This is a genomic window from Flexivirga sp. B27 (assembly GCF_052905685.1).
This window is the reverse complement of the sequence record NZ_JBPYUM010000002.1, coordinates 226,051-340,964: the sequence shown is the minus strand read 5'-3', so window position 1 is coordinate 340,964 and position 114,914 is coordinate 226,051. Positions and strand designations below refer to the sequence as shown.

Sequence of the window (114,914 nt, the reverse complement as noted above, 5' to 3'; positions counted from 1 at the left end):
GCTAACCGATACAGCGGTCGGCTACGGCCGCCGATGCGACCCAGGTCACAGAGCAGGTGACCACTATTCACTTGCACGGCCGCCGACCGAGGTCTACCTTTTGAATAGAACGAAACAGTTTCGTTCCATCGAGATCAGCGAGAATGGCCTCGATGCCCTACTCCGCCAAGGAAGGAACCACCGTCATGAACGTCTCCGCGACCACCGAGACCGCCAGCAAGCCGCGCGTCGAAGGTGACCGCGAGGCGGAGATCCTGGACGGTGTCATCGACACCCTCATCGAGGTCGGCTACGACCGGATGACCTTCGATGCCGTGGCCGGCAGGGTGCGCGCCAGCAAGGCGACGCTCTACCGCAAGTGGCCGACCAAGGCAGATCTGGTCGTCAGTGCCCTGGAGCACATGAAACAGGGCACGCCGGGGGTCGAGCACGGCCTTCCGGACACCGGCAGCCTGGCCGGCGACCTGACGTTCCACTTCTGCGATGACCCCGACTACAACGACAAGTCGACCCTGCTCTTCGGCTCCGTGGTCTCGGCGATCCACCGCGATCCCGAGCTCACCAACGTCTTCATGGAACGTTTCATGAAGCCGCGGATGGCCGAGCTGCGCACGGTTGTCGAACGCGCACAGCGACGGGGGGAGATCGGCCCGAAAGCGGACCTCGACCTCCTCGCGAGCATTCTGCCCGGCGAGATCGTCTACCGAGTCATCACGACCGGCGAGTGCCCCGACGAACCATTCATCACCCAGGTGATCGAGCAGGTGATGCTGCCCGCGTGTCGGGCGAGTGTCGAAGGCAATGCCTGTGCCGACTCCACGGGACGGAAAAAGGGACAGAAGTAGTCCGCAGAGCCTGGTCCACTTCTCAATGTCGAAATAGAGCGACTCCGCTCGTCATACCAGTGACGAACAGCTTCGACGACCGCCCACCGGCGGCCGGCTGATCGGTCACGCCCAGTTCACACACACTCACCGATGTCCGCAAAACCGCGGGTCACCGGCCGAATACCCCTGTGCCCGCACACCTTTCGGGCACTTAGATCCTGGAAGGAACATCTCGATGACCGCAATTGTCGACGCGGTGTCCGGGGAGAAGTCCACACCGAGGAAGACAAACCTCACCGTGGCGCTCATCGTGATCGCCATGGCGCAGCTGATGATCGTGCTGGACGGCACCATCGTCAACATCGCCACACCGCACATCCTCACCGACCTGGACTTCACGCAATCGAGCGTGCAGTGGGTCGTCACGTCATACGCCCTGGCCTTCGGCAGCCTGCTGCTGCTCGGCGGGCGTCTGGGCGACCTCTTCGGTCGCAGACGCATGTTCATCCTCGGCGTCGTGATCTTCGCGATCGCGTCACTGATCGGCGGGATCGCGCCCAGCGGCGCGCTGTTGCTGACCGCACGCGGCCTGCAGGGCGCCGGCGCCGCACTCGCCTCCCCCGCCGCACTGGCCCTGATCAACACCACGTTCCCGGCCGGCAAGGAGCGCAACCGCGCCATGGCGGTGTATGCCGCGATGTCCGGCGCAGGCGCCGCTGTCGGCCTGATCCTCGGCGGACTACTGACCGAGGCCGACTGGCGCTGGACGTTCTTCATCAATGTCCCGCTCGGCCTGGTCGTGGCGGCCCTCGCCCCGCGCGTGCTGATCGAGTCCGAGAGCAGCGACGGCACACTCGACATCTGGGGTGCGGTGACCGGCACCGTCGGTCTCTTCGGCATCGTCTACGGGCTGTCCCACGCAGGTCAGCAGGGTGCCTCGTGGGGTGACTTCGAGACACTCTTCCCGCTCCTCGGCGGTCTGGCCGTCGTCGGGTTGTTCGTTCTCGTCGAGTCCAGGGTGCGACACCCGCTGTTGCCGTTGCGGATCCTGACGAACCGCACGCGTGCCGTCTCACTCACCGCGATGCTCGTCGTGGGCGCGGCGATGTTCGCAATGTTCTTCTTCCTCGGGCTGTTCGTGCAGCAGGTCCTCGGCTACTCGCCGGTCAACACCGGCTTCGCGTTCCTGCCGTTCAGCGCCGGGATCGTCGCCGCTGCGGGCATCGCGTCCAACCTGGCCGGTCGGGTCGACCCCCGGTGGCTGGCCGGGTTCGGCGGTGCCCTGATGACCGTCGGTATGTGGGGCTTCTCCCAGCTGACGACCGACAGCGGTTACGCGTCGCACCTGCTGCCGTGGGTGGTCGTGATGGGCTTCGGGATGGGCTTCGTCTTCATCCCGCTCACCCTGACCGCGACCGCGGGGGTCAACAAGGACGACTCGGGTGCCGCAGCGTCGGCGCTCAACACCGCACAGCAAATCGGAGGAGCTGTCGGTATCGCCGCGTTGACCACCATCTTCACGCACTACGCGACGCAACGGGGTAGCGAGCTGGCCGCCAGCGGCCAGGCTGCGATGGCCAGGGCCACCGCCGCCGGACATGCCCCGACCAAGGACCAGATCGCCGCGGCGACGCACGACGCAGCGCTGCAGGCACAGACCTTCGGGTCGACCCAGGCGTTCTGGTTCGCCGCCGCCATGATTCTCGCCGCCACGCTGCTGGTGGTCGGTCTGCTGACCATCCGCCACACGGAGCTGGCCACCGAGGAGGCTGCGGTCACCGTGGCCTGATCGCGAAGCGAGCAGGCCAGACACAGGCCATGTCTCGAACCCGTAGGGTTCGGGGCATGGCCCGTTCGTTGCACGCAGTCCCCCGGGCACTCGCCGTGGCGCGGGTCCGCGGTGCCGTGGATGCGACCGTGCCCGGAGGCGTCACGGCACCGTTCGGCGGTGTCGTGACGTTCTGCGTCGCCGAGGGCGACCGCGTGCGGGCCGGGGACGTGCTGGCGACCATCGAGGCGATGAAGCTGGAAGCCGCCCTCACCGCTCCGTCGGACGGCCGCATCCGGCGGCTGGCGGCCGCGGATCTGGCATCGGTGGAAGGCGGTGACCTCCTGCTGGAGGTCGAGCCGGAGGTCGATCCGGAGACCGACGTGGAGATCGATGTGCGGTGTGCCGCGGGCAAGTCTCCCGCGGCGGGCCATGGAACCTCCGAGCCGCCACTCGGGTCATAATGAGCGGCACCGAACGCGAACAACCGGACCTGCACAACCAGACTTGATCAACGGACTTCATCGGTAAGGGAGCGCATTTCATGGTGAAGGCACGCGCGGCGTCGGTCGCGGCCGTTGTCGTGACCGCCGGCCTGCTGGCCGGTTGCAGCAGTGGCAGCGCGGGCACCAAGTCGCCCGGCCCCTGGACCGAAGGGTCCCAGCAGCAGGGCCTGGTCAAGGGATCGGTGCCGGGCGAGTCGTCGGACCGCAAGGTCGTCGACGGCGGCGCCGACTGGAACTTCGCCCTCGCCAAGTCCGACGACCCGAACGTGCCGTCGTCGCAGTGGCCCAGCGCCGACAGCGTGCTGACATCCGACCAGATCAAGGGCGCGATCCCCGAGGCGTCGTCACTCTCGCTGGGCGACTGCGCCAAGGGTGTCAACGGCCCGCGGTCGACGGACAAGAACGCCAGCTGCACCTGGTCGGTCACTCTCAAGGACAGCGGCGACTACAGCAACTCCCTGACCGTGAGCATCGTCGCGGTCGGCGCCGACGAGAAGGTCACCGAGTCCTGGACGTCCGAGCGCAACAAGAACTTCTCCAGTCGTCGGTCCGGCGAACGCTTCTTCACCAGTGGTTCGTTCGGTGCCAAGGGCAGCTACTACCTGGACAACAACCAGGCGTCCGTCCTGGTCTCCGACGGCAACCTCGCCGCCTGGATCAACCTGACGTTCAAGGGGTTCAACTCGCTCAACGACTCCCGCAACACCATGCTCACCGGCATCTTCCCGGTGCTCGCCAAGGACCTGGCCGACCGGATGCCGAGAAAATATGTCTGAGGCATCGGACACCAGGAAGGGGCGCATGAACGCTTCACGTAGGTCGGCCGCCATCGCCGCCGGGGTCTGCGCGGCGCTCGCCGTGACCGTCCCGGCATACACCGCGTATGCCGCAGGCGGCTCCCCCGCCGCCGCGCCCAGCGCGAGCAGCTCGAGCACGACCGGCAAGGCCTCGACGAAGCCCGGCAGCAAGAAGTCGACGTCGGCCAAGCCGACGGTGACGCCATACAGCCCGCCGGCCGCGCCGAGTGGCGACTCGGCACCGAAGGCGAAGAAGACGATCACGCCCTCCGGGCACTTCGCGGTCAAGGTCGACAAGACCGGCAAGAAGCCGATGGACTCCAGCTGGCCCTCCGCAAACCAGATCTTCACCGAGGCCGAGCTGCGCCAGGTCGTGCCCGGCCTGAAGTCGGTCCACGCCGATCAGTGCCACACCGGCAGCCTCCCCGACGGCGGGTCGACGGCGAAGTCCACCACCTGCACGCTCAAGCTCACCGTCTCCGGCGAGTCCGCCGACGACCGCAGCCAGCTGGTGATCAACATCCGTGGGTTCGGTCTGCCGCAGCAGATCGGCAAGCAGTGGACCAAGGACCTGCAGCAGGCGAAGGCACGCTCGGCCAAACGCCCCGGGCTCTACACCTTCTATCCCAACAAGTCGCTGGGGACCTCGGCCGCGTTCACCGACGGCACCACGACCAAGGTGCTGCTCCAGCACGGCGACGTCGCCGGCGAAGTGTGGTTCAGCGGCATCGGGTTCACCGAGCTCACCGACGACTACCTTGCCTCCCGACGTCTCTACCGCACGACCATCGTGCCGTCCCTGGTGCAACTGCTCGGGGAGAAGCTCACCACCACCGAAAAGGCAGCAGCATGAAACGCCTCGCTCTCGTGACCGCCGGCGCCCTCGCCGTCTCCGTGCTCACCGGCTGCGGAGGCAGCAGCGGCGGTGCTTCGCAGGCCACCAGCACCACCAACGGCCCGCGGCCGCACGAGCCCTACAAGACCCAGAAGCCCGGCCAGTGGGACTCCCCCGGTGTCGTGGTCGCCAACGACGTCGGCCGCAAGGTCGTCCTCGACAAGAGCCTGCCGGTCTTCGACCCGCCGATCACCGACGGTGGCGTGGCACAGACCGACTGGCCGGAGGCCGGCCGGCTGCTGTCCATGAAGGAACTGATCGGTGTCTTCCCCGACGCCACCAAGATCGGCTTCACCCCGGACGGCCCGACCAAGCTGGTCATCACGCCGTCGCTGAAGAATGACTCGAACTCGGAGAAGGTCGACAGGAACAAGATCACCCTCACCGTCGACTCGGTCGGCACGGAGAACTCCGTGCTCGCGGCCTTCGACTCCAAGCGCTCCAGTGACCGCACGATCCACACCGACGCCGGCGGCAAGCCGAGCGGCCCACGCATCTACTACAAGGACGGGTCGTTCAAGACGCACCGGCTGCGCCTTGATTTCGACAACCAAGACGTCTATCGCGTCGTGATCGGCAACGGTCGCACCGCCATGCAGTTGAGCCTGACCTGGGACGGCTTCTACTCACTCGACGGGGACGGTTTCGACTCCGACAAGGTGATGGAGCAGCAGGTCTTCCCGCTGATCTTCCAGTTGCTCGCAGCCCGGATGTGAGCTACTCGTCGTCCAGGTCGTAGCTGGGCACCCGCAACGTCGCCGCGAAGGTCACCGCACCGATCAGGATGACCAGCACGCCGATCGCAGGGCCGCCGTTGGTGGCGACGGTGAAGCCGACGATCACCGCCAGGACGTTCCACAGCAGGGCCGGGGTGCGCGCCAGGCTGCGCTCCCGCCAGAAGCCCCACACCAGCAACCCGCTGCACACCGCGAGCGCCAGCACGGTGCCGCCCTCGGTGGCCGCACGCCCGGCATCGTCGCTGCCCCCACGCAGCGCCAGCACGAACAACGCGACGGCGAAAATCACCAGCACCAGGGTCTGTAGTGCCAGCAGCAGAGCCGGGAGTCGCCAGATCTGTCCGGGTCGCCGCTGCGGTCCTGCCTCGGGCTTGATCACGGCATGCACCGTATGCCGTGCCGCCCATAGCAGCACATGCGCCCCCGCCGGCGGACATCGCGGTGTGACCGATAACTCACCGTTCGAAAGGAAAATCTTCGTCAAACCGCTTGTGGATTGTTGTTGGTATCTGTGAAAGTTGGGAACAACGTATGGCGCGCAGGCGTTGCCCAAGAGCAACGGACGAGTCCCTAACCGCCATCTGAGCGTTCAGACGCGGAGACTCCGCCCACGAACATTCAACCCCATTGATCTAGTCGTTGACGCATGCACCTTCGGCACGTGCGTCCCGAGCAAGGAGCGGAACCACATGGATTGGCGCGATCGCGCTGCATGCCTGGACGAGGACCCGGAGTTGTTCTTCCCCATCGGCAACACCGGACCCGCCTTGCAGCAGATCGAGGACGCCAAACAGGTGTGCCGCCGCTGCGAGGTCATCGACACCTGCCTGAAGTGGGCACTCGAGTCCGGCCAGGATGCCGGCGTCTGGGGTGGCCTCTCCGAGGACGAGCGCCGCGCCCTGAAGCGTCGCAACGCCCGCGCCCGCCGCGCCGGCTGAAGAAACCCCACGAAGTTCTCACGACTCCTCCCGCAGTCGTGCCACGAACCGCACGGCCGTGCCGTGCGGTTCGACGCGTGACCAGCTGATCTCGCCGCGCAGGTCCTGCACGAAGGACCGCACGATCTGAATGCCCAGGCCGGACCGCGCCGGATCGAACTCCTCCGGCAGGCCGGCACCGTCGTCGGTGACGGTCACCCGCAACAACTCCTCGCCGTCCTCGCTCATGGCTCGCTTCGCATCGAGCGTCACGTGCCCGCCATACCGGGCGAAACCGTGCTCGATGGCGTTCTGGACCAGCTCCGCGACGATCATCGCCACGGCGGTCGCGTCCTCGGCGTGCAACGAGCCGAAGCTGCCGGTGAGTGCAGCGGTGACCCGCTCCTGGGAGCGGTTGCTGATCTCGACCGCGGAGCGCAGTGAGCCGTCGGCGATCTCGTCGAAGGGCGTCGTGTCGTCCCAGTCGCCGCTCAGGGTCTCGTGCACGGCCGCGATCGTGCCGACCCGCCGCACCGCACCGGCGAGCGCAGCCCGCGCCTGCGGGTCGTCCAGCCGTCGCGCCTGCAACCGCAGCACCGCGGCCACCGTCTGCAGGTTGTTCTTGACCCGGTGGTGGATCTCCCGGATCGTCGCGTCCTTGCTCAGCAGCTCCCGCTCCCGGCGGCGCACCTCGCTCACGTCGCGCACCAGCAGCACCGCCCCGGTCCGGCGCCCGCCCTCGGACAGCGGGATCGACCGGGCGCTGACATAGGCGCTGCGGGACTCGATCTCGGTGCTCCATGGCACCCGGCCGGTCAGCACCATCATCAGCTCCTCGTCGACCGGCCCGCGTTCGGGCAGCACCTCGCCCAGCACGGACGCCAACCGCGCGCCGACCAGTTGCTCGTCGTGCCCGAGCCGGTGCAGCGCGGACACGGCGTTGGGGCTGGCGTAGGTGACGTTGCCTGCCGCGTCCAGCCGGAGCACGCCGTCACCCACCCGCGGCGCACCGCGCCGGCTGTCGGAGGCCGCGGCGGCGTTCGGGAACGCCCCGGAGGCGATCATCCGGGCCAGCGCGTCGGCGGTCGCCAGGTAGGTCACCTCCAGCCGGCTGGGCGTGCGCATCGACGCGAGGTTGGTATGCCGCGTCAGCACCGCGACCGCGGACCGGCGGTGCACGACCGGGATCGCCTCCTCGCGCACCGGCAGGTCGTCGCGCCACATGGTCGAGTGCGAGCGGACGATCTCCGGCCCGGCATACGCCTGCGCGACCGTGCGCTGCCGGGTGTGGTCGATGCGGCTGCCGACGACGTCGTTGACGAAGACACCGACGCCGGTGGTCGGCCGGACGTGCGCCGCCGCGACCCAACTCTTGTCGCGGGTGGGAACCCACAGGACCAGATCCGCGAAGGACAGGTCGGACAGCAGTTGCCAGTCGCTCACCAGCAGGTGCAGCCAGTCCCACGCCGCCTGGTCCAGGTCGGTGTGCTCGCTCAGCACGTCGTTCATCGAGGGCACGGGCTGAGCCTAAGTCACCCCACTCTCGTTGAAAGGCTTGGCCTCAGCGCGCAATGAAGCGGCGCCCGACGAGTGTCGGACGCCGCTCCATGTCGTGGGTCTAGCGGGCCGAGCCGGAGCGCACCACCGACCGCAGCGTCCGCAACGCCACCGACAGCGGGGCCAGACCGGCCTCGTCCAGCTCCGCGACACCGACCAGCGCCTGCTGTGCGCGGTTGATCGAGTCGGCGTTCTCGGTGGTCCAGCGGTCCAGTCGCTGCTCTGCCGACTCGGTCGCCGGGGTGTCGGCGATGACCGCGGCCGTGAACGAGTCGAGCACGGCATACAGGTCGTCACGCACCGCACCACGGGCCAGGGCGTCCCACCGGTCGTCACGCGGCAACCGCGAGACGGCCTGCAGGATCCGGTCGATGCCGAGGCGTTCGGACAGCATGAAGTAGACGGCCGCCACGTCGGCCACCGGTGTCTCGGTGCTGATCGCCTGCTCGGTGATGTCCAGCAGCGAGTAGGAGTCCAGCAGCGCAGCCGCCCAGCCGGTCAGCTCCGGTGGGACACCGCCGGCGCTCATCTCCTCACGCCGCGCCTGCCAGCGCTCGTGCTCGGTGCCCTGCAGCATCTCCGGCAGCTTCGGGGTCAGCTCCCGCACGACCGGACCGAACCGCTCGATCTCACCGGCGACGTCCAGGCGTGCCGGACGGCTGTGCACCAGCCAGCGGGTCGCGCGGTCCAGCAACCGGCGGAACTCCAGGTAGAGCGTCGTCTGCGAGTCGGTCGGCACCTTGTTGTCCAGGGCCTCGACCTGCGAGACGAACTCGGTGAGCCCGAATACCTCGCGAGCGATGACGAAGGCGCGCGCGATCTGCTCCGGCCCGGCGCCGGTCTCCTCGGCGACGCGGAAGGCGAAGGTGATGCCGCCACGGTTGATCATCGAGTTGACGACCTGGTTGATCACGATCTCCCGGCGCAGCGGGTGCTCCGCCAGCTCGGCGGAGTACTGGTCGCGGATCGGCTTCGGGAAGTATGCCGCCAACCGCTCCCGGAACCACGCGTCGTCGGTCAGCTCGGAGTGCGCCAGGTCGGCCTTCATCGCCAGCTTCGAGTAGGCGACCAGCACCGAGAACTCCGGTGAGGTCAGCCCCTCGCCCGCGGCGCCGCGCTGGTCGATCTGCGCGTCGGTGGGCAGGAACTCCAGCTCCCGGTCCAGCTCGCCGCGCTGCTCCAGCCAGTGGATCAACCGCTGGTGGACCGGCAACATCGGGTGGGTCTGCGCGCGGGCATTGCCGAGCAGGACGTTCTGCTCGTAGTTGTCACGCAGCACCTGGACGGCGATCTCGTCGGTCATCGAGTGCAGCAGGGTGTTGCGCTGCTCCAGGTCGAAGCGGCCCTTGCGCATCAGGTCGGTGACCAGGATCTTGATGTTGACCTCGTGGTCGGAGGTGTCCACGCCGGCCGAGTTGTCGATGGCGTCGGTGTTGATCCGCACGCCGCGCTGGGCGGCTTCGATGCGACCCAACTGGCTGGCTCCGAGGTTGCCGCCCTCGCCGACGACCTTGACCCGAAGGTCGCCACCGTTGACCCGGATCTGGTCGTTGGCCCGGTCGCCGATGTCCGCAGCGGTCTCCGAGGACGCCTTGATGTAGGTGCCGATGCCGCCGTTCCAGAACAGGTCGACCGGTGCCAGCAGCACCGCTCGCATGAGTTCGTTCGGGGTCAGCTTGGTGACGTCGTCGGCCAGTCCGAGCGCGGCACGTACCTGCGCGGTGATCGGGATCGACTTGGCGGACCGTGGGTAGACCCCGCCGCCCTCGGAGATCAGCGATGTGTCGTAGTCGGCCCAGGACGAGCGGGGCAGGTCGAACAGCCGACGGCGTTCGGCATACGACGTGGCGGCCACCGGGTCGGGGTCCAGGAAGACGTGCCGGTGGTCGAATGCCGCGACCAGCCGGATGTGCTCCGACAACAGCATGCCGTTGCCGAAGACGTCACCGCTCATGTCGCCGACGCCGACGACGGTGAAGTCGTGCTCCTGGGTGTTGACGCCCATCTCGCGGAAGTGCCGCTTGACCGACTCCCACGCGCCGCGGGCGGTGATGCCCATGCCCTTGTGGTCGTAGCCGGCCGAGCCGCCGGAGGCGAAGGCGTCGTCCAGCCAGTAGCCGTAGTCCTGCGCGACGCCGTTGGCGATGTCGCTGAACTTCGCTGTGCCCTTGTCGGCCGCGACCACCAGGTAGGTGTCGTCCGGGTCGTGTCGCACGACGTCGCGTGGCGGCACGACCTCGCCGTCGACCAGGTTGTCGGTGACGTCGAGCATGCCGGAGATGAACAGCTTGTATGACGCAACGCCCTCGGCCAGCCAGGCCTCCCGGTCGCTGGGGTCGGGCAGTCGCTTGGCGACGAATCCACCCTTGGACCCGGTCGGCACGATGACGGCGTTCTTGACCATCTGCGCCTTGACCAGACCGAGCACCTCGGTGCGGAAGTCCTCGGGTCGGTCGCTCCACCGCAGTCCGCCGCGGGCGACCATGCCGAAGCGCAGGTGCACGCCCTCGATGCGCGGGCCGTAGACCCAGATCTCGAACTTCGGCTTCGGGCTGGGCAGCCCGGGCACGGACGCACAGTCGATCTTGAAGCTGACGACAGCGCTCGGCTTGCCCTGCTCGTCACGCTGGTAGGCGTTGGTGCGCAGGGTCGCTCGGATGACGCCCATCATGGCGCGGATGATGCGGTCGTGGTCGAGGCTGGCGACGTCCTCCAGGGCCGTCTCGATCCGGTCCACGACCTGTGCCTGCGCACCGTCGCGGTCGGCCGCCTGGTGCGCGGGGTCGAACCGGGCTTCGAACAGCTCGACCAGGTCGCGGGCCAGCTCGGTGTTGGCTCGCAGTGCCTGCTCGATGTAGCTCTGGCTGAAGGTGAAACCGATCTGCCGGAGGTATTTGCTGATCGCGCGCAGCAGGGTGACCTGTCGCGAGCTCAGCCCGGCGTGCAACACCAGTGCACCCAGTCCGTCGCTCTCCGCGTCGCCCTCCCACGCATCGCTGAACGCCGTCTGGAACCTGTCACGGACCTCGGCGGTGGACTCGTCGTCGGTGCCCCAGTCGGATTCGCCCTCGGCGCGCAGCCCGAAGTCGTAGACGTGCACGACGACACCGTCGGCGCGCTGCATCGAGTAGGGGCGCTCGTCGGTCACCTTGACACCGAGGTTGGTGAAGACGGGCAGCACGTCGGTGAGCACCACCGGGTCACGGCGGAACAGCTTGAAGCGCCGCTCACGCGAGTCGGCCGCCGGGTCGCGGTAGAGCGTCAGCAGCGTGTCGTCGTCGGACTTCAGGGCTTCGATGCGCCGCAGGTCCGCGACACCCTGCCGCGGGGTGAAGTCCTCCTTGTAGGCCTCCGGGAACGCCCGGGAGTAGAGACTCATCACGCGGGCGGAGGCGTCCTCGCCGTCCTCCTCGTGCGCCACGGCGCCGAGCCGCTCACCCCAGGTGCGGCTGCTCTCCAGCAGCTGCCGCTGCATCTCGTCCGCGTCGACGTCGGGCACCTCGGCACCGGCGCGCAGGCGTACGACGAAGTGGATCCGCGCGAGCGGGGAATCGGCGATGCGCGTGGTGTAGTCGACGGCCTCGGCGTCATACGCCTCGCGCAGCACCCGCTCGATGCGCAACCGGACGCCGGTGTTGTAGCGGTCGCGGGGCAAGTAGACCAGCACCGAGACGAACCGGCCGAACTCGTCCACCCGGCGGAACATCTGCGACTGGCGCCGCTCCTGCAACCGCAGCACGGTGGTCGAGATCTCGTAGAGGTCCTTGCTGGAGGTCTGGAAGAGCTCGTCGCGGGGGTAGGTCTCGAGCACTTCGAGCAGGTCCTTGCCGGAGTGACTGTCCGGTGAGAAGCCAGTGCGCGCAAGGACTTTCGCGACTCGCTCGCGCACGACCGGCACGCGGCGCACGGACTCGGTGTAGGCGCTGGACGTGAACAGGCCGAGGAAGCGCTTCTCCCCCACGACGTTGCCCTGCTCGTCGAACGTGCGGATGCCGATGTAGTCCAGGAACGACGGGCGGTGCACCGTCGCACGCGAATTGGCCTTGGTGATCGTCAGCAACTGCGGGGTGCGCGCGATCGCACGCCCCCGCGGGCTGAGCCGGCCGAACGAACGGGACGACGGCTTGTCGTAGCGCAGGATGCCCAGGCCCGAACCGGGCTCGGTGCGCAGCACGTCCTCGCCGTCAACGGTGTCGAGGGTGTATTCGCGGTAGCCGAGGAAGGTGAAGTGGTTGTCGGCCAGCCAACGCAGGAATCCCTGCGCCTGCTCAACCGCCTTGGCCGGCACCGGCTCCGGGCGGGTGCCGTCGAGGTCGGCGATGACCTTCTCGCACTCGTCGTGCATCTTCGACCAGTCGTCGACCGCGACCCGCACGTCGCCCAGCACTCGCTCGACGTCGGCGACCAGCTCACGGTCGGCGGCCTCGTCGACGCCCAGGTCGATCTCGAAGTGCATCCACGACTCGCTGGTCGGTGCGAGCGCGTCGGCGCCGGTCTCGGGGAGCCGGTCTGCGTCATACACCTTCTCCAGGCGCCCGGACGCGTCGCGCTGGACGAAGAGCTGCGGGTGGATCAGCGCGTGCACGCTGCGGTCGTGCCGGGCGAGCTCGGCGATGACCGAGTCGACCAGGAAGGGCATGTCGTCGGTGACGATCTGCAGGACGGCGAAGGGGCAGGACCAGCCGTCCTGCTCGAGTGTCGGATGAGAGATCCGCAGGTTGGTGGTGCCCGGCGCGCGGTCGGCCGCGAGACGCTTGTGGGACGCCAGTGTCCCGATCAGCCGGTCCGGGCCGTAACCGACGATGTCCTCGTCGGCGACGTGTCGGTAGTAGCGCTCCAGGAGCCAGGGCGGTGCGTCCGCCTCGTGCTCCGATGCGCATTCACGCAAGATTTCTGCACGGGAATTACTGTCCACGGACATAGATGTTCTTCGGCCCTCGTCGTGACGTTTCGGCAGCGACGTCGTTGTCGTGCCATGGATCACAGTAGACCCGGACGTGGCGAAGAACACATTGGGGACACGCCCCGCAGCCAGCCTGTGGGCGAGGCTTTCGCACGACGGGCCATCCGGCGTTAGTCTGCCCAGGATGCAGACCAGTGACCGGACCCGAGGCGTTGCTCTCCTCGTGCCCAGGCTGCTGAGCATCCAGATCGATCCGGCCGAGATCGAGACGGCCGACGTCGTCGCCGACGCCATCGAGCGGTCCGCAGAAGCGCTGCTGAGGTGGCACGACGACATCGCCGAGATCCAGCACAAACGCATCCCGCCGCCCGGCGCTCCCGACCCGGTCTTGACCGAGCCACCGGCCGACAGTCCGGCGCACGCCAGCACCCGCTTGGCCCAGCACGTGCGCGCCGGCACCATCCCCGCAGATCCAGCCGGTCTGGAGGTGGCGGCCAGTGAGTTGCACGGCATCGCGCACACCATCGCTCGGGTCGCGAGCAACTGCTCGACCGAGCCCAGTGCCGAGCAGGGCACCCAGATCGCGGATGCGCTGGAGCGGCTGTCGGCAGCGTTGCGCGCCCTGGCCGACACACTGCGCACGGAGTCCCGGCGGCTGGTCGACTGCTCCGCCGACGGTGTCGACCAGGTGCTCGGCAGGGTGGTGCGTGCCGAGCATGCCGCCCGGGTGGCTGCTGCCATGACGTTGCGTGACTGAGGTTGCGTGCCTGGGGTTGCATGGCTGACCGGGTGTGACGGACGTTGTGTGACTGGCCTTGTGTGACTGAGGTTGCGTGGCTGGCGGACACGACCAAAGCGTCCCGATACGCTGCACGCTATGCAGATCGAGGAGACGTGGAGCTACGACGCCCCGGCCGACCGGGTGTTCGAGATGCTCTTTGACCCGGCGTTCCAAGAGTCCAAGTGCGCGGCCACTGGCGCGCTCAGTCACTCGGTGCAGATCGACGAGCAGGCCGTGCCACCGACCATCGAGACCCGCCGCGAGATGGCCACTGACGGCCTGCCGGACAACGTCGCCCGGATCGTCGGGAAGACCTTGCACATCGTCGAGATCCAGCGATGGAGCGAGCCTGCCGGCGACGGCTCCCGCACTGCGGACATCGACGTCTCGATCGACGGACTGCCGATCAGGTATGCCGGAAAGATCCAAATGACGACCGACGGTGACACCACGTCGATGCACGTCTCCGGCGACCTGAAGGCGAAGATCCCCCTCGTCGGTGGGAAGGTCGAATCCGCAGCAGCCCCAGCCATCTCCGAAGGTGTGCAGATCGAAGCGCAGACCGGCAAGAAGTACCTCGCCGGCTGACCGGCATTCGAGCTCGGGCACGCTGGTCTTGGCCCCGGCGACAAAACCGCGACAGTCGCGAGTTATTCGCCACACCGAGGCATCACGCACGAACAGGTCGCGACTGTCGCGAGTTATTCGCCCGAAACCACTCCGGAACCGAGCAGATCGCTACTGTCGCGAGTTACTCGCCATACCGAGGCACTTCGCACGAGCAGATCGCGACAGTCGCGAGTTATTCGCCGTACGCCAGTGGCGTCAGGCTGCGAAATGGCGCTGCCACTCGAGGCCGGTCGACGGCACGCGGCATCCGGCCTGGCGCAACGCCATCGCGATGCGGTGGATGACGCCGGCCGGATCGCGGAACAAGTCGGCGGCCGTGACGATGACGAACCGCCAGCCGGCACCCTCCAATTCTTCGCGACGAGCAAGGTCAGCACGCCACTGGTCCTGTCGGTCCATGTGATGGCGCCCGTCGTATTCGATCGCGATCTTGTATTTCGCGTAGCCGAGGTCGATCCGACGCACGACACGGCCGCTGCCATCAACGATCGGGAAGTTGACGACGGGCTCGGGCAGATTCGCGGAGATGACCAACAGTCTCAGCCGGCTTTCGTTCGGTGACTCGACCCCTGCCCGGACTAATGCAGCGGCCTCTCGCGCACGGCCCACTCCGTCAGCCGACCGCTCGTTGCAGAATCGCCGCAGCTCCTCGGGCGTCACCCGCCCGCTGTGGACCAGCGAATCGCCGAGCACCAGCAGATCGATCAACTCGAGCGGGCGCGCAAGATTGAGGAAGGTCTGGGCGGCCGTGGTGATCGGAATCCCTTGGAACCACATGACTTCCGGCGGCCTGGCAAAGTAATGCAGCCGCAGCCCGCCGGACGTGACGCGCCGTCGCCGAAGTGTGCCCAGATGCACGTCGGAGCTCTCCGGGACGATGCCTCCCAGGCACAGGGCTGCCGACTGGTGCGATGCGAAACCGGCCGGCGCAACCATCCGCAGCGCCAACTCGAGGCGGTCGCGATGACTCACGGTCGTCTGTGCCCGGGCGTAGCCACCGCGGAACAGCCGCTGGAATCTCGGCCCGCTGAGTTCGTACGGTTGCACGCCCGCAGCACGCGCCTCGGCAGAAGTGAAGGTGCGTCCTAGCTTCGTCATACGAACGAAGATGGTCCCAGCACTGTGCGGCCGATATCCCGCGCATGGCCCGCTGTGTATGACGGTGCTGACCCTGCGGGGATGTGGACGACGCCCCGCCACGGCCCACGGAACTTGCTACTGTCGCGACTTATTCGCCTGCAAACCCCTCCGGGGACGAATAACTCGCGACTGTCGTGAGTTATTCGCCTGTAGCCCGCTCAAGGTGAACGACGGGTGTCAGCTCCTCGTGCTCCCCGGCGTCCCTGAGCCTCCTGCGCTCCCTGTGTTCTCCAGACCCCGCGCCAACGCCTCGACGATCTTCGGACGCAACTGACTGGCCGCGATGACCTCGTCGACCGAGCCGACCTCGACCGCACGATGTATGTCGTGCACGGCGTCGAATTCCGCGGCGACCTCGGCGATCTTGGCCGACCGCAGGCTCGCCTGCAGCTCGTCGAGTTCGACTCGTAGCGCTGCGCGTTCGGTGACGTCCGAGCCGTCGATGCGCTGCTGCAGCTCCGCGAGCGCAGGGTCGGCAGCGGCGCGCTTGCGGACCTCGGAGGCGAAGACCACGGCCGCTGCCGGCGCCCCGCCGAGCACCGACGCGAACGACCCGTCGACGGCCAGGACCGTCATGTTCGGGTTGAGCTTCTTGGAGAAGACCACGAACGCGCCACCGTGATAGCGGGAGATGACACAGAAGACGATCGGGCCGTCGAAGTTGACGATCGCGCGGCCGATCTCGGCGCCGTACTCCAGCTGCAGATTGCGCATCGACTCCGGTGAGCCGTCGAAGCCCGACAGGTTGGCCAGCACCACGACCGGGCGATTGCCGGACGCGGCGTTGATCGCCCGCGCGACCTTCTTGGACGACCGCGGGAAGAGCGTGCCGGCAGTGTAGGTGTCCGGGCCGTCGGTGGGCGGGAAGCCTTGCCGGGCAACAGGTTTGGACTCGATGCCGATGAGCGAAACGGGGTAGCCGCCGACGCGCGTGTCGACGGTGACGGCGGTCTCGGCGTCCGCCATACTCCCCCACCGCTCCAGCATCAGGTGGTCCTGATCGGCGACGGCGCGCATCACGCTGCGTATGTCGAAGGCGCGCTTGCGGTCCGGGTTGAACTCCCGGGAGAAGATGTCGCCGACCTTCGCGAACTCGTCGCCGTCGTGCGGGCTGTCGGAGATGTCCCGGTCGACCGGGTCCGAGCTGGGCGCACGCCGCGGGCCGGACTCACCGGGCACGACATACGTGTGGTCGTAGTGCTGCATCAGCACCATGAGGGCACGCGCGAGATCGGGCACCCAGTATTGGGCCTGGCCGTTCGGACCCATCACCCGGTCGTAGCCGCCGATGCCGTAGTTGTCCTCGGCCGACACGCTGCCGGCGAAGTCGAGCGTCTGCTTGCCGGTCAGCACCATCGCACTGTCCGGCGTCATCACCAGGATGCCCTTGGTGTGCATCAGCATGGTGGCCTCGGCGTTCCAGTAGGGCTGCCCGCCGACGTTGATCCCGGCCACGACGATGTTGATCTCGCCGCCCGCCTGGGTGAACTCCACGATGCGCTTGAGCCCGACCGCGACCCAGTCGAGGTTCTCGCTGCCACTGGTCATCGAAACCCGGGCACCCGCTGAGACGGCGAACCACTCGACCGGCACCTGCATCCGCTCGGCCAGGTCGAGGGCGGCGACCACGCGGCTGCACTCGGGCTCGGCGAGCGCGCCGAGCGACTTCAGCGGATCGCCTGCGAGTACGACGCGGGTGACGCCCTCGGGGTAGAGCTGGGTCGGAGTGGTGACGACGCCGACGATGATGCCGGCGGTGTTCTGGCCGCGGGGGCGGTCGACCGGCACCAGTGCGCCGCTGTCGTCGAAGTCGTACTCGACGAACGACCCGGCGCCGGCCAGCGTCGGCTCCAGCTCGTAGGGGTAGACCAGCCCGCGCCGACGGGCGCGCAGCACCTTGGCGGCGTAGTCGTCCAGTGGCGCCAGCGGCTCGGTCGGCGGCGCGGTGACATCGGCCGACACACCTGCACCCGGCGTCGCGTGGAAGCGTATGGCGATCTGGCTCGGCGTGCCGTCGGGGCCTTCCACGCGGCCCTGGGCCAGCACCTCCTCGATGCCGGCGCCCTCGGTGAGCGGCGTGATCTTCGACTGCAGCGCCGCGAGATGCGCGATGTCGGCTTCGACCGGCGGCCAGACCGTCACCCAGACGTGGTTGACGTCCAGCGGGGTCTTCCCGCCGCGGTGTGACGCACGAACCCGGCGGATCGCCTCCAGGCAGTTCTCGACCGCACGCTCGGCGTGCGGCAGGGCCACCACGTCGCCGTGGTCGTCGCGCACGACGGCCAGCTGCCGCACCTGCGCCAACGCCACCAGCCGGTGGTCGTCCGGGTTGCTGCGTGCGACGCAGTCCAGCAGCAGCACGTCCTCGGGCGCCTCGAGCCGGGTGACGTCGAACTCACGCAACCGCCACAGGTTGAGTCGCCGGCCCACCATCGGGTGCATGCCGCGGACCAGATCGTCCTCGGTCCAGCTGCCCTCGACGGAGCTGTCCCCCACCGAGCCGCCGCTCGGGCGGAAGGTGAAGTATTCGACGGCGCGCGGTGCACGCGGACACACTGCGAACGACACCCGTCGCACCTTCTGCGAAAACTGTTGGCGCGACACAAGATCGAGCAGAACGTCGCGTGCCTCGTCCGGCTGCTCGGGCAGGTCCGCCCAGCGCAGGTAGATCTCCACCACGTTGTCGTGGTCGCTGGCCAACAGGTCCTCGACCGCGCCCCACAACGAGCCGTCCCGGAGCTGCTCGATGTCGGCCACGGTCGTCACGTCACGGGTCTGCCCGTGCGTCTCGGAGAGGTATTCGGCGCACGCCGTCGGGCGGCCGCGCACCTGCGCCGACTGCAGGTCGTGCAGCGCGTATTCGAGGTAGTGCCGCCGGATCAGCACCTCCAGCAGCGGCTCGTAGGCACTGTCGATGGTGCTCGGCTCGGCATACATCCGATCCCGCAGGAAGCCGACGAGCGGCTCCGGTATGGCGGTCAGTGCCGCGATGCGGGCGTCACGGTCGTGTGCGTCCTGGTCGGTCAGTGCGGCGACCTCATCGGCAACGCCACCCAGGATGCTGGACCGCTCGTCGTCGACGATGGGCTGGTCGAACCAGCGGAACCGCACGGACCGGGCCAGGTCGCCGACCACGGAGAACCGCCGCTGCGTGGCACGCACCACGCGTTCGAGCAACTCCCGGGCACCGCTCACGTCCACCGGCGCCGGCACGGACAGCCAGCTGCGCAGCAGCTGCACGGCAATCTCGACATCACCGACGTCCTTCTGCGCCAACGAGATCCGGAAGAGCGCCTCCTCCAGCTTCGGGGTGCGATCTAGCTCGGTGATGCAGTAGTGCCGCAGGACGCACAGCAGCTTGTCGCGGAACGACTGCGGCAGGTCGCCGCGGTCGAGGTCGACGGTGCGCAGGTAGGTCTGGAAGTGCTCGCGGGAGCTGTGCACCCGCAGCTCGGAGTGCGCTTCCTCGCGCGCCGGACGGTTGCGACTCAGCTCGGCGAAGTCGGCGAACATGTCCAGCAGGGCCAACTCGTCGACGCTGGGTGCCGCACTGGTGTCCCGCTCGGCCAGGTAGGTCTGCAGCGTCTCCTGCCGCTCGGAGTCACTGACGTCATACCCCATGAGCGCGGAGCGCAATGTGCTCATCGCGGCAGCGTCGCGCTCCTCGCGGGTGCGCACGCGGTCGTCGGAAGGCAACCCGAGGTCGGCCTCCGGCGCCGCCTGCCCCTCACTCGCGTCGTCGTCACCGGTCGGCTCCAGCCGCACCAGCGGCGCGCCGGTCTCGACCTGGGTGCCGGAACGCACCAGCAGGTCACGGACGCGGCCCGTGAAGGGTGCGGGGACGATCGTCTCCATCTTCATCGACTCCAGCACCAGCACCGGGTCCCCGGCGGCGACCTCGTCGCCCACCGCGACCGGGGTCGCGACCACCAGCGCCGGCGCGGGCGCACGCATGATGCCACCCTCGTCGCGGCTGACCCGGTGGGTCACTCCGTCGACCTCGATCAGCTGGGTCGGACCGTGCGAGGCGCTGACGACTCGGAACGACTCGCCGTCGACGACGAGCCGGCTGTGCACGTCGTCCAGCCGCTCCAGGGCGGCGGAAACCGTCCGGGTCTTCGCGCCGCCGGTGACACTGACGGAGTAGTCGACCGGGCTGACCCGACGCACCGCCACCGCGAACGTCTCACCGCGCAGCTTCAGCTCCGTGGTGCTGTCCGGGTCGTGGTGCAGCTGCGGGCGGCCGCCGTATGCCGTCTCGAGGAACCCGGCGATCTCGGCGCTCTCCTGCTCGGCATAGCCCTCGATGGCCGCGGCCACGAGGGCGACACCGGCGTGCGGGTGGTCGGCCAGTCGGCCCGCGGCGCGCATCCGGTCTATCCAGGCGGTGTCGGCCCAGTCCGGCTCACCGCGCGTGATCTCGGGCTGCCCGAGCAGCTCCAGCACGAAGCTCTTGTTCGTGACACCACCCTCGATGATGACGGTGGTCTCCTCCAACGCCCGGCGCAACCGGGCGAGCGCCTGGCCACGGCTGGATCCGTGGGCGATGATCTTGGCGATCATCGAGTCGAAGTCGGCAGGGATCGTGTCGCCCTCGTTGACCCCGGTGTCGACACGTATGCCGGGCCCGGCGGGCAACTCCAACCGGGTGATCCGGCCGGGTGCGGGCGCGAAGTCGCGGTCCGGGTCCTCGGCGTTGAGCCGGGCCTCGACGGCGTGTCCTCGCTCCGCCGGCCGCTCGCCGCTCAGCGGCTCGCCCGCGGCGACCTGCAGCTGCAACGCCACCAGGTCCAGCCCGGTGACGGCCTCGGTGATCGGGTGCTCGACCTGCAGGCGGGTGTTGACCTCCAGGAAGGCGAAGGTGCGCTCCTGCGGGTGGTAGAGGAACTCCACCGTGCCCGCGCCGCGGTAGTCGACCGCAAGCGCCAATCGCTCTGCGGATGCTTTGAGTTCGCTGGTCTGCTGCTCGTCCAGCAGCGGCGACGCCGATTCCTCGATGATCTTCTGGTTGCGCCGCTGCACCGAGCAGTCACGGACGCCGACCGCCCAGGCGGTGCCCTGCCCGTCGGCGATGACCTGCACCTCGACGTGGCGTGCCCCGGTGACGAGCTTCTCCAGGAAGACCACGCCACTGCCGAAGGCGCGCTCGGCCTCGTCGCGAGTGCGCTGATAGGCGTCCTCCAGCTCCGCTGCACCGTTGACCTTGCGGATGCCGCGGCCGCCACCGCCGGCGGTCGCCTTCAACATCAGCGGGTAGCCGATGCGGTCGGCCGCCGCGAGCGCGTCGGCCAGGGTGTCGACGCCGCCACGGCTCCACGGGGCGACCGGGACACCGACCTCCTCGGCGATCAGCTTGGAGCCGATCTTGTCCCCCAGCCGGCGCATCGCCTCGGCGGACGGGCCGATGAACGTGACGCCGAGGCGCTCGCACAGGTCGGCGAACGCCGGGTCCTCCGCGACGAACCCCCAGCCCACCCAGGCCGCGTCCGCCCGGGTCTCGGTCAATGCGTGCTCCAGCGCCTGCAGGTCGAGATAGGGACGGTCGGCCGCAACGCCGAGCAGGTGAGCCTCGTCGGCCTCACGGACGAATGCCGCGCCCGCGTCGACGTCGGTGTAGAGCGCGATCGTGCGCAGCGGCGCCGCGCCGCCGTCGAGGTCGCGGTGGGCATTCACGTCGCGCACCGCGTGGATCAGTCGCATCGCGGCCTCTCCACGGTTCACGATGGCGACACGGGTCAGGTTCGGAGGCACGGATTGCACAGGATGACTCTGCCACTTCAAGAGGGTTACTCCACAGTCTCCACACCGACGACCTTGCTCCTCGGGTGATTTCGGGCTCGGCGATGCCCCGGACCGGCCGTCAGGAGAGGTTGTCAGGCGAGGTGGTCGCGGGAGGCCTCAGCCGATCGTCCGGCGCACCAGCGAGAGCTCCGTCGCGTCATACCAGGACAGCTCCAGGTCGATGTCGACGTCGCGTTCGCCCGCTGGGTCAAGCACGTGGAAGCTGGCGACGCGCCGTCTGGGCGGAGGTCCCTCGATGCGCACCGCGGACGCGACCTGCGCGTCCGGCAGGTGGGTCACCCGGTCACCGTCGACATCGACCGCGGCGACGACGCGCAGGTCTCGCGCCGCGGCCTGGGTCGCGGCGTCCTGGGTCGCGAGGTATTCCAGGCCCTCGTCGTCCTCGGCCGGTGCGGCGGCACGCAGCCGCTCGGTGACGGCGAACGCGTCGCGGGACCGGTCCGGCAGCGCACCGGTCTCATCGAGCGCGCGCAAATCGTCGGCGTCCAGCGGCAGGTAGGTCCGGATCAGGTGGCTCATACGGGGTCCGTTTCGTCGAGGAGTTCGGCGAGCGCGTCGACCAGGCACTGGCCGAACAGGTCGACGTCGGACATCGCGTCCCGATCGGCGTTGAGACCGTAGTCGACTCGCCCGTTGTATGACGTCAGCCCGATCGCCAGCGTCTGGCCCTTCGGCAACGGGATCACCGGGTAGCTCTCGACCATCGGCGCGTCCCCGGCATATAGCACCCTTTGCGGTCCGGGCACGTTGGTGACGACCAGGTTGAACATCCGGCGTGACATCGCATTGCCCAGCCGGGCACCCAGCGAGTGCAGCGTGGGCGGGGCGAAGCCGGCCAGCCCGGCGATGGAGGCGGCATCAATGGCCGAGCCGCCGCCCTCGAGCTGTTGCGTGGTCGCGTAGGCGATCTGTTGCAGGCGCATGATCGGGCGTGCCTCGCCGACCGGCAGGTCGATGAACACTGGCGACACCTCCTCACCGAGCTGGGACCGGTTGTCCTCCCCCTCGACGCTCAGCGGCACCAGCGCACGGACCGTCTCGGTGCCGGCGACCGCCTCCCCGCGTGCGAGCAGCCAGCCACGCAACGCACCGGTGATCGTGGCGAGCACGACGTCGTGCACGGTCACGCTCTCCGCGCTCTGGGCGCGAATCCGGCGATAGTCGTCCAGCTCGGTGGTGATCATCGTGAAGCGACGGTGCACGCTCGAGGAGCGGTTGAGCGGGCTGTCCGGCGCCGGCCGGGTCACTGCCCGGGCGAGCACGCCTGCCGCGGACGCCGCCCCTGCCGTGCCGCGCCGGGCCAGCCGTTGTGCACCCGCGGCGGCGCCGCGCACCCCGCTGTCGGCCAGCTGCGCGATGCTGAGCGGGTTGCGGGCGACGTCGGCGACTGCGCCGAGCACCAGGTCGAGCCCGCTCGGGGTGCGGGCCGCCCGCCAGGTGTGCGGAATCGGCTGCTCGCGGGCTGCCTCCGGGTCGACGATGATCTGGCCGATGTCGATGGCGTGTATGCCGTCGACCAGCGCGATGTGTGTCTTGGTGACGATCGCGAACCGGCCGCCCTCCAGGCCCTCGATCAGGTAGAGCTCCCACAGCGGCCGGTGCGGGTCGAGCGGCCGTGCCTGGACCCGGCCGATGAACTCCTCCAGCTGCGCCGTCGTGCCCGGGCGCGGCAACGCCGACCGTCGCACGTGATAGCTGACGTCGAAGTGCTCGTCGTCGACCCAGACCGGCGGCAGCAGCCGACCCGGCACCTGGCGCACCTTCTGTCGATAGCGCGGCACGAAAGCGATGCGGTTGCTGACCAGACTGACCAGCTCGTCATAGGCGAACCCGTCCTTCGTGGGCAGGAAGATCATCACCGACCCCACGTGCATGGGGGTCGATCGGTCCTGCAGATAGAGGAAGGACGCGTCGAGGGCGCTCAGTCGATCAGCCACGGGCTCATATTTTCATGACATTTTCGTTACTGGTGCGCAGCATGGCGATGCCTGCCCCACCGGCCACGCCGAGTCTGTGCGGAGACACCCGTCAGGTCGCCCGCGAGCGCCGCGATCGCCTTGCGGGCGGCGGATCCTGCGGCGTGCTCGGCCAACACCTGCCCGGCGAGCAGCGCACCGTCCAGCGCTGCTCGATCGTCTGGGATGATGGCCGGCGACGTCACGCCGGCGAATCGGTGCAGCGCCTCGGTCACGCGCTGCTCGGGCGCCGATCCGACCGCGGAGCTGCGCACCATGTTGGCCACAACCCGCGGCGGCGCGTCGACCACCGAACGCAGCTCGTCCAGCCCGCGCACCAGTCGCTGCAGCCCCACCGGATCGGCAGAACCAACCGCGATGACGGTGTCCGCGGCGGTCAGCGCAGCGACCGTCGCGGCGTTGCGCCGGGGCGCAGTGGTGTCGTAGCTCAGCTCCTCGTCCTGCTCCAGTGGGGCCGCGACGTCGACCACCACGAGCCTGGCCAGCTGCCGGCACCGCTCGAGCACCGCCTCCAGCGCGTCGTCGCGGATCTCGGGCCATCGGTCCGCACGGGGCAGCCCGCTCAGCACCCGCAGACCGGGCGAAACCTCCGGCGCCACGCCGGCCAGCGAGCGGACGTCCAGGTGTCCGGAGTCGGCCAGCCGTGTCGCAGCGGCGATGCCGGGTGCCTCGTCCAGCAGCGCAAGATGCTGCGCCACCGAGGCCGCGTAGGTGTCGGCGTCGACCAGCACCGTGGGCACGCCCAGCCGGGCCGCCTCGGCCGCCAGGTTGACGGCGAGCACCGTGCGGCCAGGTGCCCCGCTCGGGCCCCAGACCGTGACGATCTGCGCCCGCTGCTCGGGTATGGCGGGACGCTCCGACGCACCGGGACGCGACGGCAGCGGCGCCGCCCGGTCACCCGCGGGCCTGCCGGGCACGAAGCGCCCGCCGCTGTCGGTGAGCGCTGCGAGTTCGGCTTCCAGCGCGACCGTCGGGTCCTCGCCGGTGTCCATGGAAGTGGACCTGGAAGTGTCGGTGGAAGAGTCGGTTGCGGCGCCCGATGAGGAGCCGCCCGCCGGCGGCAGCGAGTCGGCGACCGCGATCACCGCCGTCGCGAAATCAGGCGGCCCGGCGTCGATCGGCAGCTGCGAGCGGACACCCCACTGCTGGAGCACGCGTTGCTCGTCCTCCACACCGGGTTGGTGCACGCCGACCACACCGACGCCTGCGTCGCGCAGCATCCCGATCACGCTGCGGTCCAGCCCCGGGAAGTCCGCGGAGACCAGCGCGACGTCCGACCGGCCGGCCGTGCAGACGGCGAGCAGGTCGGCGACATCTGCGCACCGGCGCACCAGCCGCACACCGGCGGCCTGCCCCAGCGTGGCGGCCACCGTCGCCTCGTGCGCAGCACTGATCGCCGTGACGGCTGCGGTCGACATCAGTCGCCCTTCAGCGGCGAGCCGGCCGCCGGGACGAGGTTGACCTTTGCCCCTTGGTTGACTGCGGCGAGCACGCTCGCCACCTTGTCGTCCGGCACGAGCACGTGGACCGCGCCGCTGTCCGTGGAGACCGAGAAGCCGCTGCCGCCACTGGGCACCCGCGCCACCGTGGCCCGGTCGATGAGCCGCGTCGGGGCGGCATACGACTCCTGACCGGTCTTGTTCTGGTCCTTGGTGGAGACCCAGACGTCCACGACCGAGCCCTTGACGAGATTGGCCGACTGGTCCGCCTCGACCGGCAGCGCGACCGCCTTGACCTGCACCTTGTTGCTCTTGCCCACGGCCGATCGCGGCACCAGCTCGCCGCCGCGCACCTCGCGCAGCACCTGACCCTTGGGCAGCGGACCGTCGGCGCGCAGGTAGGTGCTGCCCGACTTGTCGATGCGCACCTTCACCGCGTGGACGTCGGAGGCCGTGATGTGCTCGCCGGGCACCAGCGGATGGGACGCCTGCAGGACCTCGACCGAGTTGTCGTAGTGCCGCATCGCCGCGGCACCGCCGATCGTCGCGACCAGCACCAGCAGCACCCCGACCACCAACCGGCTGTCCCGCCAGGACGGTCGTTGCAACCGGCTCGCGGCTGGTCTGGGCAGCTCCTCCGCTGCGTTCTGACGACGTGTCTCCACGTGGTCCTCCCCTTGCCCTTCGTCTGCTCGTCCGTCGGCCCGCGCAGTGCCCGGTCCGTGGTGGCCCACGTCCACGATCGAGGTCGTCGGCCGTGGAACATCAAAGACTGTAGAGACTTCTTCGCCCGCAGCGGGGGTTGTCCACAGGTGGTCTGCGGCGATCTGCGGCAGATGGGCCACAATGAACTCACTGCCACTCGACCGCAAGGAGGGCCCAGCCGTGCCAGCGCGATTCGTCTCCATCGCCGACGTCGCCGAGACGCTCGCCATCTCCTCACGCCAGGCCTACGGCCTGGTCACCAGTGGCGAGCTCCCCGCGATCAAGGTCGGCAAGTCGTGGCGCATCGAGCTCACCGAGCTGGAGGCCTACATCCAGCGGCAGTATGCCGACGCGCAGACCCGGGTCGCCGCCGGAGACTTCGGCGACGACGAAGACTGAGACGACGAGGACTGAGACGACGAGGACTGACGGGCGCGGCTCCGCACTTCCTCGCGTGTCACGCGCGGCGAACGATCCCGATCGCCGCGAACGGCACCACCCGATGCCCGGTCAGTGCCCGGGCCCGACGGACCGCGTCGGCCGGATGCTCGGCCAGGTCCAGGTGATCGGCGCCCACCTTGTCGATCGTGCCGGTCGCCAAGCCGCCGGCAACGTCGTGGATCGCCACCGGCGCGCGGTCGCGCGCGATACCGCGTAGCGCGACACCGATCCCGAACCGCCGGCCCAGCCCCCGGTCGTCGTCGCTGCGCGTTGCGAGCCCGACGATCGCGGTGACTGCCGCGAGCGGCACGAGGGCGGCATGTCGGCCCTCCTCCTGCAGCAGCAACCAGTCCTTGCCGAGGTCCTCCAGCGTGCCGCGGATCGATCCGGCGCCGGTCACCACGGTCAGGCCGCTGCCAACCGATCGCGCCGCCCGGTCCAGCACCGTCACCTCGGCCCGCTCTCGACGGGTCCGGTCGGCGACCTCGGCCTGCAACTCCCGCCGTTGCTCGGCGAGCAGTTGGGCCTCCAGATCCGCGAACAAGTCCTGCCAACGCACGCCGCAACGGTAGCGGGCCGGCGCCGACTGTGGACAACTGCAGTTTCATGTGTTTAAGTGCATTTGTTGTCAGTTGATGTCGTTTGATGCATTTTTAGTTCAGTTGATGCGCTCAGACGACGGACGGGAAGGGGCGGAGATGCACAACACGGATCCGGTCGGGCGACCGGCCGAGCAGCCGGGAGCCGGGCCGAGGAGGCCCGGCCAGTGGCATCGGCTGCGCGCCGCGGCGCTCGGCGTGATCGCCGCGGTGGTCGCATTGCTCGCGGCATACGGCGCCTGGGGCGGCATGCTCGGCGAGCTGCACCGGCTCGAGCGGCGCGGCACGATGCAGACCTCCGACGCGCTCCCGGTGCTGCTGTGGGCAGCGCTCGTGCTGGCTCTGCTGTGGGCAGCCGTCCTCATCGCGCTCGCCACCTCCACCTTGCTGTCGGCACTGGTGCGCGGACCCGCGGGTGGCACGGCCACCGGCTCCGGCGCCGCGCCGACCCCGCCGCCCACCGGGTTGGTCGGACGCGTCGCTGCGGTGCTGCTGGCATTCACCGCACTGTCCAGCCTGAGCACCGCCGCACCAGCCTTCGCCTCGACACCGCCTGCGGTCGCGACGGTGGCGACAGTGTCCGTGGCCGCGTCCGCCGGGTCGGCACACGCCGGCATGCTGACGAACGCCGACGGCACCGCGAAAGACGTTGCAACCACGTCGGATTCGTGTGACAGCGACTCCGCGCCCACGCCCGGTTGGGTGCCCGACAAGCCGAGCCGCACCGACCAGGTCGCCCGCGACTGCGCACCCCTGGTGACCGGCAAGCCGGTCGCGGACGACTCCGGCGAAGTCGTCGTCCACCGCGGCGACACCCTGTGGTCGATAGCCGCCCGGCATCTCGGACCGCACGCCGACGCGCACGCCATCGCCGCCGAGTGGCCGCGCTGGTATGCCGCCAACCGGGACGTCATCGGCGACAACCCCGACCAACTCAGCATCGGCGCGAGCCTGCGCGCCCCGCAGCACACCCTGGAAGGAAGCACCCGATGAGCGTCGCAACCGCAGCTCCCCTGCACCTGACCCCCGCCTCCGGATGGCAGCCGCCCGCGCTCGACGAGTGCGCCATCGACACGCTCTTCGACGACGTCGTGGCCGTCTCCCGCAACCGGCGCCGCGGCTACTCGCAGCCGGCGTTACGCGTCGTGCTGGGCAACGAGGAGGTCGACCCGCACTTCGGGCCGCAAGCGACCCGGGCGGGTCTGCTGCCCGAGCCGCGCGCTTGGCTGCAGCGGATCGCCGGCGCACTGCTGGAATGCATGACGGGAGTCCGCTCGACGTCGCAGATCGCGCGCTGGGTCAGCCCGTTGGTCTACGAGCGGGTCAACGCACGGTCGGTCATCGCCAAGCGACGCGGCGCACGACCGCTGCATCGTTCGCTGGTGCGCCGAGTCACCGTCTGCGAGCCCGACGACGGCGTCGTCGAAGCCAGCGTGGTCATCCAGCACGACGGACGCGTGCGCGCCATGGCGTTGCGCATGGTCGGTGTCGACGGCCGCTGGATGGTGACCGCGATGGAGCTCGGCTAAACCCCACGAAGTTTCTCCTCAGCTCCTGGACTTCGCCTTGGCCTTGCCCGACTTCTTCTGCGCCTTCTTCTTGGCCCGCCGCTGGGCGCGCGGCAACGCGGAGTCGTCCTCTCCGACCACGCGACCGTCGTCGTCCACCTCGAGCGCCCGGGCATCGCCGTCCTCGCCGGGGGCGGAGAAGGTCATCTTCTCCTTCGGCGCCGGCAACGACTGGGCGATCTCCTCCGGGTCCACCTCGACGTGGAAGAGGTGCTGGACCGACTCCTCCTTGATGGCGTCGTTCATCGCGCCGAAGAGCTGGAATCCCTCGCGCTGGTACTCCACCAGCGGGTCACGCTGGGCGTACTGCCGCAGGTGGATGCCCTCCTTGAGGTAGTCCATCTCGTAGAGGTGCTCGCGCCACTTGCGGTCCAGAACGGTCAGCACGACGCGGCGCTCGACCTCCCGGCTGACCCGCTCACCGAGCTGCTTCTCACGCGCGTCATACGCGTGCTGGGCGTCGGAGCGGAGCTCCTCGGCCAGCAGGTCGGCCTGTATACCGGCCCGGCCGCCGACCTCCTCCTCGATCTCTTCCAGGGTGATCGAGGCCGGGTAGAGCTCGCGCAGCGCCTCCCACAACTTGTCGAGGTCCCAGTCGTCGGAGAAGCCCTCGGCGGTGGCGCCGTCGACATACGCATCGACGGTGTCGTTGATGAAGTGCCGCACCTGGGTCTCCAGGTCGGCGCCCTCGAGCACCTTGCGACGCTCGCCGTAGATGACCTCGCGCTGCCGGTTGAGCACGTCGTCGTACTTCAGGACGTTCTTGCGGATCTCGAAGTTCTGCGCCTCGACCTGGCTCTGCGCGCTCTGGATCGAGCGGCTGACCATCTTGGACTCGATCGGGACCTCGTCCTCGATCTTGGCGGTCTGCATGAAGCGGTCGACCATCGCCGCATTGAACAACCGCATCAGGTCGTCCTGCAGCGACAGGTAGAACCGGCTCTCGCCCGGGTCACCCTGACGGCCGGAACGTCCGCGCAACTGGTTGTCGATGCGGCGCGACTCGTGCCGCTCGGTGCCCAGGACGTAGAGACCGCCGAGCTCGACGACCTCCTCGTGCTGCTTGGCGACGGCCTTCTCGGCCTTCTCCAGCGCGTCGTCCCAGGCGTCCTCGTATTCCTCCGGCGTCTCCTCCGGCGACAGACCCTTGCGCTTCAGCGCGGCCATCGCGATGAACTCCGGGTTGCCGCCGAGCATGATGTCGGTGCCTCGGCCGGCCATATTGGTCGACACCGTGACGGCGCCCTTGCGCCCGGCCTGGGCGACGATCGCCGCCTCGCTCTCGTTGTGCTTGGCGTTGAGCACCTCGTGCGGCACACCCTTGCGGCGCAACTGCTCGGAGAGGTATTCGCTCTTCTCGACGCTGGTGGTGCCGACCAGGACCGGCTGGCCCTCCTTGTGCCGCTCGACGATGTCGTCGACGACGGCCTTGAACTTCGCCTCCTCGGTGCGGTAGATCAGGTCCGCCTGGTCCTTGCGGATCATCGGCTTGTTGGTCGGGATCGTCACGACGCCCAGCTTGTAGATCTGGTAGAGCTCCGCGGCCTCGGTCTGGGCGGTGCCCGTCATACCCGCGAGCTTGTCGTACATGCGGAAGTAGTTCTGCAGCGTGACCGTCGCGAGCGTTTGGTTCTCGTTCTGGATCTCGACGCCCTCTTTGGCCTCGATGGCCTGGTGCATGCCCTCGTTGTAGCGACGGCCCGCGAGCATGCGGCCGGTGTGCTCGTCGACGATCATGATCTCGCCGTTGACGACGACGTAGTCCTTGTCGTTCTTGAACAGCTCCTTGGCCTTGATCGCGTTGTTGAGGTAGCCGATCAGCGGGGTGTTCTCCGCCTGGTAGAGGTTGTCGATGCCCAGCAGGTCCTCGACGATCTCGATGCCGGACTCCAGCAGGCCGACGGTCTTCTTCTTCTCGTCGACCTCGTAGTCGCCGTCACCGGGCAGCGAGTTTTCCTTCTTCGGCGAGCGCTTCAGGTGGGTGACGATCTTGGCGAACTCGGTGTACCAGCGGGTCGCCTCGTCGGCGGGGCCGCTGATGATCAGCGGGGTGCGGGCCTCGTCGATCAGGATCGAGTCGACCTCGTCGACGATCGCGTAGTTGTGGCCGCGCTGCACCAGCTCCGCATCGGACCACGCCATGTTGTCGCGCAGGTAGTCGAAGCCGAACTCGTTGTTGGTGCCGTAGGTGATGTCCTTGGCGTATTCGATCCGGCGCTCGTCCGGCGTCATCGACGACAGGATGCAGCCGGTCTCAATGCCCAGCGCACGGTGCACGCGGCCCATCTGCTCGGCCTGCGTCTCGGCGAGGTAGTCGTTGGTGGTGATGACGTGAACGCCCTTGCCCTCCAGGGCATTGAGGTATGCCGGCAGCGTCGCGACCAGCGTCTTGCCCTCACCGGTGCGCATCTCCGCCACGTTGCCGAGGTGCAGCGCTGCGCCACCGGCGAGCTGCACGTCGAAGTGCCGCTTGCCGAGCGTGCGCTTGCTGGCCTCGCGGACCGCGGCGAAGGCCTCGGGCAGCAGGTCGTCCAGCGTCTCGCCCTTGGCGAGCCGCTTCCTGAACTTGTCGGTCTCCTCGCGCAACTCCGCGTCGGTCAACCCGGCGAAGTCCTCCTCCAGCAGATTGACCTGCGCGGCATACGCCTGCAGCTTCTTGAGGGTGCGGCCCTCGCCGGCACGCAGGACCTTCTCGACAACCTTCGGCACGAACACTCCAGATCAGCTTGACGGCTCGGCGACCGTCGCGACATGTAGACAGACTCACCCATGCTAATGGTCGGGACCGGGTCCTGGGTTCCCGGCCGGGATCGGTGTGGTTTGCTGCCCGTCATGGCCGTATTCCCCGATGCCGTCCCCGTCCTGACCGACGGCACCGTGACACTGCGCGCACACCGCGAGTCCGACCTGGCTCGGATCGTGGAGTTCGCGAACGATCCCCGCAGCCGTGCGGGGGTGTCACTCCCCTCGCCATACGGGATGGAGCAGGCGCGTGACTTCCTGGACAAAGTGCGCATCACCTGGGAGTCCGGTGCGACCGAGGCTGCCTGGGCGATCGAGGTCGACGGTCGCTTCGCGGGCTCGATCAACCTGCACCCGCGCGCCACGGGCACCTCGGAGATCGGTTACAGCGCCCACCCGGACGCACGGGGTCGTGGTGTCGTCACGGCGGCCGCCCGGCTGCTGGTCGACCACGCCTTCGACACGCTCGGCCTGAAAACGCTGGTATGGCGCGCTGCGCGCGGCAACTGGGCCTCCCGCCGGGTCGCCTGGACGGTCGGATTCACCCATGACGGCACGTGGCCGGCCACTCATCCCGGACCGGACGGCAGCGTCACGGGCACCTGGCTGGGTCACCTGCACGCGCACGACCCCCGCGAGCCCCGGTTGCCCTGGCGCGAGCCGGTCGTGCTCGAAGGTGCCGCTGTGCGCCTGCGGCCGTGGACCGCAGCGGACCTCCCGGATGAGCCGCTCGACGAGGGACTGTCCCGCTTCATGTTCGGGACGGCACCGTCGGCGGACGACTTCGACGAGTGGCTCCTCGGGCGCCGCGAGCGTATGGCGGACGGCGAGGCGATCGTCTGGTGCATCGCCGACGCCGCAACCGACCGCGCCCTCGGCGGCATCCAGCTCTTCCGGATGAACCTGCCGATGCTGCGCGGCAGTGCCCAGCTCGCGTATTGGCTGCAGCCGTCGGCCCGGGGGCACGGACACCTCGCGGCAGCGCTGGACCTGATGGTCGCGCACGCCTTCACCCCCGTCGAGGACGGTGGCCAGGGACTGCGCCGCATCGGTGCCAACGCCGACGTCGCGAACCTCCCGTCGCATAAGGCGCTGCGTGCCGGGGGCTTCCGGACGCTCGGCACGACGACGGGCCTTCCGGCATACGCCGATGGGAGCGTGAGCGACGAGACCGAGTTCGAACTGCTCGCGACCGACGACCGCGACGCCCAACGCAGCCGCCGGCTGCCCGTCCCCACCCTGCGCACCGAGCGCCTGGTGCTGCGCGACTGGGGACCCGAGGACGCACCGAGCGAGGAGCCGAAGCCCGACGCGGTGGCCGCCGCCGCGATGGGCATCGAGCCACGCCCGCCGGCGGCGGGCTACGCCGACTGGCTGGCCAGCGAGCGCTGCGACGAGCTCGACGGCGACAGCCTCGGCTGGTGCATCACCGACGCCGAGACCGGCCGACCGCTGGGCTCGATCGGTGTTCGCAGCCTGGGCACACCGCTGCGCAGCGGCACCGTCGGCTACTGGCTCTACGCCGGCGCCCGCGGGCGCGGGTTGGCCGCCGAAGCGCTGAAAGCCGTGGTGGCGCATGCCTTTTCGCCGGATGGGCTCGATCTGGTCCGGCTCGACGCAGCAACAGTGGACGGCAATCACGCCTCGATGCTGACGCTGGCTGCGGCCGGCTTCCGGTTGTTCGGCCAGGACCACAGATCCTTCGTTGCTGCGGACGGAAGCATCACGGACACCGCCTATTTCGAGCTGCTCGCGGAGGAGCATCACGGCCGAGAAACTCCGTAGCCCCGACCGACGGGCGCGTGATTGGCTGACCTGATGGAGCCGAAGGTGTTGGCAACGCAGGAGATCCGGTTGCGTCCGTGGCGCGAGGACGACGCGCGGTGGATCCAGGAGCCGGACGAGGCGAGCCGGCTGATGGTGACCCGGATGCAGCCGACGCCGAGCACGTATGCCGAGTGGCTGCGCGACCGCGAGCAGCAGATGGCTGTCGGGGCAGGCATCTACTGGTGCATCGCCGACGCGGCATCGGACGAACCGCTCGGCTACGTCCAGTTGCGCAATCTGGACATCGACTTCACCCGCGGCAACGGCGAGATCGGCTACTGGCTCTACCCGCAGGCCCGCGGGCGCGGCATCGCCGGTCAGGCCGTCGAGCTGGTCCGGGAGTACGCCTTCGGCGAGCTCGGCCTGCACCGGCTGCAGGCCGGCACGGACATCGCCAACTTCGCCTCGGCCCGCGTGCTGCGACGCGCCGGCTTCCGGATGTGGGGCATCGAGCAGTCGGTGCTCGCGCACGATGACCGCGCCCCGAGCGATGCGCTCAACTGGGAGTTGCTGGCATCGGATGACGTTGACGCACAACGGGTTTCGCCGTGCGTCATACCGACGATCGAGCTGGATGGGCTGCGTCTGCGGCCGTGGCGGGATGACGATGTCGACGGTCTTCCGGACGAAGCAGACGCCCTCGCCAAGCACTACCTGCCGACCGGCGCGCACGTCGACAAGGCGACCTACCCGCGCTGGCACGCCCGCCAGCGGCGCTTCATCGACGAGGGCTCGGTAGTGGGCTGGTGCATCGCCGACGGGCCCACCGACGCACCGCTGGGCAGCATCTCGATCTTCAACATCGGCGAGGCCACTGTGACCTCCGCGGAGGTCGGCTACTGGTTGTTCGCGTCCGGTCGCGGGCGTGGCGCGCTCGGGGTGGCGATGGAAGCCGTCTGCTCCCACGCGTTCACCAGCACGCAGGACGGCGGGCTCGGGCTGACCAGGCTGTATGCAGAAACCGACCTGGACAACGTCGCCTCGCAGTCCGTGCTGCGTGCCGCGGGCTTCCGCAAGTGGGGCGAGGACCGACAGGCCTACACCGCTGCCGACGGGCGGATCACCGACGGCGCCTACTTCGAGCTGCTCGCCGGCGACGACCGCGAGACCCAGCGCGCGCTCAAGCCGCCGGCGCTCGACTTCCCGCAGGTGCGGCTGCGCCCGTTCCGCCGGGACGACGCCGCGGCCCTCGCACGGTCCTGGGCGGAGCCGGAGGTCCGCCGATGGCTGTCCGTGCCGCAGGACGACCTGGACCGCCGCGCACGGGACTACGTCGCGCTGCGCCGGTATGTCGACACCGCCGGGCACGGCTGCTGGTGGGTCGTCTGTGCCGACCGGGACGACACTGCCGAGGTGGATTTCGCCGGCGTCATCGGGCTGCAGCACTTCGAGGACGGAGCTGCCGAGGTGGGCTACTGGCTGTCGACGAACGCCCGTGACCGTGGGCTGGCCACCCATGCCCTGGAGGCCGTCACGTCATACGCCTTCATGCCGGAGGCGCACGGTGGTCTCGGGCTGCGCCGCGTGCACATCGGCATCGCCGAGGGCAACGATCGGTCGGCCGCGGTCGCGGATCGGGCCGGCTACCGGGAGTTCGGCTGCGCGCGCCGGGCGGAGCGGCTCGGCGACGGCACCGTCGTGGACCTGCATCTCTATGAACGGCTCGCGGACGCCTGAGCTCAGTCCCCGTCGGCCGGGTCACCGATCAGGCCACCGCGCACGGCATACAACGCCGCCTGCATCCGGCTGCGCAACTGCAGCTTGTCCAGGATGTTGCGGACGTGGTTCTTGACGGTGTTCTCGGCGATGAACAACTCTTCGGCGATCTTGCGGTTGGACCATCCGCGGGCGACCAGCCCCAGGACCTCCCGCTCTCGATCGGTCAACTCGCCGGCCGGCTCCTCCTCCCGTGGCGGCGCGCCGCGCACCAGCGCGGAGAACTCCGAGAACAGCACCGAGCCGAGCTCGGGTGCGAGCAGCGACTGCCCGCCGGCGACGACCCGGATCGACTCCGGCAACTGGTCCGGCGCGATGTCCTTGAGCAGATAACCGGTCGCACCCGCCTTGACCGCCTCGACCAGATCGGCGTCGTCGTCCGACGCGGTCAGCATCAACACCTTGGTCCCGGGTGACGACGCACAGATCTCTCGGCACACCTGCAGTCCGTTGCCGTCGGTCAGCAGGATGTCCAGGACGACGACGTCCGGGCGCTTCGTGGCCGCGAGGTCCAGCGCCTCGACCGCGCTGCCGGTCTCGCCGATCACCGCGATGTCGTCCTCGAGGTCGAGGATCATCCGCAGGCCGTGCCGGTAGATCTTGTAGTCCTCGACCAGCAGCACGCTGACCCGGTCGGGACGCGCAGACAGCGGGACCGATGCTGCACCGGTCCCGCTGTCTGTGCTCTTGATCTCAGTCACGTGTCCTAATCATGCTCGCTTCAGGTTCTGTCAGCTTGCTTCAGGCTCTGTCGGCTTCCGGCAGGTGTCATGCACTGCTCGCGGCAGCCTGCTCCGCGACGACGTCCAGCTGTATGACGCCGTAGGACCAACCACGCCGACGATAGACCACACAGGGTCGGCCGGTCTCCGCGTCCTGGTAGAGGTAGAAGTCGTGGCCGACCAGCTCCATCTCGTTGAGTGCCTGGTCGACGCCCATCGGCGGGCTGGAGTGGACCTTCTCCCGGATGTGGATCGGGCAGTCCTCGTCACCGCCGACCTTGGCAATGTGTGCGGGCAACGGCGTCTCGTCGCCGTCCTGCTCCGCTGAAGGGAGTGCGATGGCCGACGTCGCGTCGTGGACCGACGTGGGCTGCTTCCTGCCCCGGTGGACCCGGCGCTTGTCGTTCTTGCGGCGCAGGCGTTCGCCGAGGCGAGTCATCGCGATGTCGAGCGCGCCGTAGACATCGTCCGCGCTTGCTTCGGCGCGGATGACCGATCGCTTGGCGCGACAGGTGATCTCTATGCGTTCCGCTTCCTTGGCCTGCCGTGGGTTGGCCTCGTGCGTGATGACGACATCGCACCGACTGACCCGCGGGTCCAGCTGAGGGACTTTGCTCAGCTTCTCTTCGATGTGCCGACGAAAACGATCGGGGACCGTGACATGACGTCCGGTAACGGTGATCTCCATGGTGCACTCCTGGTCTCGACTGCATGGCATGAGGCGGGCCGGCATCCCTTGTCTACCGCTCAACCACCTCCTCCAGGAGGACTCGCGGAGCAACCTGTCGCACGGGGTGGGCCACGTATGGGACCCGCACGATGTGCTCCATGCACCGACGTTAAACCACCGGACCGACGGAGTAAACGGTTGGGCGTCACGGGCCCTGTTATGACGGCGGCGTGGTCGCCGACAAGCACGGTCAGCCACCCCGCCTGCGCGTGGCCGCGACCGTCGCAGCCACGACGTCCGTGGCGCCGCCGGACAGCAGAGTCGCGCGGGCCTCGACCAGCGACGAGCCGGTCGTGACAATGTCGTCCAGAACCACGCACACCCGCCCGCGCACCCGGGCACGTCCGGCACCGGACAGCCGCATCGCCCCGCGCAGGTTGCGGGCCCGGTCCTGCGCACCGAGACCGGCCTGGTCGCGCCCGTTGTCGGACACCCGCAGTGCCCGGCAGACCACCAGCGGCGGCGTCGCGCGCACGGCACTGCGCGTCAACTCCACGGTCGGCTCGCGGCCACGCCCGCGGGTCGACGACGACCGGCTGGGCATCGGCACCACCAGCAGCTGCTGCCCCGCATGCAGTGCCTGCGCGCACGCGGGGTCGTGGCTGATCAGGCCGGCGAGCGCCGACCGCAGCAGCCGGCCCAGCTGCGGTGCGAGGTCGGCACGTCCGGCGTCCTTGAACGACCGCAGCAGCGCGGCCACCACCCCGTCGTACGACGTCTGCGACCAGGTGACCGGGAAGCCCTCCGGACACGGGGTCGGTCGGGTCGCCGTGGCGACCGTCATCATCGCGTCGCGCAGCTCCGTCGAGCAGGCTTCGCACAACGCCACCGGTTGCGCAGCGCAGCCGGCGCAGGTGCGCGGGAGCGCCAGATCGGCGACGGCCCGGAGCGCGGCGAAGGCCATCGTCCGAGATTGCGTCCGCGGGAGCGGCTGACGCCAGCGGCACGCCCCGGCCGGTGGACGGACGCCGCGGTGCGGCAGGGATGTGGACGGTGCGGCAGGGATGTGGACGAACGGGAGAGAAAGCGCGATCAGGTCCCGGACGCAATGATCGCGATCACGCCGGGGACCTGCTGCCAACTCGCGCCGACCCGCGTGAGCACGGTGTCCGCGGTGGTCTGGACGTAGAGCGAACTCGTGCCGGACCCGGTGGCGACCAGTTGCTCACCGCCGGGGGTCTCGCCGAGGCTGCTGCTCAGCCCGCCGATCGGGACGCTGAGCGGGCCCGTGGTCGTGCCGTCGTCATCCTGCTGCAGGACCGCGAGAGTCACGTAGTCGATCCAGCCGATGTCCAGGACGTCGGTGACACTCGGCGCGACCCGCAACGGTTTGGTGAGTGACTGCGCGTGGCCCTTCTTGCCGCGCACCACACCGGCGACGTAGACCTGCGCCGCGCCACCCTTGGTGCGGACGGCGACTGCGATGCGCTCGCCATCCGGTGAGGTCCGGACGGCGGTGATGCGCTTGTCCCGCAGCCACGGCGCCTCGATCGGCTGTGGCTGCGCGTCGGCGACCGGCAATTCGGCATCGAGCACCCACAAGGTGCCGTTCGCCGACTTGCCGGTGTTGTCCTTGGGCGTTGAGCGCCCGCCCACCCACAGCTCGTCGACGGCGTCGCCGGAGGGTCCGCGGGTCGAGCTGAAGCTCGGCGCGACCAGGTCGGTGCCGAACCCGCTGATCCGGCTGAGGTGGCCGCCGACCCACCTGCCCAGGACCTCGTCGGCGCCGTCAATGGCGGCGACCTGCTTGCCGTCGCCGGAGACGGCCAGGCGGTACCAGTGGTGATCGACGGCCGGCAGGGTCGGCAGGTCCTTGGTGCGGCTCGGATCGCGCAGGTCGATGCCGGAGCCGCCGTTGTCCATCCACTCCAGCCGGGTGGCGTTGGTCCGCCCGACCAGTTGTGCCGGGTGCCCGCTCACCGCGGTGTAGCCGAGGTCGGACGGCGTGCTCGGGGCGTCGGGCAGCCCGGGGGCCTGCAACCGTGCCCCGTCGACGAGCAGCCGCACCCGGCGGACCTCGCTGACCTGCCCGAGCGTCGCCAGCATGCTGGCCCACAGCGCGGTTCGCTGGGCGGGTGTGGCCGACAGGACCTCGCCGCTGACGTTGACCGATGCGACACCGTCGTTGTCGATCGACACCGACGACCCGGTGAGTTCGCTGCCCCTCGGCAGCGACGGGAGCGTCATACCGTGCATCCAGGAGGGTGCGCCGCGAATGACGGCGGCGGCCAGCGAGCTGACCAGACCGGTCTGGGTGTACCACTGGGTGTCCGGGACCAGGGTGTGTCCGGTGGACGCGGCGTAGTAGACCTCCTGCGGCTGATAGATCCGCTTGAACTGATCGACGCTCATCCACAGGCCGAAGTTCGACGGGAGCTTGGCGATGCGCCACTGGCCGTCGACCTTGGTGAGGGTGAAGTCGGCGGTGGTCGTGGCGCCGTCGGGTTCTTCGGTCAGGTGCGCGCCGGCGTCGAGGGCGGCAGTGCTCTCCGCTGTCGCGGTGACGGAGTTCTTGTCGCTGACGATCAGGTCACGGGTGCCGGACGTGACCGCGACCGTGCGCGGCGTCCAGTTTCTGCTGGCGTCCTTGGTGAGGTATTCGCGAGCGCGGTCGTAATTCTGGTTGGTGCCCGCCGTCGCATCGAGGAATCCGCCGACGATGTCCTTCTGGCTGGCGCCGTCCGTCGGGCCGGGGTATTCGATGTTGCCGACGGTCGGTGCGGCATGGTTGTCGACCGCCTTGCCCGCGTGAACGCTGCTGGAGGTGGGCAGTCCGCTGCAGCCGGCCATCGCCAGCACGACCATCAGGATCAGCGCGAGCAGTGCGGGGCGCCGGGTAGTCACCGGCTGCCCCCGGTGTCCGGGCCGGAGCCGTGCGCGCCGTCGTGCCCGGCGCCGCGCGCTGATCCCGAGGTGCCCGCTCCCGAAGCACCCGATCCTGGGGCGCCTGATCCTGAAACACCCGATACCGAGGTGCCCGGGCGCAGCGCACCGGCCACGGGGGTGCCGATCGTGAGGCTGTTGCCGCGCGGCATCGCCAGGCCGACGCTGGAGTCGTCGGGCGCCAGGGTGACCGGCGAGCGCCCGATCGGTTGCCCGGACTTCACCGGCAAGGTGAGTCGGAAACACGCGCCGTTGCCCGGCTCGCCCCAGGCCTGCAGCCAGCCGTCGTGCAGCCGCGCGTCCTCCAGCGCGATCGACAGGCCGAGGCCGGTGCCGCCGGTGGTGCGTGCCCGGGCCGGATCCGCCCGCCAGAAGCGGTTGAAAACCTGCTCGGCGTCACCCGGGCGCAGGCCGACGCCGTAGTCGCGGACGGCGACGGCAACAGCGGTCGGATTGGCGCCGACGGTGATGTCCACCGGCTTGCGTTCTGCGTGCTCGATGGCGTTGGTGACCAGATTGCGCACGATGCGTTCGATCCGCCGTGCGTCCATCGGGGCGACCGCCGCGCGGCGGGAGTGCACCCGAAGTTTGACGCCCTGCGACCTGGCCAGCTGCTCGCAGCCGTCGACGACCCGACCGACGATGTCGCGCAGGTCGACCTGCTCGTCACCGGCCGTCGTGGCGCCGGCGTCGAAGCGGCTGATTTCCAGCAGGTCGGTCAGCAGTGTCTCGAAGCGGTCCAGCTCGCGGCTGAGCAGCTCGGCCGACCGCGCCACGGGTGCCGCGAAGTCGGAGCGACTGGCGTGGATCATGTCGACCGCCATACGGATGGTGGTCAGCGGTGTGCGCAACTCGTGCGAGACGTCCGAGGTGAAGCGCTGTTGCAGCTTGGACAGGTCTTCCAGCTGCCGGATCTGCCGCTGCAGGCTGTCGGCCATCGCATTGAACGACGTCGCCAGGCGGGCCAGGTCGTCCTCGCCGCTGACCTGCATGCGCTCGTTAAGCGCACCCGCGGTCAGTCGTTCCGACACGTGCGCGGCGTCCCGCACCGGTGTCACGACCATGCGGGTCACCAGGTAGGCGATGCCGGCCAACAGCAGGGTCAGCGCCAGGCCGCCCAGCAGGAACGACGTGCGCACGATGCCGAGCATCTGCGACTCGGCACTCATCGGGGCGATCAGGTAGAAGTCGTAATTGCCCGCATTGGGTATGGCGATCCGCGAGCCGACGACGACCGCCGGCACCTTCCGGCCGTCGACCTCCATCGAGCTGATCTGCAACTGCGCGTGCGTCGTGTCCTTGCGCACGGCGGCCCGGACCGAGTCGGGGACGAGCTTCTCGTCACCGGGCTTGGTGGAGATCGTGCCCAGCGGCTGGAACGTGTTGCCGGGCGACCGAACGATGACGACGCGGACGTTCTGGTCACCGACCTTGGTGCCCACGCTGACCGCGAGTTGCTGGGCGATCGCTCGCAGCGAGGAGATGTCGGTGCGCGGCGCATTGTTGAACTGACTCTGGGCCTCGGTGCGCTGGTTGAGTGCTTCGCGCTCGGCGATGTTCGTGGCGCGCGACGCCAATCCGCTGGCGATGCGCTGATACATGTAGGTGCCGAGCCCGAGCGCGACGAACAGGCCCAGGAACACCGTGATCGTGACGACCCGGAAGTGCAGCGACCGTCGCCAGAGTCTGGCGATCGCGGCGCCGCACCGGACGGCAAGGCGTCGGGTGCGCCGCCAGATCTGCTCCATCGATCGCTGCAAGCCGCGCCCCGTCAGGCCGGTCCGGCTTTGTAGCCGACGCCACGCACGGTCAGCACGATCTCGGGGTTCTCCGGGTCCTTCTCGACCTTCGAGCGCAGCCGCTGCACGTGCACGTTGACCAGGCGGGTGTCACCGGCGTGCCGGTAACCCCAGACCTGCTCCAGCAGCGTCTCGCGGGAGAAGACCTGCCAGGGCTTGCGCGCCAGCGCAACCAGCAGGTCGAACTCCAGTGGTGTCAACAGGATCGGTGCGCCGTCACGCTGCACGACGTGCCCGGAGACGTCGATGGACAGGTCGCCGAGCGTGATCGACTCCGACTCCACGTCGTCACCGCGCCGCAGCCGCGCACGCACCCGTGCCACGAGCTCCTGCGGCTTGAACGGCTTGGTGATGTAGTCGTCCGCTCCGGACTCCAGACCCAGCACGACGTCGACGGTGTCGGTGCGCGCGGTCAGCATGACGATCGGCACGGTCGACTCGGCACGAAGGAGGCGGCATACCTCGACACCGTCGATGCCGGGCAGCATCACGTCGAGCAGCACGACGTCCGGCTTGGAGTCGTGGAATGCCTCCATCGCCCGATCTCCCGTGGCGCAGAAGGTCACGTCCAGGCCTTCCCCCTGCAGGATGATGCCGAGCATCTCGGCCAGCGAGGGGTCGTCGTCGACGACGAGAACACGTCCGTTGGTCACGTGTGTGGTTCCTTTCACGAGCGAGCCGCACCCCCGTTGTCGGCGGCATACGCCCCAGCGTATGTGTTCGGACCGAGAGTAGGCTCGGTGTGGTGAGCATCGCAGTGGATCTGGAGGGCCTGGCGGCCGCCGTCGCCGACTACGGCAGCGCACATCTGCTGTCGACCGACGGCACGAAGGTGCGCACGGTGTGCGCCGACGTGACGCTGGCCGATGGAGTCTTCCGCGCGCCCCGCAGCAAGAGCACGGCCAAGAACGTCGCGGCGAATCCCGTTGTGACACTGCTGTTTCCGCCGACCGTGCACCACGGCTACTCGCTGATCGTGGACGGCACTGCGCAGGACACCGGCGAGGAGCTGCTGGTGACGCCGACCAACGCGGTGCTGCATCGACCGGCCAGCCACTCCGACGGGCCGATCGCACCCGGCGGGTGCGAGCACGACTGCCGGCACCTCTAACTCGGCACCTGCGGGTCAGTCGGCCGGCGTCGCCAGGCCGTTCTGGAAGGCGAAGACCACCAGGCTCGCCCGATCGCGAGCGCCGACCTTGGTCATGGCACGGCTGACATGTGTCTTGGCGGTCATCGGACTGATCACCATCCGGGCAGCGATCTCGGCGTTGCTCATGCCGGTCGCGACCAGGGCGACAACCTCACGCTCCCGATTGGTCAGCTGCGCTGCCGCGGTCGCGTCGATCCGGGTGTGCGGCCGTGCGACGAACTCGCTGATCAGCCGCCGGGTCAACGCCGGTGACAGCAGCGCGTCGCCGTCGACCGCCACCCGCAGGGCGTGCAGCAGCTCGTCGGGCTCGGTGTCCTTCAGCACGAATCCGCACGCGCCGGCACGCAGCGCATTGAAGACGTATTCGTCGACGCCGTAGTTTGTCAGCATCACCACGCGGACGCCGGACAACGTCGGGTCGGTGATGATCCGGCGGGTCGCCTCGATCCCGTCCAGCCGCGGCATCTGCACGTCCATCAGCACCACGTCCGGACGATGCTCGGCTGCCAGGCGCACCCCGTCGACACCGTTGCCGGCCTCGGCCACGACGCTGACGTCGTCCTCGGCGTCCAGCAGCGCTCGTATGCCGCTGCGGATCAGCGGCTGATCGTCGACGAGCAGGACTCGGATCACGAGGCGGGCAGTTCCGCGAGCACGCTGAATCCCTTGCCGGCGACCGGTTCTGCGCGCAACGTCCCGCCCACACCGGTCACTCGTTCGCGCATGCCGACCAGACCATAGCCGGGGACCGCCGACGGTCGTGCCCGGCCGCTCCCGTCGTCGTCGACGCGGATGGTGACGCGCCCCTCGTCATACCTGACCTCGACGGTGACCGACGCGGCACCCGCATGCCGCACCGCATTGGTCAGTGCCTCCTGCACGACGCGGAACGCGACCTCGTCGACGTCCGCCGGCAGCCGCCGCACCCGGCCACGGATCAACAGGGTCGTCGGCAGGCCGGCATCCTGGGTGCGCCGGACCAGCGTCGGCAGCCGGTCGACGGCGGCCCGGTCCGATGCGTCGCAGTCCTCCTTGCGCAGCACGTCCAGTGTTTCGCGCAGCTCACGGGCGGCGTCCCCGCTCGCCTCCTGTATGGCGAGCAACGCGTCGATCGGCTCCTGGCCCTGCTTGCGGGCCAGGTGTGTCGCGACCCCGGCCTGCACCTTGATGACCGAGATGCTGTGGGTGAGCGAGTCGTGCAACTCGCGCGCGATCCGCAGTCGTTCCTCCACCGCACGCCGGCGTGCCTCCTCCTCGCGGGAGCGCTCGGCGGCCTCAGCGCGCTGCTCGGCCTCGTGCAACCGGGCCTTCCACTCGTGCGCTGCGACGAGACCGACGGCGCCGAACAGGAACCACCCCGCCCCTGCGGCAGCACTGACCGTGCGTGCTCTGACCATGTTTCGAGCTTAGGAGCCCGAGCGACTGCGCGCGTCCTCCTGCGGGAGTACGTGCGCCCTACTTCCGGCGCGGTAGTCCGGTCCGGAGGTAGGTCACAGGCATCAGCCGGCTGGCCGTGAAAGTGACTCCCCTGGGCCGATGTGCCATCCGTCGTATGTCGACAGCCTTGTGCAGCAACGGATTCCATACGAAGGAGAGGTCATGGTCTTCAACCTGACGACGTTGCCGGACGCGCTGGTGCCCGGGGACGCGGGATACGAGGAAGCAGCGGGAGTGCTGTTCGGGCAGGGGCGTCCCGCGGTCATCATGCGCCCCGGGACGCGTGGTGAGGTGGTCGACGCGGTGCTGCACGCGCAGCGCAACAAACTGGAGATCGCAGTCCGCTCCGGCGGGCACGGACTGCTCGCGCACGGCACTTCGGACGGTGGACTCGTCATCGACCTGGGGCGACTGAACCACGTCAGCGTGGTCGACTCCGACCGTCGTGTGGTGCGCGTCGGCGGCGGGGCGACGTGGGCCCGGGTCGACGAGATACTGCGCCCGCTCGGCTGGGCGATCTCCTCTGGCGACACCGCCGGTGTCGGTGTCGGTGGTCTCACACTCGGCGGCGGGTTCGGTTGGCTGGTGCGCCGATTCGGCCTGGCCATCGACAACCTCGTCGCGGCACGGGTGGTGCTCGCCGACGGGTCGGTCGTGACAGCCTCCGCAACCCGGCACGCAGATCTGTTCTGGGCGCTGCGCGGAGGTGGTGGAAACTTCGGTGTCGTGGTCGATTTCGACTTCATCGCGGCCGAGGTTCCCAGCGCTCATTTCGGTGAGATCGTCTTCGACCCGGTCGATCCGGCGGCCATGATCCGGTCGTGGCGCAACGCGATGCGGCGGGCGCCGCGTGAGCTCACCGCCGCGCTCGTGCTGCCACCGTCGGGTTCCGATGCGGCTTCGTCGGCGACGGTGACCTTCTGCGTCACGGGTTGCGATGTCAGCACTGCGGATTCTGTGATCGAGCCGCTGCTCGGACTCGGCCGGGTGACCCGGGCGAGCATCGAGGAGCGGGCGTATGGCGACATCCTCGAGCCGGGTCATCCGCTCCCTCCGGGGCTGCGGTTGTTCGCGCGCAACGTGATGATGGACGACCTCGACGAGACGGCGACGGTGGCCGTCGAGCAGTTCCGGCACGAGTCACCAGCCACGAGCGTGATCCTGCGTTCGCTCGGCGGAGCGTTCGGCGAAGTCCCGTGGGACGCAACGGCTTTCGCGCATCGCGACGCCGAGGTCATGGTGCTCGCGATGTCTATGGTTCCGGAAGCCCAGGCGGATCTGCTCGAGCCCGCCTTCCGCTCGGCCTGGTCCGGTGTCGCGGCCCACGGCAGCGGTGTCTACCTCAACTTCCAGGGTTCGGCGACGGAGGAGGACATCGCGACGGCATACCCTCCGGCGACCCGTGCCCGGCTGGTCGAGGTCAAGCGCGCTTATGACCCTGGGAACGTCTTCGCCTGCAACCACAACATCGTTCCGTAGAGGGGTTTCGATACGGGCTCCTCCGCTTCGCTCCCCCGCCCTACTCAACCAGCTTGCTCTGCTGCGCTCCCCCGGCACTCAACCAGCTTGCTCTGCTGCGCTCCCCCGGCACTCGACCAGCTTGGGTGAGCGGCGACGACGAGGCGACCAGGCGACAAGCGGACGCCCGACGAACGACGACCACAACTGAAGCGCCCGTGCAACGAACTTGTTCGTTGCACGGGCGCTTCAGTTGTGCGAGGAGTGAGTCAATCAGACTCAGTAGCGGTAGTGGTCCGGCTTGTAGGGGCCGGCCACGTCGACGCCGATGTACTCGGCCTGCTCCTTGGTCAGCTCGGTGAGCTGGGCCCCGAGGGCCGGCAGGTGCAGGCGGGCGACCTTCTCGTCGAGGTGCTTGGGCAGCACGTAGACCTGCTTGTCGTACTCGCCCGGCTTGGTGAACAACTCGATCTGCGCGATCGTCTGGTTGGCGAACGAGTTGGACATCACGAAGCTCGGGTGGCCGGTGGCGTTGCCGAGGTTCATCAGGCGGCCCTCGGACAGCACGATGATCGAGTTGCCGTCCTTGAAGGTCCACTCGTGGACCTGCGGCTTGATCTCGGTCTTGACGACGCCGTCGACCTTGGCCAGGCCGGCCATGTCGAGCTCGTTGTCGAAGTGCCCGATGTTGGACACGATCGCCTTGTTCTTCATCCGCTGCATGTGCTCAGCGGTGATGATGTTGAAGTTGCCGGTCGTCGTGACGAAGATGTCAGCCTCGCCGACGACGTCGTCGAGGCGGGCGACCTGGAAGCCTTCCATCGCGGCCTGCAGCGCGCAGATCGGGTCGATCTCGGTGACGATGACCCGGGCGCCCTGGCCGGCGAGCGCCGACGCGCAGCCCTTGCCGACGTCGCCATACCCGCAGACGACGGCGACCTTGCCGCCGACGAGCACGTCGGTGGCGCGGTTGAGGCCGTCGAGGACGGAGTGGCGGCAGCCGTACTTGTTGTCGAACTTGCTCTTGGTGACCGAGTCGTTGACGTTGATCGCCGGGAAGAGCAGGTCGCCGTCCTTGGCCAGCTCGTAGAGCCGGTGGACGCCGGTGGTGGTCTCCTCGGTGACGCCCTTGACCTGACCGGCGGCCTTGGTCCACTTCTGCGGGTCCTCGGCCAGGGTGCGGCGGACCAGTGCCTTGAAGACCTGGAACTCCTCGGCGTCGTCGTCGGTCGTGGGCGGCACCTGGCCGGCGGCCTCCCATGCCTTGCCGTTGTGGACGAGCATGGTGGCGTCGCCGCCGTCGTCCAGGATCATGTTGGGACCGTCGCCCTCGGGCCAGGAGAGCGCCAGGTTGGTGCAGTCCCAGTACTCCTCGAGTGTCTCGCCCTTCCAGGCGAACACCGGGACACCCTTGGGGTCGTCGGGGGTGCCGTCGGGCCCGACGACGACCGCAGCGGCCGCCTCGTCCTGGGTGGAGAAGATGTTGCAGGAGCACCAGCGCACCTGCGCGCCGAGTGCGGTGAGGGTCTCGATGAGGACCGCGGTCTGCACGGTCATGTGCAGCGAGCCGGTGATCTTGGCGCCCTTGAGCGGCTGGCTCGCGGCATACTCCTCGCGGATCGCCATGAGGCCGGGCATCTCGTGCTCGGCGAGGCGCAATTGGTGACGTCCTGCCTCGTGCAGGCTCAGATCTTTGACCTTGAAGTCGAAGGACATGGGTGTCCGTTCCCCTTAGTGGTTGCTGTCAACTGTCCGAGCCGGCGCGCCCCTCTGGGCTGCTGTTGACACAAGGGTCATCACCCACGCCGGTGCGGGCAGTCTACTAGGCCTGTCGCAGCGGTGCGCCGACGTCGTGCGCGTGGTGCACGAGGTCGTGCAGGCAGTATTGCCCGAGCGTCAGCACGGTGAAGGCCGATCCGTTGGAGCGACGGCCGGTGCGCTGCCACGCTTCGTCGGGCACGGTGTCGAACCGCGTCGCGAGTATGTCGGCGGCCGGGCCGATCTGCGCTGCCACGGTGAGCGGTGACTGCTCGGCATACGTGCCCTCGACCGCGGCGGCGTCCTGGTCCCAGTCGTCGAACGCCGGGTCGACGTGCTCGAGCATCAGCCGCAGGCGGCCGTCGAAGACGCCGAGCACGTCGCGGACGTGTGCGCCGTATTCGAGGTCGGACCAGACGCCGGGGCGCTTCCGCTCGCGGGCGTCGGGACGGTGCAGCACCTCGGGCCACCGCTCGACGGCACGCAGGATGTGTGCCCCGAGTGCCTCGCCGCGGATCGCGCCTGCCTCGAATTCACATTCGGGACAACGGCGTTCGACGACCCAGGTCCAATCCTTGTCGTCCGGGACGATCTCCTCAGCTGCCATGACTGCTCCTTTGCGCGGTGGTCGGGGTGAGAGAGGTGAGCACGAGGTCGAGACCCCGCTCGAAGGCGGCAGTCGCGCCGGTGACCGGCAGGCCGGCGGCGGTCCTGTTCTGCTCGGTGGCGATCGAGCCGAGCACGTGGTGGACGACGAGGTCGGTCGCGGCCCGGGCGGCCGCGGGTGAGTCGCTGAACGCACCGACGAGACGGCGCAACCGCACGAAGGCCGGCGACGAGCCGGGGTCGAGTGCATACCCGAGCGCAACGACGTCGGACCCGTCGGGCACCGGCAGCACGGCAGCTCGGATGTCACGCGCGAGTTGCCTGATGCCGGCGGCGGGCTCGCTGCCGGCGGCCGTGGTGACCTCGGCGAGCATCCGCTCGCACACCTGCACCAACAGCGTCTGTTTGTTGTCGACGTGCCAGTAGAGCGCGCCGGGCTGCACGCCCAGCTCGCGCGCCAGGCGACGCATCGTGAGGTCGGCGAGGCCGTGCGTGCGCAGGATGCGGACGGCCGCGTCGACGACTTCGTCGTGTTTCAACGGAATGGCTGTCTCCCCTCCGGTTGCGGGTCGCGCCGAGCACGGCATACTTGAACGGTGTTCAATGATCTGACGAACCTCGATGAACGTGTCACTGCGATTCTCTCAGGTGACCACGCCACGACCGATGACGCGCTTGCGGTGTTGCGCACTCCGGACAAGGACGTGCTCGGTATGACGGCCGCGATCGCACGGCTGCGGCGGGCGTACTTCGGCAACTCGGTCAAGGTCAACTATCTGGTCAACCTCAAGTCCGGCCTGTGCCCGGAGGACTGCCACTACTGCTCGCAGGCACTCGGCTCAGACACAGACATCCTCAAATACAAGTGGCTGCAGACCGAGGAGGCCATCGAGCAGGCTGCGGCCGGCCTGCGCGGCGGGGCGACACGCGTCTGCATGGTCAGCAGCGGCCGCGGGCCGACCAACCGGGATGTCGACCGGGTGTCGGCGATGGTCACGGCGCTGAAGGACGAGCACCCCGACGTCGAGGTGTGCGCGTGCCTCGGGCTGTTGAAGGACGGGCAGGCCGAGAAGCTGCGTGCAGCGGGGGTCGACGCCTACAACCACAACATCAACACCGCTGAGTCGCACCACGATTCGATCGTGACCACCCACTCGTATGCCGACCGGGTCGACACTGTCGAGCAGGCCAAGTCGGCGGGCCTGTCACCGTGCTCCGGCCTGATCGCCGGACTCGGCGAGAGCGACGAGCAACTCGTGGAGGCGCTTTTCGCGCTGCGGGACCTCGGCTCCGACTCGATCCCGATCAACTTCCTGATGCCCTTCGACGGCACCGAGTTCGAAGGTCGGTGGGAGCTCACGCCACTGCGCTGCCTCCGCATCCTCGCCATGGCACGAATGGTGTGTCCGGACAAGGAGATCCGCATAGCCGGCGGTCGGGAGATGCACCTGCGGTCGCTGCAGGCGCAGGCACTACATCTGGCGAATTCGATCTTCCTGGGCGACTACCTGACCTCCGAAGGGCAGGCCGCCAAGGACGACCTGGCGATGATCGAGGACAACGGTTTCGCGGTGCTTCGCGGCGCTGGTCGAGTGCCGGAGGAGCGAAGCGGGGGAGGTGTATCGAGACCCGACGCTGGAGACCTCGGCACCCATGACCCTGCAATCCGTCGCCGGGGCGCGGGAACCGAGCTGCAACCGAATGCGTGAGGCCGCCGCTCTCGCCACTCGCCACGTCGGCGGGGACCTCGCCGCGCGCGATCACGGCCTCGTCTGGCACCCCTACGCACCGCTGAACGGACCCGTGCCGTATGCCGTTTCGAGCGCCTCCGGGGTGCGGCTGTCGTTGGAGTGTCCGGACGACTCGTCGGCCGAGGTCGTCGATGCGATGGCGTCCTGGTGGTGTGCGGTGCACGGCTACCGGCACCCGGTGCTCGATGCCGCAGCCCACCGGCAGATCGACGACTTCAGCCATGTGATGTTCGGTGGCTTGACCCACGAGCCGGCGGTCGAGCTCGCCGAGCGACTCGTCGCGATGGCGCCGGGGCCGATGGCGCACGTCTTCTTCGCCGACTCCGGATCGGTGTCGGTGGAGGTCGCCTTGAAACTCACGCTGCAGTATCAGGCGGCCACGGGTTCCCCTGGGCGGCAACGGTTCCTGACGATCCGCGGTGGCTACCACGGCGACACGTTCGCCGCGATGAGTGTGTGTGACCCGGTGGACGGCATGCACTCGGCCTTCCCCGGTGTGCTGGCATCGCACGTCTTCGCCCCGCGTCCGCCGATGGCGACCGTCGACGCCGACGGTGTGTGGAGCACGGACGAGACGGCGTTCGTGCAGTGGGCAGCCGACTTCCGGGCTCTGGCCGAGGTGCACGCGCGTGAGCTTGCGGCCGTCGTGGTAGAGCCGGTGCTGCAGGGCGCCGGCGGAATGCGCCCCTATGACCCGCGTTGCCTGCAGGTGATGCGCGAGGTCGCTGACGAGCATGGTGTGTTGCTCGTCGCGGACGAGATCGCCACCGGATTCGGCCGCACCGGAAGGCTTTTCGCGTGTGAATGGGCCGACGTGGCACCGGACGTCATGTGCGTCGGCAAGGCGCTGACGGGCGGCTACCTGTCGCTGGCGGCCGTGCTGATGTCGTCCCGGGTCGGTGCCGCCATCACCGAGTCGTCCTTCGGCGCGCTGCTGCACGGACCGACCTTCATGGCCAATCCACTGGCCTGCGCGGTGGCGTCGGCATCGCTGGACCTGTTGCGGGACTCCTGGTCGCAGAACGTATCTCGGGTCGACGCCGGGCTGCGGGCCGGGCTGTCGGCCGCGCTCAAGCTGGACTCGGTGGTCGGCGTGCGGACGGTGGGCGCGGTTGGCGTCATACAACTCGGCGGGCCGGTGGACGTGCCCGCAGTGACGGCGGCCGCAGTGCGAAACGGCGTGTGGGTCAGGCCGTTCCGCGATCTGGTCTACACGATGCCGCCATACGTCTGCACCGACGAGGACGTCGCAATCATCTGTGCCGGGATGGTCGCCGCCGTGCGCGAGGTGCACGGATGACCTGGGATCAATGGCTCGCCGAACGCGCGGGACTGCGTCATGAGCGCGGTGTCGACCGCATCGATCCCGTGCTGCGCGACGACTCGATGATCGACCTCGCGTCGAACGACTACCTCGGCCTGGCTCGCGACGCACGCGTCGTCGAAGCAGCAGTTGCGGCGACCGAGCGGTATGGCGCCGGCGCGGGCGCTTCCCGGCTCGTGACGGGCACCCTCCCGGTCCACCGCGAGCTCGAGTCCGCCTTGTGTGAGTTGACCGAATGGCCTGCCGCGCTTGCGTTTTCGAGCGGATATACCGCCAACCTGGGCGCCGTGACAGCACTGACCGGACGTGGTGCGCACATCCTGCTCGATGCACACGCGCACGCTTCGCTGCACGATGCGGCCCGTATGTCGCGGTCGCCATACGACGTCTTCGCGCACAACGACCCGGCTGATCTCGATGCGCGACTGCGTCGACTCGACGGCGCGCGCGTGCTCGTGGCGGTGGAGTCGATCTACTCGGTCCTCGGAGATGCCGCTCCGCTGGCTGAGCTGCATGCCGTCTGCCGACGCCACGACGCCTTGTTGCTCGTCGACGAGGCCCACGGGATCGGGGTCGCCGGTGACGGGGGCGGGCGGGTCCGGGCGCTCGGGCTCGCGGGCGCGACTGACCTGGTGGTGACGGTGACGCTCTCCAAGTCGCTTGGCGCGCAAGGCGGGGCAGTGCTTTCCGGGAGACCGATGCGGGATCATCTCGTCAACTCGGCACGATCCTTCATCTTCGACACCGGCCTCGCCCCTGCGGCTGCCGGAGCCGCGACGGAGGCTGCGCGGATCATCGCGACCCGACCCGCACTGGCGGAGGCCGTGCACGTGCGCGCGGCGGTGATCGCCGAACAGTGCGGCATCACGTCCGCGGCCGGCGCGGTGCAGTCGGTGCCGATGCCAGGTCCGCTCGAGGCGGTCGCCGCACGCGAGGAATTGCGTTCGGCCGGAGTGCTGGTCGGCTGCTTCCGGCCACCGAGCGTGCCGGACGGGGTGTCCCGCTTGCGCATCACGGCGCGAGCGGATCTGCCGTTGGACGTCGTCGGGTCGGCGGCGGCACGGGTGCGAGCCGTGTCCGCGCGAACTGAGCGGGTGATGACGTGACCGTCCTCCTCGTGACCGGGACCGACACCGATGTGGGCAAAACCATTGCCACGGCTGCGATCTCGGCAGTGCACACTGCTGCCGGCCGGAGCGTGGCGGTGTACAAGCCGACCCAGACCGGCGTCACCGGCGGCGAACCCGGCGACGTCGCCGAGGTCGAACGTCTCACCGGTGTCCGTGGCGAGGACGGCGTGCGCTTGGTCGCCGCAATGGCACCGCGACCGGCCGCAGCGCTCGAGTCGGCCACGCTCCTCCGGCTCGATGATCATCGGGGCCGGATCACCGCGCTGGAGCGCTCCTTCGACGTCGTGCTTGTCGAGGGCGCGGGGGGCCTCCTCGTGGAGCTGACCGAAGACGGCGAGACGATCGCCGATCTCGCGACCGCACTCGACGCACCCGTCGTGGTGGTGGTGCGGTCAGCGTTGGGCACCCTGAACCACACCGCGCTGACGCTGGAAGCGTTGCAGGCCAGGGGGATTCAGCCGCTCGGCGTTGTTCTGGGTTCGTGGCCGGTCGATCCCTCCGTGGTGGAACTCAGCAACCGGGAGGCTTTCGAGACCGGTGCGGTGCCCCTGTTGGGCGCCATACCGGCTGGAGCAGGCGGACTGCCAAGCGACGAATTTGTGGCAGCCGCGCCTGAGTGGCTGCCGCTGGTCCCCCGCTAGTTCCGCCAGAGCCAGCGAAGCGCGTCCGGCAGGAGGACGCCGCCGTGGTTGCCTGCGTGCTCGCCTTCGCCGAGGACGAACCGGAAGTCGTATGCCGCCTCCGCGAGCGCCGCTGCGGTGCGGAGGTTTTCGGCGAGCCAGTTGTCCTCCGGCTCGTCCCAGCCGAGGTCTCGATGACTCTCCTGCAGGAAGAGCCGCAATGGCTTGCGCGGCGTTGTCGCGAGCAGCCGCGGGTAGGGGTTGCCACCGGGGATCTGCGCGAAGCTGGACACCAGGGCGATCACTTTCCGGAACGCGTCCGGCCGCTGCCAGGCAGCAGTGATGGAGCAGTTGCCACCACTACTGCCGCCACAGAGTGCACGCGCGTCGGGGTCGTCCGTCGTCGGCGTGATCTCGTCCACCCGAGGCAGCACCTCCTCGAGCAGGAACGTGGCATATCGGTCGTCGAACGCGTCGTACTCGGCGTTGCGGTTCTTGCGCTTTCGAGCGTCGTCGATGCCCGGGAATACGCCGGGCTCCACGAATACGCCGATCATCGGCGGTATGGCGCCGGCGTGGATCAGGTTGTCGAGCACGATGGCGCCCCGCACGTCGCCGTCCGGATCCAGATACCACCAGCCGTCCTGGAAGACGATCACCGGCAGCGGATCACCGGAGGCGTCATACGGGGAGTGCACCCAGACCGTGCGCTCAGTGCCCGGATAGATCCGGCTGTTCCCGATGGTGAATTCGGTCGTCACCCCACGCGGGACGTCCTCCCGCCGCGCAGAGTCCGGCCCGTGCTCGTACAGCACACCGGACTGATCGATCGGCAATGGTGTGTACGGGAGCCGCGTCGACATATAGCTCAGCGTAGGCGCGCTCCGCCTGCCGTGGTCGGCTGTCGGTGCCGCCACCTACCGTCCACTCATGGCAACCGCTGAGACATTGCTACGAGACCTGTGCAACCGGATCGATGCTTGTGCCTGGGACACCCTTGTTGAGCTGCTCCATCCGGACTTCGTCTGCCGATATGCGCACACCGGGGAGACGCTCGGCGGGCCCGAGTGGGTGCGGCTCAACGCCGAATATCCCGGGTTTCAACGCCTTGAGATCCTCGACGCCGTCGCTTCCGGGGACCGTGCGGTCGCACGTGCGCTCATCGTCGGCGGACCGGACAGCGCGGACCAGAAGTTCCAGGTCGCGAGCTTCATCACCGAGCGGGACGGACTGATCGCCGAGCTCACCGAAGTCTGGACCGATGTTGGTCAGACGCCACCGGAGGACGCTCGCCCACAGTAGAAAGGAGGGATGGACTCGGTCACTGACATCGCACCGGGCACCTACCGCGGCACGGTCCGCGGGATCGAGAGCGGTGACTGCACGGCGCGGATCGCGGTTCGGCGTGGCCTCGGCGACTGCCGGATCGTCGACCACGAGGCGATCTCGGACGCGCACGGCCTGCAGCACATCGAGCACGGCCTGCTCACAGACGGCGCGCTGCACCTCGCGTTCGGCGAGGCGCCCGGAGTGACCATCTTCCGTACGCGAGACGCCGGTGTCTACGAGACCACCGAAGCGCCGCTGCTGCGCATCCGGGTCGGGTATGACGGCACGACGCTGACCTGGGTCTGGGAGTGGGGGACATCCGGCGACGACATCGTGGAGCGTTCCCGTGCGACGTGCCGTCTCGCGGACTGCTGAGCACGTGGCTGGCCTGCAACTGCTCGGTCGTGCGCTGCACGAGTTCGGCATACCCGATGAGGTGGTGTCGACCGACGAAGTCGGTCGTGCCTGGTCCAACCGGCTGTGGTCCGTGCGCACTTCTCAGGGTCGCTATGCGATCAAGGAGTTGCTCAACCCGTGGGGTGATCCGCTATGGCGTGCGTGGCTCGAGGAGGCAATCGCCTTCGAGCGAGCCGCGATCGGTGCCGGTGTGCGTTCGCCCTGTCCGCTGTTGACCGCTGCGGGTGACGCGCTGGTGGACGTGGGCGGTCGGACGTTTCGCGCTCACGAGTGGATCACCGGTTCGTGTCCTTGTCCGCCGGCTCCCGTCACTGCGTCCGTGGCAGCGGCCGTCGCGCAGGATCTGGCTCGGATGCACGCGCTGCAATCGGTGCCGGCTCGCGACGATGTCTTCCCGACAACGACGACTGCGACGAGCGTCGGCTGGCCCGAGCTCGTCGCGCAGCTGCGGGAGATCGGCTCGCCATACGCGACCGCTGTGGCACAGATCGCGCCGGAGGTAGCGACGATTCGGGCGTGGTTCGATCGGCGCCCGGACGGTCGGCGGGTGATGTCGCACGGTGACGTCGACCAGAAGAATCTGCTCCTCGCCGGCGGCAACCCCTGGTTGGTGGACTGGGATGTTGCCGCTCCCTGGCTGCCTGCCGAGGAAGCGATGCGCACGGCAATGTCGCTCGCAGACTGGACGGATCGAAGGGTCGTTGGGACCTTCCTGTCCGCCTACTTCCGCGCGGGCGGCGAGGCGTTCGAGCCCGATGCTGCGCTGCTGGCCCGCGACTTGCAGATCGGCCTCGACTGGCTCGATCGATGCCTGCGCATCGCCTCCGGCCTGCAGCCGGCCGACCAACAGCGGATCGCTGAGGCGCGGGCGCAAGCCACGGTCCATGTGCACCAATTGCCGGCCCGTGTCGCTATCGCGACAGATCTACCTCGTTGGTCAACAAAGCCTCACGACGCTCGCCAGTCCCATACGTTTGGTGCGTGAATCTCAGCCCCTCGCGTGATCTCGACGTCGCTCTCGTCCGTGCCGCAACGCCCGAACTTCACGCTGCCGCAATCCAACTGGTTGCGGAGCTGTCCACATCGGCGCCGTCCCTGCGGTATGACGCACTGGAATCTCTCGTCGCCCACGACGCCATCGACCTCTTCGTGGCATCTCGCGACGACGATGTCATCGGGATGCTGACCCTGGCGACCTTCCCGATCCCGACGGGCACCCGCGCATGGATCGAGGACGTCGTGGTCGTCAGCGCGGCCCGCGGCTCCGGCGCCGGCATGGCGCTGGTAGAAGCAGCCATCGATCGGGCTCGGGAGCTGGGTGCACGGACTGTCGACCTGACGTCACGCCCGAGCCGGCAAGCTGCCAACCGGCTCTATCGACGGGCCGGTTTCGAGCAGCGCGACACCAACGTCTACCGATTGCAGCTCTGAGGCTGGTCGCGGATCACTTGTCAGTCGCTCACCGTCAGTCGCCGTCGGGATCGACTGCCGCGCGACCCTCATCGTCCCCCGCGGGTCCTTCGGGTGGATCGGACAGCGCGACGGCGTGCTGCCAGGTGAGGTCGATCAGGGTGCGTTCGACGTGTGACCTGGTCGGCGGTGGCAACCCCGGCGGAGCGGGTGGGTGACTCGTCGCGACCAGCCCGGCAGTCTCGGTGCGGGTCTCGGCAGCGGTGCCGGTGACGTGGAAGTCGGGGTGCTCCTCCACGTAATTGCACCGAGCGCACAACCCTTGCCCATTGCGCTCACTGGTGGGACCGCCGGCCGCGTGGGGCCGGATGTGATCGGTATGCCGCACCGGCGCCGAACACCACGGCGTGCGACAGGTGTCGTCCCGGACACGGATCAACCAGGCCAACAACCCCGGATATCGCCGGGCACGTGACTCCATCCCGACCAGGTCCCCGGTGCCCGGTTGGGTGAACAACCGACGGACCAACGGCCCCGTCGGGTCGCCGGCGGTGAACCACTCCCGCACCAGATCGGCCGGCACCGGACCGTATCCGGGCACGTGTCCCGGTGTGTCACCGACCAGTGTGTCCCACGGCATCAGCAGATCCACTCGGACATCCACACCGCCAGTGGCCGGCGCCCGTCCGGTCAGGCGCTGCACCAGCGCGTCGGCCATCGCCCGGCCCCGCGAGCCGGTCGCATCACGCCGGGTCCCAGCGGGCCGCGCAGCTCCTGCAGCTTCTGTCGGGTCGTCTTCTGTCGGTTCGCCGTGGCCTGCGGCTTCCTGCTTGAGCGCCTCATCGGCGGCAGCGTCGAGTGCTGAATGGCAGGCCAGCGCATCCTTGACCGGCAATAACGCCGACAGATAGGCCATGCAGTCCGGCGCCGGGCGGACACTGACTCGTCGCTGGGCCTCGGCAGCCTTGCGACGCGCCCGGACGACGTCCGGGGCAATCTGCTGCACGTGGCGGCGAGCGGAGGTCACGATGCGCTGCCCGGACACCCTGCCCAGGTCGTCGCCGACCCACGCATCCACCGCCGCGCGATCCGACCGGGACAGCCCTGCCGTCTCGGTGACCAATCGGGTGACGTCGTGCTCACTGACCACTCCGGCCGCCAACGCGGCCAGGGTGCGGGGCATGTCCTCGGTCAGGGCGTGCGCGACCTGCAGGAATCGCGATCCCTGCCGCGGGGTGCACCGACGCGCCAGCCCGAGCTGGGAACCGACCAGCCGGGTGGTGTCCGCGTCGCTGATAGACCGGGGGACGTCGCGCCCGGACTGGGTGTCGTGGACGGTCACGGCCAGGTGCGCTTGTCGGGCGCTGATCGCGTTGCGCAACTCTTCCAACGCACGCAGCTCTTCCACCGGGTCGCTGCCGGGTGCGATCGCCTCGTCGAGGCGATCGTGGAACGCGCGCACCGTGGACGCATTCATGCCCACGACGGCATCGCCATCATGCGCTCCCGCGTCACACGAGTTATCGTTCATGTGTTCGATAGTGTCACGAATATGCTTGATTTGCAAGGGTTTTCGAAGATGAAAGTTATCCACACCCCCCGGCTGGGCGGCGATTCATCCACAGGTCGCCGGGTGGGGATGTGGACACTCCCGGTGGCCTCGACAGGCTCAGCCAACGCGGGACAAGCTCGGCCAGCAGCGCGCGTCCGTGACCTCGACAGGCTCGGCCAACGAGCGAGCAACCTCGGCCGCCCGGCGCCGGCGGCATACAGTGAAAGCGTGACCGGCTGGCAACCCGACGACGAGCGGATCCTGCGACTGCCGTCCGGACGCTTGATCCGGGGGCGAGGCCTGAGCGCGCACCCCGATCTCACACCCGATCCCGACTTCGGGGTTTACCTCCTGGCCGACCCCGTGCACGGCGTGCCATGGGACCACACGTGGATCGAATGGACCGACTTCGGCCTCCCCGTCGAGCCGGCCGCCGCCAGTGAGGCGCTTCGCACCGCCTGGCGACGTGCAGCCGACGAGCGGGTGGAGATCGCCTGCCTCGGCGGGCTCGGGCGCACCGGCACCGCGCTGGCCTGCCTCGCCGTGTTCGACGGACTGCCGGCCGATGCCGCTATCGCCCTGGTGCGGGCAAACTACGACGCCCGGGCGATCGAGACACCCGAGCAGGAGGCCTACGTCAGCTCTTTCGCCGACTCTGTATGACGTGCAGCAGCGCCACCAGGATGCCGCCGACGATCGCGCCCAGCACGGCCGAGAAGAACGTGTTCACAACCCAACCCAGCGTCGCGCCAAGTGCACCGGTGGCGTCGTGGACCGCGTGCTCCAGGTGATGCACCAAGCTGTATGGCGCGTGCCAGCCCAGCTCGTCGAAACCGTTCAGCAGGATGTGCCCGCCGACCCACAGCATTGCGACGATGCCGACTGTCGACAGCACCGACATGAGCTTCGGCATCGCGACGACCATGCCGCGGCCGATCCGCTCCCGCGCGCCCGTCGCCCCCTCGGCGAGCGCGAGTCCGATGTCGTCCATCTTCACGATCAGCGCCACGACGCCATACACCAGCGCGGTGATCAGGAACGCCACCACGATCAGGATCACTGCACGGGACACGAACGGCTCGTGATCGACCTCGTTGAGCGCGATGACCATGATCTCCGCGGACAGGATCAGATCGGTCCGGATCGCACCGGACACCACCTTCTTCTCGTCCTTCGGACCGGCATCAGCATCCTCGTGGTGGCCGGTCAGCGCTTCCCAGATCTTCTCCGCGCCCTCGAACGACAGGTAGGCCCCGCCGACCATCAGGATCGGGGTCAGCGCCCACTCGGCGAACTGACTGAGGACCAGCGCGACCGGCAGGATGATCAGCAGCTTGTTGCGCATCGAGCCGATCGCGATCTTCTTGATGATCGGCAGCTCGCGCTTGGCCGACAAGCCCTCGACATACCGCGGGGTGACCGCTGTGTCGTCGACGACGACACCCACCGCTTTCGCACTGGCGCGACCGGTCGCCGCGCCGATGTCGTCCAGTGACGCTGCCGAGAGCTTTGCCAGTGCTGCGACGTCGTCGAGCAGCGCTACCAGTCCACCTGCCATGCGCGAAGTCTATGCAGCGAACACCCAGGAGCCGCCACGCCGCGCGGTATCGAAACGCTCCCCCGCTTCGCTCCGCTGTTCAACCCACTTCGTCGTCGAACTCGAGCCCGAGCAGCGCGTTCTCGATGACCTCGGCGAGCGCCGGGTGGATCCAGTACTGCCCACGCGCCACCTCCGGAGCGGTCTGCCCGAAGCTCATCGCCTGGATGATCGGCTGGATCAGCGAGCTGGCCATCGGCCCCATCACGTGCGCACCGACGATCAATTTCGTATGGCGGTCGGCGACCACCTTGAAGATGCTGGTCGTGTCCTCCATCGCCCAGCCGTATGCCGTGTCGCCATACGACTGCACCTTGACCGTGACGTCGATGCCGGCTTCGCGCGCGGCGGCCTCCGTCATACCGACCGAGGCGATCTGCGGGTGGGTGAACACCGCGGACGGGACGAAGCGGTGGTCGAACTCCTGCAGGTCGTCGGGATGTGCAAGGTTGTGCGCGACGATGCGCGCCTCGTGATTGGCGACGTGTTTCAGCTGGTATGCCGAGCTCGCGTCACCGAGCGACCACACACCTTCGACGTTGGTCCGGCCGCACTCGTCCACCTTCACTCGACCGTCGGAATGCGTTGCGACACCGGCATTTTCGAGGCCAAGGTGCTTGGTGTTGGGCTCTCTGCCGGTGGCCACCAGGAGCAACTCGCCGCCGACAAGTTCACCGTTGTCCAGCTCCAGCACCACCTCGCCGTCGGACGACTTCGCGCCGACGACTTCGGTGTTGAGGTGCACGTCCCACCGCTGCTCCGCCAGCTCGGTGAAGGCCTTGCTGATCGTCTCGTCCTCCTTGCGCAGCAGCCTCGCACCGTGCTTGACGATGCGCACGTCCACGCCGAGCGCGCTGAACACGTGGGCGAATTCGGACGCGATGAAGCCGCCGCCGAGAATCACCATGGATGAAGGGAGTTCGTCGATCCGCATGATCGTGTCACTGGTGTGGAACGGCACGCCCGACTGCGTGATCGTGTCGGGCACCACCGAGTGCGCGCCGGTCGCGATCACGATCTGGTCGGCGGTGACCTGCTCGACCGAATCGCCTACCCGCACACGCAATTCGCGCGGGCCAACGAACTCCGCGTGCCCTTCGTAGGCAGTGGTGTTGGGGCCGTTCTCGCGGTATTCGCGGCCGCCTGCCTCGATCGGGTCGATGCGTCCGAAAACGCGGTCCCGTATGTCGCGCCACCGCACCCCGTCCAGCGTGGCGTCGACTCCATAGCGGGCGGAGTCGCGGATCGTGTCAGCCACCTCGGCTGCATACACGAACATCTTGGTCGGGATGCATCCGACGTTGAGGCACGTGCCCCCGAAGAGGCCCTCCTCAATCACTGCGACCCGCTTGTCGTCGAAGTCGGGTGTCACCAGAGAGTTGCCGGAGCCGGTGCCGATGATGGCCAGGTCGAAATGCGTCACGCAGCAAGCGTATGCCGCCCGAGTTGCCTGGTCTCGGAGCACCCGGCCTCGGTGCACCGGTCTCGATACACCTCCTCCGCTTCGCTCCCCCACCAAGATGGTTGAGCTTGTCGAAACCAACCCGGGACCTCGACAAGCTCGGCCACCTCGAGGTATCACATTTCAAGACCAGTGTTCACACTGCGGACTGGTGCGAGCAGGCTGAACCCATGACGGAGGGGATGCACTGGCGGCGCAATCTCTTTGTCTGTGTGGGCGGTTCGTTCACGACGATCGTCGCGATGACGATGCTCATCCCCTACCTGCCGGTCTACGTCGAGCAGCTCGGGGTCCACGATCGGGACTCGGTGCTGCGCTGGTCGGGAATCGCCTACAGCGCAACCTTCTTCACCGCGGCACTCACGGCACCCTTGTGGGGCGCACTCGGTGACCGCTTCGGTCGCAAGGCGATGCTGATCCGCGCCAGCCTCGGGATGTCGATCGTGATGTCCTGCATCGGCCTGGCGCAGAACGTCTGGCAGCTGGTCGGGTTGCGGCTGCTCACCGGGCTGCTCGGCGGATATGCCTCCGGCTCGATCATCCTGGTCGCCGCGCAGACACCGAAGCAGCGCAGCGCCTGGGCGCTCGGCATACTCTCCGGCGGTGTCATGGCGGGCAACATCGTCGGCCCGCTCTTCGGCGGGTTCGCGCCGGAGCTGGTCGGAGTCCGCACGACGTTCTTCGTCGCAGGCGGGCTGATCTTCCTGGCTTTCCTCGCAACGACCTTCCTCCTGCACGAGGATCGGAAACCGTTGCAGCACAACGACATCGAGCGTCGTGGAACCTGGCGGCAGTTGCCACAGCCCGGCGTGGTGATGATGCTGTTGATCACGTCCAGCCTGCTGCTCTTCGCAACGATGTCCGTCGAGCCGATCATCACGGTCTTCGTCCACGAGCTGACCGGCAGCGATCACCCCTCCGTCGGCGCGGGCATCATCATGGCGCTCGGGGCTGCCGGCAGCATCGCGTCGGCCCCTCGGTTGGGACGCCTGGCGGACAGCGCGGGTCACCTGAAGGTGGTCGTCGGCTGCCTGGCCGCGGCCGGCGTGCTGTTGCTCGCCCAGTCCGCCGCACCGAACGTCGTCGTGCTCGCGGTCCTACGGCTGCTGATGGGCGCCGCGCTCGGCGGCCTGCTGCCCGCGATCACCGCGGCGATCCGGCACCGGGTGCCGGATCAGATCGTCGGTCGGGTGCTCGGGCTGTCGGTGTCCGCGCAGTATGTCGGTCAGGTCACCGGGCCGCTGATGGGCGGGTATGTCGGGGCGCATCTCGGCATCCGGCAGGTGTTCGTGATCACTGCGATCGTGCTGGCGGTCGTTGCGCTCGCCGACCTGCTGCTGGTGCGACGCTCGCCGAGCACGGACGAGCCGGCCACGAACGAGCCGTCCTCCAACTCGCGGACCTACTGATCGGAGGTTCGGTCCCGCAGGTCCGCGACATGCGGTGACACTGCCGGGTCGACACTCAGGCCGAGTGCGAGATAGGTCGCGGCGAAGTCGGTCAACGACATCAGCTCCGCGAGGCGAGTGATCGAATGTCCGCTCTGCGCAACGGATTCGATGACCTTCGCACCGGCCCCGCGGGCGGTCCCGAGGACGGCTTCGGTGAGTGATTCGGCGGCATCACTGTCCGGTGTGGGCGGCCGGACCGGTGCGTCCCGCAGCACCATCAGCCCGAGCTTCGGCTGGGCCGGCGCGTCCAGGAAGGGGTCGGCGAAGATGTCCGCCTGACGTCCGGTGTTCGCACCGGCACCGCCGCCCGCGGTGTAGGGCCCGTCGAAGCACGCCACGATCTGCGAAGCGGCATCCGGCAACTCCCCCCAGGTCGCCGGGATGCGCGCGGTCTGCGCCAGCATCGCGGCCGCCCGCCGCGCGGCGACACCGGTCAGGGCGCCGTCGCCGAGCACGACCGGCACGGTCTCGGCCAGCTGCACCGCGATGAGTTTGGCCGGGTTGACGAACGACTCCGAGGACGGCCGGCAGGCGTCGGCCTGCTCGTCCAGCCTGGTTGCCACCTCGGGCAGGACGGCCTGCGGCACGTCGACGAGGCCGAGGACGTCGCCGGCCATCAGCACCGGTGTCAGCAGCGACCACAACGACGTACGCGACGATGTGCGCCCGCGGCCGACACCGATGTGCACGCCACGCGCACGATGGCTGATCTCGGCCAGCAGGGAGTCGTCGGCACCGACGGTCAGCAGCGCAGCGCCACGCCGCGCCGCCTCTCGAGCAACGGCGACCGGGCCCTCCGCGCGCCCGGAGAGCGACACCGCGATGACCAGGTCCAGCGGGCCGACCCACCCCGGCAGCGGCAGGTTGCGACGCACCGTGACCGGCACCGGTGAGGACGGCTCGGCGAGCATCTCCAGCACATCGGCGACGACTGCGCTGCCGCCGAGTGCCGCGACAACCACCGACCGTGGGCGTTCGCCATAGGCGACCCTGTCGATCCCGCCCTCGGTGGACAGCGTCACCGCCTCGCGGACCTGCGCTCCGGCAGTGGCGAGCGCACGCAGCGTCTCGCGCGAGTCCCGACGAGCCAACTCGTCGGGGTCGTCGAGTCCGGTCTCATCGATGTAAGGCATCGCAGGCCTGAATCAGACTGTGAACACTCGGGACTCGTCGGCAAGCAACACAGGGACGCCGTCGTCGATGCGATATCCGCGTCGCTGTCCAGGCTCACCGCAGTCTGCCGAGCACTGCAGCTCGGGCGCACCGTCCGGGCCGGTGCCGTCGACCAACTCGTGCAGGCCGACCGGGCACCGCAGGATCTCCCGCAGCCACGGATCCAAGGAACCCCCCGAAGTCTCTCCCCCGCTTCGCTCCTCCGAATACTTCGCGGGGACCCCGTCCCCTGAACGGCTATTCATTGAGCCTCTCCTTCATGGATTTGCGACCGGCTTTCACGAATCTGCTGCAGGGCGCTGTCCCGCACGCTCTCCATCGTCGCACGGTCGGCGGCCTCGACGTTCAGTCGCAGCAACGGCTCGGTGTTGCTGCCCCGCACGTTCAGCCACCACATCGGCTCGCCGTCGTGGGTGATCGTCAGCCCGTCCAAGGTGTCCTCGGACACCTCACCCTGTGTCGCGGCCCAGGCGCTCACCCGCGCGGTCGCCGCAGCCGGGTCGGTCACCCTGGAGTTGATCTCACCGGAGGCGACATACCTGCTGTATGCCGCAGCCAGCTCGGACAGCGGCCGGTCCTGCTCACCGAGCGCGGCCAGCACGTGCATCGCGGCGAGCATCCCCGTGTCGGCGAACCAGAAGTCGCGGAAGTAGTAATGGGCGGAGTGCTCGCCACCGAAAATGGCCTGGTGCGAGGCCATTTCGGCCTTGATGAAGGAGTGACCGACGCGCGTGCGCACCGGCTCACCGCCCTGCTCGACGATGATCTCGGCGACCGCGCGCGACGAGATCAGGTTGTGCACGACCTTCGAGCCGGCACCGGCCTTGGCGATCTCGCGGGTTGCCACGAGGGCGGTCACGGCCGACGGGCTGACCGGCTCACCCCGCTCGTCGATCACGAAGCAGCGGTCGGCGTCACCGTCGAAGGCCAGGCCTGCGTCGGCACCGTGCTCAACGACCGCGCACTGCAGGTCGCGCAGGTTGGCCGGCTCCAGCGGGTTGGCCTCGTGGTTGGGGAACGTCCCGTCCAGCTCGAAGTAGAGCGGCACGACCTCGACGGGCAGCTCGGAGAGCCCGACTGCCGTGCCGAGCACGGCGGGCACGGTGTGGCCGCCCATGCCATTGCCGGCATCAACCACCACCTTCAGCGGCCGGGATGCAGACAAGTCGACCAGCCCGCGCAGGAACGCCGCGTAGTCAGGGAGCAGGTCGCGCTTGGTGACCGTGCCGGGGGTCGCAGCGGTGGACCGCGTCGACGGGTCGTCCAGCCATCCCTGTGCGAGTTGCGTGATCTCACCCAGACCGGTGTCCCGACTGACCGGGCGTGCCGCGGAGCGGCACAGCTTGATGCCGTTGTACTGCGCGGGGTTGTGGCTCGCGGTGAACATCGCACCGGGCAGGTCGAGTGCGCCGCTGGCGTAGTAGAGACCGTCGGTCGAGCACAGCCCGATCTGCACCACGTCCAGGCCCGCGGCGGCGACCCCGCGCGCGAAGGCGTCGGCAAGCGCCGGGGAGCTGGGGCGCATGTCGTGTCCGACGACAACGGCGCCGGCTCCCTCGGGGGCTGCGACGACCTGGGCGAAAGCCGCCCCGATCGCCGCGGCGACGTCTTCGTTCAGCTCGTCGGGCACCAGCCCACGAACGTCATACGCTTTGCAGAAATCGGCGAGGCGGGGCGCGGTCACAATCGGTGAGCCTACCGGGACGAGTCCATGCCCGTATCCATGCCGGCGTCGACACCGGAGTCCATCCCCGGCAGCACCGTCAGCACCGGCCGCCCGCCCTTGGTCGGCGGCTCCTCCGGCGGAGCCGGCGGGGCAGCAGCAGCGCGCACCGCGTCGGCGAGCGCCAGCAGGTCGTCCGGGGTCGGCTCCGGCTCGGTCAGGTCGATGGCCAGCCGCACGACGTCCCACCCGCGAGGTGCGGTCATCCGCGTGGTGTGGTCGGCGCACAGGTCGTAGGTGTGCGGCTCGGCATACGTCGCGAGCGGACCGAGGACGACGGTCTGATCGGCGTGCACGTAGGTCAGAGTCGCGACCGCCGTTGCCTTGCAGGCGGTGCGAGAACACAGGCGCTTCACTCTCGGACCAGTCACGATCCTCGACTCTAGGACACCGGGGATGCGGTTGGCCCTCCGGCACGCCGCGACCAGACCGGATCGATGCCGTGCCGCCAGCCGGGCCTCCCGGCGAATCCCGTTGTGCTGACTACAGTCAGGGTATGACCACCGATCGACACGGCCGCGGCTTCCGTGGTCCGCTCGCCTGGCCGCGGGTGCCGGCAATGCGCAGCCGGTCGACACAGTTCGACGAGCTGGTGCTGGACGGCGTCGAGAGCCTCGAACGCCGCCTGAAGCGAAGCCTGGACGGCATCGAGTTCGCGGTCGAGGACGTCCCGTCGACCGACCCGCCGCCGTGGGAGTCCGACCTCGCGCTGGGCCGCGCCTACCCGGAGCAACGCGGTCGGGCCGCCCGGGTGGTGCTGTTCCGCCGACCGATCGAGTCGCGCGCCGCCGAGGACGCCGAGTTGACCGAGCTGGTGTGGGAGGTGCTGGCCGAGCAGGTCGCACACGTCATCGGCATACATCCCGACGATCTGGAGGACTGATGTCTCGGGCCACCGACCCACCACCGCTCATCCCCGGGTTGCCGGGCATCACCCGCCCGCCGGTGTTGGTCACCGGCGGGACCGGCACGATCGGCTCGCAGGTGGTGCAGGAGTTGCTCCGATCCGGTGTGCCCGCAAGGGTTCTCACCCGTATGCCGGGACATGCCCACACCGCCGCATCGGAAGCTGCCCAGGAGATCGAGGGCGACCTGGTGACCGGCGCCGGGCTGGCCGAGGCCGTCGACGGTGTGCAGGCCGTCGTCCATTGCGCCAGCAATCCCACGCAGACCCAGGACGTCGACATCGACGGCACCGGCCGGTTGTGCGCGGCGATGGCCGAGAACAGCCCGGACGCGCGGCTGATCCACGTGTCGATCGTCGGCTGCTGGGACAACCCGATGCCCTACTACCGCGCGAAGGCCGCGGCCGAGACCGTGGTGACCGACTCGGGCCGCCACCAGATCATCGTCCGTGCGACCCAGGTGCACGAGCTGGTGCACAAGCTGGCCGGGTCACAGTTCGCCGGATTCGGGGTCGGCGTCCGCGGGCTGCGCTTCGCGCCGATCGAATCGTCTTGGCTGGCAAAGCAATTGGTCGATCACGCGCTGGACGAGCAGCTGGCCGCAGCGACTGCGGAGTATGCCGGGCCGGAGATCCTGACCGCACGCGAGCTCGCAGTGCTGACCGCACATGTCGAGGGCCGGCGAGCACCTCGGGTGGTGCGGCTGCCTGCGGTCGGCGGGATGCTGCGCCGCTTCGCCGAGGGGTCCAATCTCCCGGGCCCGCACGCAGTGCGCGGTGGCGCGACCTACGCACAATGGCTGTCCGACCGGCAGGCCTGAAACCGACGAGCGGGACGGTGCTCAGTGCCGGGCGGGCACCAGGCGTTCGGCGGACTGGGTCAGCGGCGTCTCGTGCAGCGGCACCGTCGCCAACAGGCCGGCCTTGTCGCGACTGCCGCGCAGGGTGAGCGCGGCATGAATCTTGTTGCCCTTGGCCGGTTTGACCCACACAGCGGTGGCGCTCTTGACATCGGTCACGACCGGACCGTCCGCGGGCACCGCGACCGTGCGAGTGTGAGCGCCCGACGCGGTCACCGTGACGATCTCGACACGGGCCGGCTCGGCCGCGGTCAGCATCAGCGACGCCGAGCCGTCGGGTATGCCGCCCGGCACCGGGACCCCTGCCGCGCCGGCCGCGGCCGGGACCGCGGGTGACCAGGTCAGGTCGGTCGTGCCGCTGTCGCCCGAGCGACTCATCGCAGCGGCGGCGACCGGGACGTCACCGGTGACCTGCACGTTGTAGTCGCCGGGCTTGAGGCCCGACAGGGTGACGGCCTCGCTGCTGCCCGCAGGCACGGTCTGCACCTTGTCGAACTCGACAGCACCCTTGGTGTCGACGGCCCGGACCCGCACGATGGCGTCGTCCTTGCCGGGCACCGCGACCCGCACCTGCGGTGCCGCGTCGGTCGCCGAAACACCTGGCACATCAAGGCTTTTGGCGGGCGTGACGGGAGCGCTCGTGGTGTCCTCGCCCGCCGGAGTCTCGCCGTTCATCCACGCATCGGTCAGCGACGCGGACACCCCCGCACCCGTCGCCGTCACATGGACCGCCGCTGCTGAGAGCGGGGAGCTGAAGTCACCGAGTGTGATGACCTTGCGCTCGTCGGGTGCGAGCACGGTGCCCTCGACGGTCACGTCGGGGTCGGGACCGTCTGTGCCGACCACGGTCGCGTCGACGGTGGTCGGTGTGGCACCGGTGTTGACCAGGGTGAGGCGGGCGACCCGGCCGTCGTCGTGGCCGCCGCCGAAGAACCAGCCGTCCTGGACCGGAGCGGCGCAGCCGCTGACGTTGAGTCCGCGCGCGGTGCTGCGGGTGTCCAGCTGTGTCTGGGTGGCGACCAGTCCGCTGGCGAGCGCTCCCTTGCCGTCGACAGAGGCGGCGGCGTCGGCCGGCAGGTCGGCATGTGTCGCCGATCCGCGTCGCAGGTCCATCGGTGTGGAGTCGTCGGTCGTGAGCGCGACGGACCCGGATGCCCCCGCAGCGCCGGGTAGCCAGGCGGCCGGCGCGGACGCCACCTGCACGCTGCCCTTGGTCGCGCCGCCGGTGCAGGAGAGCGAAAGGTCGTGCAATGCGCTCGAAGTCGTGTCGACCGCAACCTTGTGGACGTCGGCGGGGCGGGTCGCGTCGGCGGTGTCGGTGACCTGGGTTGCGCCCCAGACAAGACCGGCTCCGGCGAGCACCGCGACGACGCCGCGGGCGGGTCCGAGCAGTTGTGCCGCGCGCATCAGGGCTTCCTCCGGTGCGTCACAGGGTTCTCCGGGAGCGTCGGTTGCCGAAGGGGATCGCCAGAAAGACCAGCAGCGCGGCCAGCGCACCCTGCCCCAGCGCGACCTTGGGGTGCTGGACACCGGGGTCGATCACCAGTCGGCCGCCTGTCGCCGGCAGCGGGTAACTGAGCCGGTCACCGGTCACGACCGGTTTGATCGAGTGTCCGTTGACACTGACCGTGCCGTGCTGGCTCCAGCCGGTGCCCTCGGCCAGCACCAGCTCTCGGCCGGCCGGCCCGGCGGGCAGCCGGGTGTGTGAGCGTCCGTGGGCGACCGTCGACGGGATCGCGTCGATCGGTTGGGAGTTGTGCTCGACCCAGACCCGGCTGCTGGCGACCACGGTGGAGCCGTCGGCGTCGGTGGCGGGGTCGACCCGCCATACGGCGCCTCCTGCAGCACCGGAGATCTGCGAGAGTCCGGCGACCGCGTGCAGGGTGTCGGAGATCGACGCGTGCTCGCCCGGCCCGTCGACGATCACGAAACCGACTGCCAATGCACGTAGTTGGGCTGCAGCGTCGGCGGCCTGGTCGGACTGCAGCAGCGTGGCCACGGTGGTCGCCGTGCGGTCGCCGCCACTCGGCGCGGGCTCGCGCAGCCCGGTGGCGGGCACGCCGGTCTCGCGGCCGGTGAGCTGATAGGTGATCGTGCCGGAGTCGGCGACGGTCAGCCGGAGCAGCCGCACGGCGCTGGGGCCGGTCAGCTGGCTGGACACCACACTCGGCGGACCGACGGGTGCGGGGTGCAGACTCTCGGTCGGCTGCGCCTGCCAGGCGACCAGCCCGGCGACGGCGGCGAAGATCAGGCACGACGCGGCCGTCACGCCGCCCGCGATGCGCCGGACGAGTTGCGGTGCCCGCGCGGAGCGCTCGGCCAACAGTCCGCGCAGCCCGACCAGGCCGGCGCCGATCAGCGCTGCCGCGAAGACGTCGACGCCGAGACCTGCCCAGGGTGTGCGGACACCGTCGGACCACTGCACCAGGTGCACGTGGGAGGCCGTGAGCGCGGCCGCCAGCCCGAGCAGGCCGACCAGCGCCAACGCGGTCGAGGCCTTCCCGAAGCCGGACCGCACGAGTCCGGCGACACCGAGCAACAGCAACGGGGCACTGGCCCAGATCGCATAGGACCCCGGGCCGCCCGGGTGCAGCAACAGCAGGTGCCACGGCGGGGTCGAGTGCAGGGTGTCCAGCCCGCCGGGGCCGGCCAGCACCGCACGCCAGTCGGTGAAGAGGTCACGGGTCCACCAGCCCAGCAGCGCCCAGGGCAGCACTGCGACGACCAGGGCACGCAGCCGCGCCCACCCGGGACCGATCACCACGACGGCGAGCGCGATCACCGAGATTGCGCCGAGCAACGGCGGAGCGAACGCCCCCACAACGGCCGCGGCCAGCACGGTCCCGCAGGTGACCGGAGTGCTCGCGCGACGCCGGGCGATCTCGAAGACCCCGGCGAAGGCGAAGGGGAAGACGATGTGTGCCACGACAGGCCCGAGTCGCCCCGCAGCGACGGCGGTGGTCAGCGTGGGCAGAGTCGCCCAGGCGAGGGCGGCGGCAGCGCGGGGCCAGCGTGCGTGGGTCGCGGCGCGGCCGGCGCGGTAGGCAACCAGACCGGACAGCGGCATCGCCAGGACCAGCACCCAGGTGACGACCGCCGACGCCGACGAGGCGTCGTGCACACCTGGGATCTGCTGGGCGATCCACGCCAGCGGCGCCAGCAGCACGAGGTATGGCGTCGCGACGCCTGCCTGGCCCAGGCCCGGGCCGGTCCAGGCGTCGCGCCACATGCGCCATACGCCCGAAGCGTCGGTGGCGAAGGGTTGCAGGGCACCGCCGGTCAGGCCGTTGCCGGTGCCCCGGATCGCTCCGCCGGTGATCAGATCACGCCAGCAGACCGCGGCCGCCGCGAGCAGGACGAGCACGACCCACAGGCCGGGGTTGCGCAGCACGCCGGTGCGGCCGGCCACAGGTGCGGGTGCGGGCATGGACTCGGCGTCGTCGGCCACCGGGCCGGTCTCGACCGGCTCCGTGAGCGGTATGTCGCGGCGGGTCGGCTCCGGGGTCAGCGCGTCACCGATCGTGGCCGTGGCGTGCTCGATGGCTCCGCGCCACGGGACGAACAGCCCGCGCAGGTTGCGGCGCCGGGTGGATGCGCGGCCGACGAAGCGCCACCGGGCGCCGAGGATGCGCACGACGCCGAGCGGCGCGGTGGCCTGGGCGAATTCGGCCAGCGAGCGGCGCGGGCGCTTCAGCAGCAGCATCGTCAGGCCGAGCAGGGTGCAGCTCAGCAACACCCACAACGCCATGAAGGGCAGGCCGAGCAGCGTGCAGCGCGCGAGCGCGACCTGCCGATGTCGCCGGAGGGTGCGCGGACTGCGTGGTGCGGGTCGGTCGACGTCGCTGTCCTTGCCGACGAGGTCCTGGTGGGCGCGCGCGGTGGGGACGACGATGACCTGGCGGCCGATCAGGTGGGCGCGCCAGGAGACGTCCAGGCCGTCGCCGTCACCGTCGAAGGCGGGGTCGAACCCGCCGAGACCGAGGTAGACGTCGCGCCGGATCAGCATCCCGGCGCTGCTGACACCGAGGACGTCCCTGCGGTCGTCGTGCTGGCCCTGGTCCGGCTCGCCCTGCATCCGCGAGCCGACGTGCCGGCCGGTGCGGGTCAGGTCGATGCCGACGTTGACCAGCCGGGTGGGGTTGTCACTGTCGAGCACCTTGCAGCCGGCGATGCCGATGCGGTCGCTGCCGGAGACCACGGCCACCAGCTGCGCGAGCGCGTCGGGGTCGGGGGCGCTGTCCTCGTGCAACAGCCACAGCCACTCGTCACGGTCGCGGGGCCGGACCGGGCGCTTGCGCGCGCGGCGGCGGGGGCGGAGGGCGACGACGGCGTCCTCGCCGGGGTCGGGCAGCGCGGTGACCGCGGTGTCGACGATCTCGGCGAAGGGGGTGCCTGGTGGCACCGTGACCACCGAAACGGCCCAGTCGGCGTCACTGACGGCGGGTTGATCGGCGAGTATGCCGGGCAGATCGCGCCCCGGAGTCGCGTCGATGACGATCAGGCGGTCCGGCAGGCGCTCGGAGGCGAGGAGGGACTGCAGCGTCTCGGCGAGACGTGGGTGATCACTGTGCTGGACGACCAACAACGCCGTGACGGCGAGATCGACGGCATCATCGTCGGTCGCCAAGAACCCGGCACTGGTCAGCTCGGCTGCGTGCCGGGTGGGCCGGGCTTGTGTCGTGGTCAGACTGCCCGCTTCTTCAGCTTGCGACGCTCACGCTCGGACAAACCACCCCAGATGCCGAAGCGTTCGTCGTGCGCGAGGGCGTATTCGAGGCACTCGGACTTGACGTCGCACCCGATGCAGACCTTCTTGGCCTCACGGGTGGAGCCGCCCTTTTCGGGAAAGAACGCCTCCGGGTCGGTTTGTGCGCACAGCGCACGCTCCTGCCACGACAGCGCCGTTTCTTCTTCTTCCTGCTCGAGCCCCTCGTGCAAGAGGGTCAATATCGTGAACTCCTGCACGGCTCCTCCTCGTTGTCGGTAACGACCTGACAGGGCTAATTACACGCGTGTCATTCCAATACGTCAAGCCCGGATTCTGCTAACTACGGTTCGCAGTCCCCGCCCGCGCCAACGTTTTTCGACGATCGGGACGTGCGACGATGTGTCGATGCGCATCACTGCTCTTGCCGGAGGTGTCGGCGGAGCCCGATTCCTGCGCGGCCTGCTCCACCACCTGTCCGGTCGCACCGACGGATCACACTCGCTGACGGTCATCGGCAACACCGGCGACGACATCTCGCTCTTCGGCCTGCGTGTGTGCCCCGATCTCGACACGTTGCTCTACACCCTCGGCGGGGGTGTGCACGAGGCTCAGGGCTGGGGCCGGGCCGACGAGTCCTTCGTGGTGCAGGGCGAGCTGGCGGCATACGGCGCACAACCGCAGTGGTTCGGCCTCGGCGATCGCGACTTCGGCACGCACATCGCCCGCAGCCAGTGGCTGGCGCAGGGTATGTCGCTCAGCGCCGTCGTCGAGCGCCTGGCGCAGCGCTGGGAGTTGCCGCAGCAGGGCGTCACGCTGCTACCGATGACCGACACACCCGTCGAGACGCACGTCGTGGTCGAGGGCGAGGACGGCGCGGAGAGCGCGATCCACTTCCAGCAGTGGTGGGTGCAGCACCAAGCCGCTTTGCCTGCAAAGCGATTCGTCGTCGCCGGGCTCAACCAGGCCGCGGCCGCGCCGGGCGTGCTGGACGCCATCCGCACCGCCGATCTCGTACTGCTGCCGCCCAGCAATCCGGTGGTCTCCATCGGCATCATCCTGTCGGTGCCGGGCGTGCGCGACGCCATGCGCGGCACCACCGCACCGGTCATCGGGGTGAGCCCGCTGGTCGGCGGAGCACCGGTGCGCGGCCATGCCGACGCCTGCCTGTCCGCGATCGGGGTGCCGGTCACTCCCGACGGCGTCGCCGGCCTGTATTCCGACTTCCTCGACGGCTGGCTCGTCGACAAGGCTGACGAGGCGTCGATGAGCGGCACGAAGCTCGCGATCCGTGCCGTCCCGCTGCTCATGACCGACATCGAGGCCGCAGCCGAAATGGCCTCGGAAGCAATCGAACTCGGCCTTTCGCTACGCAAGTGAACGCAGGGATGCCCACCACGCCCGAGCAGGTGACGATCCGGCCGATCGGGTTCGACGCCGAGGTCACTCCGGCACTCGACCTGCCGGCGTTGCTGGCCGATCTCGTGGGCGACCGACTCGCCGCCGGCGACATCCTCGTCGTCACCAGCAAGGTCGTGTCCAAGTGGCTCGGGCTCTATGCCCCGAGCGATGTCGAGCGCGCCGATCTCGTGCTGCAACAGTCACATTCGGTCGTTGCCGAGCGCTCGACCGAGACCGGCATCACCCGGGTCGTCCACTCCACCGCCGGTCCGGTGATGGCCGGCGCCGGCATCGACGCGTCCAACTCCGACGACGACAGGCTGCTGCTCCTGCCACAGGACGCCGACGACGTGGCGCGCCGGCTGCGTCATACGATCGCCGAAAAGATCTGCCGTCCAATGGATTTCGCAGTCGTGCTGTCGGATACCTCCGGGCGGGCATGGCGGGCCGGCCTCACGGACTTCGCCCTCGGCAGCGCCGGACTGTCCCCCGTCGACGACCTGCGCGGACTGCCCGACACAGCAGGCCGCGACCTGGCGGTGACGATCCGCAACATCGCCGACGAGGTCGCGGCCGCAGCCGATCTGGTGAAGGGCAAGATCGCCCGCGTCCCGGTCGCGCTGCTGTCCGGGCTCGGCGCATTCGTCACCGTCGATGACGGTCCTGGCGTCAGCGACCTGGTGCGCACCGGACCGACGGATTGGTTCGGCCTGGGCCGGGCGGAGTCCGTCCGCAACGCGCTCGGCGTCGCTCCGGGCAGCCCGGAGGCAACCGCCGTCGGCATCGAGTCGGTGGCGCCCGAGCCGCTGTCGGAGCGCGTCGCCCGAGCCACCCGCGTGGCACTTGGGGCCGGGGACCCCGTCGATGTCCGTGATCACGGATCCCATGACGGGACAACGACTCTCGACCTCCGGGCGACCGACCCGGTGGCCCTCGGACGGGTCTGGGCACGCCTCGAGGTCGCCCTCGCGGGTGAGCGCCTCACGAGCGAGGCGACGCGCGACAAGGACGGCATCACCGTCACCGTGCACGCCTGACCGACGTCAGTACCGACGCCGCGACACCAGCCTGTCGATGCCGTCGAGGACCAGACCGAGGCCGAACTCGAAGTCCTGCTCGCTCGGGAAGCCTCCGCTGCCGTCATCGTCGTCGAACGCTCCGGCCGCGAGCGCCGTTGACACCGCTGGGAATTCATCAGTATCGATCACGGAGGCAAGGTCGCGCGCCCACCCGGTGCCGTCGCCATACTGCCGCGCCTGGGTGACCATGCTGCGCACATAGCCGTCGACGACGAGCAACGCCGATGCCGCTTGCTCCGGGTCCAGTCCGGTGGTCCCGATCGCCTGCATGCCACTGTCCATCCACGCGACACTGCGAGGTCCGGTCGGTGGGCCGTCCAGGACGATGTCGAGCACCCAAGGATGCGCAGTCAGCTGCGCGAACTCCTCGCGTGCCCACTCACCCACCTGGCGACGCCAGCCGCTGCGCTTGGACCGAGCGGGCGGCTTCCCGAGCGCCGCATCACCGGCGACCGCGAGCAGATCGCGACGGGAGTCGACATACCGATAGAGCGCCATCGTCGTCAGCTCCAGCCGGCCGGCCACCGCAGCCATCGTGACGGCCTCCAGCCCTTCGCCATCGGCGATACCCATTGCGGCTGAAGCGATCTCGTGCACTGTCACCGTCGGCTTCGGTCCACGTCGGGGCTTGCTGTCAGCACCCCACAGCGCCCGTATGCCGCGACTCAGGCCACCTTCGTCCACCGCGTCTCCTCAGCTCTCGCACCATCAACTCTTTACATCGTACACAGTCATGTCTTATCGTCTGCTTCTGACATAAATAGTTTGTTTTATACACAGTTAGGGAATGGCTGATGAAGACCACTCACCTCGCGGCACCCACCGCCGGACGCAAGGAGTGGCTGGCGTTCGCCGTGTTGGCGCTGCCGCTGCTGCTGGTCTCGATGGACGTGTCGGTGCTCTACTTCGCCGCACCCGAGATCAGCCGTGACCTGCATGCATCCCCGACCCAGCAGCTGTGGATCTTCGACGTCTACGGGTTCGTGCTCGCCGGGATGCTCGTGACGATGGGCGCTGTCGCCGATCGCATCGGTCCCCGCCGTCTCCTGCTGATCGGTGCGGCATGCTTCTCGGCCACGTCGCTGCTCGCGGCCTACTCCGGCGGCGCGGTGCAGTTGATCCTCGCCCGCGGTGTGCTCGGGGTCGCCGGTGCGAGCCTGATGCCGTCGACCCTGTCGATGCTGCGGTCACTCTTCCCCGGCGAGCGGGAGCGCGGCCGGGCCATCGGTGCGTGGACCGGCATCATGACCGGCGGCGTCGGACTCGGCCCGGTGCTGAGCGGCGTTCTGCTGCAACACTTCTGGTGGGGTTCGGTCTTCCTGATCAACCTGCCGGCGATGGCGCTGTTGCTCGTCCTCGGGCCGGTGCTGCTCCCCCGCGGTGATCGCCACGAGCACCGGCTGGATCTGCCCAGCTCGTTGCTGTCGCTCGGTGGCATCCTGTCGAGCATCTTCGGCATCAAGCAGTGGGCCGCCGACGGGCTCGACCTGCGCTGGATCGTGTGCATCGGCGTCGGGGTGGCGCTGCTCGTGGTCTTCGCACGCCGTCAGTTCCACCACCCGCACCCGATGGTGCCGCCCTCCCTGCTGCGCAACCGGGGCTATCGCGCGGCCCTGACCGGCAACATGATCTGCTCCTTCGCGCTGGTCGGCAACGCAGTGCTGATCACCGCCTACCTGCAGCTCGTGCTCGGCTACGACCCGCTGGTCGCCGCGCTGTGGAGCATCGTGCCGACAGTTGGTGTCGCCGCGGTCGCGCCGTGCGCCGCTCCGCTGGGCCGTCGGCTCGGCAAACCGGTCGCCGCTGCGGTCGGATTCACCGTCGCGGCAGCCGGATTCGCGGTGCTCGCGGCTCTGGGCACTTCCTCCCTGGTCCCCGCACTGATCGGTTCCGGCATGCTCGCGGGCGGTCTGGTGCTGACCATGACCCTCGCCGGCGAACTCGTCCTGGCAAGCGTCGACGAAGGTCAGGCAGGTGCCGGGGCATCGGTCTCCGAAGCCGCGAGCGAGCTGGGCGGTGCACTCGGCATCGCGCTCCTCGGCAGCGTCGCCGCCGCCGGTTACCGCGCGCAGGCACACGACGCGCTGCCCGCGGCGGTGGCGCACGGCCTGGCCGGTGGCTCACTCGCCGGAGCCGCAGGTGTCGCGGCCGCCCTGCCCGACGCGCTCGCGCAGCAGGTGATGGACGCGGCACGCGCGGCATACGTGCACGGCATGCACCTCGCGACGCTGGCCGGTATGGCGCTGCTCGTCGCCTCCGCCGTCGCCGCCTGGCGCCGGCGCTGACAAGCCCTGAGATGGCCGAGCTTGTCGAGGTCATGGTTTCGACAAGCTCAACCACCATGTCTCAAGCTCAACCATCTTGTTTCAAGCTCAGCCACCTTGATTCAGGCTCAACCAGGCAGATGCGTCGAGGCTCAACCCGGCAGATGCGTCGGCACGGCCAGCCGTGGCCCACGCCGTGGCGCGCCGAGCCGACCGGCGGTGACGAGGTATTGCACGCGGTAACGGTGGCCGGCATACGGCTCGAGCAGTGTCGCCAGCCCCTGGTCGTCGACGGGGGCACCGGTCAACGCGTGCCCGATGTCCTTGGCCACGTGGTAGTCGCCGAAGCTGACGGCGTCTGCGTCCCCGGCGGCGCGCTGCATCGTCTCGGCTGCCGTCCACACCCCGATGCCGGGCACGGATCGCAAGCGCTGCCAGGCCTTTTCGCGCGGCAGATCAGCACACTCCGCCAGCCGGGGTGCCACCTGCAGGACGCGTTGCACGGTGTCTGCGCGGCGACCGTCGACACCGGTGCGTAGCCACTCCCAGGACGGGATGCGCCGCCAGCCCGCGACGTCCGGCGGCACCATCAGCCGCAGCTTCGCGATGGTCTCGGCCGGGCCGGGCGCGGGTGCCCCATGACGACGCACCAACTGCCGGTAGGCGCCGAACGCCTGCTTGCCGGTGACGCGCTGCTCGATGATCGCTGGGATGAGGCTGTCGAGGATCAGCCGCGAGCGTGCGACCCGCCAGTGCTGGTGTGTCCGGGCGACCCGATGCAGTGTCTCGTGGTGGATCCGGAAGGTCTGCAACTCGTCCGTGTCACCGAGCAGCTCGGGCAGGCCGTCGAGAGTCCACTGCGCACCGGGTCCCCAGGCATGTGCGACGACGCGGTCACCGCTCGTCGCCGGCTCGCGGTGCAACCGCAGCGTGACCGGTCCGTCGGGGGTGCGGGCGGTGCGCCATACGACACCGGGGGCGGAGTGGTAGGTGGGGTCACCGGATCCGTGCTGATAGACACCCAGGATCGCTTCGAACGGGACCGGTCGCCCCGGCGCGAAGTCGGCGGTGATCGACGCCTGGGCCGTCACCTGCGCCGGAAGGTCAGCAGGGCGAGTCCGAAGTTGCCGCTCTCGCCCGCTGCGACGGTGTTGGCCTGTCGGCCCTCCTCGAGCGCGAGGTCGCCGACCAGCGACAGACCCTGCTCGTCGGCGCGCGCGATCAGCGAGCGCACATCGGCCACCGCGACGCCGCCGGCGTCGCGCGGACCGAGCCGCAACGACACGATGATCAGCCCGCCACGACGCAGTGCCGCGGTGCCGCGGGCGAGGTCCTCGTCGACAGTGGCGGGGTCACTGGAGTGCGGGTGCAGGCGCACGACGAGGTCGACCGAGCCCGCGTCGATGTCGGTGCCGACGACGTCGGAGCGCATCACGTCGACGGCCAGCGGCGCGAAACCGATCTTGGTCGCCCACCGCGAGAAGACCGACCGGGCTCCGGCCGTGTCGACGACGACCGCGTGTCGCCGCCCGTCGTCGACGACGCGCAGCAGTGCCGCGAGGGCGCCGAAGGCCGCCCAGGCGCTGGTGTCGTCCAGGGTGCGGGCCAGCCCGAGCCGGCGGGCGGCCTTGCGGGCCAACCGTGCCTCGTCGCCGTCGAGCAGGAAGCCCGTGGTGCGCACGCCCGCGAAGTCGGCTGCCCGCAGCGAGACCTTCTGCTCGACCGGGCGCGGCAGCTTGGACGCCGTCTCCTTGGCGGCCTGCCGGGCGCGTCCGACCACGCGCTGCACTGCGGGTGAACCAGAGATGCGTGCGGCTGCTGCCCGTTGGACCTTCACACCTCGACTCTAACTGCTGACTCTGACAGGCGCCGGGAGATAGCGACTCAGCAGCGCCCGCTGACCACGCCCGAGGCCGGTGTCCAGATGCTCCAGGCCCGGGGTGACGACGCGTGTCCCAGGCATGTGATGGAGCGCCGCGAGGTTGAGCAGGGCGGTGCTCGTGCCACCGACGGCAGCCGACGCACCGACAACCGCGGGGTCGAGCTCGGCCGGCAGATCGCCGTCGACGGTGTCGAAGTCGCGGTATCTGCTGGGGTCTTCGGCGGGGTGCGGACGGACCACCAATCGTCGTCCGGTGCTTTGCGTTTCGCGCAGGATGTCCTCGATGTGGCGCAGATAGTCCTTCTCCCGCAGCGCGCCGATCTCGACCCACGGGGAGCTGAGGAAGATCACCCGCTCGTCGTCCGGGTCCGGCCTGCGGTCACCCACGTGCGCGCAGAACTCGGCCCGGATGCGCGCGTCGAGGGCGAAGTCGTGCCGGGCGTCATACATCGCGAACCTGGTGGTCGTCAGTCCCCTGGCCGCCCCCTGAACGGCCAGTGCGCGGACGGTCCGCCACGGCTCGCCGACGCCCTGCCGACGCCAGGCCGCGCGGCGGGTGCGCCAGTCGCCATACGTGCCCAGACCCTCGTCCGTCACCACGGTGTGTATGGCGCGCAGCGGCCTCGCGCGACGCAGCGTGACCCATGGTTTGATGCCCGGTGCCCCGACCGACAGATACGTCAGCGGACCGTCCGGCAACTCGGCGAGCGCCCCGATCGACTCGACGATCTCCACCCGACTGCCGGCGGGCAGCGTGAGGAATCGTTCGACGTCGGTGGTGTCGACGCGTGCGTGACCGAGGAACGTCCCGCCGGTCAGATAGGTCAGTTGCACCGGCTCCTGCACCGTCCGCAGGTATGCCGCGAGGTGGACCAGATGCGTGCGGCTCCGCACGCCGGTGATGACAACCTGTCGCACGCTCAGCTCACTCACCTCACACCACGGGCGGGCGGCCGGCACGGGCCAGTCGGCACACGGTCCGCCAGGTCATCGGGCGCCGCTCTCCCGCGCTGGTGCGGATGCCTTCGACGAATCCGCCGGCCCAGGTGCGCAGCGCCCGGCGGTCGTGCACGCGGGCGACGGTGACGCCGGTCCAGAAGGACAGGTAGACCGGCACGAGCGGAGCCGGCAGGTTGCGTTTGGCGACCCACACCCGGTTGCGGGCGTTGGTGTGGAAGTAGACGTCGTGCCGTGCAGCGGGGGTGGCCGGGTGGTGGATGACCACGGACGGCGCGTATTCGATCCTCCAGCCGAGGTCGACCATTCGCCACGCGAGGTCGACACCTTCGTGCCCGAAGAAGAAGTGACCCGGCCACCCGCCGGCCTGCTCGAACGCGGTGCGCCGCACCAGGACCGCGGCCTCCCAGAACCAGGCGGCCGGACCGGCACGACCACCGTCACGCACGTCGAAGCGTGGCACCCAGCGACGTGGTGACGGCTTGCCGTCGGGGTCGACGCCGCGCGGCTGCACGACGGCGATGCGGTCGTCGGAGCTCAGCCGTCGTGCCAGTTGGGCGATGACGTCGACCGAGGGAAGGGCGGCGTCGTCGTCGTAGAAGTAGATGAACTCGCCGCGAACTTCCCGCGCGGCGATGTTCCGGCCCTCGGGGATGCCGACATTCTCGGGCAGGTGAATCGTCCGCACCCAGTCCGGCAGACCCTCCGGCTCCCAACCGTTGCCCACCAGCACGACGTCCAGCTCGACATCCTGCTGCGCCCGCAGTGTCGCGAGCGCGCGCCGGAGCTCGGCAGGACGGTCCCCCATGTGCAGCATCGCGACGCCCACGGTGGGTCGACACATTGGCCGCCGCTGGACTGCGGCCGAGGTCAGCGGACGCGAATCCGGCGCACTGAGAGTGCCTTCCACCCAATGTCTCCCTACTGAGGACGCCTGTTGTTTCGCAAGTTACGAGTCGTGGTTGAACGGAGTGCGGAGCGTGTCTGAACATCGCGACAACCCAGGCACTCGCATGCTGCGGTCGTCGAGTCGGTCGCCGCATTGACCGAGCGCCGGCGTCCGGGGAATGCCCGGGCAATGAGCGCGCTTGCACCGGGCATGGATTACTCCCGGATCCGGTGGCGCATCGACCGATCGTGGAACTGCGAGCTGGCCGCGGGCAGCTCCCTGGAGCCGACCCGCTCGTCACTGTGGTTGCTCGTCTGCTCCGGCTCGGTCGACCTCGGGGACGGCGACACGACCACGCTCGACGCGGGCGATGCGACATACCTGCACCATGCGCTGCTGTACACGGTGCGCGCCGCGACCGACAGTCGGTTGCTGGTGGCCGACCTGCGCGCGGTCGGCGGCGAGTTGGGCGCGCCGATGATCGCGCGTGACTTCGCCGCGACACAGAGCGGCATCGTCGCCCTGCTGGCCGCCTGCCCGGTCCGTGGCGAGATGAAGGTGGAGCGGCCCGGTGTCACCGAGGCGTATGGCGAACTGCTCGGATCGGCAATGCTTTCCGAGCATCAACGCGCCCGCGCCCTGGACGACCGCCTGCCCAGCACGTCGGCCGACAGCGTCGTCAGTGCCGCGGCCATGGCGATGGCTGCCGATCCGATTCGCGACTGGACACTCGCCGACCTCGCCCGGCTCTCGCACGTCGGCACCACCACGTTGGTCGGGCGGTTCCGGCAGGCCACCGGCCTGGCCCCGATGCAGTTGTTGCGGCGGCTGAGGATGCGCCGCGCGATGGACGAGCTCAGCTCCTCCGACGCCTCGATCGGTGTCATCGCCGCGCGCTGCGGGTACGGCTCTGCCGAGGCGTTCGTGCGGGCGTTTCGTGCGGAGACGGGTGCCACCCCGGGCCGGTGGCGTCAGTCCTCGCGAGGCACCAGCCGGATCACGGCGAAGCCGACCGCGGCAACCGCGGCGAGCCCCGCACCGACCGTCATGGCGGCCCAGACATCACGGTGATCGACGATCAGACCACCGACGATCGCACCCAGTGTGATCGCGGTCTGGAAGGCTGTCACCTGCAGTGACACCGCTGCCTCGACGCGGTTCGGCTCGGCCCGCGAGACCCACAGCTGGGTCGTCACCGGCACCATGTTGAATCCGGTCCCCCAGGCGACCACGGCCAGCGTGACGACGAGCGCCGACGAGTGTGCGGTCATCAGCGTCAGACCGATGAACAGCACCGTCGGAGCCGCCACGACTCCCACCCGCAGGCGGGTCGACAGCCAGCCGCCGAGCAGATTGCCGAGCAGTCCGCCGACACCCCAGGCCAGCAGCAGGACGGTCACCAACGAGGGAGTCACCGCCTGCAGCGCCACCCGGATGTAGGGGTACGCGGCGAAGTTGGCGAAGGCGGCCAACGAGACCATCGCCACGCCGACCATCAGCCGGCGGTTGCCCAATGCGCGACGCATCATCGCCGCACCCGCACCCGGATGCGCCGGCACCGGTGGCAGCAGCCTGGCCAGCGCCAGCCCGGAGGCAGCCGTCGCTGCGATGAGGATGGCGAAGACGGCACGCCAGCCGACCGCGTCACCGAGCACCGACGCCAGCGGCACGCCGATGATGGTCGCCAGGCTCGTGCCCAGCGACATCGCGGTCGAGATCAGCGCCGGACGACCGGTGATCTCGACGCCCACACCGAAGGTGAAGGTCCAGAAGCCGGCGATCGCCACGCCGAGCAGGACGCGTCCGATCAGCAGCACCGGCAGCGAAGGTGCAACTGCCACAACGACATTCGATGCGAGCGCGAGCGTCAACAGCCCGAGCAGCACCCGCCTGCGGTCGGCGCGCGGCAACACTGAGGCGATCGTCGGCGCCGTGACCGCTCCCGCCAGCGCGGTCGCGGCAATGGCGAGACCGGCACGGCCCTCGGTCACGTGCAGGTCGTCCGCCAGCAGCGGCAGCACCCCGGCAGGCACGAACTCGGCACCCACCAGGACCGCCGTGCCGGTGGCCAGCGCGAGTGCCGTCGGTATGGCGCCCGGCCGGTCAGTGGTCTGCGGATCGACGGCCGGCAGGGTTCGGGTCTGTTCGGAGCAAGTCACCACTCCAGCGTCCAACCTGTCGAGGGTCGCGGGTGGACCCGACGACCCGCACCATTGATCGAACCGCCGCGCGGCACGTCAGCCGGAAGCGCGCAGTCCACAACACACGAGCACATCGTCGACCGTTGCGAAGTCGACACGCACCTGCCGGGCGAGGTCACCGGGCACGATCAATCCCGGCCAGCCGAGCCACGAAAGCACTGGCAGGCCAAGCAGTTTCGCGGTCACCTCACACTGCGTCCACCGGGGCCAGACGACTGCGGGGTCGGTGCTGCGGACCCTGCGAGCGAGGCTGCCGTTGACCGGATGATCACGCAGCTCGGCATCGATCGCAGCCCGTCTGACAAGGCTCTCCGGCACCTGCCAGGCAACGCCCCGGCCGTCGGGCAAGTGCGAGCGGACCCCTTCGTCCCTGGCACGAAGAACAGCGCTCGGCCCGAGCACGAGGTGATCGGGCACGGCATACCGGGCGAGCAACTCGGTGTCGGTCAATGTGCGCATCGATCGCTCAGATCGAGCTGCCGCCGTCGATGGTGATCACCTGACCGTTGAGGTTGGTGTCGTCGAAGAGCAGCGAGCGCACGACAGGCGCAATGTTGGACGGGGTCACCATGCGGCCCGACGGCGTGCGCCGGGCGATCGTCGACAACTGCTCGGTGCCCAGCACGGACGACATGTCCGAAGCGAAGAAGCCGGGCGCCACCGAGTTGACCAGGAAGCGGCCGTGCATCTCCCGGGCGAGTGTGCGCATGGCGGCATCGAGGCCGCCCTTGGTCGCGGCATACGTCACCAGACCGGAGTAGCCGCGCTGTGCGCACACCGAGGTGACCATCACGATCCGACCGCGGCCGGTCTTGGCCATCGCGTGCCGGATGAACGCCCGGGTGAGCACCAGCGGCGCGGTCAGGTTGGTCTGCACGATCTGCGCGATGCGTTCCGGCGAAGTGTGCAGGTGCATCGAATCCTGGCCCGTCGCAGCGTTGTTCACCAACGAGTCGATCGGGCCGAGCGCCGCGTTCGCCTCCTTGAGAAACGCCTTCACGCCCGCCTGGTCGTTGATGTCGACCGGTGCGGCGAAGAGCCTGTCGTCATACTCCTGCTGCAGTTGCTCGATCTCGGGGGTCAGCTTGCGGGAAAAGGTCGCGACCTTCGCGCCGCGCTGCAGCGTGTCCCTGACCAGCTCGAGGCCGAGGCCCTTGGTGCCGCCGGTGATCAGCACGCACGACGCGGCCGGGATCGGTTGCTGGGTCGAATCAGCGTCAGACATCGCTCTTCAGGCTCTCCTTGATCGGGATCTCCGGCAGCACGCGCACCCGGCGCGGCACGGAGTAGTCGGGCAGTTGCTCGGCGCACCAAACGGTGAGGTCACCGGTCGTCACGGTGGCGCCGCCGGTGAGGACGACCTCGGCCACGACGACCTGGCCGACCAGCGGCGCCTTACGGCCGCGGACCGCGGCCCACACCACGTCGGGGTGGTCCAGCAGCCGGCGGCGCACAGCGGACCCGGATGCCTTCGAGCCGCCGACGTTGATCTCGTCGGACGCGAGGCGCCCCACGATCGCGACGCGGTCGTCGGTCACCTCCACCCGATCGCCGGTGTGTATGGCGCCAGGCATGCCCTCGGCAGCGTGCCGCGAGGCGATGACCAGCTCGTCGTCGATGACGCGCAACGTCGGCCGGTCCGACGCCTCCCGGTCCAGCCAGGTGCGCGGAAAACCGGCGCGCCCGTCATGGACCGCGATGGCGGCGCCGGCCTCGGAGGACGCGTAGATCCAGGAGATCCGCGCCGCCGGGAAGATCTCGCGCAGCCGGTCCAGGATCGCCTGGTCGACCGGCTCCCCGCCGAGGGTGATCTGCTCGAGCGACAACTGCGCGACCGTCTCGCCGCTACGCCAGATCGCCTGCCGCCAGAACGTCGGGGTGCCCGACGCCGCGGTGACGCCGTGCTCGAGTGCCAGCCGCGGCCACCGGTCGATGTCGCCGGGCTCGATGAAGACCACGTCCTGCCCGGGCAACGACAGTGACAACGTGACGATCTGCCACCACGCGTAGGCACCCGTGGCGTAGGGGCACAGCCAGGTGCGGGCAGGCTGCTCCCCGGTGACCGTGGTCAGAGAACCCAAAGTGTGCACAACCTGTTTCGGCCGACCAGTGGATCCGCTGGTGAGCAGCAGGAGCCGTCCCGGCGCGACCGCTCGCTCGGCCTCCGACGGCTTGATCCCGTCGCCGGTGACGACGGACAGACCGTCCGCCAGGAAACCGTCGGCCTGCTCGGCGTCGATCCGCCGGGCCGAGGTGATCAGCGTCTCGCGGTCGCCATCGACGGTGTGCTGCCAGACGGCGCGTACCGCGTCGGTGTTGTCGTCGGCGAGGACGGCCGCGGAGCTCGGCAGCTCCGGCCACGAAGGCAGGCCGGCCCAGGTGCCGGCATACCGGCTGGTGACGATGCGGTTGCCGGCGCCCGCAGGTGTGTCGGTGCTGCCGGCGCTCATGCGGGGTCCCCGCGAAGTATTCGGAGGAGCGCAGCGGGGGAGAAACTTCGTGGGGTGCTCATGCAGGTTGGAGCTGGTCGATGAAGTCGAGCACGTCGCCGACCGTCTCGACCGAGCGCAGCTCGGGTGCGTCGAAATTCAGCTCGGTGTCCAGCTCGTCCTCGACCCGTAGCGCCAGCTCGGAGAAGTCCAGCGACCGGAATCCGATCCCGTCCAGTCGTGCGCTGTCGTCGGACGGCAGCTCCTTGCCCTGTGCGGCCAGAACCTCACCCATCATCGTGCGCACGTGGTCGCGGCTCAGACCGGACATCGGGCCTCCCTCGGTGTTCATCAGTTGTTGTCTTTCCCGTCGATCGGACGGCATACGTTCCGTGCTGTTGGACATTTCACCGGGACAATGGAGGAACGCTAGGTGCTTCGCCCTGCCACTGACGCCGACAAGGAGAACGCCCGAGTCTGGCGGAACCATCCGCAGGTCCGTGCGGTCTCCCTGACACAGGAAATCATCACACCCGAAGATCACGAAACCTACTGGGAATCGTTGCGTGACAACGCTATTCGCCGAGTGTTCATCTTTGAGTTCGCTGGTGTTCCCGCAGGTGTGGTGACCTTTTTCGACATCGACGACGAGGCTCGAACAGCGATGTGGGGCTACTACCTCGACAACGCCGGGCTCGAGCAGCGCGGACAGGTCCTGCCCGCCTGGATCAAGATCCAGCGGGAGGCCGTGAAGCTCGCGTTCGGCGAGCTCGACCTGGCGGAGTTGTATGGCGAAGTGCTCGACGCGAACGAGGCCGTGCGCTCGATGAACACCCGCAACGGCTTCGAGGAGATCGACGCCGAACAACGCACCGTCGGCGGGCGACCCGTCACGGTGCACACCATCCGCCGCAGGAGGCAGCCCCATGACTGAACCGGTCGACATCACGATCGGCAAGCACACGATCGGTCCGGGTCACCGGCCGTTCATCATCGCGGAGGTGTCGGGCAACCACGACGGCTCGCTGGACAAGGCGCTCGACATCGTGCGGATGGTCGCCGACTCCGGCGCACAGGCGGTGAAGCTGCAGACCTACAAGCCCGAGACGATCACCATCGACTCGGACGCACCCGACTTCCGGCTGTCGGACGGGCACGAGCTGTGGGGCGGTCGCACGCTGTGGGACCTCTACCAGGAGGCACACACGCCGTGGGAGTGGCACGAACCCATCTTCGAGCTGGCGAATTCCCTTGGCCTGGCATGCTTCTCGTCGCCCTTCGACGCGACGGCGATCGATCTGCTGGAGTCGCTGGACACCCCGGCTTACAAGATCGCGTCGTCGGAGATCGTGGATCTGCCGCTGGTGCGGCTGGCGGCAAGCAAGGGCAAGCCGATGATCATCTCGACCGGGATGGCGTCGATCAGCGAGATCGACGCGGCGGTCGAGGCCGCACGCAGCACCGGCAACAACCAGATCGTCGTGCTGTCCTGCACCGCCGACTACCCGGCCAACCCGGAGGAGTCCAACCTGCGCGGCATACCCGTGCTGCGCGACGCGTTCGGCACCCACATCGGCCTGTCCGACCACACCCCGGGCATCGGTGCGCCGCTGGCCGCCGTGGCGCTCGGCGCAGTGGCCGTGGAGAAGCACGTCACCATGGCCCGCGAGGGTGGCGGGGTCGACTCGTCGTTCTCCCTCGAGCCGGGCGAACTCGCCTCTCTGGCACGCGAATCCGAAGTCGCATGGCAGTGCCTCGGCAGCCCGCGCATCGGCGCGACGAGCGGCGAACGCGAAGGTCTGCGCTTCCGCCGCTCGCTGTATGTCGTCGCCGACGTGCGCGCCGGCGACCCGGTCACCAGTGCCAACGTGCGCTCCATCCGACCGGCGGGCGGGCTGGCTCCAGACCTCTTCGAGACGGTCGAGGGACGCACGTTCAGCACCGACGTGGCACGCGGCACCGCACTCACCTGGGACCTGGTCTGACGTGGCCGATTTGGCAATGCACGAACCCGCCACCCAGATCGACCCGCCGTCCGGCGCGCTGCTGCTCGGTGGCGACATGCTGCACTGGTCGGACCTGAAACGCAGGGCGCCCTCCAGCGCGACCGAATACCTGCTCAGCCGGCTGATCGCCGCGCAGCGTCCGCGCACGGTGTTGTTGCTCGGTCCGCGGGCTGCCGGGCACCTGGACGCCGTGCCCCCACCCCAGGTCGGGGTGCTCGTGCGCGGCCTGCCCGATGCTCGGCAGTTGTCCAGCCTGGCGCGTGAGCGTGACGAATTGCTTGTCTTCTGTGGTGGATTCGACCGGTTCCCGTCCGACCGTCGCTATGACCTCGTCGTCTGCCTGGACGATCCGGCGACGCTGGCCACGCCCGACTCCCCCGGCGCGAGTCAGCGGGAGCTGCTGGCCCTGGTCCGGCAGGTGCTCGCGCCCGGCGGCACAGCCGTCGTGTCGGTCGACAACACGCTTGGCCTGGATCAGGCGTTGCGGCTGGAGGTGCGCACCACCTTCGACGACGACGCGCAGTGGTTCCGCGGTGCGCCGGGCTTCGCGCAGCGCTCGCCATACCGACACGAAATCCCGGGGCTCTTCGCAGACGCAGGGCTGAGTGTGCACCGGGGGTATTCGGCATACACCTCCTCGCCGGCACCGGCGCTCCTTGTCGCCGATGACGTCGCCGATCAGTCGGCCTCCTCGACCGTCGTCGGGCAGACCCTCACCGCGCTCCTGCAGCGGCTGGAGGCGACCCATCACAGCCGGACGCCCGCGCTGACCGACCCCTATGCCGCCGCCCGAAAAGTAGTCGCCGCAGGACTTCTCGCCGAGGTCGCACCCGGTTGGCTGCTCGTCACCGGACACGCCGACGACGCCGCGCAGACACACGATGAGCTGCCGGACGTCGTGCTCGGCGACGACACGTCCGCGCCCGACTGGGCCGCGGTGCTGACACTCACGGACACCGGCGACGGTTGGGACCGGCACGCGACGGGCGCACACGGTGACCGCCCGTTGGCCGAGCGACGGCTGCGCCGCGACATCGGTCGTATGGCGTCCGCGCCCGCCGACGGCACGTCCCTCGAGGAGCGCCTGCGGGTGTCGGCCGCCGGCGGCGACATGAACGCCCTGCACGAGACGGTGCAGAGCTACGCCAACTGGTTGTCGGATCCGGCGTTCGCCGATCCGGCGCAGCGGTTCTTCGCGACACCGGACAACGTCTTGGTCGACGCCGACGGAACGTGCTCATTGCTCGACCCCAGCTGGTCCTGGGCGGAGTCGCTCGACCCGCACCTGACGGTGCTGCGTGGGTTGCGGGTCTTCGCGCGGCGTCTCCTGCGCAGCGGCGCCGAGCACCGCTGGCGCCCCGACATCAGCCCCGACGACCTGACCCGGACGCTGGCCGCGATGGCGGACCTGCCGGTCGACCAGGCGACCATCGACGGCATCGCCCTTCGCGAAGCAGAGGTGAATGCCGTTCTGCAGCAACTGGATCCGGTCGGCGAGAGTCAGGACTACGCCGCCAACCTCGCCAGTGGCGCCTCGCAGTTCACCGCGACCCCGGGCCCGTCACGCGGCTACCGCGAGAGCATCGCAGCCACCGGCCGGATGTCGCAGGAGCTGCACGAGCGCGGCGAGCAGGTGCAGTGGCTCGAGACGTCCCTGCGGGACCGGGACCGCCGGGTGGCCGCGCTGGAGCGCGAGCTGACCTCGGTTCGGCACTCGGTGAGCTATCGGGCCGGTCGCAAGCTGACCGCCCCCGGCCGCAAGGCCGGCCGGACGGCGATGCAGGCCGGTCGCCGCGGCGTGCTGTCGATGCTGCCGCCGAATGCCGTGCCGCGTGCCGAGCGGGCGCTGCGCAAACTGCTGGATCGCTGAGCGGCTCTCGCGCTGCGCCCCGGATGCTCAACCGGCGGGGAATGCCGAGATGTCCGCCTCGCGAGCCGTATCGGGCCCGTGCCCCGGGATGCCCACGCGGACGGGGCGTACGGGGCGGACATCGCCATGCCGCCACCAAATCATGTGCTGACGTGGGTGTTCACCACGTGTGGAACGTCAATCGAAACAGGTGGTTGACGGCTGCACCTCTGGAGCTCAAAGTCGACTGCATGGGTGCGGACGGCAAGGACCATGAAGCGGAGCAGGACGTCGAGGACCTCGCCCGGCGCCTCTTCGCACTGGAGACCAAGGGAGTCGATGCCTGGGGGTTAGAGCTGCTCCCGCCAGAGAAGCGTTCGAACTTCTTCAAGTCATGGGGCGACATGAGCGACTCCACCCGGCGCGCATACCGACAGCGAGCACGCCGAGTGATTGCCGACCGGCACAACGACGACAATGCCGGCAGGTAGCTGCGCTTCGGGACCCGATCGACCACTTCGATCCCGTGCCGGCAGAGCTCACCGAGTACGAGAAGGAGAGCGTTGTCGGCTTTCGTTGGTGGACTTCGACCGAACTGCAGAAGACACAGGAATCGGTCTATCCACCGGACCTCGGTGATCACTTCGCGACTCTCCAAGCCACTGGCTACCCGCCGGAACCGATCGATATCGGGGGTCGCAGTCGACACGGCGATGTTCCGCTCGAATGACGCACCTTCCGGGACAGCCGGTGGACGGCAGTAAAGACTCTTGCGAGTAAAACGTCGACTGGCACAAGGGTGTTCGCCGTGCGGTGATCGTCATTGATGACGCATAGTCAACCGTCAGCCGCCGACATCCCGAAGCGCACTTACCAGCGCAGTGCGCATGATGGGGTGGGCCGGGGACGGCAGGGCATCTAAGCCGAACCAGCCGATGTCTACGTGTTCCTCCGGCGCCTTGTTCAGCACGGTTCCCTGCCAATCGCGGACCATCCAGGCACTGACAACCACGGGCTCCTCAGCTGGCCCTGCGGTCAGCCGGTAGAGGTGGGACCCGGTGTCCCTCTCGATGTGTATGCCGAGCTCCTCGTGCAGTTCCCGCGCCAGTGCGCCGAGTTCTGACTCGCCCTCCTCAACGCAGCCACCGGGCAGATCCCACACGTTGGGGTTGGCACTTTTGTCAGGACTACGGAGCACCAGGAGAACCCCACCGGCATCGACTAACGCGCCCAACACGACGTCGGCGACGGCAGCGTCTTCCATGAGTTCATTGGAACAGAAGCCACCGACAGCTCGGGCCCTCCCGGTGAACGATCGCCTACCGGGCGAGTGGTTTGCCGGACTTGTCAGCGAATGTTGGCCCGGTCGATTGCCGCCGCAATCGTGTGTGCCGGATACTCGGCGGTCACCTCGCCGTCGTGCAACATCCAGTAGAAGTCATTCACGACGGTCGCGACACTCGCGTAACGCACCACCGTCTCAGCGATCGCGCCGGTGAGGCCTGGGGCTACCCCACTGTCACTGCAGCGCCTCAGGTAGGCGTTGCGCTCATCGGCGCGTGTGAAGCGAAAGTGGTTGCTGGCAATAGTGTTCACCATGGTTGCCGCGCAGTACGCCAGATCGTGATCGGAAGTGAGCGTGACGAAGTCTCGTTCAGTGGCGTCCAGTTGGAAGTGGCGTGAGGTCGCGAGGCCGAAGTCCGACAGGTAGATCCGGTCACCGTCAGTCAGGACGTTGTCGAAATGTGCGTCGAAGTGCGACATGCCATGTGCACACATGTCTGCAACCGCACGAAACAACTGTTGCTCGACCATGGCCACTGCCGACTCTGCGCTCGCACGGTCCGCGTTGAGCTGGCTGATCAACCAAGAGCGAGGCGCGAACGGAGCATGCTCCAGAAACAGCGCGACCACAGTACGTGACGCGGCAAGCGCCCGTAACCGTGTCTCGACTGCTTGAGATTTCCCCAGAATCGGACAGCGCGTTCGATACTGTCGGGATCGATTGCCGACTCACCAAGGTTCCGTCGCGGGAGTTCGCGCCAGTGGTAGAGGAGCGGAAAGTTGTCGCTGTCCCCGTTGCGCACCCAAGCGCTGGAGGATTGCTGAGCAGTCACTTCACGCCACACGTTGAACCCGGTGGAGCCTTCCCCGACGCCGTACTGGTACCAGGTCGGCAACACGAAGAGATTCCCGGTGCACTCGGGACCGGCTGCACGTTCGACATCGGTGACAGCGACAAGCTTCACGAAGACGGGCTTCCCACTGACCTCGATCGTGTGGGTCAACCCGCCAATACCAACTCGTCCACGCTCGCAACGACTGACCAACTCCCTGAGTTGAAGATCGGACTGCCTGGCCAGCGCCGCCGAAATCACGGAGTGATCGCTGATGCGCTGGGCGTGCGAACTCACAACTCAACGATGTCACAAGGCGCTGAGCCCTCGCCCATAGCCGGACGCGGATGCCCCAGCGCGGCAAGCTGATTGATGCCCCGAGCGGATCAGATACACACCGGACATGGTTATCCGACGGAGCTCACGCAGCTGCGGTTGAGTGGCCGGGCATGCGCCCCGGCGTGAGGTCCCAGTGCACGCCGTCGGGTCGTATGTCGGCGGTGTAGCCCCGTCGGTGCACTGTCTGATGATGCCGGCCGCACAACAACGCGGAGTCGGCCAGCGAAGTGTGGCCGCCGGCCCACCACGGCACCACGTGGTGCACTTCGCAGAAACCTGGTGGCCGGTCACACCCGGGGAACGTGCAGCCGCCATCCCGAAGGATCACCGCGGCACGAATTGCCTTGGTGGCCAAGCGTTCTCGCCGACCCACATCCAAAGGTTGGCTCGGTCCGCCGAGGACCGCGGGGATGAGATCCGCGGTGCACGCGAACCGTCGGGCGGCGCCCGCGTCGAGCATGTCACCCGCTGTCGTGGTGGCGCCGCCGATGCCAGCGAGCAATGCCTGCAAGTCCATCGTGAGGAGCACCGTCGCCGCACTCGCCTGCACACCGTCACCGGTCGCGGCACGGGCACCTGCTCCGACCAACTCCATCAGCGCATCGGCTCGGCGCTTGCCCGGGGAACGTTCATCACGAACCGGCTCTGCACCGGCCTCGAGACGCTCGTTCCTCGCGCCTCGGCCAGCTCCCTCCGTCGCGGCCTTGCCGGGCGCGTCCGACTTGTCTTTGGTGTCAGTGGGTTTCGCCGGTCGAGGCGCGGACTTGGCGTTGATCGCTTCCTTCAGGATCGCCGCGTTCGCCGGGGAGAGCTCCGCGACCAGACGCGTCATACCTGTCGGGGTCGTGGACCAGGACAGTGACTCCGTGCCCTCGAGTTTTTCGTCATCCTTCGACAGCTTCTCCGGCGCGAACCTGGCCAGGATCTGCCGGGTCAGCAGTGTCAGACCGGCAGCACCCAACGACGGGTCGATCTGCAAGAACCAGCCCAGGACTTCGTCGCGGCCCGCGGTCGGGATCACCGGGGCGACCTTGTCGGCCTGATGCAACGCCGTCCGGGCGGACTCCACCGAGCACGACCCGTCCCGCAACGCCTGCGTGATCACGGTGTTCTTCCGCTCCCGGCACTTGTCCGCCACGGCAGCCATCATCCGGACCGTCTTCGGCTCCACCGGCACACCATCAGCGACATGCTGGCCGATCCATTGAGCGGTGCTGGCAGCAGTCGACTTCAGTAGGACACCACGGTCGACCGCCTCCGCGGCCACCACGGTGGTGACCTGCGCCGACCGGCCGTGCAACCGCAACAACGCGGTCATCAACTCGCCTTCTTGCTCGTCGCCGAGTTGATGCACTGCACCCGGCACCTCGTCCAAGGCGTTGGCCGCGGCCTGCAGGATCGCGAGCACCTCGGGGCCACGCCCCGGCGCCGCCGCGCCGGCAGGATCCACCGTTGGCTGGCCAATGCTCATGTCGTGAATCCCCTCCCCTGGAAGCGTTTTCGCTTACCTACAGGGTACCGAAATTCGTCGTCAATGGCCAGAGTTTTATCGAACACATTTCGGAGCAAACGTATACATGGGGTCGCGATTCTGGCGGGCCTCGAGACGCTCGTTCCTCGCTCCTCGGCCACCTCGCGCATTTGTTCCTCGCTCCTCGGCCACCTCGCGCTGGGCCACCGCGCCAGGGCGCGCCGCTAACCAGGCAACACGTCCCAGATGAGCTGCATCCGGCCGAGGTCCGTCGGCACGTCGACGCCGTCGGCGTCGGTGATCATCCGGAAGAGCACCGGCTCGTCGGTCGGCCCGTCCTCGATGCGCAACTGAGCATGTGCGTGCGCCGGATTGCGCGGACCATCCTGCGACACCAGCGCTGCCCGCAGCGGCCGCCCGCTCTCCAGCCCTACCCCGTCGACGGACACCAGTCCCTGATCGAGCCAGCGCCGCACGGCGTCCTGCATCGGGACCGTCGGGCCCTCGGCCAACAGCCGACGACGAGACTCCCGGATCGCCTTGTTGACGGCACGCCGGGTGAGGGTGGCCGCACGCGCGTGCTGACGACGAACCCGGACGTGCACCGGCGCCACCGAGCCGTCGACTGCGGGCCAGGTCGTGACCAGTTGTGCGTCGAAACCGTCGGGTCGACGCCCGACGAACGGCGTCACGCGTGCCGGTGAGCCGTCCGGCACGAACAGCTCGATCCGGTCCACGCGCACGCCCACCTGGCTGTAGGGCATGATCCGCGACTGCGCCCAGTCGGGCAGCGCCGCAGCGTCGAGCGCCTCGAGGATCAGCAGGCCCTCCTTGGTCACCGCGCCGGGCGGCAGGTCGAACTCCACCATCCCGACCGCGGGAGAGCCGTGGGTGTCATCGGCCGGCGCCAGGTAGCAGACCGCGCGGGTCTCACCCTGGCTGCGCAGCAGCATCAGTCGCCCGGTCGCGGTGTCCTCGCGGGTCACGTGCTCCGGCGGCCGCTTGTGCCACCAGTCCTCGGAGGTCTTGTCGATCGACATACGCACCCGAACGCGCAACTGCCGGGTCGGGTCGACGTCGACCTTCGCGCCGATCAGCGACGGGGAGAGCGCGAAGCGACCGACAATCGCTACACCGCGGGTGAAGCGGTCGACGACCTGCAGCTCCGGCCGCTGCCCGGTGGTGAGCTCGGTCGGCACCGGCAGCAGGGCCGGCGGGTGGTCGAAAATGGTCTCGAAGCAAAGGGTTTCGTCCCTGGCGCTCTGATCCATGCTCACCTGCGTGCTCGCTTCTTGGCTCACCTCCACGCTCACTTCGCCTCCACCACCCCGAGTTGCATCGCCAGTCGCTCGGCGCCGTCGGTGAAATCGAACCTGGTCAGGATCGGCTCCTTCCGTCTCCACATCCGTTGGGTCGCCTGCAGGGCCGCCTCGCCGTCGCTCTCGACATGCCGCATCGCCACCGTCAGCGCGCGGACCAGGCTGTCGCTCTGCCCCATGTCCCAGTGCTGCACGAGCATCGAGGCGACGTCACCGCCACCCCGGTAGAACCACTGCCACAGCCGGGCGCGTTCGACCTGCTCGGCGGTGATCGGCGAGGTGCCGGCGAGCAACTGCTCGATCGAGTCGTCCAGCAGCCGCCAGTAGTCGTCGCGGTCCTGCGCCACCATGCTGAAACCGCACTGGCTCCACTCGGACCAGCCGGCCTGCAACGCCGGCACGCCGTACACCGGCAGCTCGGCGCTGACGCTGCCCCGGACGGTGAGCCCGAGGTCGACCAGGCTCCAGATCATGTTCTTGCTCAGGTCGAAGCTGCGGCGGAACTGCAGGTGCGGGTGGGCCGCATAGCGCTCCTTGAGCGTGTCGAAGAAGCCGGTGACGTCATACAGGAACTGCGCCGGGTGGTCCTGGAAGAGCCAATTGACCCGGGTGTCCTGCGCGGCGTGCTCGGCAGTCTTCTCGAACCAGTCGGCCAGGTCGTCGAAGATCTCCCGGTTGGTGCCCAGCGCATCGGACACCGCGTGGTTGAAGACGACCACCACCGGCTTCTCCTCGTCGAAACCGAGCCGCTGCATCGCGTGCTTGCGCAGGTCGCGTCGCTCGACCGGGTTGGTCAGCTCCAGCGAGCTGACCACGCCGCCGCCGCGCCACCAGGACGGGCGGCCGAGGTTGCTCTTGGACCGCCAGGCGGTCAGCTCCGCGCTGCGGCGCAGCAGGTCGTGGTTGGCCCACAGGTTGTCCTCGAAGAACCGCCCGATCTCCCGGGTCAGGTGCTCACGGAAGGTGCCCTCGGTGCGACGCTCCGGATCGAGCATGTAGGCCTTCAGTCCGCCGGTCGTCTGCACGTGGATCACCGGCACCTCCAGACGCATCGCCGATTCGACCGCCAGACCCCAGTGGTTGTAGTCGATGTGACTGGTGACGACCGCGGCCGGGTTCAGGTGCTGCATCAGCCCGTCGTAGACGTCGGAGAACTCGATGCTGCGGCGGCGCACCTCGTCGGCCTTCTCCGCCTCGTCCTCGGTCACCCGCGGCACCCGCGCGACGCGCGCGGTCGTCGCGTCGACCACCTGCTCCAGCGTCTCGGGGTCGATCCCGGATCGCACGTCGCCGGGAATGACGGTGTCGCCCACCTTGAAGTCGCGACGGATGCCCTGCACCCGCTCGTCGACGATCTCGTGTATGTCGATGATGTCGTCGGCACCGTAGGCGTGGGCGAGTCGGGTCAGCACGTCCTTGTCGTAGTAGGTCCACTGGAAGCTCAGCCAGTCCGAGTCGGCGCCAAGCAGGATGACCACTCTGGCCGGCGTAACCCGTCGAATCGCGTTGGCAATGGTCAGACTTCGGATGCCGACCCGGATGTCCTCGGTCATCAGCTCGACCAGGATCGTGGCGTCGCCCGACGGCAGCGTGTTGGTCAGCCAGAACTGCTGGGCCACCTCGCAGAAGCGGTCGAAGGAGGCACCGAGCTTCTGCGGGTTGGGTGCCTGCCGCCGCTTGTCAAAGCGCGGGTCGGAGCCCTTCACCTTCGTCGGAGTCAGCTCCGGGACGTGCGTCGTCCGTCGGAATCCGATCAAGTTGCTCGCTGTCATCCTCACCACTTTCACTCATTGACGTCACATCCGTGACGGGTGCTGCTGCGCCGGCGGCGAGCTCGGCGTCACGCCAGCCGAGTGCCTCCCGGAGTTCGTATTGGCTGAGCAGACAGTCCTGCCCGAGCTGGTCGGCGGCCAGCTGCCGCGCGTAATCGTCGGGGACGAACGGCTGGTGCAGTTCGGGGAACAACCGCAGTTGCTTCTCGCGGCCGCCCAGCGCGGCGCGTTCGTTCTCCAGGATCATCGGGTCGCCGTAGATGCCGACCTGGGCGCCGACGCTCGCGCCATACAACAGGGCACTGCCGAGGCGGTTGCTGACAACCCGCTTGTGGCGGCGCACCTCGGCCAGTTGCTTGTCCAGGAAGTGCACGTCGGTGCCGCGCCACATGTGACCGCGGTAGCCGTGCGAGATCACCCGGAAGCCCGCCCGCTCGTAGATCCGCCGAACTGCCTTGTCCCGGAACTCGTTCCAGTAGAGGCAGATCGTGATCGGCACGTCGCCCTCGACCTCACGCAACTGCCGCACGTAACGGTCGTGACTGCCGACGATCAGCTGCTGCTCCCACCCGTGGAACGGGTAGACGATCGTGCCCTCCCGCTCGACGGGGTGCTCGTAGGGACGCTCCATCCGCAGCAGGTAGGCCCACGGTGAGCCGATCACGACATACCGCCGCAGACCGAGCGCCCAGCCGCGCCGCGCCACGTCGGACGACCAGACGAATCGGGAGAAGCCCGGCGCGAAGTGCGTGCCGACCGCGAAACCGTCGTGCGTGTTCCACCCGTGCTGCAGGTAGCCCCAGATCCGCGGCACCTCGGCGAGACCGGCATACCGGGCCAGCACATGCGCGTGCCCGTAGAAGTGGTTGGCGTGATGCATCGGACTCAGGCCCCGACGAATTCCCGCACGAGGTCGATGACTCGGTCGACGTCGGCGTCCGCCAGCCCCGGGAACATCGGCAGGCTGATCTCCTGGGCAGAGTAGGTCTCGGCGACCGGGAATTGCCCTCTGCGCCAACCGAGTTCGGCGAATATCTGCTGGTGGTGCACCGGGATGTAGTTGACCTGCACACCGATGCCGTTGGCCCGCAGGTGATCGAACAGCTCGCGCCGTCGACCGTCCACGATGCGCAGCGGATAGAGGTGCCACATCGGGTCGGCGCCCGCGCGGGTCGCCGGCAGACGCAGCACGTCGATGCCGGCCAGCCCCTCGTTGTAGCGCTGGTGGATCTCCTGCCGGCGCGCCTTGAAGGCCGCGACGCGAAGCAGCTGGTTGGAACCGAGCGCCGCGAGCACGTCGGGCAGCCGGTAGTTGACGCCGAGACCGTGCACCTCGTAGTACCACGGACCGTCGGGCTCCGACAGCAGCTTCGCCTCGTCCCGCGTATAGCCGATGCCCTTGAAATGCCTTGCCCGCTCGAGGATTTCGGCGTTCGTCGACACAAGCGCGCCACCTTCGGCGGTCGTGAGGTTCTTCGTCGGGAAGAAGCTGAACGTCGTCACGTCGGCCAATGAGCCGACCGGTATGCCGTCCAGGGACCCGGCGATCGAGTGTGCGGCGTCCTCCAGCAGCAATGCACCACCGGAGTGCGCGACGTCGGCCAGCGGCGCGGCGTCGATCGGGTGACCGGCGAAATCGACGCCCGCGACCACTGCGGTCCGCGACGTCATCGCATCCTTCACCGCGACCGGGTCGAGGTTGCCGGTGTCCTCGCACACGTCGGCGAACACGACCCTGGCGCCCTGCCACATCGCCATGGTCGCCGTCGCGAAGAACGTCAGCGGCGTGGTGATCACCTCGTCACCCGGCCCGACACCGAGACCGGCGTATGCCGTGTGCAACGCAGCCGTGCCCGAGGTGACGCCGACCGCGGGGTCCGCAACGCCCGCGATCCGCGCGATGTCCTGCTCGAAGGCCCACAGGGCAGGACCGGTGGTCAACCAGTCGCTGCGCAGGACCGCTGCCACGGCGTCGATGTCCGACTCGTCGATCGATTGCCGACCGTAGGGAAGCACCTGGAAAGACACCTACCGTGCGACGGACGTCAGGCCGACCGGGCCCAGGTCGAGCACCTGACGCAGGTCCGCTGCGTCATACCAGAGGTCGTTCTTGTCCGACGAGCAGTGGAAACCGGTCGGCACCGGCTGCGCGCCGGTGAGCTTGCGATAACCCCAGCTGGCCAGCTCCGGCTCGAGCACGAAGTATTTGCCGCCCTGGACGATGACCGCACGGCGGCCCTCCTCCGGACTGATCATCTCCTCGTGCAGCTTCTCCCCCGGGCGCAGGCCAATGTCGTGCATCCGGGCGCCGGGTGCGATCGCCTGGGCCAGGTCGGTCACCTTGTGCGACGGGATGTGCGGCACCACCAGCTCGCCGCCCTGCATCATGTCGAAGGTGTCCAACACCATCTGGACGGCCTGCGGCAACGTGATCAGGAAGCGGGTGCACCGCATGTCGGTGATCGGCAGGGACTCCCCCGCGTCGTGCAGTGTGCGGAACTTCGGCACGATCGAGCCGCGCGATCCGGTCACATTGCCATAGCGCACCACCGAGAATCGCGTCGGGTATGCCGCGGCATAGTGATTGCCGAGGATGAAAAGTTTGTCCGCCGTTAACTTGGTTGACCCATAGAGGTTGATCGGGCTCGACGCTTTGTCGGTGGACAGGGCGACGACTTTCTTCACCCCGGCATCGATCGCAGCCTCGACGACGTTCTGCGAGCCGAGCACATTGGTCTTGACGAATTCGAACGGGTTGTATTCGCCGGTGTCGACCTGCTTCAACGCAGCGGCGTGCACCACGTGGTCGACGCCGTGCATGGCCCGACGAAGGCGCGGCAGATCGCGGACGTCGCCGATGAACCAGCGCAAGCGCGGGTCGTCATTGAACATCTGGCGAACTTCCCATTGCTTGAGCTCGTCACGCGAGTAGACAATGACACGGCTCGGCTTCTGGTCTTCCAAAAGGCGGGTGATGAAGGCCTTACCGAACGACCCAGTGCCACCGGTGACCAGGACCGAAGAACCCTGCAAATCACTCACGTATTATCTCCAAATCAACTCTTCTGTGCGACCGCTTGCAGCGGGCACGATACCCAGCGAAAAGAATGCGCTTACCCTCGTCGTGATGACCATTGAGCAAACATTCCCCGAACGAATCGCGCTGCGCTGCGACGCGACCCGCGCGATCGGCGTCGGACACGTCGTGCGCTGCCTCGCGCTCGGCCAAGAGCTGCGCGCACGCGGCGTGGACGTCGTGCTGTGGGGCGACGTCGAGGGGCTGGACTGGCTGACCGCGCTGCTCGCCGACAGCGGCCTGCGGCGACTTGCGCCCGCCGCCGACGTGCCGGGCATGCTGCAGCAGGCGGATGCCGAGGGCTTCACCGGTGTCGTGCTGGACGGCTACCACCTGCCGGCCGACCTCGGCGCGCGACTGCGCGCGGCCGGACACGTGGTGCTCGCGCTGGTGGACGGCACGTTCGGCGCCGCCCAGGCCGCCGACCTGTATGTCGATCAGAACCTCGGAGCCACTCCACACCGCGGCGGGCCGACCGGCTCCCGGTGTCTCACCGGGCCCGACTTCACCCTGTTGCGCGACTCCGTGCTGCACCGACGGCGGCGTCCGGGTGCACCGACCGGAGGCGACAGCGGAAAGAGCACAGCTGGCGAGATCTGTTCCGTGCTGGCGGTTTTCGGCGGATCGGATCCGGCCGGTGCAGCGCCGGTCGTGGTGCCTGCACTGCTGGCAACCGGTGCTCCCCTCGACGTCACGGTGGTGTCGTCGGACCCGGCGACGCGGGACCGTCTCTCTGCGCTGAGCTTGTCCTCGCAGCAGCGGCTTCGCGTCATACCTCCGCAGCCGGACCTGGCCGCGCTGGCGGCGTCGAGTGACCTGGTGATCAGCGCGTCCGGGACCACGGTGTGGGAGCTGCTCGCGCTCGGTGTCCCGACAGCGGTCGTCTGCGTCGTCGAGAATCAGCGGCTCGGCTACCGGGCACTGCTGGACCAGGGCGTCGCGACCGGTCTCGGTGAGCTTGCGGCGTTCGATCTGGCGGTCGCCACCTCAGCATTGGCCGAGATCATCGAAAACCCCACGCACGCAGCTGAACTCGCGGTGCGTGGCCAGCGGCTGGTCGATGGGCGCGGTCGCGCGCGGGTGGCCGATGCTCTGCTCGACAGGCTGGCCGCGCAGACCAGGAGCAACTGATCACCGGCTGCGCAGCGTCGCCTCCTGAGCGTCGACGTCGGCCTCCGACGTCGCTGCCAGGACCACGCTCGTGACGTCCGGGCGGTCCAGCGCCTGCACGGCCGCCATCGGGTCGGGACACAGCACCGACACCACGCGACCGGTCGGCAGCGGCTCCTCGCGCAGCAGCCCCCACGGGATCTCCAGGTAGTCGACCTCCGGGTCACCGAGCACTCGCATCAACTCGGCCTCCTCGCGGACCCGGCAGCCCAGCAGGCGCAGCCGACCCTCTGCACGGTGCCGCAGCAGGGCGTCGCGGTCACCGGCACGCAACCGCCGAGCTTCGGCGACCACCACGTCCACAGCCGGGACGCGCAACCGGGCGAGGATCTCCCACACTCCCGCGTCCGCGTCACCGGACGAGGTCGGCGGCAGCCCGGCGATGACACCGACACGCTCGCTCAGTCCGTGCCCCAGTGCGCGGGCGAGCCGCAGGGCACTCGCCGGATCAGCGACCCGCACGTGCGTCGCTCCCGCGGCCGCCGCTCGCTCCAGGACTCGCGAAGCCACGGCCGGCTCCAACAGGCCGAGGTCTCCGCCGATCGCCCACGGCCCCAGGCCGATCCGATTGCTCTGCGTGCCGGGCAGCGGCTGCGGTCGCGCGCCGCCGGCGGCCGCCCACGCGTCGAGCACCTCCCGCCAGCCGGCAGTCAGCGGGTCGGGCAGAGCCGCGACGGCGCGTGCGGCGATGCTGAAGTCGAGGAGCGTGTCCACCGTGCAGCGGACGCGTCCCGCCGCACCGTCGACGGGCGGCACCCAGGTGAAATCGTCGGTATGCCGCCGGATCCACGGCGTCACGTGCTCCCTGTCGTATGCCGAGTCCGCCGACCGGTCCGCCTCGCGCAGCAGCCTCGCGGTGAACACCTCCAGACCGAGACCCTCGATCGTCTCCGTCGTCACGCGCAGGTAGTCCTGCCCGGCTTCGCGCATCCGGGCGATGAGCTCCTCGACATACGTCCCGTCCGGGCCGACGTTGTCCCCCGTCAGCCGCACCACGAGGTCGTCGTCGTCGAGATCGGCTGTGGCACAGGCGAATCGGTGCAAGGTGTCGTGCAGGTCACCGCGGAACACGGCGACACCGGCGTCCTCCAGCGCACCGGCGAGCGCGTCGTCCTCCGGCTCGACGCTGGTGGCGACGATCACATCCAGCCCGGTGTTGGCGGCCCGCTGTGCGGCGAGCACCACCAGCGGCCGCCCGGCCAGGGTGAGCAGCGCCTTCCCGGGCAGGCGGGACGACGACAGCCGGGACTGCAGGACGACACGGCACTTCACGTCGGGCAAGGTATCCCCCGAAGATGACGTGTCTAGGCTCGTCAGGTGAACTCTGATGAACTTCGCACCGCACTGCTGGCGGGTGACCTCTCCCGCCCCCGCCTCACCTGGTATGCCGTCGACAGTGGCGAACGCATCGACCTGTCGGGCAAGACGTTGCTGAATTGGGTTGCCAAAGCTGCCAATTGGCTTGAACTCGAGATGGGCCTCGCGCCGGGCGAGGAGCTGGCACTGGTGATGCCGCCGAACCACTGGCGCACGATCTACTGGTCGCTCGCGGGGTGGAGCCGTGGCCTGACGGTCCACCTCGACACCGCCGACGCCGACGCGGTCGTGACGATGACGGGCATCCCGGAGCACAACCCCGACGCCGACCTCGAAGAGCCGCCCGCCGCGCTGGCGGCGAGCCCACTGCAGGCGATGTCCGACACTATGCCGCCGCCCGCCGGCCCCACCGAGTATGACGAGCTGACCGTGCCCGGTGACGTCCCGACCGGCAGCCGGGTGCTGCTGCGCGACATACCGGTGCAGAACGTCCCGGCCGCGACAGCCGCCCTGATCGGCAACGGCTGCTCCGTCGTGCTGGTGCGTGGTGCCGACAGCGCAACCACGACGGCAACGACGGCCTCCGAGGGCATCGACATCACCCTCTGACATCGCCCTTTGACCTCGCCCTCCAACACCGTCTTGTAATGTCCGTCACATGGACAAAGTCGTCTCTTCGGCAGCCGAAGCCGTGGCCGACATCCCCTCCGGTGCGTCCCTCGCCGTAGGTGGATTCGGGCTGTGTGGCATTCCGAGCGTGCTGATCCAAGCCCTGCACCAGACCGACGCCACCGACCTGGAGGTGATCTCCAACAACTGCGGTGTCGATGACTGGGGGTTGGGGATCCTGTTGCGGGACAAGCGGATCCGACGCATCGTCGCGTCATACGTCGGCGAGAACAAGGAGTTCGCCCGGCAATACCTGGAGGGCGAGCTGGAGGTCGAGCTGACCCCGCAGGGCACCCTCGCCGAGAAGCTGCGCGCCGGCGGCGCCGGCATACCGGCCTTCTACACCGCGACCGGCGTCGGCACCCAGATCGCCGACGGCGGCATGCCGTGGCGGTATGCCGCGGACGGCTCGGTGACCGTTGCGTCACCCGCCAAGGAGACCCGCGACTTCGACTTCCGCGACATGACCAAGCCCTACGTGCTGGAGCGGTCGATCGTGGCCGACTTCGGCCTGGTGCGCGCCGCCAAGGGCGACCGGCACGGCAATCTCGTCTTCAACCAGAGCGCCCGCAACTTCAACCCGCTGTGCGCCATGTCCGCGAAGATCACCGTCGCCGAGGTCGAGGAGCTCGTCGACCCGGGCGAGCTGAACCCCGACGAGATCCACCTGCCCGGCATCTACGTGCACCGGGTGGTCGAGCTGACCCCCGAGCAGGCCACCGACAAGCGCATCGAGAAGACCACCACGAAGGGCGGCAAGTGATGGCTCTGACCCGCAACGACATGGCAGCCCGTGCGGCCAAGGAGCTGCACGACGGCGACTACGTCAACCTCGGCATCGGACTGCCCACCCTGGTGCCCAACTACGTGCCCGACGATGTCGAGCTGGTGCTGCAGTCCGAGAACGGCCTGCTCGGCGTCGGTGCCTACCCCGAGGCCGACAAGGTCGACCCCGACCTGATCAACGCCGGCAAGGAGACCGTCACCCTGCGCAAGGGCGCCTCGATCTTCGACTCCGCCACCAGCTTCGGGATGATCCGCGGCGGCAAGATCGACGCAGCCATCCTCGGCGCGATGCAGGTGTCGGTCGCCGGCGACATCGCCAACTGGACGATCCCGGGCAAGATGATCAAGGGCATGGGCGGTGCGATGGACCTGGTCCACGGCGCCCGCAAGGTCATCGTGCTGATGGAGCACGTCGCCAAGGACGGCTCCCCCAAGATCGTCACCGAGTGCACCCTGCCGCTCACCGGACAGAAGGTCGTGCAGCGCATCATCACCGACCTCGCCGTCATCGACGTCACCCCGGACGGCCTGCGGCTGGTCGAGACCGCACCCGACGTCACCGAGGACGAGGTCCGCGCCGCGACCGGCGCAGACCTCGCCTGAGCTCGACCGACTCACGGAGAACCCACGAGCCGAGCCGGTCGGCCGCTACTGCGTCAGTGGTAGCGGCCGATCAGCCGGTAGAGGACCGGGTCCTCGTCGCCATACGGTGACAGCCCGTCGGACTCCCGATCGCTGAGCACCTCGACGGCGTACTTCTCCTCCATGGTCCCGCGGAACTCCGCGGCGTTCTGGAAGCGGCGGTAGTGGTTGCCGAAGGTCTTCTTGCGCTTCTCGTCCTCGTCGGTGCGGAACTCCGCGGCGAAGAGGTCACCGTCACGGGCCACTGACCGGATGTTGCTCAGCAGGCTCTGCTGGACCTCGGCCTTGATCGAGTGCAGGAAGAACCGCAGGTAGAACAACACCGGCCCGTCCTGCTGCTCGCGGAAGGCACGCAGCACCTTCTCCAACGACGCGGAGTCGGACACGTCGCACACCTCGAACGCGGCGTGGTCGGCGACGCCGAGCTCCTTGGCACGACCGGTCGCCGTCTCCGCGGCCACCGCCGACTGGTCGATGCCGAGCACGGTGCGGCCGATCTGCGCGAAGGCGCACGAGTCACGACCGTCACCGCAACCGATGTCGATGACGGCGTCGGGCAGCCCCTCCAGCTTGCTGACCTCGCTGAAGAAGGTGGAGCCCTCGGAGTTGGTGTGGTTGGCGTAGAAATTTGACCAGTAGACGCGGTCGCGCTGCGGGATGGTCAGCACACCGTCGTCGGCAACGTCGGCCCGCGCGTGCGACCAGTGGAAGCCCGGCTTCGGCAGCCGCCAGTCGTCGCCATAGATGTGGGCGACCAGCGGCTCGGGGTTCTTCGGGCGCAGCACCTTGCCGCCCGGGAAGTCGACGAGTTCGGTGCCGGCGTAGTCGTTTTCGGTGTAGTCGCCGGTGCCGGCCACACCCCAGGGGAAGCGCAGGCGACCCTGCGGGTCGAAGTAGAGGTGGAACAGGTCGATCCGGAACTTGCGGTCCTTCGGGTCGTGCACGTGCAGCACCCGCTGGCGCATGTCGACCTCGAGGCCGGCCTCCAGCAGCGCCAGTGCGATGGCCACCAGCTCCTCGGCCGCCTCCGGGCCGGTCCGGTAGCGCGAGATGAACGCGGAGTCGAAGTCCGCGTCGTGACCGATGTAACCGTTTTCGCGCACCGAGCCGAGCAGTGTCCCGTAGACGATGAAGACGTCGTGGCCGAACATCTCGCCGACGACTTCGCGCACCTTGGAGTAGATGCCGGCGACTCGTCCCTGCCACTCCTCGTCGAGGCGCTTGGACAGCATCACCCGCCCGGTCTGGGTGAGGATGTATCCCTGGTCGAGGCGCTGCTGCAAGGTCTTGAGGTTCCACTTGCCGTTCTTGGAGGCGCGCAAGTAGACGCCGTGCCCCGTGATGGGCAACGGCTGCCCGTCATACTTCACGGTCAGCCGGTCGCCGACATTGAGGTAGGGCCAGATCTCGCGGACCTGGAAGGAGAACGCCCGGGCCTCGTAGCCGTCGGTGACATTGCGCCGGCCATCGGCGCGCCCGGCGACCACACCGGCGCCGACGACCCGCTGGTGCTTGGCGGCCTCCTGGGCCGAGGGCGGCCCCTGGTCCTCCCGGGTCACCCGCATCGCGGACAGCGCACCGTCGGCGGTCGGGAAGGTGGAGGACAACTGGATGGATCCGAGGTGCAGCGTGACCGGGCAGTCGGCTGCGTGCGGCCGGACCATGACCCACCCGGAGATCTGGGTGTCGGTCATCCGCTCGACCAAACCGGTGATCGGTCCGGGGTTCTTGCCGGTCATCGCGCCGGCCCGCCCCTGCAGATCTCGCATCGTCCGCCGTGCCCGGATCAAGCGCTTCCGGGGTTTGTCCGGGATCTTGTCGATCACACGTCGTCGAAACGATGCCATGCGGTGGCCACCTCTCCAGGCAAGGCGCCCCGCCAACGGACTGAAGGCCCGACGCGCACTTGCTTAAGTCTCAGCAAAGTCCTGACAACATACCCGTTAACTGCAGCCGCTGAGCGGCAACCCAGCGGGTAGTTCGGTGATTCGTCAGTGATCGTCCTCGGAGAGGCGGATCCGGCTGGTGAGGAAGCCGAATCCCCAGGCCATGTGCATCGTCGCGAGCACCGGCGGCACCAGCGCTCGCACCGCCGGAGCCGACCCCCGGGAGATCGCGACGCCACCGACCGTGACGGCTCCGGCATACCCCGCGGGGATCAGCCAGAGCGGCCGCCACGCGAACCCGCCGACCGCCCCGACAGCGATCGCGGCGAGCGCGGTGGGCGGCGCGAGGTAGCGGGCATTGATCGAGCCCTTGTGCTGCCGGGCGACGACCCGGCGCCACTGGCCGTACTGCTTGTACTGCCGCGCGAGCGTCCGGAATGAACCGCGTGGGCGGTAGGTCACGTTGAGCTCCGGGGTGAACCAGACGACGCCGCCCGCAGCGCGGATCCGGAAATTCATCTCCCAGTCCTGGGCACGGGTGAACCTGGCGTCATACCCGCCGACCCGCTGCAGCCAGGACCGCTGGAACACGCCGAGATAGACCGTCTCGGCCGGGCCGGGTTTGCCACCGAGCTTGAACTTCACGCCGCCGACGCCGATCTTCGACTTCATCGCGACCGCGACGGCACGCTCGAAGTTGGTGGTGCCCTCGGCGTCCATGATTCCGCCGACGTTGGCGGCACCGGTCTCGTCGAGCACTCGCAGCGCGGTGGCGAGGTAACCGTCGGACAGGATGCCGTGGCCGTCGACCCGGGCGATGACGTCGTATGACGCCGCCGCGATCGCGGCGTTCAGCGCGTCGGGGGTGCGGCCGGTGGGATTGGCGACGAGCCGGACCCGGTCGTCATCGGCGTGCAGTGCTTCTGCGACCTCGTCGGTGCCGTCCGAGGAGGGCCCGAGCGCCAGGATGACCTCGACCGGGCACGGCAGGTCCTGGCGGAGTATGGCGGTCACCGACTCGGCCAGATGCCGCTCCTCATCGAGGATCGGCATGATCACCGAAACGCCGTCGGTCGATTGCGATTCGGGAGCTGGCACGGGTCGCAGATTACACGGCGATCCCCCGATGAATACGAAGCGGACCCACGCGGCACGTTGCCGATGAACCTCAGATCGTCGCGTTACCCTCGTGCGGTGCCAGACGACGACGAGCCGATGATCATCGACACCCGCAAGGGTGGCAATGCGCCTCGACGCCCGCGGCGTCCCGCGCAGGAACCGCAGGAGATCCCGGTCCGCCCGGACGCGGCCACCGGACAGCGACCAGGCCCCCGCAGCACTGCTCCGCACACTGCCGCGCAGCCGTCACCTGACGGCGGTGACTCCACCCGGATGATGCCAGCGGGTCCGCGCAACTACCCGCAGGACCGTGGGGCCGCACCCGGTGGTCCGGGGCGACCGACCGGTCCACGCGGACCTCGACAGTCGGGTCCCGGCGGACCACGTGGCCCGCAGCAGGCACCGCCACCCCGGCCGCCGCGCCGCAAGCGCAAGTGGACCAAGGTGCTGCTGGTGATCGTGCTGATCATCGCGCTGTGGATCGCGCTGCTGATCTGGGCGGGCCTGTCGGCGTGGGGCCAGGTGAAGAAGGTCGACGCCTTCCCCGACGGCAACCGCCCCGCGGAGGGCAAGGGCACCAACGTGCTGCTCGTCGGGTCCGACTCGCGCGCGGGCCTGTCCGCCGAGCAGGGCCGCGAGCTGGGCACCGGTGGCAGCAGCGTCAGCGAAGGCAGCCAGCGCACCGACTCGATCATGGTGCTGCACATGCCGGACAGCGGGAAGCCGACGCTGGTCAGTTTCCCGCGCGACTCGTGGGTCGCCATACCCGGTCACGGCGAGGGCAAGATCAACTCGTCGTTCGCGATCGGCGGACCGAAGCTGCTGACCCAGACGATCGAGCAGGCGTCCGGCCTGCACATCGACAACTACATGGAGATCGGCTTCGGTGGTTTCGCCGGCGTGGTCGACTCCGTCGGCGGCGTCCGGATGTGCCTCAAGCAGGACGTCAACGACAAGAACGCCCACATCAACCTCAAGAAGGGCTGCCAGGTCCTGGGCGGCAAGGACGCGCTCGGCTATGTGCGCTCGCGTGACGCCTTCGCGACCGGCGACCTGGCTCGCGCCGAGCACCAACGGGAGTTCCTGGGCGCGCTGACCAAGAAGATCGCCAGCCCGAGCAACGTGCTGCTGCCGTGGAAGCTCAAGAGCGTCGGGTCGGCGGGCGCCAAGGGCGTCGCGGTCAACGACGGTATGTCGCCGATCCAGGCGCTGAAGATCCTCTGGGCGCTCAAGGGCATCAGCAACGGCGGGATCTCGGTGCAGGTGCCAGTCTCCAACCCGGGCGCGATGATCGGCGGTCAGTCGGTCGTCCTGTGGGACAAGCCGCGCGCGAAGACGCTCTTCGACGACCTGAACAACGACCGCCCGGTCACCGCCCCGACGACGGGCTGACCGAGAGGCGCACCACATGACGGCCGCTGACGGCCGAAACGGCCGCTGACCCCGCAGCAGGAGCGTCAGCGACCGTTTCGACCGTCAATGGTGAGAGGGCTTCTACTTCTTGAGAAGCTGGCGCGCCATCACCATGCGCTGGATCTGGTTGGTGCCCTCGTAGATCTGGGTGATCTTGGCGTCGCGCATCATCCGCTCGACCGGGTGGTCGACGACGTAGCCGGCACCGCCGAGCAGCTGGACGGCATCGGTGGTGACCTCCATCGCGACGTCGGAGGCGTAGCACTTGGCAGCCGCACCGAAGAAAGACAGATCGGGGTCCTGTCGCTCGGACTTGGCTGCGGCGACATAGACCATCTGCCGTGCTGCCTCGAGCTTCATCGCCATGTCGGCGAGCATGAACTGCAGGCCCTGGAACTCCGCGATCGCCTTGCCGAACTGCTTGCGCTCCTTGACGTAGCCGAGGGCGTAGTCGAGCGCACCCTGGGCGATGCCGACGGCCTGCGCACCGATCGTGACGCGGGTGTGGTCGAGCGTGCGCAGCGCGATCTTCAGGCCTTCACCCGGGTTGCCGATCATCCGGTCACCCGGGATGCGGCAGTTGTCGAAGTGCAGCTCACGGGTCGGCGAGCCCTTGATGCCGAGCTTGCGCTCCTTCTCACCGAAGTCGAAGCCCTCGTCGGACTTCTCGACCACGAACGCACTCACGTTGCGGCCGCGCTCACCGTCGGGGTCGGTCACCGCGAGCACGGTGTAGAACTCCGACTCGCCGGCATTGGTGATCCAGGACTTCTGCCCGTTGAGGATGAAGTCGTCGCCGTCGGCGGTCGCCTTGCAGCGCATCGACGCGGTGTCGGAGCCGGCCTCCCGCTCGGACAGGCCGTAGGAGAACATCGCCTCGCCGCGGGCCACCGGCGGGAGGTACTTGCTCTTGATCTCGTCGTTCGCGGCCAGGATGACCGGCATCGAGCCGAGCTTGTTGACCGCCGGGATCAGTGAGGACGACGCACACACACGCGCAACCTCCTCGATCACGATGCAGGTCGCCAGTGCGTCGGCGCCGACACCGTCATACTCCTCGGCGATGTGCGGTGCGTGGAAGTCCGAGGCGACCAGCGCTTCAAGGGCCGCGCGCGGGAACTCGCTCTTGGCGTCCACCTCGGCCGCGTGCGGGGCAATCTTGTCCTCCGCGACCGCGCGCACGGCTTCACGCAGTGCTTCGTGATCCTCGGACGTCTTGAACAGGTCGAAGTCAGTTTCAGCGCTCACGATGCTCGATTCTACTTGTCAGTAACTTGGTGTCGATCCGCCAGGGCAGGGATGATCTCACGCTCGAAACGTTCGACGGTCGAGCGATCGTATGCCGCGTCCGGGAAATAGCCGATCACATAGCTGAGACCAACGTCCCGCATCGCGGACAGTGCCTCGGCGACCTGCTCGACGGTGCCGACCGTCGGCTGGTCCCGCAGCGAGCCCTGGACGTGTGCGTTGGCGTCCGAGACCGACATACCGCCCTGGACCATGCGCGCGGCACACTCGGCGAGTTTCTCGTCCAGCTCCGCCTGATTGTCGGCGATGACGACGTTGGTGTTGCCGGTCAGCGTGATCTCGTCGAAGTCGCGCCCGACGTCCCGGCAGTGCTGCTTGAGGATCTCGGTCTTCTCGGCAAACTGCTCCGGGTCACCGAAATAGTTCGTGTAGTCGGCATACTGCGCAGCGATCTTCAGCGTGACCTTCGGGCCGCCACCCGCGACCCAGATCGGGATGCGGTTGCGGGCACTGGTGGTCTGCAGCGGCTGCGGGAAGCACAGCGCGCCGTCGACCTGGTAGTGCTTGCCGTCCAGCGTCGCCGAGCCGGTGCTCCACATCTGACGGAAGATGTCGACGCCCTCGCGCAGGCGCCCCAATCGCTCGCCGGCAGAAGGGAATCCGTAACCGTAGGCGCGCCATTCGTGCTCGTACCACCCGCCGCCGATGCCCATCTCGATGCGACCGCCACTGATGTGGTCGATGGTCGCGGCGACCTTGGCCAGGTATGCCGGATCGCGGTAGCTCATGCAGGTGCACATCTGGCCGAGCCGGACCCGATCGGTGATGCCGGCGAAACCGGCCATCAGCGACCACGCCTCGTGCGTCGCCTCGTGCGACGGGCGCGGCGTCGTGTGGAAGTGGTCGTAGACCCAGACGGACTCCCAGGCGGGTGTCGTGTCGGCATACCGGACCAGATCGCCCATGACCTGCCAGTGCTGCTCGGGGTCGATGCCGACCAGGTCGTAGCGCCAGCCCCGCGGGATGAAGAAGCCGAACCTCATCGTTTGGTGTCGTCCTCTCGGGTTGTCGGCCGGTCGGCACCCGCCGGCCGGTAGCGTGAGCGCCATGTCATCACGCTCCAGGGTCACCGTAGTCGGGACCGGGTACGTCGGTCTGTCCATGGCAGTGCTGCTCGGCAGCGTCGCCGACGTCGTCGCCTTCGACATCGACGCCGACCGCATAGCGCTGCTGCAGCAGAAGCGCAGCCCGATCAGCGACGCGGAGATCGAGGACCACCTGGCGACGCGGCAGCTCTCGCTCAGCTTCACCCTCGACAAGCAGCAGGCGTATGACGGCGCCGACTTCGTCATCATCGCCACGCCGACCGACTACGACCCGGAGACCAACTACTTCGACACTTCCACGGTCGAGTCGGTCATCTCCGACGTCGCCGCGATCAACCCGGCCGCGACGATGATCATCAAGTCGACGATCCCGGTCGGCTTCACCGACGACGTCCGCAAGCGGCTGGGCACCGAAAACGTAGTGTTCTCACCGGAATTCCTCCGCGAGGGCAAGGCGCTCCACGACAATCTGCACCCCTCACGCATCGTCGTGGGCGAGGTCAGCGACCGGGCCCGGCGCTTCGCCGACCTGCTCGTCGAGGCCGCCGAGGACACCGACATCCCGGTGCTGCTGACGGAGTCGACCGAGGCGGAGGCGATCAAGCTCTTCGCCAACACCTACCTGGCGATGCGGGTCGCCTACTTCAACGAGCTGGACACCTTCGCGTCACTGCACGGGCTCAACACCCGGCAGATCATCGACGGTGTCGGGCTCGACCCGCGCATCGGCAAGCACTACAACAACCCGTCGTTCGGCTACGGCGGCTACTGCCTGCCCAAGGACACCAAGCAGTTGCTGGCCAACTACCAGGAGGTCCCGCAGACGCTGATCAGCGCGATCGTGTCGGCCAACACCACCCGCAAGGATTTCGTCGCCGCCGACATCGTCGAGCGTGCGCCGAAGGTCGTCGGCATCCACCGGCTGATCATGAAGTCCGGGTCCGACAACTTCCGCGCCAGCAGTGTGCAGGGCATCATGAAGCGCATCAAGGCCAAGGGCATCGAGGTGCTGGTCTATGAGCCGGAGCTGGACGCCGAGGAGTTCTTCGGCTCCCGCGTGACCCATGACCTCGACGAGCTGAAGCGTGAGTCCGACCTGATCGTCGCCAACCGGCGGACCGAGGATCTGGCGGATGTCGCCGAAAAGGTATACACCCGAGACCTGTTCGGTTCAGATCAATAGTTTTTGGTCGCAGCTCCTCCTCCGCCCGGGCCCGCAGGCTCACCCGGTCGGCATCGTCGCCGCGACATCACGACACCACTACTCGCCGGCGACCTCGGCGCGCAGTCGCGCACCCTTGGCATGCGCCTGATCGCGCAGCTCGACCTGGAAGTCGGCCATCGCAGCGCGCAACCGCTCGCCCTCCTCGTCGGGGGCGGAGGACAGAATGCGTGCCGCCAACAGGCCGGCGTTGCGGGCGCCGCCGATCGACACGGTCGCGACCGGCACACCCGCGGGCATCTGCACGATCGACAGCAACGAGTCCATGCCGTCGAGGTATTTCAACGGCACCGGCACACCGATCACCGGCAGCGTGGTCACCGACGCGAGCATGCCCGGCAGGTGCGCCGCTCCCCCGGCGCCGGCGATGATCACGCGTATGCCGCGAGCGGCGGCCTGCTCGCCATACGCGATCATCTCGGCCGGCATCCGGTGAGCGGACACCACGTCGGCCTCGAAGTCGATGCCGAACTCGTCCAGCGCCTCGGCCGCAAGCCGCATCACCGGCCAGTCCGAGTCGCTGCCCATCACGATGCCGACAGCCGGTGTGGCAGCAGCGGATTCGGAGTTCACTCGGTCACCGTTCCTTCGAGGTAGTCGGCGGCGTGCCGCGCGCGGGCGCGCAGTGAGTCGAGGTCGTCGCCATAGACATTGACGTGACCGATCTTGCGGCCCGGCCGCACACCCTTGCCGTAGAGGTGCATCTTCAGCCCGGGGTCACGGGCGAGCAGATGCTTGTAGGTCGGGTAGAGCTGGTCGTAGTCGCCGCCGAGAACGTTGCCCATCACCGTCCAGGGGGCCCGGGCGCTGACTTCACCCAGCGGCAGGTCCAGCACTGCACGCAGGTGCTGCTCGAACTGCGAGGTCACCGATCCGTCCATCGTCCAGTGCCCGCTGTTGTGCGGACGCATCGCCAGCTCGTTCACCACGTATGACGGAGCCGCTCCGTCGCTGCCGGGGATCTCGAAGATCTCGACCGCGAACACCCCGGTGATGTCGAGCTCACCAGCCAGCTGCAACGCCGATTGTGAAGCGTGCGAGGACAATTCATCGTCGAGGTCGGGCGCCGGGGCGAGCACCTCGGTGCAGATGCCGTCGGTCTGCACGGTCTGCACGATCGGCCACACGGCCGACTGCCCCGATGGGCTGCGCGCGACCAGCACCGCCAGCTCGCGACTGAACGGCACGCTCTCCTCGGCGAGCAGGTCGTCGCCCCGGGCGAACCAGTCCGCGGCCTCCGACGCGGCGTCGATGACGCGCACCCCCTTGCCGTCATAGCCACCGCGCGGCGTCTTCAGCACCACCGGCCAGCCGTGCTCGTCGCCGAACGCGGCGAGCTCGCTCACGTCGCGCACCCTGGCCCACGCCGGGCACGGGACACCCAGCTTGGTCAGCCGCTCCCGCATCTCCAGCTTGTCCTGGGCGTAGAGCAGCGCCTCGGGCTTGGGGTGCACCGGCACACCCGCATCGACCAGCGCCTGCAGCACGTCGGACGGCACGTGCTCGTGGTCGAAGGTCACCACGTCGCAGCTGCGGGCGAACTCCAACACGTCGTCGACGCTCAGGTGGGACCCGACCGGCGCGGACGGGATCACCTGGGCGGCCGCCGCATCCGGTGCTTCGGCAAGCACGCTGAGAGTGATCGAGAGGTTCACTGCCGGTGGCTGACACATCCGGGCGAGCTGGCCGCCGCCGATGATGCCGACCACCGGGAATCCGCCGGGAACGCGCTGAGGAGAAGTCACTCGCACACCCTAATGCGCCCGCTCAGCACTCCCTCAGCCCGCGCCACGTACGCTGAACGTTGTGAATGGGGCGAGGTATGTCGATCAGACGCGCACGCTGGGACAGCGCGCCGTCGACCTGGTGCGCTCGCTGTGGCGCGAGCTGGCGAAGTTCGGCGTCATCGGTGTCATCAACATCATCATCGACCTGGGCCTCTACAACCTGCTGATCGACGGCCCGATGCCGACCAAGGTGACGGCCGCCAAGATCATCAGCGGCACCGTCGCCACGTTGTTCGCCTGGGTCGGCAACCGCTACTGGACCTTCCGGCACCGGCGCAGCCGCCCGGTCGCCCACGAGGTGATGCTCTTCTTCGGGGTCAACGGTGTGGCGCTGGCCGTGTCGGTCGTCTGGGTGGCGTTCGCGCACTACGTGCTCGGGCTGGACGGCAAGTTCTGGCTCAACTTCAACGCGATGTTCGGCATCGGGCTGGGCACCATCATCCGCTTCTGGGCCTACAAGCAACTGGTCTTCCGCAACGAACCGCTCACCGAAGAGACCGCGGCGCAGGCGCTCGCCGATCCACTGCTGCCGGAGGAGCCGTCGGTCCCCCGCGCCGAACCCCGGCTCTGAGGAGCCCCGGCGGCATACGCCCGACCGCTCAGCCCCGGCGCCGTTGCAGCGCCGATGGCGCCGCCTCCCCCTCGGACAGGAACAACGCGAAGACCGCCGGCTGCGCGCTGCGCAACTCCAGCCGGCCGCCGTTGGCACCCGCCAGGTCGCGCGCGAGCGCCAGCCCGAGGCCGGTGCCGCCGGTGCTCACCCGGCGCTTGAAGATGTGCGGTGCGATCGCCGCGTCGACGCCCTTGCCCTGATCGCTGACCTCGACCACCACCGACGGTCCGTTGCGTCGGGCCATCACCTCGACGGTGCCGGTGCCGTGCTGCAGCGTGTTCTCCAGCAGGGTCGCCAGGATCTGCGACAGGCCGCTGCGACTCGCTACGACCTGCAGACCGCGCTCGCCACTGACCTTCACGCTGCGCCGGGCGTCGGCGAAGGCCGGCTGCCACTCGCGCTGCAGCTCGGCGATGACCGAGTCGAGCGAGATCGTGGGCAATGGACCGGACGGCGACTCCCGGGCCCGCTGCAGCAGCTTGTCGACGACGGTCGTCAGCCGCTCGACCTGCGCGATGCCCACGGTGGCTTCCTCGTGGATCTGGTCGATGTCGTCACTGATCGAGATCTCGTCCAGCCGCATCAGCAACGCCGTCAGCGGGGTGCGCAGCTGATGGCTGGCGTCGGAAGCGAACTCGCGCTCCGCGGCGAGGGTCGCGGTCAGCTCAGCCGCGCGGCCCTCGAAAACCTGTGAGATCCGGTCGATCTCGTCGATGCCGCTGCGCAGCGGCTCGAAGATCACCGGGCCGTCCTCGGCACGCTCTGCGCGCCGGGTGAGCTCCTCCACCGGGCCGGCCGTGTCCTCGGCCTCCTGCCGGGTCACCCACCAGATGTATGCCGCGCCGAGGGCGGCGGCAAGGAGCAGCACCGCGCGATGCCACCACGCAGGCACCAGCACCAGCGCGGGAAGGAGCACGAGCAGCACCGCGGGTGCGGCGATGCGGGGCCCGGCCCGCAGCAGTCTGGCGCGCAAGACCCGTCAGCTTCCGCCGACCGGCTCGAATCGGAAGCCGACTCCCCGCACCGTGGTGATGAATCGGGGCTGTGTCGCGTCGTCGCCCAGCTTGCGGCGCAACACCGACACGTGCATGTCGAGTGTCTTGGTGGAGCCGAGCCACGCGGTCTCCCAGATCTCGTGCATCAGCTGCTCACGCGAAACGACCTTGCCCTGCTCCCGCACCAGCACGCGCAGCAACTCGAACTCCTTTGCCGTCAGCTGCAGCTCGTTGTCGCCGACGAAGGCGCGTCGGGCCTCGGCGTCCAGCCGCACCAGCGGGGCGGCTTCCTCTTCCTCCGGCGGGGTGCGGCGCAGCAGTGCTCGGGCGCGCGCCAACAGCTCGGCCAGCCGGAACGGCTTGGTGACGTAGTCGTCGGCGCCGGCGTCCAGGCCGACGACCGTGTCGACCTCGTCGGCGCGCGCGGTCAGGATGAGAACCGGGACCGAGCTGCCGGAGTTGCGCAGTCGGCGGCATACCTCCAAACCGTCGATCGACGGGAGACCGAGATCGAGGATGACCAAGTCCGGACCGCTCTGCGCACCGTCCAGGGCCGCCAGCCCGTCCTCGCGGACATCAACGGCATAACCCTCCCGCCGCAGAGCGCGAGCGAGGGGCTCGGAGATTGCAGGATCGTCCTCGGCCAGTAAGACACGGGTCATGGTGGCGATAGTAGTTCTCCCGGACGCCTGGATAGGACCCACGAGGTGATTTGTCCGATTCCGGGAAGATTTATTGCTTCGCGGGCGACGGCTCGCACTTGCGGGGAGTCGGCCAGTGCGGCGGCCACGTCGCTGTCCGCGAGGACCGTGCCGGGGTCGGCGGCGCTCGAGAGCCGACTGGCCCGGTTGACGGTGTTGCCGTAGACGTCCCCGAGACGCGCGAGCACGCGGCCGGTCGCGACGCCGACCCGCATCCGCGGGATCAGGTCGTCCGCGGCGGCCTGGTCGATCAGATCGAACGCGATCGCGGCTGCTCCCTCGACCGTGGTGTGGGAGAAGAGCACCTCGTCACCGACCGTCTTGACGACCGCGCCGCCGTGCAGTGCGACGACATCGGACGCCAGCGACTCGAAGCGTTGCACCAGCACCGCGAGCTCGCGCTCGCCGAGTTGCCGGGTCAGTTGGGTGAAGTTGACCAGGTCGGCGAAACCGATGGTCCGGATCACGCCGATGTGCGACTCCGGCTCGGAGTCGGCGATCATCCTGGAGATCGCGACCGCGAGGTTGCGGCGCCATACGTAACTGATCAGCGGGGTGAGGTTCTCGGCGACGTCGACCGCGCGCTCCGCAGCAGCGCGGGCGACCCGGCTGTCCACCCCGATGCCGTCGTCGCCGGTCACCATGTCGGTGATCACCTGCAGGGACCACATCGCCAGCCGGTCGGTCGAACGCCCGACCGCTCGGGCCAGCCCCAGCACCGTGGTCTCGTCCAACGAACCGTCGCGTACCGTCTGCGCGGCCCTGCGGACCGCCTCCAGGTCCGCTTCGGTGAAGACCACGTCTTCTTCGCGGGCACTGGCGAATCCGAGGGCGCGCCACAACCTGCTGGTGTCCTCGGAGGTGACGCCGGCAGCCTTTGCGATGTCCGCGCGCCGCAGAGTGCGGGGCGCGCCGAGCAGGCGTTCCTCGAGCGCGTCGACGAAGGCCGCGCGATCGTGCGG

105 protein-coding genes (1 of these 105 running past the window's edge) are annotated in these 114,914 nt (G+C 68.9%); 43 read left to right on the top strand and 62 right to left on the bottom strand.

Features of this window, described 5'->3' with window-relative positions; translation table 11 throughout:
* Positions 1-152: 152 nt before the first annotated feature.
* The 6 genes from ACSZL9_RS10425 (at position 153) to ACSZL9_RS10400 (ending at position 5,509) form a co-directional block, all read left to right on the top strand.
* Positions 153-845 (top strand): TetR/AcrR family transcriptional regulator, encoded by a 693-nt coding sequence (locus tag ACSZL9_RS10425; RefSeq protein ID WP_446665427.1) that lies wholly within the window; start codon positions 153-155, stop codon positions 843-845.
* A gap of 217 nt (positions 846-1,062) precedes the next feature.
* The gene (locus tag ACSZL9_RS10420) at positions 1,063-2,616 is read left to right on the top strand and encodes a DHA2 family efflux MFS transporter permease subunit (RefSeq protein ID WP_446665426.1); all 1,554 of its coding nucleotides are present in this window, start codon (positions 1,063-1,065) and stop codon (positions 2,614-2,616) included.
* 56 nt (positions 2,617-2,672) lie between these two features.
* On the top strand, positions 2,673-3,059 hold the full coding sequence (locus tag ACSZL9_RS10415) for a biotin/lipoyl-containing protein (protein WP_446665425.1): 387 nt from the start codon (positions 2,673-2,675) through the stop codon (positions 3,057-3,059).
* A gap of 80 nt (positions 3,060-3,139) precedes the next feature.
* On the top strand, positions 3,140-3,877 hold the full coding sequence (locus ACSZL9_RS10410; protein WP_446665424.1) for a hypothetical protein: 738 nt from the start codon (positions 3,140-3,142) through the stop codon (positions 3,875-3,877).
* 25 nt (positions 3,878-3,902) lie between these two features.
* Positions 3,903-4,751: a hypothetical protein gene (locus tag ACSZL9_RS10405; RefSeq protein ID WP_446665423.1), complete on the top strand. Its 849-nt coding sequence runs from the start codon at positions 3,903-3,905 to the stop codon at positions 4,749-4,751.
* On the top strand, positions 4,748-5,509 hold the full coding sequence (locus ACSZL9_RS10400) for a hypothetical protein (protein WP_446665422.1): 762 nt from the start codon (positions 4,748-4,750) through the stop codon (positions 5,507-5,509). The genes ACSZL9_RS10405 and ACSZL9_RS10400 overlap by 4 nt, the downstream gene beginning before the upstream one ends.
* Before the next feature lies 1 nt (position 5,510).
* On the opposite strand, the gene ACSZL9_RS10395 is transcribed toward ACSZL9_RS10400, so the two are convergent.
* On the bottom strand, positions 5,511-5,909 hold the full coding sequence (locus ACSZL9_RS10395) for a hypothetical protein (RefSeq protein WP_446665421.1): 399 nt from the start codon (positions 5,907-5,909) through the stop codon (positions 5,511-5,513).
* A 310-nt stretch (positions 5,910-6,219) separates the two neighbouring features.
* Here ACSZL9_RS10395 and ACSZL9_RS10390 point away from each other — a divergent pair, with 310 nt between their 5' ends.
* Positions 6,220-6,468, top strand: a complete 249-nt coding sequence (locus ACSZL9_RS10390) for a WhiB family transcriptional regulator (RefSeq protein WP_123270792.1) — start codon at positions 6,220-6,222, stop codon at positions 6,466-6,468.
* Positions 6,469-6,486: 18 nt separating this feature from the next.
* On the opposite strand, the gene ACSZL9_RS10385 is transcribed toward ACSZL9_RS10390, so the two are convergent.
* On the bottom strand, positions 6,487-7,956 hold the full coding sequence (locus ACSZL9_RS10385; RefSeq protein ID WP_446665792.1) for a sensor histidine kinase: 1,470 nt from the start codon (positions 7,954-7,956) through the stop codon (positions 6,487-6,489).
* 109 nt (positions 7,957-8,065) lie between these two features.
* Positions 8,066-12,925, bottom strand: coding sequence for an NAD-glutamate dehydrogenase (locus ACSZL9_RS10380; protein ID WP_446665420.1), 4,860 nt, complete (start codon positions 12,923-12,925; stop codon positions 8,066-8,068).
* Positions 12,926-13,091: 166 nt separating this feature from the next.
* Here ACSZL9_RS10380 and ACSZL9_RS10375 point away from each other — a divergent pair, with 166 nt between their 5' ends.
* Both ACSZL9_RS10375 and ACSZL9_RS10370 read left to right on the top strand, forming a co-directional pair.
* On the top strand, positions 13,092-13,664 hold the full coding sequence (locus tag ACSZL9_RS10375; protein WP_446665419.1) for a hypothetical protein: 573 nt from the start codon (positions 13,092-13,094) through the stop codon (positions 13,662-13,664).
* Between the two features lie 120 nt (positions 13,665-13,784).
* Complete coding sequence (locus tag ACSZL9_RS10370) at positions 13,785-14,276, top strand: DUF2505 domain-containing protein (RefSeq protein WP_446665418.1); 492 nt, start codon at positions 13,785-13,787, stop codon at positions 14,274-14,276.
* Between the two features lie 237 nt (positions 14,277-14,513).
* Here the strand turns inward: ACSZL9_RS10370 and ACSZL9_RS10365 are convergent, their stop codons facing one another.
* The 6 genes from ACSZL9_RS10365 to ACSZL9_RS10340 all read right to left on the bottom strand — a co-directional run bounded on the left by ACSZL9_RS10365 (position 14,514) and on the right by ACSZL9_RS10340 (position 25,340).
* On the bottom strand, positions 14,514-15,416 hold the full coding sequence (locus ACSZL9_RS10365) for an endonuclease domain-containing protein (protein WP_446665417.1): 903 nt from the start codon (positions 15,414-15,416) through the stop codon (positions 14,514-14,516).
* Between the two features lie 219 nt (positions 15,417-15,635).
* Positions 15,636-21,218: an ATP-binding protein gene (locus tag ACSZL9_RS10360; RefSeq protein WP_446665416.1), complete on the bottom strand. Its 5,583-nt coding sequence runs from the start codon at positions 21,216-21,218 to the stop codon at positions 15,636-15,638.
* A gap of 138 nt (positions 21,219-21,356) precedes the next feature.
* Positions 21,357-21,779 carry a DUF6912 family protein gene (locus ACSZL9_RS10355; protein ID WP_446665415.1) on the bottom strand — a complete coding sequence of 141 codons (423 nt, stop codon included), beginning with the start codon at positions 21,777-21,779 and terminating at the stop codon, positions 21,357-21,359.
* Complete coding sequence (locus ACSZL9_RS10350) at positions 21,776-23,197, bottom strand: WS/DGAT/MGAT family O-acyltransferase (RefSeq protein ID WP_446665414.1); 1,422 nt, start codon at positions 23,195-23,197, stop codon at positions 21,776-21,778. Before ACSZL9_RS10350 ends, ACSZL9_RS10355 begins: the two co-directional genes overlap by 4 nt.
* 26 nt (positions 23,198-23,223) lie before the next feature.
* Positions 23,224-24,654, bottom strand: coding sequence for an AAA family ATPase (locus ACSZL9_RS10345; RefSeq protein ID WP_446665413.1), 1,431 nt, complete (start codon positions 24,652-24,654; stop codon positions 23,224-23,226).
* Complete coding sequence (locus ACSZL9_RS10340) at positions 24,654-25,340, bottom strand: hypothetical protein (protein WP_446665412.1); 687 nt, start codon at positions 25,338-25,340, stop codon at positions 24,654-24,656. Before ACSZL9_RS10340 ends, ACSZL9_RS10345 begins: the two co-directional genes overlap by 1 nt.
* Before the next feature lie 220 nt (positions 25,341-25,560).
* On the opposite strand from ACSZL9_RS10340, the gene ACSZL9_RS10335 reads away from it, so the two are divergent.
* Entirely contained in the window at positions 25,561-25,779 is a 219-nt protein-coding gene (locus ACSZL9_RS10335) for a helix-turn-helix domain-containing protein (RefSeq protein WP_446665411.1), read from the top strand.
* A gap of 58 nt (positions 25,780-25,837) precedes the next feature.
* On the opposite strand, the gene ACSZL9_RS10330 is transcribed toward ACSZL9_RS10335, so the two are convergent.
* Positions 25,838-26,380 carry a hypothetical protein gene (locus ACSZL9_RS10330; RefSeq protein WP_446665410.1) on the bottom strand — a complete coding sequence of 181 codons (543 nt, stop codon included), beginning with the start codon at positions 26,378-26,380 and terminating at the stop codon, positions 25,838-25,840.
* Positions 26,381-26,519: 139 nt separating this feature from the next.
* On the opposite strand from ACSZL9_RS10330, the gene ACSZL9_RS10325 reads away from it, so the two are divergent.
* Both ACSZL9_RS10325 and ACSZL9_RS10320 read left to right on the top strand, forming a co-directional pair.
* The gene (locus tag ACSZL9_RS10325; protein ID WP_446665409.1) at positions 26,520-27,413 is read left to right on the top strand and encodes a LysM peptidoglycan-binding domain-containing protein; all 894 of its coding nucleotides are present in this window, start codon (positions 26,520-26,522) and stop codon (positions 27,411-27,413) included.
* A complete protein-coding gene (locus ACSZL9_RS10320) occupies positions 27,410-27,949 on the top strand; it encodes an Rv3235 family protein (protein ID WP_446665408.1) in 540 nt (179 codons plus the stop codon). The genes ACSZL9_RS10325 and ACSZL9_RS10320 overlap by 4 nt, the downstream gene beginning before the upstream one ends.
* Before the next feature lie 18 nt (positions 27,950-27,967).
* Here the strand turns inward: ACSZL9_RS10320 and secA are convergent, their stop codons facing one another.
* Positions 27,968-30,697: a preprotein translocase subunit SecA gene (gene secA / locus ACSZL9_RS10315; RefSeq protein ID WP_446665407.1), complete on the bottom strand. Its 2,730-nt coding sequence runs from the start codon at positions 30,695-30,697 to the stop codon at positions 27,968-27,970.
* Between the two features lie 123 nt (positions 30,698-30,820).
* Between secA and ACSZL9_RS10310 the strand changes: the two genes are divergently transcribed.
* Positions 30,821-32,515 carry a GNAT family N-acetyltransferase gene (locus ACSZL9_RS10310; protein ID WP_446665406.1) on the top strand — a complete coding sequence of 565 codons (1,695 nt, stop codon included), beginning with the start codon at positions 30,821-30,823 and terminating at the stop codon, positions 32,513-32,515.
* A gap of 33 nt (positions 32,516-32,548) precedes the next feature.
* Complete coding sequence (locus tag ACSZL9_RS10305) at positions 32,549-34,234, top strand: GNAT family N-acetyltransferase (protein ID WP_446665405.1); 1,686 nt, start codon at positions 32,549-32,551, stop codon at positions 34,232-34,234.
* A 2-nt stretch (positions 34,235-34,236) separates the two neighbouring features.
* Here ACSZL9_RS10305 and ACSZL9_RS10300 read toward each other — a convergent pair whose 3' ends face one another.
* The 6 genes from ACSZL9_RS10300 to mtrA form a co-directional block, all read right to left on the bottom strand.
* A complete protein-coding gene (locus tag ACSZL9_RS10300; protein WP_446665404.1) occupies positions 34,237-34,974 on the bottom strand; it encodes a response regulator in 738 nt (245 codons plus the stop codon).
* Positions 34,975-35,041: 67 nt separating this feature from the next.
* Positions 35,042-35,683 (bottom strand): ribosome hibernation-promoting factor, HPF/YfiA family, encoded by a 642-nt coding sequence (hpf, locus tag ACSZL9_RS10295; protein WP_446665403.1) that lies wholly within the window; start codon positions 35,681-35,683, stop codon positions 35,042-35,044.
* Positions 35,684-35,915: 232 nt separating this feature from the next.
* Positions 35,916-36,629: a ComF family protein gene (locus tag ACSZL9_RS10290; protein WP_446665402.1), complete on the bottom strand. Its 714-nt coding sequence runs from the start codon at positions 36,627-36,629 to the stop codon at positions 35,916-35,918.
* Positions 36,630-36,757: 128 nt separating this feature from the next.
* On the bottom strand, positions 36,758-38,569 hold the full coding sequence (locus ACSZL9_RS10285; RefSeq protein WP_446665401.1) for an LpqB family beta-propeller domain-containing protein: 1,812 nt from the start codon (positions 38,567-38,569) through the stop codon (positions 36,758-36,760).
* Positions 38,566-40,356: an MtrAB system histidine kinase MtrB gene (gene mtrB / locus ACSZL9_RS10280; RefSeq protein ID WP_446665400.1), complete on the bottom strand. Its 1,791-nt coding sequence runs from the start codon at positions 40,354-40,356 to the stop codon at positions 38,566-38,568. The genes ACSZL9_RS10285 and mtrB overlap by 4 nt, the downstream gene beginning before the upstream one ends.
* A gap of 23 nt (positions 40,357-40,379) precedes the next feature.
* Positions 40,380-41,060, bottom strand: a complete 681-nt coding sequence (gene mtrA, locus ACSZL9_RS10275) for an MtrAB system response regulator MtrA (protein ID WP_446665399.1) — start codon at positions 41,058-41,060, stop codon at positions 40,380-40,382.
* Between the two features lie 92 nt (positions 41,061-41,152).
* Here mtrA and ACSZL9_RS10270 point away from each other — a divergent pair, with 92 nt between their 5' ends.
* Complete coding sequence (locus tag ACSZL9_RS10270) at positions 41,153-41,518, top strand: pyridoxamine 5'-phosphate oxidase (RefSeq protein WP_446665398.1); 366 nt, start codon at positions 41,153-41,155, stop codon at positions 41,516-41,518.
* Between the two features lie 15 nt (positions 41,519-41,533).
* Here the strand turns inward: ACSZL9_RS10270 and ACSZL9_RS10265 are convergent, their stop codons facing one another.
* Both ACSZL9_RS10265 and ACSZL9_RS10260 read right to left on the bottom strand, forming a co-directional pair.
* Entirely contained in the window at positions 41,534-42,193 is a 660-nt protein-coding gene (locus ACSZL9_RS10265; protein ID WP_446665397.1) for a response regulator, read from the bottom strand.
* Positions 42,190-42,957 (bottom strand): sensor histidine kinase, encoded by a 768-nt coding sequence (locus ACSZL9_RS10260; RefSeq protein ID WP_446665396.1) that lies wholly within the window; start codon positions 42,955-42,957, stop codon positions 42,190-42,192. The genes ACSZL9_RS10265 and ACSZL9_RS10260 overlap by 4 nt, the downstream gene beginning before the upstream one ends.
* 202 nt (positions 42,958-43,159) lie before the next feature.
* On the opposite strand from ACSZL9_RS10260, the gene ACSZL9_RS10255 reads away from it, so the two are divergent.
* Positions 43,160-44,476 (top strand): FAD-binding oxidoreductase, encoded by a 1,317-nt coding sequence (locus tag ACSZL9_RS10255; RefSeq protein ID WP_446665395.1) that lies wholly within the window; start codon positions 43,160-43,162, stop codon positions 44,474-44,476.
* Between the two features lie 258 nt (positions 44,477-44,734).
* On the opposite strand, the gene ahcY is transcribed toward ACSZL9_RS10255, so the two are convergent.
* The 3 genes from ahcY to ACSZL9_RS10240 all read right to left on the bottom strand — a co-directional run bounded on the left by ahcY (position 44,735) and on the right by ACSZL9_RS10240 (position 47,358).
* Entirely contained in the window at positions 44,735-46,171 is a 1,437-nt protein-coding gene (gene ahcY / locus ACSZL9_RS10250; protein ID WP_446665394.1) for an adenosylhomocysteinase, read from the bottom strand.
* Between the two features lie 106 nt (positions 46,172-46,277).
* Complete coding sequence (locus ACSZL9_RS10245) at positions 46,278-46,820, bottom strand: DinB family protein (RefSeq protein WP_446665393.1); 543 nt, start codon at positions 46,818-46,820, stop codon at positions 46,278-46,280.
* Positions 46,810-47,358, bottom strand: a complete 549-nt coding sequence (locus ACSZL9_RS10240; protein WP_446665392.1) for a TetR/AcrR family transcriptional regulator — start codon at positions 47,356-47,358, stop codon at positions 46,810-46,812. Before ACSZL9_RS10240 ends, ACSZL9_RS10245 begins: the two co-directional genes overlap by 11 nt.
* 57 nt (positions 47,359-47,415) lie before the next feature.
* Here ACSZL9_RS10240 and bioB point away from each other — a divergent pair, with 57 nt between their 5' ends.
* Genes bioB through bioD form a run of 4 tightly spaced genes read left to right on the top strand, consistent with a single transcriptional unit; the run spans position 47,416 to position 51,665 of the window.
* Entirely contained in the window at positions 47,416-48,528 is a 1,113-nt protein-coding gene (bioB, locus tag ACSZL9_RS10235) for a biotin synthase BioB (RefSeq protein ID WP_446665391.1), read from the top strand.
* On the top strand, positions 48,521-49,870 hold the full coding sequence (locus ACSZL9_RS10230) for an adenosylmethionine--8-amino-7-oxononanoate transaminase (protein WP_446665390.1): 1,350 nt from the start codon (positions 48,521-48,523) through the stop codon (positions 49,868-49,870). Before bioB ends, ACSZL9_RS10230 begins: the two co-directional genes overlap by 8 nt.
* Positions 49,867-51,000: an 8-amino-7-oxononanoate synthase gene (locus tag ACSZL9_RS10225; protein ID WP_446665389.1), complete on the top strand. Its 1,134-nt coding sequence runs from the start codon at positions 49,867-49,869 to the stop codon at positions 50,998-51,000. The genes ACSZL9_RS10230 and ACSZL9_RS10225 overlap by 4 nt, the downstream gene beginning before the upstream one ends.
* Positions 50,997-51,665: a dethiobiotin synthase gene (bioD, locus tag ACSZL9_RS10220; RefSeq protein WP_446665388.1), complete on the top strand. Its 669-nt coding sequence runs from the start codon at positions 50,997-50,999 to the stop codon at positions 51,663-51,665. The genes ACSZL9_RS10225 and bioD overlap by 4 nt, the downstream gene beginning before the upstream one ends.
* On the opposite strand, the gene ACSZL9_RS10215 is transcribed toward bioD, so the two are convergent.
* Complete coding sequence (locus ACSZL9_RS10215) at positions 51,662-52,507, bottom strand: alpha/beta hydrolase (RefSeq protein WP_446665387.1); 846 nt, start codon at positions 52,505-52,507, stop codon at positions 51,662-51,664. The genes bioD and ACSZL9_RS10215 overlap by 4 nt on opposite strands.
* Before the next feature lie 67 nt (positions 52,508-52,574).
* On the opposite strand from ACSZL9_RS10215, the gene ACSZL9_RS10210 reads away from it, so the two are divergent.
* Genes ACSZL9_RS10210 through ACSZL9_RS10195 form a run of 4 tightly spaced genes read left to right on the top strand, consistent with a single transcriptional unit; the run spans position 52,575 to position 54,821 of the window.
* Entirely contained in the window at positions 52,575-52,946 is a 372-nt protein-coding gene (locus ACSZL9_RS10210) for a nuclear transport factor 2 family protein (protein ID WP_446665386.1), read from the top strand.
* Between the two features lie 9 nt (positions 52,947-52,955).
* Positions 52,956-53,348: a hypothetical protein gene (locus ACSZL9_RS10205; protein ID WP_446665385.1), complete on the top strand. Its 393-nt coding sequence runs from the start codon at positions 52,956-52,958 to the stop codon at positions 53,346-53,348.
* 4 nt (positions 53,349-53,352) lie between these two features.
* The gene (locus ACSZL9_RS10200) at positions 53,353-54,375 is read left to right on the top strand and encodes a phosphotransferase family protein (protein WP_446665384.1); all 1,023 of its coding nucleotides are present in this window, start codon (positions 53,353-53,355) and stop codon (positions 54,373-54,375) included.
* Positions 54,372-54,821, top strand: a complete 450-nt coding sequence (locus ACSZL9_RS10195) for a GNAT family N-acetyltransferase (RefSeq protein WP_446665383.1) — start codon at positions 54,372-54,374, stop codon at positions 54,819-54,821. The genes ACSZL9_RS10200 and ACSZL9_RS10195 overlap by 4 nt, the downstream gene beginning before the upstream one ends.
* A 34-nt stretch (positions 54,822-54,855) precedes the next feature.
* On the opposite strand, the gene ACSZL9_RS10190 is transcribed toward ACSZL9_RS10195, so the two are convergent.
* A complete protein-coding gene (locus tag ACSZL9_RS10190; protein WP_446665382.1) occupies positions 54,856-56,331 on the bottom strand; it encodes a DUF222 domain-containing protein in 1,476 nt (491 codons plus the stop codon).
* A 249-nt stretch (positions 56,332-56,580) separates the two neighbouring features.
* Here ACSZL9_RS10190 and ACSZL9_RS10185 point away from each other — a divergent pair, with 249 nt between their 5' ends.
* Positions 56,581-57,015: a protein-tyrosine phosphatase family protein gene (locus ACSZL9_RS10185; RefSeq protein WP_446665381.1), complete on the top strand. Its 435-nt coding sequence runs from the start codon at positions 56,581-56,583 to the stop codon at positions 57,013-57,015.
* Here ACSZL9_RS10185 and ACSZL9_RS10180 read toward each other — a convergent pair.
* Entirely contained in the window at positions 56,990-57,910 is a 921-nt protein-coding gene (locus ACSZL9_RS10180) for a DUF808 domain-containing protein (RefSeq protein ID WP_446665380.1), read from the bottom strand. The genes ACSZL9_RS10185 and ACSZL9_RS10180 overlap by 26 nt on opposite strands.
* 79 nt (positions 57,911-57,989) lie before the next feature.
* On the bottom strand, positions 57,990-59,372 hold the full coding sequence (locus tag ACSZL9_RS10175; protein ID WP_446665379.1) for a mycothione reductase: 1,383 nt from the start codon (positions 59,370-59,372) through the stop codon (positions 57,990-57,992).
* A gap of 209 nt (positions 59,373-59,581) precedes the next feature.
* Between ACSZL9_RS10175 and ACSZL9_RS10170 the strand changes: the two genes are divergently transcribed.
* Complete coding sequence (locus ACSZL9_RS10170; protein ID WP_446665378.1) at positions 59,582-60,820, top strand: MFS transporter; 1,239 nt, start codon at positions 59,582-59,584, stop codon at positions 60,818-60,820.
* Here the strand turns inward: ACSZL9_RS10170 and ACSZL9_RS10165 are convergent.
* From ACSZL9_RS10165 to ACSZL9_RS10150, 4 genes are read right to left on the bottom strand one after another with little or no spacing between them, the layout of a single operon-like run.
* A complete protein-coding gene (locus ACSZL9_RS10165) occupies positions 60,814-61,995 on the bottom strand; it encodes an SIS domain-containing protein (RefSeq protein ID WP_446665377.1) in 1,182 nt (393 codons plus the stop codon). The genes ACSZL9_RS10170 and ACSZL9_RS10165 overlap by 7 nt on opposite strands.
* A 12-nt stretch (positions 61,996-62,007) precedes the next feature.
* Complete coding sequence (locus ACSZL9_RS10160; protein WP_446665376.1) at positions 62,008-62,280, bottom strand: Trm112 family protein; 273 nt, start codon at positions 62,278-62,280, stop codon at positions 62,008-62,010.
* Entirely contained in the window at positions 62,277-63,719 is a 1,443-nt protein-coding gene (locus ACSZL9_RS10155) for a phosphomannomutase/phosphoglucomutase (protein WP_446665375.1), read from the bottom strand. Before ACSZL9_RS10155 ends, ACSZL9_RS10160 begins: the two co-directional genes overlap by 4 nt.
* Before the next feature lie 11 nt (positions 63,720-63,730).
* Entirely contained in the window at positions 63,731-64,129 is a 399-nt protein-coding gene (locus ACSZL9_RS10150; protein ID WP_446665374.1) for a DUF3499 domain-containing protein, read from the bottom strand.
* 125 nt (positions 64,130-64,254) lie between these two features.
* On the opposite strand from ACSZL9_RS10150, the gene ACSZL9_RS10145 reads away from it, so the two are divergent.
* Together ACSZL9_RS10145 and ACSZL9_RS10140 are read left to right on the top strand one after the other, a co-directional pair.
* Positions 64,255-64,641 carry a metallopeptidase family protein gene (locus ACSZL9_RS10145; protein WP_446665373.1) on the top strand — a complete coding sequence of 129 codons (387 nt, stop codon included), beginning with the start codon at positions 64,255-64,257 and terminating at the stop codon, positions 64,639-64,641.
* Positions 64,641-65,483: an SDR family oxidoreductase gene (locus ACSZL9_RS10140; protein ID WP_446665372.1), complete on the top strand. Its 843-nt coding sequence runs from the start codon at positions 64,641-64,643 to the stop codon at positions 65,481-65,483. Before ACSZL9_RS10145 ends, ACSZL9_RS10140 begins: the two co-directional genes overlap by 1 nt.
* Positions 65,484-65,504: 21 nt before the next feature.
* Here ACSZL9_RS10140 and ACSZL9_RS10135 read toward each other — a convergent pair whose 3' ends face one another.
* The 3 genes from ACSZL9_RS10135 to ACSZL9_RS10125 are packed head-to-tail and all read right to left on the bottom strand — an operon-like array spanning position 65,505 to position 70,487.
* Positions 65,505-66,929 (bottom strand): DUF5719 family protein, encoded by a 1,425-nt coding sequence (locus ACSZL9_RS10135; RefSeq protein ID WP_446665371.1) that lies wholly within the window; start codon positions 66,927-66,929, stop codon positions 65,505-65,507.
* Between the two features lie 19 nt (positions 66,930-66,948).
* On the bottom strand, positions 66,949-70,149 hold the full coding sequence (locus ACSZL9_RS10130; RefSeq protein ID WP_446665370.1) for a glycosyltransferase: 3,201 nt from the start codon (positions 70,147-70,149) through the stop codon (positions 66,949-66,951).
* A 56-nt stretch (positions 70,150-70,205) separates the two neighbouring features.
* The gene (locus ACSZL9_RS10125; RefSeq protein ID WP_446665369.1) at positions 70,206-70,487 is read right to left on the bottom strand and encodes a WhiB family transcriptional regulator; all 282 of its coding nucleotides are present in this window, start codon (positions 70,485-70,487) and stop codon (positions 70,206-70,208) included.
* A 148-nt stretch (positions 70,488-70,635) separates the two neighbouring features.
* Between ACSZL9_RS10125 and cofD the strand changes: the two genes are divergently transcribed.
* Positions 70,636-71,607 carry a 2-phospho-L-lactate transferase gene (gene cofD / locus ACSZL9_RS10120; RefSeq protein ID WP_446665368.1) on the top strand — a complete coding sequence of 324 codons (972 nt, stop codon included), beginning with the start codon at positions 70,636-70,638 and terminating at the stop codon, positions 71,605-71,607.
* Between the two features lie 8 nt (positions 71,608-71,615).
* Positions 71,616-72,665 carry a coenzyme F420-0:L-glutamate ligase gene (locus tag ACSZL9_RS10115; protein WP_446665367.1) on the top strand — a complete coding sequence of 350 codons (1,050 nt, stop codon included), beginning with the start codon at positions 71,616-71,618 and terminating at the stop codon, positions 72,663-72,665.
* A 6-nt stretch (positions 72,666-72,671) separates the two neighbouring features.
* Here ACSZL9_RS10115 and ACSZL9_RS10110 read toward each other — a convergent pair whose 3' ends face one another.
* Positions 72,672-73,391, bottom strand: coding sequence for a TetR/AcrR family transcriptional regulator (locus tag ACSZL9_RS10110; RefSeq protein ID WP_446665366.1), 720 nt, complete (start codon positions 73,389-73,391; stop codon positions 72,672-72,674).
* A 110-nt stretch (positions 73,392-73,501) separates the two neighbouring features.
* Here ACSZL9_RS10110 and ACSZL9_RS10105 point away from each other — a divergent pair, with 110 nt between their 5' ends.
* Positions 73,502-74,992, top strand: a complete 1,491-nt coding sequence (locus ACSZL9_RS10105) for an MFS transporter (RefSeq protein ID WP_446665365.1) — start codon at positions 73,502-73,504, stop codon at positions 74,990-74,992.
* A gap of 131 nt (positions 74,993-75,123) precedes the next feature.
* On the opposite strand, the gene ACSZL9_RS10100 is transcribed toward ACSZL9_RS10105, so the two are convergent.
* The 4 genes from ACSZL9_RS10100 to ACSZL9_RS10085 are packed head-to-tail and all read right to left on the bottom strand — an operon-like array spanning position 75,124 to position 78,639.
* On the bottom strand, positions 75,124-76,062 hold the full coding sequence (locus tag ACSZL9_RS10100; RefSeq protein ID WP_446665364.1) for a DNA-3-methyladenine glycosylase family protein: 939 nt from the start codon (positions 76,060-76,062) through the stop codon (positions 75,124-75,126).
* Positions 76,059-76,808, bottom strand: coding sequence for a hypothetical protein (locus ACSZL9_RS10095; RefSeq protein WP_446665363.1), 750 nt, complete (start codon positions 76,806-76,808; stop codon positions 76,059-76,061). Before ACSZL9_RS10095 ends, ACSZL9_RS10100 begins: the two co-directional genes overlap by 4 nt.
* A gap of 9 nt (positions 76,809-76,817) precedes the next feature.
* Positions 76,818-77,786: a polysialyltransferase family glycosyltransferase gene (locus tag ACSZL9_RS10090; RefSeq protein ID WP_446665362.1), complete on the bottom strand. Its 969-nt coding sequence runs from the start codon at positions 77,784-77,786 to the stop codon at positions 76,818-76,820.
* Position 77,787: 1 nt separating this feature from the next.
* The gene (locus ACSZL9_RS10085; RefSeq protein WP_446665361.1) at positions 77,788-78,639 is read right to left on the bottom strand and encodes a glycosyltransferase family 2 protein; all 852 of its coding nucleotides are present in this window, start codon (positions 78,637-78,639) and stop codon (positions 77,788-77,790) included.
* Positions 78,640-78,888: 249 nt separating this feature from the next.
* On the opposite strand from ACSZL9_RS10085, the gene ACSZL9_RS10080 reads away from it, so the two are divergent.
* Positions 78,889-79,770 carry a helix-turn-helix domain-containing protein gene (locus tag ACSZL9_RS10080; protein WP_446665360.1) on the top strand — a complete coding sequence of 294 codons (882 nt, stop codon included), beginning with the start codon at positions 78,889-78,891 and terminating at the stop codon, positions 79,768-79,770.
* Here the strand turns inward: ACSZL9_RS10080 and ACSZL9_RS10075 are convergent.
* The 5 genes from ACSZL9_RS10075 to ACSZL9_RS10055 form a co-directional block, all read right to left on the bottom strand.
* Positions 79,671-80,858, bottom strand: a complete 1,188-nt coding sequence (locus tag ACSZL9_RS10075; RefSeq protein ID WP_446665359.1) for an MFS transporter — start codon at positions 80,856-80,858, stop codon at positions 79,671-79,673. The genes ACSZL9_RS10080 and ACSZL9_RS10075 overlap by 100 nt on opposite strands.
* A 78-nt stretch (positions 80,859-80,936) precedes the next feature.
* Positions 80,937-81,359 (bottom strand): hypothetical protein, encoded by a 423-nt coding sequence (locus ACSZL9_RS10070; RefSeq protein WP_446665358.1) that lies wholly within the window; start codon positions 81,357-81,359, stop codon positions 80,937-80,939.
* A gap of 7 nt (positions 81,360-81,366) precedes the next feature.
* Positions 81,367-82,125, bottom strand: coding sequence for an SDR family NAD(P)-dependent oxidoreductase (locus ACSZL9_RS10065; protein ID WP_446665357.1), 759 nt, complete (start codon positions 82,123-82,125; stop codon positions 81,367-81,369).
* Positions 82,118-83,350 (bottom strand): AMP-binding protein, encoded by a 1,233-nt coding sequence (locus ACSZL9_RS10060; RefSeq protein ID WP_446665356.1) that lies wholly within the window; start codon positions 83,348-83,350, stop codon positions 82,118-82,120. Before ACSZL9_RS10060 ends, ACSZL9_RS10065 begins: the two co-directional genes overlap by 8 nt.
* Positions 83,351-83,408: 58 nt before the next feature.
* Complete coding sequence (locus ACSZL9_RS10055) at positions 83,409-83,660, bottom strand: acyl carrier protein (protein ID WP_446665355.1); 252 nt, start codon at positions 83,658-83,660, stop codon at positions 83,409-83,411.
* A 102-nt stretch (positions 83,661-83,762) separates the two neighbouring features.
* Between ACSZL9_RS10055 and ACSZL9_RS10050 the strand changes: the two genes are divergently transcribed.
* From ACSZL9_RS10050 to ACSZL9_RS10035, 4 genes are all read left to right on the top strand, one after another.
* Complete coding sequence (locus tag ACSZL9_RS10050) at positions 83,763-84,263, top strand: GNAT family N-acetyltransferase (protein ID WP_446665354.1); 501 nt, start codon at positions 83,763-83,765, stop codon at positions 84,261-84,263.
* A complete protein-coding gene (gene pseI, locus ACSZL9_RS10045; protein ID WP_446665353.1) occupies positions 84,256-85,314 on the top strand; it encodes a pseudaminic acid synthase in 1,059 nt (352 codons plus the stop codon). The genes ACSZL9_RS10050 and pseI overlap by 8 nt, the downstream gene beginning before the upstream one ends.
* 16 nt (positions 85,315-85,330) lie before the next feature.
* Positions 85,331-87,205 (top strand): hypothetical protein, encoded by a 1,875-nt coding sequence (locus ACSZL9_RS10040; RefSeq protein ID WP_446665352.1) that lies wholly within the window; start codon positions 85,331-85,333, stop codon positions 87,203-87,205.
* A 230-nt stretch (positions 87,206-87,435) separates the two neighbouring features.
* Positions 87,436-87,675, top strand: a complete 240-nt coding sequence (locus ACSZL9_RS10035; RefSeq protein ID WP_446665351.1) for a hypothetical protein — start codon at positions 87,436-87,438, stop codon at positions 87,673-87,675.
* A 353-nt stretch (positions 87,676-88,028) separates the two neighbouring features.
* On the opposite strand, the gene ACSZL9_RS10030 is transcribed toward ACSZL9_RS10035, so the two are convergent.
* The 9 genes from ACSZL9_RS10030 to pseB form a co-directional block, all read right to left on the bottom strand.
* A complete protein-coding gene (locus tag ACSZL9_RS10030) occupies positions 88,029-88,448 on the bottom strand; it encodes an NUDIX domain-containing protein (RefSeq protein ID WP_446665350.1) in 420 nt (139 codons plus the stop codon).
* Positions 88,449-88,531: 83 nt separating this feature from the next.
* Positions 88,532-88,999: a hypothetical protein gene (locus ACSZL9_RS10025; protein WP_446665349.1), complete on the bottom strand. Its 468-nt coding sequence runs from the start codon at positions 88,997-88,999 to the stop codon at positions 88,532-88,534.
* Positions 89,000-89,046: 47 nt separating this feature from the next.
* The gene (locus ACSZL9_RS10020) at positions 89,047-89,598 is read right to left on the bottom strand and encodes a hypothetical protein (RefSeq protein WP_446665348.1); all 552 of its coding nucleotides are present in this window, start codon (positions 89,596-89,598) and stop codon (positions 89,047-89,049) included.
* A 124-nt stretch (positions 89,599-89,722) separates the two neighbouring features.
* Entirely contained in the window at positions 89,723-91,111 is a 1,389-nt protein-coding gene (locus tag ACSZL9_RS10015; protein WP_446665347.1) for a DUF222 domain-containing protein, read from the bottom strand.
* A 224-nt stretch (positions 91,112-91,335) separates the two neighbouring features.
* Positions 91,336-92,412, bottom strand: coding sequence for a hypothetical protein (locus ACSZL9_RS10010; protein ID WP_446665346.1), 1,077 nt, complete (start codon positions 92,410-92,412; stop codon positions 91,336-91,338).
* A gap of 8 nt (positions 92,413-92,420) precedes the next feature.
* Positions 92,421-94,202, bottom strand: a complete 1,782-nt coding sequence (locus ACSZL9_RS10005; protein WP_446665345.1) for a hypothetical protein — start codon at positions 94,200-94,202, stop codon at positions 92,421-92,423.
* On the bottom strand, positions 94,111-95,082 hold the full coding sequence (locus ACSZL9_RS10000) for a hypothetical protein (protein ID WP_446665344.1): 972 nt from the start codon (positions 95,080-95,082) through the stop codon (positions 94,111-94,113). The genes ACSZL9_RS10005 and ACSZL9_RS10000 overlap by 92 nt, the downstream gene beginning before the upstream one ends.
* A 5-nt stretch (positions 95,083-95,087) precedes the next feature.
* A complete protein-coding gene (locus tag ACSZL9_RS09995; protein ID WP_446665343.1) occupies positions 95,088-96,218 on the bottom strand; it encodes a DegT/DnrJ/EryC1/StrS family aminotransferase in 1,131 nt (376 codons plus the stop codon).
* 12 nt (positions 96,219-96,230) lie between these two features.
* Entirely contained in the window at positions 96,231-97,244 is a 1,014-nt protein-coding gene (gene pseB, locus ACSZL9_RS09990) for a UDP-N-acetylglucosamine 4,6-dehydratase (inverting) (RefSeq protein WP_446665342.1), read from the bottom strand.
* Between the two features lie 85 nt (positions 97,245-97,329).
* On the opposite strand from pseB, the gene ACSZL9_RS09985 reads away from it, so the two are divergent.
* Positions 97,330-98,409 (top strand): PseG/SpsG family protein, encoded by a 1,080-nt coding sequence (locus ACSZL9_RS09985; RefSeq protein ID WP_446665341.1) that lies wholly within the window; start codon positions 97,330-97,332, stop codon positions 98,407-98,409.
* Here the strand turns inward: ACSZL9_RS09985 and ACSZL9_RS09980 are convergent, their stop codons facing one another.
* Positions 98,410-99,720 (bottom strand): cytidylyltransferase domain-containing protein, encoded by a 1,311-nt coding sequence (locus ACSZL9_RS09980; protein ID WP_446665340.1) that lies wholly within the window; start codon positions 99,718-99,720, stop codon positions 98,410-98,412.
* Between the two features lie 45 nt (positions 99,721-99,765).
* Between ACSZL9_RS09980 and ACSZL9_RS09975 the strand changes: the two genes are divergently transcribed.
* The 3 genes from ACSZL9_RS09975 to ACSZL9_RS09965 are packed head-to-tail and all read left to right on the top strand — an operon-like array spanning position 99,766 to position 101,823.
* Entirely contained in the window at positions 99,766-100,374 is a 609-nt protein-coding gene (locus ACSZL9_RS09975; RefSeq protein ID WP_446665339.1) for a TIGR03089 family protein, read from the top strand.
* Between the two features lie 49 nt (positions 100,375-100,423).
* Positions 100,424-101,197, top strand: a complete 774-nt coding sequence (locus tag ACSZL9_RS09970; protein WP_446665338.1) for a CoA transferase subunit A — start codon at positions 100,424-100,426, stop codon at positions 101,195-101,197.
* The gene (locus ACSZL9_RS09965) at positions 101,197-101,823 is read left to right on the top strand and encodes a CoA transferase subunit B (protein ID WP_446665337.1); all 627 of its coding nucleotides are present in this window, start codon (positions 101,197-101,199) and stop codon (positions 101,821-101,823) included. The genes ACSZL9_RS09970 and ACSZL9_RS09965 overlap by 1 nt, the downstream gene beginning before the upstream one ends.
* A gap of 53 nt (positions 101,824-101,876) precedes the next feature.
* Here ACSZL9_RS09965 and ACSZL9_RS09960 read toward each other — a convergent pair whose 3' ends face one another.
* Both ACSZL9_RS09960 and ACSZL9_RS09955 read right to left on the bottom strand, forming a co-directional pair.
* On the bottom strand, positions 101,877-103,709 hold the full coding sequence (locus ACSZL9_RS09960; protein ID WP_446665336.1) for a class I SAM-dependent methyltransferase: 1,833 nt from the start codon (positions 103,707-103,709) through the stop codon (positions 101,877-101,879).
* A 144-nt stretch (positions 103,710-103,853) separates the two neighbouring features.
* Entirely contained in the window at positions 103,854-104,846 is a 993-nt protein-coding gene (locus ACSZL9_RS09955; protein ID WP_446665335.1) for a glycosyltransferase family 2 protein, read from the bottom strand.
* 96 nt (positions 104,847-104,942) lie between these two features.
* Between ACSZL9_RS09955 and ACSZL9_RS09950 the strand changes: the two genes are divergently transcribed.
* Positions 104,943-106,259, top strand: a complete 1,317-nt coding sequence (locus ACSZL9_RS09950; RefSeq protein ID WP_446665334.1) for an LCP family protein — start codon at positions 104,943-104,945, stop codon at positions 106,257-106,259.
* Between the two features lie 102 nt (positions 106,260-106,361).
* Here the strand turns inward: ACSZL9_RS09950 and ACSZL9_RS09945 are convergent, their stop codons facing one another.
* Both ACSZL9_RS09945 and ACSZL9_RS09940 read right to left on the bottom strand, forming a co-directional pair.
* Positions 106,362-107,528 (bottom strand): acyl-CoA dehydrogenase family protein, encoded by a 1,167-nt coding sequence (locus ACSZL9_RS09945; protein ID WP_446665333.1) that lies wholly within the window; start codon positions 107,526-107,528, stop codon positions 106,362-106,364.
* Between the two features lie 11 nt (positions 107,529-107,539).
* Entirely contained in the window at positions 107,540-108,571 is a 1,032-nt protein-coding gene (locus tag ACSZL9_RS09940; RefSeq protein WP_446665332.1) for an LLM class F420-dependent oxidoreductase, read from the bottom strand.
* A 64-nt stretch (positions 108,572-108,635) separates the two neighbouring features.
* Between ACSZL9_RS09940 and ACSZL9_RS09935 the strand changes: the two genes are divergently transcribed.
* Positions 108,636-109,817 (top strand): nucleotide sugar dehydrogenase, encoded by a 1,182-nt coding sequence (locus tag ACSZL9_RS09935; RefSeq protein ID WP_446665331.1) that lies wholly within the window; start codon positions 108,636-108,638, stop codon positions 109,815-109,817.
* Positions 109,818-109,895: 78 nt separating this feature from the next.
* On the opposite strand, the gene purE is transcribed toward ACSZL9_RS09935, so the two are convergent.
* Together purE and ACSZL9_RS09925 are read right to left on the bottom strand one after the other, a co-directional pair.
* Complete coding sequence (gene purE, locus ACSZL9_RS09930) at positions 109,896-110,384, bottom strand: 5-(carboxyamino)imidazole ribonucleotide mutase (protein ID WP_446665791.1); 489 nt, start codon at positions 110,382-110,384, stop codon at positions 109,896-109,898.
* A 41-nt stretch (positions 110,385-110,425) separates the two neighbouring features.
* Positions 110,426-111,601, bottom strand: a complete 1,176-nt coding sequence (locus ACSZL9_RS09925) for a 5-(carboxyamino)imidazole ribonucleotide synthase (protein WP_446665330.1) — start codon at positions 111,599-111,601, stop codon at positions 110,426-110,428.
* Positions 111,602-111,662: 61 nt separating this feature from the next.
* Between ACSZL9_RS09925 and ACSZL9_RS09920 the strand changes: the two genes are divergently transcribed.
* Positions 111,663-112,214, top strand: coding sequence for a GtrA family protein (locus ACSZL9_RS09920; RefSeq protein ID WP_446665329.1), 552 nt, complete (start codon positions 111,663-111,665; stop codon positions 112,212-112,214).
* 28 nt (positions 112,215-112,242) lie between these two features.
* Here the strand turns inward: ACSZL9_RS09920 and ACSZL9_RS09915 are convergent, their stop codons facing one another.
* The 3 genes in view from ACSZL9_RS09915 to ACSZL9_RS09905 are tightly spaced (at most 6 nt apart) and all read right to left on the bottom strand, a layout consistent with a single transcriptional unit that may run on beyond the window.
* Complete coding sequence (locus ACSZL9_RS09915) at positions 112,243-113,229, bottom strand: sensor histidine kinase (protein WP_446665328.1); 987 nt, start codon at positions 113,227-113,229, stop codon at positions 112,243-112,245.
* Positions 113,230-113,235: 6 nt separating this feature from the next.
* A complete protein-coding gene (locus tag ACSZL9_RS09910) occupies positions 113,236-113,913 on the bottom strand; it encodes a response regulator transcription factor (protein WP_446665327.1) in 678 nt (225 codons plus the stop codon).
* Positions 113,910-114,914 carry the 3' portion of a biotin--[acetyl-CoA-carboxylase] ligase gene (locus ACSZL9_RS09905; RefSeq protein WP_446665326.1) on the bottom strand. It continues 801 nt past the right edge of the window, so only the last 1,005 of its 1,806 coding nucleotides appear in the window; its start codon lies off the right edge, out of view; it ends in the stop codon at positions 113,910-113,912. Before ACSZL9_RS09905 ends, ACSZL9_RS09910 begins: the two co-directional genes overlap by 4 nt.

Bases quoted from the DNA above. Each gene is read 5' to 3' on its own strand.
- ACSZL9_RS10225 (WP_446665389.1), top strand. From the start codon at position 49,867: ATGACCTGGGATCAATGGCTCGCCGAACGCGCGGGACTGCGTCATGAG.
- ACSZL9_RS09965 (WP_446665337.1), top strand. From the start codon at position 101,197: ATGGCTCTGACCCGCAACGACATGGCAGCCCGTGCGGCCAAGGAGCTG.
- ACSZL9_RS09935 (WP_446665331.1), top strand. From the start codon at position 108,636: ATGTCATCACGCTCCAGGGTCACCGTAGTCGGGACCGGGTACGTCGGT.
- ACSZL9_RS10035 (WP_446665351.1), top strand. From the start codon at position 87,436: ATGGGTGCGGACGGCAAGGACCATGAAGCGGAGCAGGACGTCGAGGAC.
- ACSZL9_RS10290 (WP_446665402.1), bottom strand. From the start codon at position 36,629: ATGGCCTTCGCCGCGCTCCGGGCCGTCGCCGATCTGGCGCTCCCGCGC.
- ACSZL9_RS10425 (WP_446665427.1), top strand. From the start codon at position 153: ATGCCCTACTCCGCCAAGGAAGGAACCACCGTCATGAACGTCTCCGCG.
- ACSZL9_RS10180 (WP_446665380.1), bottom strand. From the start codon at position 57,910: ATGGCAGGTGGACTGGTAGCGCTGCTCGACGACGTCGCAGCACTGGCA.
- ACSZL9_RS10260 (WP_446665396.1), bottom strand. From the start codon at position 42,957: ATGGTCAGAGCACGCACGGTCAGTGCTGCCGCAGGGGCGGGGTGGTTC.
- ACSZL9_RS10385 (WP_446665792.1), bottom strand. From the start codon at position 7,956: ATGAACGACGTGCTGAGCGAGCACACCGACCTGGACCAGGCGGCGTGG.
- pseI (WP_446665353.1), top strand. From the start codon at position 84,256: ATGACTGAACCGGTCGACATCACGATCGGCAAGCACACGATCGGTCCG.
- ACSZL9_RS10245 (WP_446665393.1), bottom strand. From the start codon at position 46,820: ATGGCAGCTGAGGAGATCGTCCCGGACGACAAGGATTGGACCTGGGTC.
- ACSZL9_RS10320 (WP_446665408.1), top strand. From the start codon at position 27,410: ATGAGCGTCGCAACCGCAGCTCCCCTGCACCTGACCCCCGCCTCCGGA.
- ACSZL9_RS10065 (WP_446665357.1), bottom strand. From the start codon at position 82,125: ATGTCTGACGCTGATTCGACCCAGCAACCGATCCCGGCCGCGTCGTGC.
- ACSZL9_RS10305 (WP_446665405.1), top strand. From the start codon at position 32,549: ATGGAGCCGAAGGTGTTGGCAACGCAGGAGATCCGGTTGCGTCCGTGG.
- ACSZL9_RS09940 (WP_446665332.1), bottom strand. From the start codon at position 108,571: ATGAGGTTCGGCTTCTTCATCCCGCGGGGCTGGCGCTACGACCTGGTC.
- ACSZL9_RS10370 (WP_446665418.1), top strand. From the start codon at position 13,785: ATGCAGATCGAGGAGACGTGGAGCTACGACGCCCCGGCCGACCGGGTG.
- mtrB (WP_446665400.1), bottom strand. From the start codon at position 40,356: ATGGAGCAGATCTGGCGGCGCACCCGACGCCTTGCCGTCCGGTGCGGC.
- ACSZL9_RS10005 (WP_446665345.1), bottom strand. From the start codon at position 94,202: ATGACAGCGAGCAACTTGATCGGATTCCGACGGACGACGCACGTCCCG.
- ACSZL9_RS10255 (WP_446665395.1), top strand. From the start codon at position 43,160: ATGGTCTTCAACCTGACGACGTTGCCGGACGCGCTGGTGCCCGGGGAC.
- ACSZL9_RS10325 (WP_446665409.1), top strand. From the start codon at position 26,520: ATGCACAACACGGATCCGGTCGGGCGACCGGCCGAGCAGCCGGGAGCC.
- ACSZL9_RS10060 (WP_446665356.1), bottom strand. From the start codon at position 83,350: ATGAGCGCCGGCAGCACCGACACACCTGCGGGCGCCGGCAACCGCATC.
- ACSZL9_RS10070 (WP_446665358.1), bottom strand. From the start codon at position 81,359: ATGCGCACATTGACCGACACCGAGTTGCTCGCCCGGTATGCCGTGCCC.
- ACSZL9_RS10160 (WP_446665376.1), bottom strand. From the start codon at position 62,280: ATGAATAGCCGTTCAGGGGACGGGGTCCCCGCGAAGTATTCGGAGGAG.
- ACSZL9_RS10365 (WP_446665417.1), bottom strand. From the start codon at position 15,416: ATGACGAAGCTAGGACGCACCTTCACTTCTGCCGAGGCGCGTGCTGCG.
- ACSZL9_RS10230 (WP_446665390.1), top strand. From the start codon at position 48,521: ATGCGTGAGGCCGCCGCTCTCGCCACTCGCCACGTCGGCGGGGACCTC.
- ACSZL9_RS10310 (WP_446665406.1), top strand. From the start codon at position 30,821: ATGGCCGTATTCCCCGATGCCGTCCCCGTCCTGACCGACGGCACCGTG.
- cofD (WP_446665368.1), top strand. From the start codon at position 70,636: ATGCGCATCACTGCTCTTGCCGGAGGTGTCGGCGGAGCCCGATTCCTG.
- ACSZL9_RS10210 (WP_446665386.1), top strand. From the start codon at position 52,575: ATGGCAACCGCTGAGACATTGCTACGAGACCTGTGCAACCGGATCGAT.
- ACSZL9_RS09970 (WP_446665338.1), top strand. From the start codon at position 100,424: ATGGACAAAGTCGTCTCTTCGGCAGCCGAAGCCGTGGCCGACATCCCC.
- ACSZL9_RS10345 (WP_446665413.1), bottom strand. From the start codon at position 24,654: ATGTCGACCGCAGCCGTCACGGCGATCAGTGCTGCGCACGAGGCGACG.
- ACSZL9_RS10030 (WP_446665350.1), bottom strand. From the start codon at position 88,448: ATGGAAGACGCTGCCGTCGCCGACGTCGTGTTGGGCGCGTTAGTCGAT.
- ACSZL9_RS10205 (WP_446665385.1), top strand. From the start codon at position 52,956: ATGGACTCGGTCACTGACATCGCACCGGGCACCTACCGCGGCACGGTC.
- ACSZL9_RS10410 (WP_446665424.1), top strand. From the start codon at position 3,140: ATGGTGAAGGCACGCGCGGCGTCGGTCGCGGCCGTTGTCGTGACCGCC.
- ahcY (WP_446665394.1), bottom strand. From the start codon at position 46,171: ATGTCCTTCGACTTCAAGGTCAAAGATCTGAGCCTGCACGAGGCAGGA.
- ACSZL9_RS10215 (WP_446665387.1), bottom strand. From the start codon at position 52,507: ATGTCGACGCGGCTCCCGTACACACCATTGCCGATCGATCAGTCCGGT.
- ACSZL9_RS10025 (WP_446665349.1), bottom strand. From the start codon at position 88,999: ATGGTCGAGCAACAGTTGTTTCGTGCGGTTGCAGACATGTGTGCACAT.
- ACSZL9_RS10355 (WP_446665415.1), bottom strand. From the start codon at position 21,779: ATGAGCCACCTGATCCGGACCTACCTGCCGCTGGACGCCGACGATTTG.
- ACSZL9_RS10140 (WP_446665372.1), top strand. From the start codon at position 64,641: ATGTCTCGGGCCACCGACCCACCACCGCTCATCCCCGGGTTGCCGGGC.
- ACSZL9_RS10105 (WP_446665365.1), top strand. From the start codon at position 73,502: ATGAAGACCACTCACCTCGCGGCACCCACCGCCGGACGCAAGGAGTGG.
- ACSZL9_RS09910 (WP_446665327.1), bottom strand. From the start codon at position 113,913: ATGACCCGTGTCTTACTGGCCGAGGACGATCCTGCAATCTCCGAGCCC.
- purE (WP_446665791.1), bottom strand. From the start codon at position 110,384: ATGGGCAGCGACTCGGACTGGCCGGTGATGCGGCTTGCGGCCGAGGCG.
- ACSZL9_RS10400 (WP_446665422.1), top strand. From the start codon at position 4,748: ATGAAACGCCTCGCTCTCGTGACCGCCGGCGCCCTCGCCGTCTCCGTG.
- ACSZL9_RS10190 (WP_446665382.1), bottom strand. From the start codon at position 56,331: ATGAACGATAACTCGTGTGACGCGGGAGCGCATGATGGCGATGCCGTC.
- ACSZL9_RS10170 (WP_446665378.1), top strand. From the start codon at position 59,582: ATGACGGAGGGGATGCACTGGCGGCGCAATCTCTTTGTCTGTGTGGGC.
- ACSZL9_RS09985 (WP_446665341.1), top strand. From the start codon at position 97,330: ATGACCATTGAGCAAACATTCCCCGAACGAATCGCGCTGCGCTGCGAC.
- ACSZL9_RS10055 (WP_446665355.1), bottom strand. From the start codon at position 83,660: ATGTCCGGTCTGAGCCGCGACCACGTGCGCACGATGATGGGTGAGGTT.
- ACSZL9_RS10080 (WP_446665360.1), top strand. From the start codon at position 78,889: ATGAGCGCGCTTGCACCGGGCATGGATTACTCCCGGATCCGGTGGCGC.
- ACSZL9_RS10040 (WP_446665352.1), top strand. From the start codon at position 85,331: ATGCACGAACCCGCCACCCAGATCGACCCGCCGTCCGGCGCGCTGCTG.
- ACSZL9_RS10405 (WP_446665423.1), top strand. From the start codon at position 3,903: ATGAACGCTTCACGTAGGTCGGCCGCCATCGCCGCCGGGGTCTGCGCG.
- ACSZL9_RS10000 (WP_446665344.1), bottom strand. From the start codon at position 95,082: ATGCATCACGCCAACCACTTCTACGGGCACGCGCATGTGCTGGCCCGG.
- ACSZL9_RS10165 (WP_446665377.1), bottom strand. From the start codon at position 61,995: ATGCCTTACATCGATGAGACCGGACTCGACGACCCCGACGAGTTGGCT.
- ACSZL9_RS10145 (WP_446665373.1), top strand. From the start codon at position 64,255: ATGACCACCGATCGACACGGCCGCGGCTTCCGTGGTCCGCTCGCCTGG.
- ACSZL9_RS10375 (WP_446665419.1), top strand. From the start codon at position 13,092: ATGCAGACCAGTGACCGGACCCGAGGCGTTGCTCTCCTCGTGCCCAGG.
- ACSZL9_RS10115 (WP_446665367.1), top strand. From the start codon at position 71,616: ATGCCCACCACGCCCGAGCAGGTGACGATCCGGCCGATCGGGTTCGAC.
- hpf (WP_446665403.1), bottom strand. From the start codon at position 35,683: ATGGAGATCACCGTTACCGGACGTCATGTCACGGTCCCCGATCGTTTT.
- ACSZL9_RS10420 (WP_446665426.1), top strand. From the start codon at position 1,063: ATGACCGCAATTGTCGACGCGGTGTCCGGGGAGAAGTCCACACCGAGG.
- ACSZL9_RS10015 (WP_446665347.1), bottom strand. From the start codon at position 91,111: ATGAGCATTGGCCAGCCAACGGTGGATCCTGCCGGCGCGGCGGCGCCG.
- ACSZL9_RS10135 (WP_446665371.1), bottom strand. From the start codon at position 66,929: ATGCGCGCGGCACAACTGCTCGGACCCGCCCGCGGCGTCGTCGCGGTG.
- ACSZL9_RS10380 (WP_446665420.1), bottom strand. From the start codon at position 12,925: ATGTCCGTGGACAGTAATTCCCGTGCAGAAATCTTGCGTGAATGCGCA.
- ACSZL9_RS10415 (WP_446665425.1), top strand. From the start codon at position 2,673: ATGGCCCGTTCGTTGCACGCAGTCCCCCGGGCACTCGCCGTGGCGCGG.
- ACSZL9_RS10390 (WP_123270792.1), top strand. From the start codon at position 6,220: ATGGATTGGCGCGATCGCGCTGCATGCCTGGACGAGGACCCGGAGTTG.
- ACSZL9_RS09960 (WP_446665336.1), bottom strand. From the start codon at position 103,709: ATGGCATCGTTTCGACGACGTGTGATCGACAAGATCCCGGACAAACCC.